Genomic DNA, 111,939 nt, shown 5'->3' with positions numbered 1-111,939 from the left:
GGCAACGTGCCGGAGATATGGATGCTGGGGTCCGGCTCGGAGAGTGCGGCTCTGGCCGGGTCATTGGGACTGCGATACGCCTTCGCTGCCCACCTCAACCCCGATGCTGCGGTCGACGCAGTGCATAAGTACCGCTCCCGGTTCACAGCGGCGAGGGATGGCCACGCACCGTATGTCGTGCTGGCGGTGCCGGTGATCGCAGCCGAAACGGACTCGCGGGCCGAGTGGCTTGCCGGCTCGATCCGGTTGAAGATTCTCAGTCGCCGACTTGGAAAACGAATTCGACTTCCAAGTCCGGTCGATGCCGCAGCCTACCCGTACAGCGACGACGAAAGAGGCCGCCTCGCAGAGCTGACTCCGGGCTACGTAATCGGTGGACCTGAAACGATACGGGAGGGGCTGCAGGCTGTGATCGACAAGACGAACGCCAACGAGCTGATCGTCACGAGCCCGATTTTCGACCACGTCGCGCGGCGCCAGTCTTATCAGATTCTGGCAGGCGTCGGTAGTCGCCTTAGGCTCGAACACTCGAACAGCCAGCAGGCCCGTTCGTCGACAGCAGCTGGGTAGAGGCTCGTACTCGAACTGCCATAAGGCGGATTATATCGGCAATCGTTTTCGGGTGGAGGGGAGCTCAGTAAAGGCATGTAATCAATTGGAGGCCGAGGGCTGGGGCGCCGGTGTTGACCAGGATGCGGCCGGCGACCCCGTGTGGCGGCCGCAATGACCTGATCACATCGTGTGCACCGCTGGGCCGGCTGGCGCTCCACGGTGCGCGTTCAGGACGACTTGTACTGCATGAGGTCGAGGGCGAAGCCGACGTATTGCTCGGCGACATCTTCGGGGCTCAGGGGGCCGTCGGGTCGCCACCAGTTGGGCAGTGCGGTACACATGGTGACGACAGCCCGGGAAGCCTCGTGGGGATGGTGGGTGCGGAACTTCCCCTCTTCGACGGCGGCCTCGACCTCCTCGTCGACCATGCGCTGTTGGTGGGTCCGCATGTTGGCGATCTTGATGCGGTTCTCGGTGTCGAAGCTGCGCATCTCGCTCGCGCCGACGAAGCCGAGCTCGCGACGATGGGTGTGGAACAGGGCGAGGTGCTCGATGAGCAGGCTGAACCGCTCGACGGGATCGCGGCCGTCGCGGCGCGCGGCTTCGGCGCGTTGCAGCAGCTCGGTCATGGTGCGGTCGAGGATCGTGAGCAGCATGTGCTGCTTGCTCGTGTAGTAGTGATAGAGCCCGGAGACCGAGAGGCCGCACCGGGAGGCGATTCCGCGCACGGTCGCGCCGTGGTAGCCGATTTGCAGGATCTCCTCGAGCGCCGCACGAAGCACGGGATCCAAGTCCAGCGGCCCGTAGGTACGCCAGTGCGACGGGCCGTCGCTGTCAGCCGTCGGGCTCGACACGGGCGGTGAACTCGGCGGCGATGAAGCGTACGGAGGTTCCGGTGCTGCAGGGTCCACGACGATGTCGAGGATCTGCGGCACGGTGAGCTGCAGCGCGTCGGCGATCTGGCCGAGGCGCACGACGCTGAGGCCGGTTCGGCCGGTTTCGATCTGGCTGATCGTCGCCGGGCTGACCCCCAGGAGGCGGGCCAGCGCGCGCAGGCTGATGTTCTTTGCGACCCGGGCGGCGCGGACCTGAGCCCCGAGTGTCGCATCCGCCCCGGTTCGCGCCTGCCCATCGTTGGCGGCCACGGCCACCCCCTCTCGCTCGCGTTTAGCTTAACTGAACATATGTGGCTCTGCTGGCAAGTCATCCGGGTATTGACGGGTAGAAGGGTGACCTGCATCATCTGCTAAACGCGGGCCGTGCGAACGCTCGCCCTGGCCGCAAGTGTTCAGTAGCTGTAAGGAGACGACGATGTCTGACGCCCCCGCGATGGGAGAGTTCCTGGGCGCTGACGCCCCGAGCAACTGGGGCAAGTGGGGTCCGGACGACGAGCTGGGCTGCCTCAACTACCTCGACGCCGGGGAGGTGCTGCGTGGTGTGCAGCACATCCGTTCCGGCGAGGTGTTCACGCTGCAGATCCAGATGGGCCGCACCGACGGCCCCGGCGACCCGCTGTGGCCCGGCCGCGAGGGCATCCAGCGGCAGAACGTGATGGACGAGTCGACCTGGGACGGCGAGGGCGCCCCGCAGTTCCCCGGTGGGCTGCACTACGCCGACGACACCGCGCTGATCTTCCTGCAGGGTTCCACGCAGTACGACGCGCTGGGCCACGTCTGGTACGACGGCAAGCTGTGGAACGGCTACGACGCCCGCACCACGGTCGAGGCGATGGACAAGGCCTCGGTGCTGCCGATCGCGGAGAAGGGCGTCGTCGGGCGCGGGGTGCTCATCGACATGGCGCGCCACCGCGGCAAGCAGTGGCTGGACAAGGGTGAGACGTTCGACCACGACGACCTGGAGGCCGCCGCCAAGGCCCAGGGCGTGACCATCGAGCCGCACGACATCCTGCTGATCCGCACCGGCTGGATGAAGTACTGGTACCAGATCGACAGCAAGGAGAGCTTCTACGAGGGCTTCAACGAGCCCGGTCTGACCTACTCCCGCGAGCTCGTCGAGTGGTTCCAGCGGACGGAGATCCCCAACCTGGTCACCGACACGATCGCCAACGAGGTCACCTACGAGCCCGACAGCGGGATCGCGCTGCCGCTGCACTGCGCGCTGATGCGCAACCTGGGCGTCACCCTCACCGAGATCGCCTGGCTCGACGACCTGGCCGACGCGTGCGCCGCCGACGGGCGCTGGAGCTTCCTCTACGCCGCCGCGCCGCTGAAGGTCGTCAAGGGCACCGGCGCCCCGGTGAACCCCATCGCCATCCGCTGAGAGGCACTCCGATGAGCGTGTACGACGACAAGGCGTGGCTGGACCGGTACGCGCCGGGCCAGCCCGCAGAGATCACGGTCGAGTTCGACAACGCCGTCGAGATGTTCCGCGCATCGGTGGCCCGGTCCCCGGAGGCGGACGCCATCCGCTACTTCGACGGCCGGATCACCCTGCGCGAGCTCGACGAGCTGACCGACACCTTCGCCGCCGGGCTGGCCGACGCCGGGTTCGGCGCCGGGGAGCGGGTGGCGATCTACGCCCAGAACGTGCCGCAGTTCGTCATCGCCCAGATCGGGACCTGGAAGGCCGGTGGCATCGCGGTCTCGATCAACCCGATGAACAAGGAGCGTGAGCTCGAACAGCTCCTGACCGACTCCGGCGCGACGGTGCTGGTGTGCCTGGAGAGCCTGTATCGCGACGTCGCCGCCACGGTGGTGCCGAACACCGATGTGCGGACGGTGATCACCACCTCGGAGCTGGAGTACCAGACCCGCAACGACCCGCGGATCTTCGCCGGCGTCGAGCGCATCGCCTGCGCGGGCACCCTCGACATGGCCGAGCTGCTGCAGCGGTTCCGCGGCCAGGCCCCGCCTGCCGTCTCGCTCGGACCCGATGACGTGGCGTTCCTGACCTACACCTCCGGCACCACGGGCCCGCCGAAGGGCGCGATGACCACGCACCGCAACGTGGTGTTCAACGCCCAGACCTACCGGGACTGGATCGGCCTCGGCCCGGACGACGTGATCCTCGGCATCGCCCCGTTGTTCCACATCACCGGGCTGGTCGGCCACATCGCCATCTCGCTGCTGGTCGGGGCCCCCTTGGTGCTGATGTACCGGCTCGACCCGGCGGTGACGATCGAGACCATCCACGCCGAGCAGGCCACCTTCACGGTCGGCTCGATCACCGTGTTCATCGCGCTGATGAACGCGCCGAACGCGGACAAGGACGCCCTCGCGAGCCTGACGAAGATCTACTCCGGCGGCGCCCCGATCCCCCCGAGCACGGTCACGGCGTTCCAGGACACGTTCGGGCACTACATCCACAACATCTACGGGCTGACCGAGACGACCTCGCCCTCGCACGCCGTCCCGCTCGGCGCCGAGGCGCCGGTCGACCCGGCCTCCGGGGCGCTCTCGGTCGGGGTGCCGATCTACAACACCGTGGTCCGCATCGTCGACGACGAGGGCAAAGACCTGCCACCCGGCGAGATCGGCGAACTGGTCACCGCCGGCCCCCAGGTCGTGGCGGGGTACTGGAACAAGCCCGGCGAAACCGCGAAGGCGCTGCCCGACGGGGCGCTGCACACCGGCGACGTCGGCTACATGGACGCCCAGGGCTGGTTCTACATCGTCGACCGCAAGAAGGACCAGATCAACGCGGGCGGCTACAAGGTGTGGCCACGGGAGGTCGAGGACGTGCTCTACGAGCACGACGCGGTGCGCGAGGCCGCTGTGGTCGGGGTGCCGGACGAGTACCGCGGCGAGACCGTCAAGGCCTTCGTGAGCCTGCGCCCGGGTAAGACGGCCACTCCCGAGGAGCTGATCGCGTTCACCAAGGAACGCATGGCCGCCTACAAGTACCCGCGGCAGGTCGAGATCCTCGACGACATCCCCAAGACCGTCACCGGCAAGCTGCTCCGCCGCGAACTGCGCACCCGCGGCTAACTCCACGCGCCGGGCTCGCCCCCGTGGGCCCGGCGCACCGCTCGACACCCATTGCGGCGCCGGCCATCCGGCCGGCGCCGCAGTTTCTCCACGCCTACTCACAGGAGAGAGCGCAATGGCGAATACCGTTCTCATCGCCGGGGCCAGCGGTCTGGTCGGCGCCGCCACCGTCGACAAGTTCCTCGACGACGGCTGGGAGGTCATCGCGGTCTCCCGGCGCAAGCCCGAGGTGTTCAGCGACAAGCCCTTCCAGCACCTCCCGATCAACCTGCAGGACGAGGCCGGCACACAGGCGGCGGTCCAGGGGCTGAGCCGGGTCACGCACGTGGTCTACACCGCGGTCTACGAGAAGCCGGGCCTGATCGCGGGCTGGACCGAGCCGGACCAGATGGACACCAACCTGGCCATGCTGCGCAACCTGATCGAACCGCTGGCCGAGGTCGCGAATCTCAAGCACGTCACGCTGCTGCAGGGAACGAAGGCCTACGGCATCCACCTGCACCCGATGCCCGTGCCGGCCCGCGAGCGCTTCCCACGGGACGACCACGCGAACTTCTACTGGCTGCAGGAGGACTACATCAAGGACAAGTCCGCGGCCAAGGGCTTCGACGTCACGATCTTCCGCCCGCAGCTGATCGTCGGCCCGAGCACCGGCGTGGTGATGAACCTGCCCCCGGTCATCGGCGTCTACGCAGCGATCTGCAAGGAGGAGGGCCGCCCCTTCGGCTTCCCCGGCGGGATCCCCTACGTCTGGGAGGCCGTGGACTGCCGGCTGGTGGCCGGGGCGATCCGCTGGGCCGCCGAGACGCCCGCGGCGGCGGGCCAGCACTTCAACCTCACCAACGGCGAGGTCTTCGCCTGGCGTGACCTGTGGCCGGCGTTCGCCGAGGAGCTCGGCGTCGAGCTCGGCCCGGACAAGCCGGTGTCGCTGGGCGAGTACCTGCCCACCAAGGCCGACGTGTGGGACAAGATCGTCGCCAAGTACGGGCTGCGGCAGAACAGCATCACCGACATCCTCGGCGAGTCGCACCACTACGCCGACTTCTGCATGGCCTACGGCGCCGAGGAGCCCCCGCCTCCGGCCTTCGTCAGCACCGTGAAGATCAAGCAGGCCGGGTTCACCGAGACCTGGGACACCGAGGAATCCTTCCGGCACTGGCTGCGGGTCCTGATCGAGCGCCGCGTCCTCCCGCCGGCGAAGTGAGCCGCACGACGTGAACACCGTCCCGCGCGCGGGCCGTGCCGGAGCCACCGGCTCCGGCACGGCCCCCGCGGCTCCCGACCTGCCCGGACTCGACCTCACCGCCCTCGCGCGCCACCTGCGCCAGCTGCCCGACACCGGCGCACACCCGGCAGGCCCGCTGCGCGCCCGGCTACTCGCCGGCGGGCGCTCGAACCTCACCTACTCCGTCACCGACGACATCCACCGCTGGGTGCTACGCCGCCCCCCGCTTGGGCACGTGCTGGCCACGGCGCACGACATGAGCCGCGAACACCGCGTGCTCACCGCGCTGGCCGACTCGGCGGTCCCGGTGCCGCGCACCGTGACCCGCTGCGACACCTCCGATGTCATCGGGGCGCCCTTCTACCTCATGGAGCACGTCGACGGCATCGTCCACCGCGACGACGACCAGCTCGCCGCATGCTCCCGCGCCACGGCCACGAAGATGGCCGACGCCCTGATCGACGCCCTCGTGGCGCTGCACACTACCGATCCCGCGGCCGTCGGCCTCTCAGACTTCGGACGGCCCGCCGGCTACCTCGACCGTCAGCTGCGCCGCTGGCGAGCCCAGCTCGACGCCTCCTGCTCCCGCGAGATCCCCGGATTCGACCGGCTCGGTGACCGGCTCGTCGCCACCACCCCGCCGCAGGCGCCGGCCGCGATCGTGCACGGCGACTACCGGCTCGACAACGTCATCATCGACGCCCACGGCCCGGCGCGGGTGCGCGCGGTCCTGGACTGGGAGATGGCCACGCTCGGGGATCCCCTCACCGACCTCGCCGCCACCATCATGTTCTGGGACGGGGTCAGCGGTCTGGAGACCGTCATCACCGCCACCCCGGGCGACCATCCTGCGTTTCCGCGCCGCGCCCGACTGCTCGACCGGTACGCGACCGGCACCGGAGCCGACCTCGGCGCGCTGTCCTGGTACCTCGCCTTCGCCCACTACAAGCTCGCGGTGATCTGCGAGGGCATCCATTACCGGCACACCCGCGGCGAGACCGTCGGGGCCGGCTTCGACCGCATCGGCGGCCTGGTGCCGCACGTCGTCGAGCGCGGTCACGCCTGCCTGGAGGATTGATGGACTTCGGCCACGACCCGAAGACCGAGCACCTGCGCGAGCAGCTGCTCGAGTTCATGGACAGCCACGTCTACCCGGCCGAGCCGGTGTTCCACGAACAGACCGCCGGCGCAGAGAACCGATGGGACCGGCCACCGGTGATGGCCGAGCTGACCCGTGAGGCCCGCCGCCGCGGGCTGTGGAACCTGTTCCTGCCCGACCCCCGTTACGGCCCCGGGCTCAGCCACGCCCAGTACGCCCCACTCGCCGAGATCACCGGTCGCAGTCCGCTCATCGCCCCCGAGGCGCTGAACTGCGCCGCTCCCGACACCGGGAACATGGAACTGCTGGCCATCGCCGCCACCGAGCAGCAGCGCCAGGACTGGTTGGAGCCGTTGCTCGACGCCCGGATCCGATCCGCGTTCTGCATGACCGAGCCCGACGTGGCCAGCTCCGACGCCACCAACATCAGCACCCGTATCACCCCCGACGGCGACGGCTTCACCATCACCGGCCGCAAATGGTGGTCCACCGGCGCCCTCGCCCCGCAATGCCGGCTGCTCATCGTCATGGGCGTGACCGACCCCGACGCCCCCGCCCACCGCAGACAGTCCATCGTGCTCGTCCCGCGGGACACCCCCGGAGTCGAGGTGCTCCGCGGCCTGGAGGTCTTCGGCTTCGACGACGGCGCCCACGGCGGCCACGCCGAGATCGTCTTCGACGGCGCCCGGGTCCCCGCGGCCAATCTGCTCGGTGAACGCGGCGGCGGTTTCGCCCTCGCCCAGGCCCGCCTCGGCCCGGGCCGCATCCACCACTGCATGCGCCTGATCGGCATGGCCGAACGAGCCCTGGAACTCATGTGCGACCGCGCCAACCGCCGGGTCGCGTTCGGTAAACCACTCGCCGACCAGGGCATCATCCGACACTGGATCGCCGAATCCCGCGTCCGGATCGAGCAACTGCGGCTGCTCACCCTCAAGGCCGCCTGGATGATGGACACCGCCGGCGCCAAGGCCGCCCGCACCGAGATCAGCGCTATCAAGGTCGCCGCACCCGGCACCGTGCAATGGATCATCGACAAGGCCATCCAGGTGCACGGCGGCGCCGGCGTCAGCCAGGACCTGCCCCTGGCAATGCTGTGGTCGCAGGCCCGCTACCTACGCCTCGCCGACGGACCCGACGAGGTTCATCGCGATGCCCTGGCCCGTCGGGAACTCGCCGCTCGCTGAAGGGAGCATCAGGCCACCTCATCCAGCACCAACCTGGCCGCCCTACTCAGGCCCGCTGCCTTAAGACCTGGTGTCATAACCTGGCGTGTCGGTACGTGATCTGCACGCCTTGATCGTTGATCTTCATTCGGCGTGGCGGTACGCAAGCAGCAGCGGTTGGTCGAGGATCGGCTCCGGGAGCTGATCGAGCCGTTGATCCCGCCCCGTCCTGCGGCCCGGGTGGGCGCCCGCGCATCGACGACCGGGCCGCGCTGGAGGGGATCCTGTTCGTGCTGCACACCGGCTGCCGGTGGCGCGACCTGCCCCCGCAGCTGGGCTGCGGCTCCGGGCACACCGCGTGGCGTCGGCTGCGGGAGTGGGAGGCCGCCGGGGTCTGGGACCGGCTGCACCGGCGGGTGCTCGACGAGCTGTCCGAGGCCGAACTGCTGGACTGGTCACGCGCCCGCATCGACGCGGTGTCGGTGCGGGCGAAGTCGGTGCGGGCGAAAAGGGGGGGCGAGCTGACCGGTCGCAACCCGACCGACCGGGGTAAGGCCAGCAGCATCCACGGACAACACCCCCTCAGTGTCGAGCAGAGGGGGTCAATCCCAATCCGACGCTAGGGGGTCAGTCTGGAGCCGCCGTCGACAGTTGGCGAGAGTCTCGCAGGCCTTCGCTGACCGGCGCATCGCTGCAACCGAGGATCGAACCGCTGCGGGATATTGACCTCACCGACCGCCAAACGGAAGTCTGCTGCGAATCGCCCAGCCTCCCTCACCGAGTACTGCGACCTGGAGTTCCGCAAGCCGCGACTTGATCGGCAAGAGCGGTTCGACAAGGCGCACGATCGCGTCCCGATCCGCTTCCTGGGGGCCGAGAGCGATGCTCACGTGGGCCGAGGCGTCCGCGTACTTCCCACCGTAGGGGGGAATGTCGGGCCACCTCGCCCAGACCGCCTCGAGTAGTCGTTGCACCTGGTCGGGCGGCTCGGGGGCCAGGTAGATCAACCCGGGTCGCGCCCGGCAACGTGCGAAGCGCACGGGAAGCGGCGCGAGACCGTCCACGATCCGGGCGCACGCCTCGATGACCGACGCGTCCAACTCGTCGGCCGGCACGAACGGATACAGCACCGTGAGATGCGCGGGAAGACCCTCGCGCACCGTGTCCGGGTACTGGGCTGCCACCGCCGTCAGCAGCGGATCAGCAGCAGGAACCGGCAGCACCAACGCTGTCTGTCCTGGTTGAGGCACGTGATCTTGATACCAGGGTATGCCCCACGTGCGCGGCCGTGGCGTCGACGCCCAGCGGACGTGGCCGATGAACTCGGGGCCCGTCGGGACCGGCCGTCGGCCTCGGTCAAGCCGGTGACGGGCCGCAGCACGCCGAGCCCCTGGTGGGGACTGCCCCCGGTTCGGTTGACTCCTTGCCTGTGAGGCTGCGGCCTCGCTGGAAGGATCAGCATCGTGCCCAAGCCGTTCCCGGCGGAGTTCCGTCGTGACGTCATCGCCGTGGCTCGCAAGGGCGAGGCGTCGATGGCGCAGATCGCCCGGGACTTCGGGATCTCGGAGTCCTGTCTGCAGCGCTGGCTGAAGATCGCCGACCGCGAGGACGGACTCGCGCCGCCGGCCTCAACCGATCGGGGCGGGGGAAGCAAGGACGAGTCGGCGGAGCTGCGGGAGTTGCGCCGGCGCAACAAGCTGCTGGAGCAGGAGAACGAGATCCTGCGGCGGGCGACGGCCTACTTCGCCCGCGACGTGCTCCCACAATGAGCTACCCGCTGGTCGGTGTACTCGCCGCCGAGAAGATCCCCGTCGCGGTGTCCTGCCGGGTACTGGGCTTCTCGAAACAGGCCTACTACGCCTGGTGCAAGAACCCGGTGAGTCAGCGCGACTGGGACGACGCACACCTGATCAACGCCGCCTACGACATCCACGCCGACGACCCCGCGTTCGGCTACCGGTTCATCGCCGACGAGCTGCGCGAACGCGGCCTGACGGTGGGCGAGAACCGGGTCGCCCGGCTGTGCTCGCAACAGCAGATCTGGTCGGTCTTCGCCACGAAGCCCGGCCTGACCCGCAAGGCCGGCCCGCCGGTGCACGACGACCTGGTCGACCGCCAGTTCACCGCCACCGCGCCCAATGCCCTCTGGCTGACCGACATCACCGAACACCGCACGGCCGAGGGCAAGCTCTACCTCTGCGCGATCAAGGACGTCTACTCCGGGCGGATCGTCGGCTACTCCATCGACTCCCGCATGAAGGCCTCCCTCGCGGTGGCGGCGCTGCGCAACGCCATCATCCGGCGAGACCCGGTCGGCACCGTGGTCCACTCCGACCGCGGCAGTCAGTTCCGCTCGAATGCCTTCGTCCGAACCTTGAACAACAACGGGCTGGTCGGGTCGATGGGCCGGGTCGGCGCCTGCGCCGACAACGCCGCGATGGAGTCCTTCTTCGCTCTCCTGCAGAAAAACGTCCTCGACCGCCAGCGCTGGACCACCCGCGAAGAACTCCGGCTGGCGATCATCACCTGGATCGAGAGGACCTACCACCGCCGCCGCCGGCAACGCCGCCTCGGCCGACTCACACCCGTCGAATACGAGACACTCACCCACGCCGCTACCGCGGCCTGACCGCCGCACCCGACGAGTCAACTGAACTCGGGGCAGTCCCGTCGAGGAGCGTGCGTAACCGCCCGCTACACGGAATGAGAAGACGCCCCACCCGGGCCGACCTGCTGGCCCGGCTCGGACGGATCACAGAAGCCCTCGCCTCCTGCGACGAGGCGATCGCCCTGACCGCCAACCAGACCGAGCGGGCCTTCCTGCAACGCCGCCGTTCCAGCTCAGGCCTGGACCCGCCACACCCCCACGCCGGAGGGAGATCACGCAGGACGGAGGCTGAGCATGTGCCGATGCCACCCTCGGGAGCACGCTCGTGTGCGGGTGAGGCAGTCCGCGCGGTCAGGACCTGGCCCGGCCGGACAGCTCGTCGACGAGCAGCCGCAACGCGGAGTGGTCCAGCGATCCGTGTCCACGCGCACGCAGGGCTCCCATCAGCTGGGCAACGACTACCCCGAGCGGGATGGCGACGCCGGCCTCGCGGGCCGCGGCGGTGACGATGCCGAGGTCCTTGTGGTGCAGGTCGACGCGGAACCCGGGTGTGTAGTCGCCGGCGATCATCCCGGCCGCCTTGCGGTCCAGGATCCGGTTTCCCGCAAGACCACCGGCGAGAACTTTCACCGCGGCCTCCGCATCGACGCCGTGCGCATCGAGGAACACCAACGCCTCGGCGACCAGCTCGATCGTGCCAGCCACGATGAGCTGGTTGGCGGCCTTCACCGTCTGACCGGACCCCGCGGGACCGACGTGCACGACGGTGGTGCCCATGGCCTCGAGGATCGGGCGGGCCGCGTCGACGTCGGCGGCCGCGCCGCCGACCATGATCGACAGGCTGCCCTCGATCGCCCCGGCCTCACCACCGGAGACCGGCGCGTCAACAGCACGGATGCCCTTGTCGGCTGCTGCGGCGGCCATGCGCACCGTGACGTCGGGCCGGATCGTGCTGGCGTCGATCCACAACGCCCCGGACGCGGCGTGCTCGAGCACACCGTCCTCACCGGCCACGACCTGCTCGACGTCCGGCGAGTCGGGCAGCATCGTGACGATGACGTCGGCGTCGTGGACCGCGGCGGCGATCGTCTCCGCGCCGCGTCCGCCCTGCTCGACGAAATTCGCGACCTTGGCGGGGCTTCTGTTGTAGCCGATGACGTCGTAACCGGCCCTGAGCAGGTTGTTCGCCATCGGTCCGCCCATGATGCCGAGACCGAGGACGGCGACGGCCGTGGACGACCTCATGTCTGGGACCGTTGGTCGGGCAGTGGGCGGTAGAGGCGCGGTTCGCGGCTCTCGAGCAACGGGAACAGCCCGTTGACCGCCAGCGTGGTGAAGTGCTCGGAACTGCGATGCGCTTCGAGTCCGGCGTCGTCGCGGTAGCGCTCGTAGAGCAGGAACTCCTGCGGGTCCTCCTCCGAGCGGTGCACGCGGAACGTCAGGCATCCCGGTTCCTGCGCGCTCGCGGCGGTGAGCTCACCGAACAGCGTGACCGCCTCGTCTTCCCGGCCGGGCCGAACGCGATAGGTGACGACGGCGCAGATCACGCCTTGTCCCACGCGACGAGCTGTTGACGCTGCCGCCCGAGCTTCTCGATCTCGACCTCGACGACGTCTCCCTCCTGCAGGTAGGGGAACCGGCCGCCGAGCGCGACACCACCCGGCGTGCCGGTCAGGACGATGTCGCCGGGCTCCAGGATCATGTACTGCGACAGGTCCGAGACGAGCCACGCCGCCTTGAAGATCATGTCCTTGGTGTTGGAGTCCTGGCGGGGTTCCCCGTTGACGAAGGACCGGATGTCGAGCACCTGCGGGTCGATCTCGTCCGCGGGCACGAGCACCGGGCCGACGGGGCAGAACGTCGCGGCTGTCTTGCCCTTGGTCCACTGCCCACCGGACCTGTTGTTCTGCAGGTCGCGTTCCGACACGCCGTTGCTGATCGTATAACCGGCGATGTACTGCTGCGCTTCCTCGGGGGAGTCGACGTACTGCGCGCGGCGGCCAATGACCACCGTGAGCTCGACCTCCCAGTCGGTGTGCGTGCACCCGCGCGGTATCGCGACGTCGTCGTAGGGGCCGACGACGGTGTTGGGGTGCTTGAGGAACACCACCGGGTGTTCCGGGGTGGACAGGCCGCACTCGGCGACGTGTGCGGCGTAGTTCTGCCCGACGCAGATCACGGCGCCGGGCCGCGCGACCGGCGCACCGACGCGCTCGTTCTCCCAACCGCTGATGACCGGGAGCGACCCGTCCGCCAGTGCGGTTCGGGTGCGACCGATCCCGCCGTCGTCGAAGAAGATGCCGTCGATGTCGTTCGTCAGCGAGGACATGTCGTGGACCGTGTCGCCCTGACGGACGACAGGACGCTCATGTCCGCGCGGACCGAGGCGCATGAATTCCATGGTGATCTCTCCGGGTCAGTGGGCAGCGGGGCCGAAGTAGAAGTTCAGCAGCAGGTCGGTGACCTCGACAGGACGTTCGAGGGTGAGCCAGTGCGCGCACCGGGACAGCACCTCGAGGTGCGAGCCCTTGATGCGGTCGGCCAGTGCTCGTGCGACCGGCGGTGGCCCGGTCAGGTCCTCGTCGCCGGTGATCAGCAACGTGGGGCAGTCGATGTGCTCGACCTCGGCGGGCTCGCTCGCCGCCGTGGCTTCGCAAATCTGCGCGTAGCCCTCGGGGTCCTGCCGCATGACCAGTTCCCGGACGAACGCGGCGACCTCCGGCCGGTTGGTCCGGGTGCTGGCCGACGTGGCGACCTCGACGGTCGCGTCGGCGATGGAAACCATGCCCTGCTCACGGGCCGTCGTTGCGCGCTGCCGCAGTCCGGCGCGACCCTGCTCGGACGGGGCACCGAGCGGACCGAGCAGGGCCAAGCTGCGCACCAGGCCCGGATGCCCGACGGCGAGGTGCTGGGCGAGGACCGAGCCGTAGGACCACCCGACGACGTCGACCGGCGCGCCGCCGCCGTGCTGGTCGATCACCGCGACGAGGTCCTCCACCAGCGTCGCGGTACTGATCGTGCCGGTCGTCGCGCTGCGGCCGGATCCGCGGAGGTCGGGCCGGATGACGGTGAAGAATCGGCTCAGGGCGCCCACCTGCGGGCCGAAGATGTTGCCGGTGGCCCCGATGCCGGGGATGAGGAGAAGCCCGGGGCCGGACCCCGTGACCTCGACTGCTACGTCGTGCACTGCCATCGTTCTAGGCGATCCTCTCAGCGGTCTCGACGGTCGCGCCACGATCGGCGGCCGCCGGGTCGAAGTAGCGCAGGTCGCGCTTGTGGATGACGCCGTCCTTGAGCACCATCACGATGTTGTCGCGGTCCTGCAGGATGCGGATGTCGTCGAGCGGGTCGCCGTCGACGAGGAGGACGTCGGCGAGCCAGCCCTCCTTGATCATCCCGAGGTTGTCGATACCCATGCACTCGCCGCCCCACTTGGTGGCCGACATGAGCGTGTAGGTGGGGGAGAAGCCGAGCAGCTCGACGAAGTGTTCGAGGTCGCGGGCGTTGTTGCCGATCGGGTTCCAGGCGAACCCGTAGTCGCCGCCCGGCATGATGCGCAGCCCGCGCTTCTGCAGCTCCGCGTACACGCCGGGGCACGTATCGAGCATCTTCTTGTAGCCGATGACCTCGTTCACCTCGGGGGTCAGGCCCCACGGGCTGCCCTCGTGGACCGAGGCGTAGATCATGCCGATCGCCGGCGCGAGGAAGATCGAGTCCTTCTTCTCCTCCAGCAGATCGAACGTCTCACCTTCGATGTAGTCGCAGTGGTAGATGTTGCGGAACCCGTACTTGAGGGCCAGCTTGACCGAGCTGTCCGACCGGGCATGGGCCGCCATCCACAACCCACGCAGCTGCGCCTCCTGCGCGGCGGCGGCGACCTCCTGCTCGGTGTATGCGGTCTGCTCACCGTTGCCAGGGCGGACGAACCCGTCGCCGGACAGGTTCAGCTTGATCACGTCGACGCCCTCGCGCCAGGCCGTACGGATGATCTTCCGCATTTCCAGCTCGCCGTCGGCGATGAGGGAGAACGTGGTGCGGTCCTGGTGGTAGAGCCGGGCGTCGCCGAGCCCCCCGGTGCAGGTGATCTCCGGCGACGCGGCGCGGATGCGGGGGCCGGGGAACTGGCCGGAGTCGATCGCGTTGCGCACGACCACGTCGGTGCGCATCCGGGCGGAGGCGGCCGAGTACAGCGAGGTGAAGCCGGACATCAGCATCAGCTCGGCGGCCTTGATCGTGTTGAGGACGTTCTCCTCGGGGGGGATGTCGCCCTGCTGCTCGAGCGTGGCCACGTTGCCGTAGCTCAGGTGCGAGTGCGCCTCGACCAGACCGGGCATCAGGAACGCGCCCTTGCCGTCGATCCGCTCGGCGTCGGGGGCCTCGATGGCGCCGACGGTGTGCTCGACCCGGGTGATGAGGTTGTCCTCGACGAGCACCTCGCCCGGCAGCGCCGGGCCGTCGGAGCCGTCGAAGACCTTGACGTTCGTGAACAACAATCGTGCCACGCTGCACTCTCCTTGTTCTGTGGGCTTCCTGACGTGCGCTTACGGTCGTGCTGAGCTACGTGGGCCGCGCTTGGGGGCGACCCCCGAGATCGCTGGTCGAAGATCGGCCGGCACGTCCCACTCGCCGGGATCGCCGGTCGGGGACGCGTCGTAGGCGGCGCATGCCGTCCGCAGGTCGGCGACCTGTTCGGCGGCGAGCCCGGAGAACCGGACGCGCGACTTGCCGATGCCGTCCAGCGCGACGTTGCCCGGCAGGTCGCAGGCGCCCAGGCAGTTCACGTACAGCGCCTTGGTGGGTGCCTCGTCGTCGGCGGCCGGCGCGCGGGTGACAGCGCGGACCGCGTCTCCGAACGACCCGGTGTCGCGGCGATCGCGGGGGCACGTCCTGCAGACCAGAAGCATGCAGCTCCTCCTTGAGCTCCTCCTTGAGCTTCGCTGACGACGACTCCGGCCACGGCCGCACTCGATCGATGGTTCAGAAGGTATGTGGCGGCCGACACGGCGGCAAGCATTTATCGATAATCGATGGTAAGTGATCTTGGGCTACCCTCGAGCCGTGAGCAGTGCAGACGAGACCCCGGGCGTGGGGCGGGAGACGCTCGCCAACCGCATCCGGGACGCCCTCGTCAGGCGCATCACCTCGGGTGCGATCGAGCCGGGCACCCGGCTCGTCGAGACCGCGATCGCCGCCGAATACGGCACCAGCCAGGCCCCGGTGCGGGAGGCGCTGCGCGCGCTCGAGGCCATGCGGATGGTCGAGGTCCGGCCCCGCCGTGGAACCTTCGTTCGCCCCTTCATCCAGCAGACCCTGCGCGAGAGCTACGTAGTGCGCGCAGCTCTCGAGGAGACGGCGACACGCTTGGCGATACTCAGCGGGTCGCTGCCGCTCGATGCGCTACACGCCGACATCGACGCCATGCGCGCCGCCGCGGAGTCCGACGACGCCGACGCCTCCTCGGCGGCGAGTGTCGCCTTCCACCGGCACATCGTGGAGGCGGCGCACAACGGGCTGCTGCTGCACTCGTGGGAAGCGCTCCAGATCGGCATCCGCACGTCGGCGACCATCGTGGCCGCGGATCTCGACCTCGGCGCCATCGCCGACGAGCACCAGGAGCTGCTGGTCGTGCTCGAACGCGGCGATCTCGAGGAAGCGTGCGAACGCGCCCGCGACCATCAGTGGCACTACGCCGACCTCCCGCACGACGCGCGAGGACGGGCGAAGGACTCCCCGTCGGGGCGAGTCGGATGACGATACGAGACCCCTGGTCGACGTCCACGCGCACTTCCTCACCCGCGGGTACGTGGTGGCGGCGACCGCAGCCGGGCACCACAGCCCCGACGGGCCGCCCGCCTGGCCCAGGTGGTCGATCGACGAGAAACTCGACCTCATGGACCGCACGGGCATCGAGGTCGCCATGCTGTCGATCTCCGGTCCCGGCACGTATTTCGGCGACGATGCCGCTGCCCGGGCCCTCGCTCGGCACGTCAACGACGACGCCGCCGCACTCGTCGATCGACATCCGGGACGGGTTCGGTCAGGAGGTGGTCGAGCGGGCCCGCGTGCACCGGCTGCATCCGGGGGCCGCGACCCCGCGCCAGCGGTACGGCCTGGCTCGTTCACTGTCATAATCTAGATTATCGGCATTGAATATCGTTGTTGGTAGAGCGGGGGATCGTGCATCCAATGCGTAAACCGGGCCTGCGTCAAGTGCTCGTGGAGCTGGCAGGCACCTTGGAGAGGGTGAAGCAGCGCGGTCTCGCTCCGGCAGCCGATTCCGGGGCACGCACGGATGAAGGGACGTCATGACCCCGGTTGTGATCATCGGCGGTGGGATCGCCGGGGTGGCAACGGCCCTGGCCCTGCAGAAGGCCGGCCTCGACGCCACCGTCTACGAGGCCCATCCCCACAACAGCCAGGACGGCGGGGCCTTCCTGACGCTGGCCAGCAACGGGATGCGCGCCCTGCAGCAGATCGACGCCGACGCGGTGGTCGCCGAGGCTGGCCCACCCCTGACTACCATGCGCGTCTGCAACGGCGCGGGAACCGAGGTGGCGACCGTCCCGCTCGGGGACCACCAGGATCCCGCCACGCGGTACCGATACCTCACCCGGGCGGGTCTGTGCGCCGCACTGCAACAGGAAGCCCAGCGTCGCGGCATCCCGATCCAGCGGGACAAACGGCTGATCCGCGTGATCCAGCACCGGGGCGGGGTGACGGCGGACTTCCACGACGGCACCCGCGCCGCCGGCGAGATCCTGATCGGCGCCGACGGCCTCAACTCCACTGTCCGGGCTCTGATCGACCCGGCCGCCCCGGCACCGCGCTACGTCGGGCAGCGCGTCTTCTACGGCTACTCACGCAACACGGTCCGCAGCAACCCGGACTGCTTCCAGGTCATCCGCGGCGCCGCCGCCTTCGGCTACATCGTCACCGAGCAGCAGGACACCTGGTGGTTCGCCCGGGTCGTCGACGACGAGCTGCCCCGCCGCGCCCTCACCTCCGGCACCACCACCCGCTGGAAGGCCGAACTGTCCGCCCTGCTGCAGCACGAGGCGACCCCGGCGGCCGGCATCGTCGACGCCGCCCGGCGGGTGCTGGTTACCAATGCCTACGACCTGGCCGACGTGCCCACCTGGCACCGCACCCGGGTGATCGTCATCGGGGATGCCGCGCACGCCGCCTCCCCCGCCACCGGGCAGGGCGCCTCCATGGCCTTGGAGGACGCGGTCGTCCTGGCCAAGGCGCTGCGCGATCGACCGGATCCCGCCGGCGCGTTCGCCACCTATGAGCAGCTCCGCCGCGAACGCGTGCAAGCCAACATCACCGCCAGCGCTCGGATGAGCGCGCCGGACCCGACCAAGGGCAGGACAGCCCCCCGGCCACCTCGATCCCCCGGAATCCCCGATGAAGCCCTGACCGCTCAACTCGACTGGCACGTTCCCCTGGCGCCGCCGTCTCGCACACGTGGCGCCTGACGCCCAGGGTCTGAATCAGGTGAAGGTGAGGCGGTGAGCTGCGAGTTCTCCGTCGGCTGGGCAGATCATGCAAGGAACGAGCTGCGATCACCGCGATCCCGAAGAAGGGTGCTGGCCACCCACCTCGCGGGTTGACATTACGACGCCGACCGGTCCCGCCCAGTCGGACCGCGAGCCTTCCCGCGGCTCGCGCGGGCCTAGCAACCCTGCACGCTCGCCGCGCCCTGGGCCGGCGGCGCGGCGAGCGCCAGTCCTGACCTGCATGGGAGCCACTGTCCACGATGGCTCGATAGGCAGAGCACATCTGAGCACATCTGTGTATAGTTAGACCCCTAGTTCCCCGCCGTCCTCCGGGACTGGCGGGGCTTTTTCGTGGGGGGACACCATCACCGGTCTTCTGCGCGCTGCTGTCGTGATCGACTACCAGAACGTCCACCTGACCGGCCACGAGCTGTTCGAGCCCTACCTCCGTCGGCACGAGACCCTGGTCGACCCGCTGCACTTCTGCAACCAGCTCATCCGGGTCCGCAACGAGCGCCAGAAGCCAGGCATGGCCCACGCCACCCTGTCGCGGGTACGCGTCTACCGCGGCGAGCCGTCGCCCATGCACGACCCGAACGGCCACGCCCGGAACCAGGCGCAGAAGGCCCAGTGGGAGCGCGACCCGCGGGTACGGGTCCAGATGCGCCCGCTCAAGTACGAGTACGAACGCGACGCGACCGGGCGGAAGGCCTCTGGCCCGGACGGCAAGTGGATCGTCAAGGGCTCGCCCCGGGAGAAGGGCGTCGACGTCCTCTGCGCGCTCGCGCTCGTCCGCGAGGCCCGCCAGCACGACATCGATCTGGTGATCCTCGCGTCCCACGACAGCGACCTGGACCCGGCGCTCGACGAGGCCGCCGCGCTCGGTATGGCGAAGGTGGAGACGTTCTGCTGGGTCGACCCCACGCAGCGGCACCGGTCGCGGATGAAGCGGCAGACTCAGCGCTCGCTGTGGTTCACACCCCTCGGGCCGACGGAGTTCGCGGACTGCCGCGACCTCACCGACTACAAGTAACCGGAACGCGCCGGCCCCGGCCACCGGGGAGCGGCGGCGCCGGCGCGTCTGTGAGACGAGCTCGAGTTACAGCAGCAGCTGCGACACCGGGAGCTGCGGAGGCACCGGCAGGTCGGGCATCGGGACCCTCACGGCCAGGACCAGCACGGTCAGCATGCCGAGCAGCACCAGCAGCAGGCTGATGATCCACATCAGCCTGCGGTAAGGCTCACGGTTGTGGGGCAGCAGGACCGGCCCGGCCAGGCAGAGCGCCTGGTAGGCGACCTGCGGCCAGCCGATTCCCGCCATCAGATCGGGGAATGCGATTGCTGGCCCTCGCGGTCGGCATCGGGCTGCAGGTGATGGCCGCTCTGATGGAGGAAGACGTGAGCACGGCGTGCGGGCCGAAGGGCCGCCACGACCCTGACGAGCACGATGCCGATGAGCATGCCTCAGTCTGCTCCGTACCGGTGGTGTTGCGGCCCGGGTCGCGATCGGTCCCCAGCAGGTACCTGAACCGACAGAGAGGGGGAAGAGAGGGACGGAGCAGAAGAACCATTTCTGTCATAAGGATGATTATCGGAAATCGTTTTCAACTGGCGGACGTGTGAGCGCGAGAACTGCCGCTACACAGCTTCCGATGCCGAGGATCGGCTGCGTGCAGGATCAGCTGGCATGAACCTTCTTCAAGAAATCGGCGATCAGTCGGTTCGCCTTGTCGGGCGCCTCCACCGCGGGACAGTGGTTCACGCCTTCGAAGATCTCCAGGGTAGCGTCCGGGAGGCCGTCGCGGAGTCCGTATCCGCAGGGGTCCAGCGGTGAGACGATGTCGTTGTCTCCGTGCAGGATCAGGCAGGGCACGGTGATCTGGGAGATCTTGTCGGTCATGTCGAAGGCGATGAACGACTCGGCGTTGCCGAGCACCGAGTACAGCGGCCACTTCGCGGACTCCATTGCGATCTCCTCGGGAAGGCCGACCGCCTGGTAGAACCCGACCCGTCCGCTTGGGGTGGCGACCGCGGTCTTGATGGCCTCGAGGGTGTTGCCGACGTCGCGGATCTGGCTGCCCGAGACGTACGACCCGACGTAGACGATGCCGGCGACCCGGCCGGGGTGGGCGAAGTAGTACGTCGATGCGGTGTTGCCACCCATGGAGTGCCCGACGAGGACCGTCCGGGTGACGCCCTCCGCGTCGAGCACTGCTTCCAGGTCGCGTGCGTGCCGCTCGACCCCGTACGCGATCTTCGGCAGCGGTTTCTCCGACCGCCCGTTTCCCCGGTTGTCGAAGGCGATGCACTGGTAGCTGTCCGACAGTGCGTCGATCTGCGCCCGCCAGATGTCGGTGATGCCCATGAAGCCGGACGCAAAGACGACCGTGGGCCCGCTGCCGTGGGTCTCGTAATAGATGTCGCAACCATCGTCTGCGGTAACCCAGGGCATGGGCAGGCCCTCCTGATCGAACCGCCGTGGCGGTCTTTCCTAGGGATCATGGCGCGGCCGTCCGAGGCGGGCAATACCCAGCCTGCCCACGCGTCCGGACCGCGGACACCGGGTGGCCCGCCGCCTCGCGCGCTGTCACACTGGGGTCCGTGGACGGTCCCCACGACCTGGGCGGCCGGATGGACTTCGGCGCCGTCCTCGTCGACCCCCGCGAGCCGGTCTTCCGAGCCCGCTGGGAGGCCGCCGCGATGGTGCTGGTCTCCGCGGCGTCGGCGCGGGCCCCGAACTACACGTTGTCCTCTTTCCGGTACGCTGTGGAGCGCATGGACCCGGTGCACTACCTCGGCTCCCCGTACTACGAGCACTGGCTCACCGCCGCGGCGACGACCGCGGTGGAGACGGGGCTGCTCAGCCCCGAGCAGCTGGAGAAGCGGGCGGGTGGCCCCTTCCCGCTCGCCCACCCGCCCCGGGTGCACGGGGTCGAGAACCCGGGGACCGGTGCGGCGCGGTTCACCGCCGGTGACCGCGTCCGGGTCCGGCAGTGGCATCCACTGGGCCACACCCGATGCCCCGGGTACCTGCGCGGGCACGTCGGCACGGTGCTGCGGCGCCACGGCGCGGTGAGCCTGCCCGACGTGGAGGTCCACGCCCCGCGGCGGGTGCGGGAGGGCGTCTACACGGTCCGGTTCGACGCCGGTGAGGTCTGGGGCGACCGGCAGACCGGCGTCCGGCTGAACGCCGACCTCTGGGACAGCTACCTGGAGACGCCGTAGCAACCGGCGACGTACCACGACCACCGGGGGTGCACCCATGACCACCGGCCACCACCACGGCACGCCGCCGGCGCCGGTCGAACGCCGCGCGGCCGCGCTGGAGGAGCTGCTCGCCGAGCAGGGGCTGGTCAGCCCCGAGTACATCGATGCGGTGCAGCAGGCGTACGAGACCCAGCTCGGCCCGATGCACGGCGCCCGCGTGGTCGCGCGGGCCTGGGTGGACCCGGCCTACCGGGAGCGCCTGCTCGCGAACGGCACCCGGGCGGTGCACGAGCTCGGCATCCAGGGGCCGGAGATCGAGCACCTCACCGTCGTGGCGAACGGCCCCGAGGTGCACCACGTCGTCGTGTGCACGCTGTGCTCCTGCTACCCGTGGGCGGTGCTCGGGCTGCCGCCGAACTGGTACAAGGACCCGCCGTACCGCGCCCGCATGGTGCGCGAGCCGCGGACCCTGCTCGCCGAGATGGGCTGTCCGCTCCACGCGTCCGTCGAGATCCAGGTGTGGGACAGCTCCGCCGAGAGCCGGTACCTGGTGCTGCCGGAGCGGCCCCCCGGCACCGAGGGCCTGTCCGAGCCAGAGCTGGCCGCGCTGGTGACCCGGGACTCGATGGTCGGGGTGGCGGTCCTGTGAGGCTCGACCTGGACGGGACGGCGGCCCCGCCGCGCCGCAACGGCGAGCCGGTCTTCGACGCGCCCTGGCAGGGCCGGGTCTTCGGCCTGGCCGCGGGGGTGGTGGAGCGCCGCTTCGACGGCGACTGGGCCCCGTTCCGCCGCTGCCTCGTGGACGCGATCGCCGACCGGCCCGAGCGGGCGTACTGGGACAGCTGGACCGCCGCGCTGGAGGAGCTGGTGGTCGGCGCCGGCCTGCTGGGCCGGGACGCGGTGGCCCGGCGGATCGCGGACTGACCGGCAGCCGATGCGGGTGGTGATCTGCGGCGGCGGCGTGATCGGCGTCTGCACTGCGTACTTCCTGACCCGCGGCGGGGTCGAGGTGACCGTCGTCGAGCAGACCGGCGTCGCCTGCGCGGCGTCCGGCCGCTCGGGGGCGTTCCTCGCCCGGGACTGGAACGCCGGGACCCCGCTGGACGCGCTCACCCGCCGCAGCTTCGAGCTGCACGCCCGGCTCCCGGACGAGGTCGACGCCGACTGGGCGTTCCACGGCGTGACCGCGTACGCAGGCTACGTCCCGGCGGGGCGGGCCGCGCCGGGCCGCGGCCCGATCACCCTGGACTGGCTCAGCGATGCCGTGGTCGTCGCCGGCCGGCTGGGCACGCCCGAGGACACCGCGGTGATCCATCCGGCCCGGTTCACCGAGGCCGTGCTGGGCGCGGCGCGCCGCCGGGGCGCCCAGCTGCGGCACGGCCGGGTCACCGGCGTGGTCCGCGACGGCTCGCGGGCCACCGGTGCCGAGGTCGACGGCGCCCCCGTCCCCGCCGACGCCGTCGTCATCGCGATGGGGCCGTGGACGGCCCGTGCGGCAGCGTGGCTGCCGCTGCCCGGCGTCGTCCCCGACCGAGGCCACAGCCTCGTTTTCGACACCGGCACGGCGGTACCACCGGACGCCCTCTTCCTGGAGTACCAGGAGGAGACCGGCGCCGTGCTGACGCCCGAGGTGTTCCCCCGTGCGGACGGGACGACCTACGTCACCGCGTTCTCCGAGCGGGCCCCGCTGCCGGCCGACCCCGCCGAGGTCACCCCGGACTCGGTGGCGATCAGCCGGCTCGAGGCGCTGTGCGCCCGGCTGTCGCCGGCCTTCGACCGGAACCGCATCCTGGTCCGGCAGGCCTGCCACCGCCCGGTCACCCAGGACGGGCTGCCGCTGATCGGCCGGGTGCCCGGCGTCGACGGTGCCTACGTGGCCACCGGCCACAGCGTCTGGGGCATGCTGGAGGCCCCGGCGACCGGCGAGGCACTGGCCGAGCTCATTGTCGCCGGGCACGCGCGGAGCACCGACCTGACCCCGTTCGACCCCGCCCGCCTCCGGCCCCTGGGCGAGGTGCGGTGAGCCCTGGGGCTGGCGGACGGCGATCCTCCGGCGCGAGCTCACCCCGTGGACGAGCCGCGTGCCCGCGGCGACGGCGGCGGGCGCCGCCACGAGCAGCCAGCCGCGCTGGCCGACCAGGTGCGCGATGACGCAGAGCGCGACGCCGAGGGCGACGAGGCCGGTTCGGTTGGGGACGCGTGCCGTCGGTAGCGCTGGTCGAGGACTTCTACGTCGGCCCGGACGCCGCCGGCGCCGACGCGACCAGCACCGCGTAGGTCGGGGCGCGCACCCCGGAACTGATCGCGAAACTCATTGTTGCGCAGGTCCGTAAGGCCGACCCGACGCAGCTGCTGTCCTTCGACGAGATCGACACGCTTGGGCTGGACGGCGCCCTCCGCCAGAGCTGATCTCGGGGCGTGGCCGGCGGCCGGGGCACTGTCCGCGGCCGTCTGCCTGCTCTGGGTGCCCCGGTGCGCGCGCTGGTGGGCGCATCCGGATAGGCGAGCAGACATGCGGCACGCCTGTTCTCGATTCCGAGCCCGACCCCAGCAGCCAGCAGAAAGTGGGCTGCCGCCTGGCTACCGCCTGGCTACTCTGCCGTGATGACGCAGTTAGCCGCTGGCCAGCCAGTTCATGTTGACCCGTCGAGCGTGTCCACCATCGACCATCTCAGCTTTCTGGTCCGGGTCGTGCTGCCGGGGCAGGCCACGGGCGGCAACTTCGCAGTCGCGGAGGAGCGAGGTCGGCTGGGATGCATGACTCCACGCCACCTGCACACTCGTGAGTCTGAGACGTTCATCGTGGTCGACGGCGCGCTCGAAGGATGGTGCGAGGGCAAGTCACAGATGGTGGAGGCCGGGCAGATCCTCCACTTGCCCGCGAATCGCGAGCACGCCTTCCGCGTGGCCTCCGATCAAGCGCACTTTTACCTCATCATCTCGCCGGCTGGTTTCGAAGAGTTCTATCCCGCGACGGGCACGGTCCTTGACTCATCGGCGTTCGACGGAGAGCTTCCTATGCCGGGACCGGTACCGGACGAGAAGGTGCAGCAGCTGGTGGCTTGGCTCGCGCCGAAGGGCGCGACCGTCACCGGCCCACCGCCGTTCGCTCTCTCCTGAACGCTTCAAGCCAGCAGGCGCGGGGGCCCGGCATGGCCGAGGCCATGGTGGGTCCCGGCACGGAGGTCACCGGGTCCGGCTCCCTGAACACATTCAGTGGCTCGGCAGCCGCTCGGTCGAGCTGGCAGCCAGCGCTGCGGCGACGTGGTCGACTCCGGCTCGCACGGTCTGGCCGTAGGCATCGTCGCCGAGGACGTCCAGCCGTCGCCTCGCCTCGTCCAAGTGCCGCGACGCAGCGGCGAACGAGTCGAGCCGACGGTAGTCGTCGGCGAGGTTGAGGTGCAGCGACGGGTAGAACCCGGCCACGCTCAACGACGCGTGGTGCGCCTTGGCGCGGTCGTCGGTCAACGCGTCGGCCCCGTCCAGTGCACGCACGTCCCAGGTCAGAGCCTCAGCGGCGTCGTCGCACAGGTCAGCCAGGTAATGACCGATCGTGCACCGATGCGGCGGATCTCCGGCACGCCCACCTGTTCCCACAGCAGGACCAGCCGCGCGCGGGCGTGAGCGGCGTCCCCGCCGCGCCCCATCGCCATTGCCTCGACGATCGCCGCCATCACCTGGTCCTGCTCTGGCTCGCTCACTGTCATAAGTTTGATTACCGGCAATCGTTTTCAACTAGGGGATCAGTGGACCCGCCGAGCTGAATCCTTGTAGGGCTACTGGGTTAAGTGCGATGATCAGCCGCATGCCGATCACGAGCCTCAGCGTCCACGTCACCGCGGACCGGCCGACCATCCCCGACTCATCAGCCGCCTACCGAGTCGGCGAACAGATCGCCGGCAAGATGTCCGGCCAGCTGCTCATGGCCACCTGGGGCGACGACGGCCTGCTCCTCGGCTGGCTCATCGGCGCCGACATCGAAGGCGACTATGGCCACCGACTCTCCGCGCTCGAGCACTACGCCTACGCCGCCGTCCACGCGGTCGACGAGGACACCGAGATCCGGACCGAGGAACTGGCCGCGCTGTCGGAGACCGAGCTGGACCGTCGCCGCAGCCTGCCGTCCGGCATCCCCGAGCTCGCGTCGACGAAGGAAGCAGCCGAGATCTGCAAGGTCAGCCAGCAGCGCTGGTCGGAGATGCAGGCCGAGGCGCGCGCCGGCAAGCGGCCGAACTTTCCCGAGCCCGTCGTCCCCGGCTGGTACATCAAGGGCCAGGTCGAGAACTACGCGCAGACGCGCCGCACCGTGGCGGGCAGACCGGCCCGCTCGGAATCCTGACTCCTCTCGCACGCGGAGCCCCCGCCCCAGGGTGCGGGGGCTCTCGCGTGTCCACCGGAAACACACTGCCCGCCCGGTGCGATGCTCCGATCGACGCGCTCCCCTTCCTCGGGACGCGCGCGACGGAGGTTCCAGCGAAGCGCTGGGTCAAGATCAGTCTGGGTGTCGTAGGTGGGCTGCTGGTGATCAGCGCCATCGGCAACGCGATCAGCTCGTCCCCGCCGACGTCGACCGCCGCGGCGGCCGCCACGTCCCCGCCCGCATCGTCGTCCCGTCCACGCACGAGGCCAGCAGCTCGGCGCGCCGCTGGGCCGCCTCGTCCCGCGCAGCCTGGCCGGCGTGGCGGCGGCGCAGCTCCGCGGTGGCGATGAACACCTCGCCGGGCAGAACCCGTGTGGGCCCCATCAGGACGAGCTGGTCGATGAGCAGGCGCAGGGTCTGCCACCCCACCACGCGGACTTCCGACGGCAACGAAGCCCACCCGTAGCGATGAATTTCGGTGATGCCCCCGTCCAGCACCGCCCAGCCGTACACCGTGGACGCATACATGCCGCGGCTGACCAGGGAGGGGACATCCTGCTGCGCCAGCCAGTCACGTACGGCCGCCCGATAGTCAGCGCTGACGCCGAACACCCCGGGGCTCATCCGAGATCGTGTGAAGACCTCTGACCACCTCGCGGCCACTGCGATCACCTCCGGTGTGTGTTGCGGATACGAGCGACGTCCGGGACACAGCGAGCGCCGGGTTCGCAGCCCAGGCCCCAGCCACGGGGAAACCTGTTCGTCGGCGCCAGACCAACGATCGCTCGCCGGGCATGCGGCGTTCTCGGCCCGCCATCCACGCCCCAGCCTTCCTGTCGTCGCGCTGGCCGCCCTCGGCGCCTACGTGCGGGCCGAGACCGCGTGGGAGGACAACGTCGCCACCATGTTGGGGCTGTAGGCGGCTCGGGGAGCTCGAGCCGGTGGCCCAGCTGACCTGCAGAGACGCCAGCGGAGAAAGGCCACCTCGGCAGCCCTCACCAGCCGGACGAGGATGTTGTCCGTGGACGGGTACCTGGAGAGCGGGGCCGGCCGGTGGCATCGGTACCGGGCGCGCAGCGCGGACCCGGCACTTCTCCATCCCCGGCGAGCCCCCCAAGAAGGGCGACCGCCGCGCGCCACATCACGAGGTGCAGGTCCGCGACCAGATAGCCGACGAGCTGCGCAAGCTCCGTCGCTCGACCATGACCGGCCCAGTCGCTCTGAGCCTCCATTCACCACGTCGAGACGCGAACCCCCCAACTTTCCAGGGCCTGAGTAGTCCCCGCGGCGTCGGGGGCACCGCGGGTGATCGCGTCTGCGGTAGGGGCCGCCGGTGGCCTTCCCGGTGCGGTTGGTGGGGCGCTCAGGTCGGGGTGCGAAGGGGCCGGGGTCGGCGGCACCAGTCGCTGCGGCGCCAGCGATCCAGCCACGGGTCGATGGCGATCATCGGGAGGAGGGCTTGCCACATCGCGGTGACGCGGTCCCACAACTCGGCATCGGCGCCGGTGAGATCGCAGATCGTGTGGTGCCCGGCGATCGTGGCGACGATCCACTGGGCCAGCTGGGTGCGCCGGGTGGCGTCGAGGCCGGGGCGCAGCAGCCCGGCCTGCGCGGCGGCGGTGAGTTGGGTGACGATGACCGACTCGGCGTAGCCGTACTGGCGGCCGGCGAGGTTGGCAGTCTGCAGCGAGCGCAGCAGCGGATCGTGCAGCAGCCGGGTGCCGCCGCGCACGATGGGGTCGCCGAGCAGGCGCGCCACGGCCTGGTCGGATTCGACAAGCAGCGTGTCGAGCGGGTCCAGGCCGCGCCCGGTGACCTCGGCGACCCCCGCGATAAAGGTGGCCTTCACCTCCGCGATGACCGCCTCGGCAAGGACGCGTTTGCCGGGAAAGTGGAAATACAGCGCGCCCTTGGTCACCCCGGCGGCGGCGACGATCTCGCTTAGCGACGCGCCGTGGTAGCCGGCGGCGTAGAACTGGTCGGCCGCGGCGATCAGCAGGGCCCGCCGGGTGACGCGCGCGCGGTCGGGCGTCCGCTCGGCCGCCGGAACCCCGGGAGTGGTGTCGTCTCCGCCCGCATCCGCGTCCACCCGCACCCCCGATCCGCCGCCGATCGTCGTGTGCGGACGGTACCGGCGAGACCCCGTCGGCGGCCGGGGAACCCCGGCCTTTCGTACCGTGTCGCGCCCTGTGTCCGGGTGGCCGTTCTTCCATCTTTCGCCGTTCGGACGCAAGCGCGCGGCGGACGCCCGGACATTCGGGCGATCAAGTGTGGCCCACATCTCATACCGTGCGGTATGTTCCGACGACATTCCCGCCCCAGACCCCGGCGGCCACCGATTTGCAGAGACGCCGGCCTGCACCACCACCGCGGCCGGCCCAGGTGGAGGGACTCGCGACATGTGCACCGGCAACGGACGACGACCCGCCACACCGCCCCCGCCACCGTCACCGAAGCCCGGTCAGGGCCGCTGACCCCGCGCCGCGGTCGCATGAGCACCGCGCGCCGCCCCGGCCCCGGCGGCAGGGCGCTCGGGGTCTTGTGCGCCGATCCCAGCAGGTGGCGCCGGAACCCCGGATGCGGGGGCGTCGCCGCCCGGCGCGTGCGGGATGCCGGTGTCGGTTCTACGGCCAGGCCACCGCCCACCTCGTCACCGGCCGAAGCTGAGCCGGCACGTCGACGACGCGCAGGCCACGTTCCCCGTCACCACGTTGCGCGCGGCTGACCCCAGGCGCAGGCCCGCCCGGGGTTCCCCGCCGTTTGCCGTGGTCAGGTTCGCCCGCGCGGGTCCAGCGCCACGCGCAGCGCGTCGGCCAGCGCCCGCACCGCGCGGCGTACCTCGTTCGGCACCCGCCGGCCCGCGTCCAGCTCGATCGCGGTGTTGTGCAGTATGTGCGCGATCTGTCCCGCGGCGGCCCGGTCGGTCACGAGCCCGGGGTGACCGGCGAGCAGCTCGGCGATGGTGTGCAACGCGCGGGCCTCGGTAGCCTCGCGATCCCCCACCGCCGGTTCCGGTCGTAGCGACTGTCGCTGCCCACGGCCAAGGCTCCTCCGACGCGGTGTGGCGTCCGGGGTGCTTCCCCCACCCCGGACGCCGCGACCGGACAGTAGCACAAGACTCGAACATATGTTCTACACCGGCATCGGTGACGCGCCGAGCCTGCCCGGGATGGCACGCAAGGTCGCGGCATTGCGTGCGTCGCTCCACTCGGACTGATCGACCGGTGTCCGACGCCGATTGATGAGGGGTTACTCGCGTCCTGCTGGTCGGCGGGTGGGGGTTCATAGCCGGCGCCGGCGGGGCCGAGTCCGCAGAGGACTCGGAAGGGCCATGCTGCTGCCTCGGCCCCCTGCGCCGGCCCCGTGGTGACGTCAGCTGGGAGCCGTGGCCGAGGACGGGCAGCAGGTGGAGAAGCCGCGGACAGTACGAGAGCGGGTGTTGGCCGCGAAGATGAACCCGGAGCGGTTCGAGTCGATGTTGGCCGCGGGCCGGGTGTGGCTGAACGGGGAACCGGTGACCGACCCGGACACCCCGGCCCCGCCGGGCACGTCGATCGCCTACGGCCCGGCCTGATCACCGCGGCGGGCTGGGGCGACCGGGTCCTCGTGGTCAGACGTGGAGCCACGTGGTGGAGCGCCGCGCGATCTCGTAGATCGCGTCGACCTCGCGGGCGTCGAATCGGCCGGGCAGTGCGCGCAGCCCGCGGAGCAGCGAGGTGGTCGTGACGATGCTGACGTCGCCGGGCCAGTCCCAGACCTGCAGCACTCCGCCGACCACTGCGATCATCGGCCGCACGGTGAGCTGGCGGGCCAGCTCGCGCTCCCCGAGGTAGTGGAGTGCTGCTTGCAGCGCCCGTGTGGCGGATGCGCCCTCGGCCTGCGAGCGGGTGATGTAGTCGGTGCGGCGGCCGTTGACGATGAGTCGATGGCTCTCGACCACGAGCCGGCCGCGGTGGTGATGCTTGGTGTTGATCGTGACGACCCCGGGCGGGCCGACCAGCACGTGGTCGATGTCGGCGCGGCCGTGCCCGATCGGCACCGAGTGCAGCACCCGCCAGCGTGGTCCGCGCCGGCGCAGCCGGTCCAGCCGGGACGGGGTGGCCAGCTCGGCCAGCAGGCCGGCGATGACGTGCTCGCCGTCCGCGCCGATCCGCCAGGACCGGTCCGCCCCGGCCCCTTCGGCGTGCCGGCGGCGGGCGGCCTCGTGGGTGATGCTGATGCCCGGCACGTTCGCCGCGAGATCCCGCCACCCGGGCCCGTCGGCCGCCCGGGTACCCGCCTCCTCCGGGGAAACCATGTGATCAGTGTGGGGCCGGGCACCGACAACAAACCGTCGGGACAGCGTCGGCTGATGGTCGCCTGCGCGGCAGAACCGCAGATCAGAGCCCGCCTCGAGGGGTGGGTTGCGGTCGTGGGTCACGGGGTGCGGAGCGCCGCGGGCAGGGCCCGCGGCGCGCGCCAGACGCCCCCGCGCGGGCGGACCCGGGCCGCGCTGGAGGGCGCTGCGGGTCGCAGCAGTGGCGGCACGGTGCCAGGAGGGTTTCCGCGTCGGCCCAGCTGATGGGTGCGATGTCGTGGAGCTGGAGCCCGGCCCGGTGCGCCCAGTTCTGGCCGGCGGCGAGCCACGGACAGTCCCGGTCGTTGTGGTAGGCGCTGCCGCCCCGGATGCGGTAGCCCTTGGGCCGCACGCCCGGTGGTGGGGCCTTGCACAGGGCGCACTGCCCGGGCAGGAAGTCGTGGACGCACCGCTCGTCGTCGCTCATGGGCTGCTCCGTCTCCACGTCTGTCTGCGTTTGCTGCGTGGGCTGTTGCTCACCAGGGCCGGGTCGGACCGCTACCTGGGCCCCGACCACGCCCCCGATCCGCTGCGCGGCCGTGATCCGCGCGGTGCGGTCGGTCGCGGTCAGGTCGACGTCGCTGGCGACGAGCACGACGAGCAGGCCCCGATCGGTGAGCGCCTGGTGCCGGCCGTGCGGCACGGCCGCCCCCAGGTCGCCGTCGTAGAAGCCTCCGTCCGGCGCGATGATCTCCACCCGGTGGCCAGCGGGGTCGAGCAGCGCGGCCCACCCGTGGAGCACGGGGAGCTCGGCCAGCTGCGCCGTATCGACGCGAGCAGCGCGAAGCCGTGGCTCAGCATGGCCGCCAAGACCACGTCGATCAGCTCGGCGCCGGCGTGAGGGTCGCTGGTGTGGACGGTGATCGAGGCACGCGGATCAGGGTGGCCAGTGCGCCGAGCCCAGGGAGGGCCGCGTCGCGCACCACGCCCGGGGCCGCGGAGATGGTGATCGCCTCGACCGGCGCGGCCGGTCGAGCGGCTCCCCGGCGCTCACCGCAGGACCTCCGCCCGCCGTCGGGTGGGCAGAGCTGTGATCATGCGGCTACCGTGCCACGCCGCCCCGACACTTCAGGGCCGCGCGACGCGGGAACGAGCCGGGCGCCGCTACGCTCACGGTTCAGCGGGACGTCGTGGGCGTGCCGCGAGTCGCGAGGCCGTGTGACCCGGGGGATACCGGGAGCACGGCCTTACGCATGTGCGGGCCCTGCTGGTCGGGTTGCCGGGCGGTATGGACGCGGTCGGGCCGGCCCCACCGCGGTGGGGGCGTGGTGACTCTGCCCGCCCGTCGCGGCTCGTCGGCGATGCCCCGCCTGCCCGCTCCGATACGGGTGAGGTCACCGCTGCGGACCGGGGAGCGCTGCGGCCTGGACGTCGTGACCTCACACCGATCGGGCGAGCGCGGCCCCTCGCCCTGCCCGCGCCCGGCGTGCCGGCGAGTCACGCCCCACCGCAGGTGGTGGGGCCGCCCCGGGCCACTCCCCCGGCCCGGGGCGCTCCCGACCCGCTGCGAGGAGCACGCGATGAGCGCGACCGAGATCCTGACCACCCGCAACGCGAACCTGGCCGACCTGGTCGCGCTGCTGCGCGCCCAGCACGCCGCCAAGCTCGACGTCGTCGCCCCGGCCCGGGACCTCACCGCGGTCGGCGGGGCGCTGCGCGTCGACGGCGCCGGCGAGCCGGTGCTCAGCCCGGACGGGGTCACCCGCGGCCACGCGCTGCTGCGCCCGACCGCGCTGGCCGACACCGGCATCGCCGACAAGCTCGCCATCCCGGTCGCCTACCTGCGGCGGCTGCGCGAGCACAAGATCGACCTCTACGACGCCAACGTGAACGCCTGGCTGCGCGACGAGCCCGGCCGCCGGTTCCTCGTCCGCGGCCTGGCCGACGGCGACGGCGGCGGGGTGATGCGGGCGGCGGGGACCGCACCAGCGGCGGGGTCCTGCACGTGGTCACCAGCGCCGCGCAGACCCTCACCGACGCCGACGCGGCCTACGAGCTCGAGCGCAACGGGCTCAAGGCGATGAGCCTGGCCGCCGCCCACGCCGCGGCCGCCTGACCGGCGCCGGGGCGGTGCCGGGCCCGGCTCCCGGCACCGCCCCTCCCCCGGCCTCGATCTGCTCTCCCGTCCCGAGGAGGACGCCATGACCAGCCCTGTCCGCCAGCACCTGCCAGCGAGCGATACCGCCGCGGTGAACCTCGCCGCGCTGCTCGACCACGACCGGCTCCACCCCACCCCGCTCCCGCTCGACCTGCGCGACCCGGCGGTCCGCGCGATCATCGCGCTGTTCGTGGAGCTCAAGACCAATGAGGACCTCGACGGCGGATGGAACGGCGGGGACACCGTCACCACCGTGGAGCGGTGGTTCTCCCGGCTGGGCATCGACCCGGCCCAGTCCGGCACCGCGTTCGTCCTTGACCTGGTGCGCCGCACCGCCGGCACCGGCCAGCCCAGCAGTACCGCCCAGGACAAGGCCGGGCTCGCCGCGGCCGCGCTCGAGGCCTACCGATCCCGCACGGGCGCCCGCGCCGGGGACTTCGCTGACCCCGAGGTGTTCGCCGAGGTCGCCGGAGATCTGATCGCCGATCTGTTCCACCTCGCCGACCAGGCCGGCCTCGCCCCCGAGGCGCTGATAGACACCGCCCGCAGGCACCACGACTACGAGGTCGACTCCGGCACCGAGGACGAGGCCGGGCAGCAGGCTCCGGCGATCGACGAGGAGATCGACATGGACCGGGTTGCGCAGCTGGTCCGCGCCGCCGGGGTGACGTGCGTGCTCGACACCTCCGGCGGCGGGTGCGCCACCATCTGGGCCGGCCCGACCCGGGAGGAACCCGGCTACGGGACCCGGTCCGCCGCGATCGCCGGACCCGGGATGTTCGGCTGGGGCCAGCGCCCCTCCACCGCCTCCATCAGCGACTTCTACATCGGACCCGACGACAACGGGGAGGCCGACGCGGTCAGCACCCGCCGCGTCGGGGCCCGCACCGAAGCGCAGATCGCCGCGCTGATCATCGCCCAGGCCCGGCGCGAGGATCCCACCCAACCGCTGAGCTGCGACGAGATCGAAGCCCTCGGACTCGACGGGACCGCCCGCCGGGACTGAGACCAGGCCGGGGCCGTGCGACACCGAACACCCCGAGTCCCGCACGGCCCCCGCCGCAGCTGGGACGCGCCGGGTCCCCGGCGAGACAAAGCCGGCGGCTCGCGGGCGCCCGGTGCGGCGGCACTGGAGGACCACCCGCACGGTCAGCACCCCAGGGAGGGGCGAGCGGCGATGAACCCGGCCCTCGGCCCATCCCGGTGAGATCGCGCTGCGGATTGGGCAGGACGGCCGCGGGTTGGCGGCGGCGATCACACGCGGGATGGGCGAGCCGGAACCCCCGCCGTCCCTGCCGGGACCCCTCCCCGCCGCGCTGAGGCCAGGGCCGCGTTCCCCCAGCGCCGAGCACCGGAGGCCCCGATGACCATCGTCGACCAGTCGCCCACCCACGCCCCGATCCCGGCCACAGCGTGCGGCATGTGCGGCGGCGACGGCTGCTACCGGTGCGCCTACGCCGGGCAGCAGCAGCACGGGCGCCGCGCGGGCCGCCCGCAGCTGCGGGTGCTGCGCTACGAACCCGCTACCCGGCCGGCCGACCAGGCGCCCACGCTGGCCGCGCCCCCGCAGTGGTGCCTGATCCCGGTCGACCCGCCGGTGGACCCCACCGCCCGCCAGCGGGCCCACCAGGTGCTGCGGGTCGCGCTCGAGGTCCTCGACCGCCGCCGCCCGATCAGCCAGCTGAGCGGCCACGTCGAGGCGGCGGCGCTGCGCTACCTGCAGGCCACGGGCACCCAACTGGGACCGGCCACCCGCCCGTCGCGGCTGACCTCGCTGCGGGTCTGCCAGCCCCACCGCGACGCCGCCGAGGTCGCCGCGGTCTGCCGGCTGCGTGGGCGGCCCCGCGCGATCGCCGCCCGCTTCGACCTGCTCGGCACCGGCCCGGCCGGATGGCGCTGCACCGTGCTGCGGATCGGCTGAACCCGGGCCACGACCGAAACGCCGGGAACCCCACGGTTCCCGGCGCTTTCCCATGGCCGGCTGCGCCACCACTGGGTGGGAAGGCGCCGCGTTCGGATCCGCCCGGGTCAGGCGCCGAGCCCTGGCCCGCTGCGCGGGATACCGGCGCAGAGCACATAGGTGCGGCTCCCCCGCCGGGCGTTCGCCCAGGTCAGAACCGCATCGACGTCAGCGCCGATAATCTCATGGTCATCCTGAGTGAGCCATTGTGTTGGCTTGCTGCTTGCTTCCCCGCGATTGCCTGTCCAGGTAGGTCTTGGCTATTCTGCGTGTAGCTCGACGTCGCGGACGTGGAGCGAGTCGCGAGGCCGTGTGACCTGGGGCAGACCGGGAGCACGGCCTTACGCACGTCTGGGGCCCTAGCAGCTGACCTCGATGATCTCGACGAACCCGCGCAGAGGCTCGTGGTAGGACGGCTCTCCCTGCCTGTGGGCTCGTACCGAGCCAGCCACGATGTCGGCAACCCAGAACAGGGGGCAGTCCCTGACGTCTACGACGAGCTCTTCAGCAAGCTTGAAGACGCCGCAGTCTTCGACGACGAGGCGCGCGACGTCATCTCCAAGATCGCCGCGAAGTACCGCGATCTGGCTAGCGCTTGAGCCAACGGGCCTCCCCACAAGCGTCACGTGGTCTCGCCGTAGACAGCTCGCCGACGGGGCGGGCCCCGCCCGCTGGACCCAGTCGGTGGAGGGCCGGTGCTGTGCTGCGACGAGTGCAATCGGGGACGTCGCGGGAGCCTCGGCCGGCTCATAGCCGTTCGTCTCGCCGGGTCGCCGATTGCAGTTTTGGTTTCACCTTCTCGGCGCGTCTCCCTCCCTCTTAGGGTTGATCACCGGTATAAAGCCCGTCATCGTTCGCGAGCCCGACATGGTTCGGCTCCACCCAGCACTGGGACCGGCTGGTGCCAACAGTGCTATGAGCAAGGCGCTTTCGTCCTCGCGACCAGCGCGGATGGTGACCGTTGCCTGCTGCACGGTTCCGCTGACGGCGCGGCGAGCAGTTTGCCCGGCGTCAAGACGGACTCGACGTCCAGCACCACCAGACCCTGTTCACCGCCAACGCCGGGATCGCGGGTGACGTGGAGGACGTGCATGCCCTCCACGCCGAACAACTCATCGGTCCGACCACACCACGACGCGCCAGGACCACACGTAGAGGACGCACACGAGACCTTCTCTTGATTCAGTTGCTTGGTTTCGGCGGCGATGTCGAGAACCCGTGACTGGCTCCGTCCCCGCGGTGAACGTGACCAAAATGGGTCGCACCAGCATCGAGGAGAAACACGATGGCCAAGTACTTGCTGCTCAAGCACTACCGCGGCGCCCCGGCTTCGGTCAACGACGTGCCCATGGACCAGTGGACGCCGGAGGAGATCTCGGCGCACGTGCAGTACATGCACGACTTCGCGGCCCAGCTCGAGGGGACCGGCGAGTTCGTCGACGGTCAGGCGCTCGCCCCCGAGGGGACGTTCGTCCGGTACGACGGCGAGGGGCGCCCGCCGGTCACCGACGGCCCATTCGCCGAGACCAAGGACCTCATCGCCGGCTGGATGGTGATCGACGTCGACAGCTACGAGCGCGCCATCGAGCTGGCCGGGGTCCTGTCGGCCGCCCCTGGGGCGGGCGGGAAGCCGATCCACGAGTGGCTCGAGCTGCGCCCGTTCCTGGCCGCGCCGCCCACCATCACGGAGTGAGCTCTCAGGTCAACGAGGTCCTGCTCCGGAGCCTCACGCCGAGCGTGCTCGGGATCCTCGTCCGCCGCGGAGCCGACTTCGCAGCGGCCGAGGACGCCGTGCAGGACGCGCTGGTCGAGGCGGTCCGCGTCTGGCCGGCCGACCCGCCGCGGGACCCGAAGGGCTGGCTGGTCACCGTGGCCTGGCGCCGGTTCCTCGACGCGACCCGGGCGGACGCCGCCCGCCGCCGGCGTGAGGACCGCCTCGACGAGGAGCCGGCGCCCGGGTCCGCGCCCGCGGTGGACGACACGCTCCTGCTCTACTTCCTGTGCGCCCACCCGTCGCTGACGCCGTCGTCCGCGGTCGCGCTCACGCTGCGCGCCGTCGGCGGGCTGACCACCCGCCAGATCGCCCAGGCCTACCTGGTGCCCGAGGCGACCATGGCGCAGCGCATCAGCCGGGCCAAGCGCACCGTGGCCGGTGTGCGGTTGGACCAGCCCGGCGACGTCGCCACCGTGCTGCGCGTCCTCTACCTGGTCTTCAACGAGGGCTACTCCGGCGACGTCGACCTCGCCGCCGAGGCCATCCGGCTCACCCGGCAGCTCGCGGCCGCGATCGACCACCCCGAGGTGGCGGGGCTGCTCGCCCTCATGCTGCTCCACCACGCCCGGCGCGCCACCCGGACCGCGCCCGACGGCAGCCTGGTGCCGCTCGCCGAGCAGGACCACGGCCGATGGGACACCGAGTCGATCGTCGAGGGCGTCGAGATCCTGCAGGCGGCCCTCGCCCGCGACCGGCTGGGCGAGTTCCAGGCCCAGGCCGCCATCGCGGCACTCCACGCTGACGCGCCCACCGCCGAGGAGACTGACTGGGTGCAGATCGTCGAGTGGTACGACGAGCTCGCGCGCCTGACCGACAGCCCGGTCGTCCGGCTCAACCGCGCGGTGGCCGTCGGCGAGGCCCACGGACCGCGCGCCGGGTTGGCGGCGCTCGCGGCGCTGGACGACTCACTGCCCCGCCACGCGGCGGTGGCGGCGTACCTCCACGAGCGCGACGGCGACCTGGCGACGGCGGCACGGCTGTACGCCGAGGCGGCCCAAAAGGCCCCCAACCTCGCCGAGCGCGACCACCTGACGCGCCAGGCCGCCCGGCTCAACGCCCGCCGGTGTCGCTGACGGGGGGCGCGTATTTGGATCCCTACAGGCGCGGGTACGCGGTATTCCCGACTCTTATAGTTAGCCCGGATCTTTCGCCGGGCGACGCTGGCTTGATCGACACCGGTGTTGGCCGGTGTGCTTGGCGCATTCTGCCTGCTGGGTGTGACAGTTTGGCCGAGGTCGCTCGGATGGGCGCCGGGTTCCACGGGTCCGGTGGGGTTCTGGGTTGCTGGGGCGGTGGGACCGGTGCTCAGCCGGGGACGGCGAGCGCGCGGAGCCGGTCGAGGCCCTCGCAGACCAGCCCGGCCCAGGGTGCGTGGCCGGGTAGGTGCAGCACGGTCCGGCGGGCGTGCCGCGCGGTCTGGGCGGGCAGCGAGAACAGCCGCAGCCGGAGCCGTTTCGGTTCCCACCGCCTCGCCGGGTGGGTGGTGTAGGCCAGCATCTGGGCCCAGGCGGTGATCTCACAGGCCAGCGCGACCACGGCGCACCAGATCCGGTTCTGGTCGAGGTCGTGCAGCGGCAGGTTGGTCAGGCCGGTGTCCTTCGCCGCGCGGATGCGGTCCTCGGCGCGGGCGCGGCGGCGGTGGCGCAGCTCGAGGTCGGCGAGCTGTCGGCCGGGTCCGCCCGGGCGGGTGTTGGTGGCGAAGGCGGTGTAGCGCCGCCCGTCCGGGTCGGTGGTCCGCAGCTGCGCGCCCGGGGTGCGGGCGCTCGCGGTGCACGATCACTCGCATCCCTTTGGGCCAGGTGGTCAGGTTCATCAGGCCGGTGGCCTCGATGACTCAGGCCCCGGGGCGGGGTTCACCCTCGGCGTTGTAAGCGGGCTGCCAGTCCGACGCGGGGAGCGCGGCGAGCTCGTCGACGACGGTCTGGGTGAGGCCGAACCCGACCGAATAGGACAGCCGGCGGCGATGAAGCCAGGTCAGGCCTGACTCATGACACCCCCGCGGGAGTCGCGCGTGCCCGAGGCGCTGACCAGCTGGTTTTCGGACCGAGGCGTGGGGATCTGGTCATTAAGAATTGAGTGGCTGGGTAGCCTCGGCCTGGTGAGCTCGCGGTTCGTGCGTCGGGTGCGGACGGCGTCGGGCGCGGTCGCGGTCCAGTTGGTGGTCAAGGACCACGGTGAGGTCGTGGAGATTGAGCACCTCGGCTCCGCTCACACCGACGCCGAGCTCGCGCTGTTGCTCGCAGCGGCGCGTGAACGCCTGCAGCCCGGCCAGCAGTCCCTCGACCTCGGAGAGCTGGCGGCCGAACCCGCGCGGGTCAGCGACACCGCCGACTGGACACGCCCGGAGCCCGACCGCCCGCGGTCTGCAGATCCCGCCGTCTCGACGCCGGCCCCGGGACGGCCGCGGTCCGACCGGGCGGGTGGGCGTGTGGTGGGCACTTCGCGTTGACGTTGTGGAACGTGCTGCTCGACGCCTATGCCCGGCTCGGGTTCGACACCCTCGCCGACGAGGCGTTCCGGGCGATGGTGTGCGCCCGGGTGATCGAGCCGACCTCGAAGGCCGACACCGTTCGGGTGCTGGCCGAGATCGGCGCACCCGCGCCGACGGTGCGCACCCTGTTGCGCGCCCTGGCCCGCTGCGAGCAGCGTGACTACCGCGGGAAGCTGGCGACCGCCTGCCTGGCCCAGGCCACCCGAGGCGGCGCACTGGGACTGATCCTCTACGACGTCACCACGCTGCACTTCGAGGCCGAGAACGAAGACTCCCTGCGCAAGGTCGGGATGAGCAAGGAACGGCGCATCGACCCACAAATCCAGGTCGGGCTGCTGGTCGACCCGTCCGGGTTTCCGTTGGAGGTGCACTGTTTCGAGGGCAACACCGCCGAGACCTCCACCCTGCTCCCCGTCCTCAACGGCTTCCGGGACGCCACCAGGGCGCCGCCCTGGTCGTGGTGGCCGACGCCGGGATGCTGTCGGCGAAGAACGTGAACGCGATCGAGGACGCCGAGTTGTGTTCATCGTGGGCTCGCGGATCAGCAAGGCGCCCTACGACCTGGCCGCGCACTTCGAGCGCCACGGCAACGCCTTCGACGACGGTCGGGTCCTCGAATCGGCTCGGGTCATGGGCACCGGGAAGGCGGCCCGCAGCCGACGGGTCGTCTACCAGTACCGGTTCGCCCGGCACAAACACGACGACCGGGCGATCAACGCCATGGTCGACCGGGCGGAGAAGGTCGCCACCGGCACGAGGCCGTTGAAGAAGGATCGGTTCGTGCGCATCGACGCCGCCGGGAAACAGGTGGACCGGGGGCTGGTCGAACGCGCCCGCCAGCTCGCCGGATTGAAGGGCTACGTCACCACCCTGCCCGTGAAGACGATGGACGGGTCGGCGGTCATCGACGCCTATCACGACCTCTGGCAGGTCGAGGAGTCCTTCCGGATGGCCAAGTCCGACCTGCGGGCGCGGCCGGTCTTCCACCACAAACGGGAGTCGATCGAGGCCCACCTGACCGTCGTGTTCGCCGCCCTCGCGATCTCCCGCCACCTCCAGGACGCCACCGCCACCTCAATCAAGAACATCGTGCGCACCCTGCGGGCGGTCCGCTCCGCCACCATCCGCCTCGACGGCCACGAGATCACCCTCGAACCCGACATCCCTACCTCGGCCCAGGCCATCCTCGAGCGGCTACCGCCAGAAGGTCACTAAACAGCGTCCCGAGTCAGGTAGTTCGTGGGACCCGCCGGCGCCGTCGACGCGGATCAGGACCTTCCGCCCGGCTCGGCGGCCGGGCTTGTGGTCGGGGAGCTGACGCAGCGCGGCCCGGATGACGCGTCGACGGGCACGCGGGGGTGATTGACGCGCAGCAACGGCAGGTCGGCGCGCTGCAGGTCCGCGACGAGCACCGTCGAGTTCGAGCACGGCCTGGAGCCCCGCGGGCCGATCCATGTTGTCGGATCGATGGCCGCGAGTTCGTCGTGGCCCTTTACGGCCACGAGCATCTGATCGCTGGTCGGGTCGTAGGCGACGTTGCCGACCTCCCACCCAGCGCAACGGTGCCGCGGCCCGCTGCGGTGGCGGCGCCGATCACGGTCTCCCGTGGTGCAGGAACATGCCGATCGCTGTACCGGATCCGCCCCGAGCGCCTTGGAAGGTTCCTGGTGAGGAGAAGCTGTGAGCGGACCCCGTTGTGGCGGTACCGACGAGTTGATGAAGGAGATCATCGGCCGGACGTCCGCTTGGCTGGTTTGCGATCGGGGCGGGCACCCCTGGTCACGGCGGGCTCGCCGCGGATCTGACCGCCTCAGCGCTGCTCTACACGACCCCGTTCGCGTTCGCCGCGCCGATCTCCACCACCCAGACGATCACCTCGGCCATCCTCGGGCTGGGCGCCACCAAACGGCCCTCCGCGGTGCGCTGGGGGGCGCCGGCAACATCGTCCTCGCGTGAGTGCTGACCATCCCGATGGCCGCACTGGCCGCCGCCCTCACCTTCTGGATCATCCACCCTCTGGTCACCTGATCGCGACAGGTCCCGGCGGGCCGACGGTCATGGGCCTGCCGCCGGTGGCCGTCATTCGGTCTCGGGGTCGACCTCCTCCTCGGGCCGGCCGAGGGTGACGGTGAGGACACCGTCGAGCCGGGCAAGCTCGGCGACGAGGTGGTCGCAGTCCGCCGGTCCGTAAAGACCGATCCCGACAGACACCGGCCGCGCTCCGCCGGACTCCTCGTCCAGCCGATGATCTCGGGCGGACGGGTGCCCGACCTGAGCTGCGGAGAGCTCCCAGGCCTGCTGGCGGGTGGACAGCTCCGCGACGACCCACCCGCGGGCGGTACATGTGTTGAGGATCTGTCGCAGGATCCCGCGGCCGTCCTCGTAGACGACCTGGATCCGCTGCGACCGAGGCCGGGTCTCGCGGAGGCGGGCCGACAGCGGGGTGAACCCGTAGATGACGACGAAGTAGCCGGCCACCGCAGCGAGGGCCAGCACCGGCAGGCCGGCCCCAGCGGCCATGCCCACCGCGGTGGTCAGCCAGACCGCGGCAGCGGTGGTGAGACCGCGGACCGCGTCACGCCGAACGAAGATCAGGCCTCCACCGATGAAACCGATGCCGGAGACGATCTGCGCCGCGACCCGGGACGGATCGAGGACCACATGATTACCGAGCACATCGGTGAAGCCGTACTTGGACACCAGCATGATCAGCGCCGCGCTGAACCCGATGATGGTGTGGGTTCGCAGGCCGGCGCTCTTCTGCCGTAACTCCCGTTCCAGACCGATCAGTGCGGACAAGACCAGGGCGATCCCGAGCTCGACGATCTGTGACCACCCCTGGCCGATCGGCTCTCCCAACTCAAGCGCCAACGCCCTCCTCCTTCACCTGTTGCTTCACCTGTGGGCCGGACGTACCGACCCGGCCGGGCACGTCCAGGCTCGACTCGCCGTGGCGATCCACCCCGCCAGGCCGGCGAGCCGCCGGGAGCCCAGCGGCTGAGCCGCCGGTCACGCCGGGCTCGACACCGCACGCTCGGATTGGCCGGTAGCCGCCCGGAGAAACCTCGTCGATCACCCCGGTGTTCGTCGCCGACGTCAACACAGCCCGCGCTTACGTCCGACCCCAGAGGCACCTTTGCCCGGTCGGGAGATCAGGTACTCACCCGTTTGCCCGCCGTTGTGCGACGTCGCGGCCCTGGTGAGAGCGATCCTCGCTACCGCCGTGCCCCCGACGTCGGCGTGCGATTGCCACCGGAAGTGCCACCACCCCAGCTGTTCCAGCCCGCTGTTGAGCGCCGGGGAGCACCGGCGGCTTGTCGAGTCCGGATCTTCTACTGACGCCCGGTGTGCAGCCGGCCACTGTGGCGTCGGGGTCCAAGCGGCTGGGCCGCGGCGTGGGTGGTCAGGAGATGCTGGCTTCTCAGGACGCGAGCGGGCTGGGCATCTGGCCGGTGATGAGGTAGATGGTGTGGCGGGCGACGGCGACGGCGTGGTCGGCGTAGCGCTCGTAGTAGCGCGCCAGCAGTGTGGCGTCCACGGCGGCGGCGACGCTGTGGGTCCAGTGGGGCGCCATCAGCACGGTGAACATGTGCTGGTGCAGGGCGTCCATGGCGTCGTCGTCGGTCTCCAGTTCGGCGGCGGCGGCCAGGTCGCGGCTGCGGATGACCTCGCCGGCCTTGCGGGCGAGGGCGACGCCGATCCGGCCCATCTTGGCGAAGTAGGGCGTGATGTCGTCGGGTAGCACCGGCTGTGGGTGTCGGCGGCGGGCGGCTCGGGCGATGTGCAGGGCCAGGTCGCCCATGCGTTCGATGTCGCCGGCGGCGTGGATTGCCGAGACCACGATCCGCAGGTCGGTGGCGACCGGGGCCTGCAGGGCGAGCAGGGCGAAGGCCTGTTCCTCGACGCCGGCCCGGATGTCGTCGATCTTGATGTCGTCGGTGATGGTTTCCTCGGCCAGCCGCAGGTCGCTGTCGAGGAGTGCGCGGGTGGTCTTGTCCAGGGCGGTCGCCGCCTCATCGCACATGTCGGCGAGCGTGCCGAGTTGTACGTGGTAGTGCTCGCGCATACGGCGTAAACGCTCCTCAGCCATAGCTGGCAAAGCTGCGGCAGAACGGCGAATAACCGCACGTCACACGCGGTGTCAAAGTGGTACCGTCAGGGTATGGCGATGAACGTGCGGTTCACCGAGGACGAGACGGAGGCTCTCCGCGCCCAGGCAGAGGCGGAGGACCGGTCGATGCAGGACGTCGCGCGTGCCGCCGTGCGTGAATACGTCGAGCGCCACGCCCACCGCGAGCGGGTGACGGAGGCACTCGCGATCCTCGGCCCGCGCAACAAGGATCTGCTGCGCCGGTTGGGCGAGGCGTGACCGAACACCTCACGCTCGACTCACTGCTGCAGGTCGCTGACGTCGCGACCGACGGCGAGGTCGCCGTGCGCGACTTCGGCCTGCTCGAGTCGGCCGTCGCGCGGCCACGCACCACGGTGTACGGCGCCGACGCGTACCCGACGCTGCCCGAGAAGGCGGCGGCCCTGCTCGAGTCCCTGGTGCGCAATCACGCCCTCGTCGACGGGAACAAGCGCCTCGGCTGGCTGGCCACGGAGGTTTTCTGTTGGCTCAACGGTTGGGCCCTCGTCGCCGACGACGACGCCAAGTTCGATCTTGTGATGGACGTGGCATCGGGGGCGGTGTCCGGGGTGCAGAAGATCGCCGAACGGCTCGAGCCGTGGTTCACACTCGGCCGCTAGCGCGTCGCAGCAGGTCGGCGGGACCGGGCCCAGTAGCAGTTCCAGCGGGCTCGTGCCTGGCAAGCCGATCCCCGTGACCGGTTACGTCATCGGCAAGGCTTCAGATGTGAACAACCTCGAGCATCAGTTCGGTTCGTAGCGCTTCCAGCGCTGCTCACGGCGCTTGTGGCGCTGCGAGGCGGGCAGCCGGCTCATGTCCAGGCGTTTGAGGATCCGCCACACGCCGGACTGGCTGATCGTGATGTCGTGGTAGCGCTGCAGGTACATGGCGATCTTCATCGGGCCGAAGTGGTAGTGCTGCCGCAGGTGGATGATCTTCCCGACGACTTCGGGCTGCGTCGTGGTCGGGCAGTGCATCGGCGCGCTCGAGGGCCATGCGATACGACACCGTCGAGCTGGCTCAGTCATGGACATTGGTGCCGCAGCGGACGGGTGGGGTCCACCAACACGGACACCACCGCGAACGTTAACGGGTTATGCGCCAGCCCGGACTCGCATCGCCGTCAGCGGACCACTCTGCGCACGACCTCTCCGCCGAGCAGCGGCTTGTCGGCCGGGCCCTTCAAGTAGGGGCCGCGATAGATCACCCTGTGCCGCTGTTCGCTCGGGTACCACTGGCGCACCTTGTGCATCCGCACCATCCACCGGTGGTGCCAGTCCCGCCCCCGGCGGCGGCATCACCGGCCGGCCGGGCAACATCGCGCACGTCGACGACCCGGACCTCCGGGGAAACCCCGTGGGCTCGGCCAACACCCGGGCGCTGTGGGCGACGGCGGCTTCGGGCACCTCGGCGATGCGCTGCTCGCACAGCCTCCAAAAGGCATACAGGAACCGCTCGGTGAGCCGGGCGTCGTGATCCTCGATGATCTGCCCGGGGCTGTACCCGCCGACCACCCGATTCTCGTCATAGCCCTCGGCGGCCGACTCCGCCCGGTACGCCGGGCCGCACCGGCCTTTCGGTAGCCACCTGTAAATGAGTCGTTGACCTCTCGATTCGTTTCACCGCAGCCACCCCGCGACCAGAGGTGCATCCTGCGCCTCGACACCCCCGGAAACGGTCCGAGAGGCTGTTTCCTAGGGTCTCGTCGTTCCAGGTGCGGGGAGCACGGTAATAAGGGCATGTGACGCGCAGACCACCCAAGCCAGCGTTGCTGGCAATCCTCGTCCTCGAAGTCATCTCTGCCGCGCTGGCCTGGCGCGATCTCACCCGGCGCTCCGACGATCAGATACGAGGCAAGAAGAACCTCTGGCGGGCGTTCATCACCATCAACCCCGGGAACTCGCTCGTCTACTGGGTCGCCGGCCGCTGCTAACCCATGCCACTCGGTGCCGCGCCGGGCGATCCATCCGCTCCTCGCACAACAATCCCCCGACCACACCGGTCGGGGGCTCGTTGCGTCTGGGACACGCTTGAGGGCGTATCAAGTGACAGCCGATTCCGGCCCGCTGACCTGCGGTCCCACTGGCTGCTCTCACGGCTCCAGCGAGCAGTTTGTACTGCAACGGCACGTCGGCGTGTCGTGAGAGGCTGAGCCCGGAGAAGGCCGGGGCACTGTCCCGGTACCTGCCGCTGACCGCGGTGTGGCTTCGCCATGCTGCGATCACGCCACAGGCCGAAGCCCTTGACTGCACACCCTTGGCCTTGAGGCGAGTGGCTCCGTGACGTCCGGCTACGGAGCCTGCGCGAAAACCCGTTGGCGGACCACGGCGACCACTGCTACTTTTCCGGCGGCCGTGCGAGAAATCGAGGAGGTGGTACCCGTGAACGCAGTATCGACATGGGTGCTCCCCTCCGGGGTCACGGTCGGACGATAGGTCGTCCGGGAGCGCCATTCACGAGCACTCCCGAAAGGCACGACCATGCGATTCGCATCCGAACAGCACCTCGACGACGGCGTCGTCGAACGCGGGTTCACCCTCGGCGAGATCCCCGGCATCCTGTGGACGTCTGGATCCGCCTCCGCACCGGCCCCGCTGATCCTGCTCGGCCACCCCGGCGGACTGCACAAGATGTACCCCCGACTGGTCGCCCGGGCCCGGCACTGCGCGGCGGAGGGCTTCGCCGCGGCCACCATCGAGCTCCCCTGGAGCGGTGACCGGCCCCGTTCCGCCACCGCCGAAGAGGCCCGCGCCGACCTGCGCCGGGCGCTGGAGGCCGGCGAGCCGGTCGACGACGAGATCGTCGACCGGCTCGTCCTCCCGCTGGTCGAAAAGGCGGTCCCGGAATGGCGGGCCGCCCTGGACGCCCTCCTTTCGCTGCCCGAGATCGGCGGCCCGGTCGGGTACGCGGGAGGGGTGATCGCCATCGGCATCCGGCTGGCGGTGGTCGAGCCGCGCATCTCCGCCGCCCTTCTGTTCGCCGGGAGTTTCGTGCCCCACACCCTGTTCGAGGAGGCCCGGCAGGTCACCATCCCGCTGCAGGTCCTGCTGCAGTGGGACGACGAAGGAAACGACCGGCAGATGGCCCTGGACCTGTTCGACGCCCTCGGCGCCAAGGAGAAGACGCTGCACGCCAACATGGGCGGGCACACCGGCGTCCCGCAGTTCGAGGGGGACGACGGGAACCGGTTCTTCGCCCGGCACCTGAAGTGAGGCCGGGCCGTCAGGCCGGCAGAGACGATAGGAGCTGTCGGCCAGGATGCCGCTCATCGAGGGACAGGTCCCGGCCCTCCTCGATGGCGGTGTCATGCGCGAGGGCATTAGACGGGTACGGCGGTAGGCCAGGCTCAGCTAACAAAAGGCGACGGGGATTGAGGCAAGGACAGGTCTCTCCTGTGGCCGACGGTTTTCGCATCGCAGAGGCCTTCGTCGAGGTCACGGTCGACGACCGCACCGAAGCAGGCACGGCCGCCATCCGGGCGCGCCTGGACAACATCCGGACGACAGCCAAGCTCGACGCGGACATCGCCGCCGCCGACGCCAAGCTCGAGCAGGAGAAGTGACTCGCCCTGGGTCTGGTGGAGGTTCCTGACCTTGGAAACGAGGATGGAGCCATGCCGAGACAGCAGGCGCCGGGCAAGCCGACCACGCGCCGGTACTCCGAGGAGGAGAAGGCCGCGGCGGTGCGGATGGTCCGGGCACTGCGCGCGGAGTTGGGTAGCGATCACGGCACCGTGAAGCACGTGGTCGAGCAGCTCGGCTACGGGGTCGAGTCGGTGCGGTTGTGGGTGCGCCGGGCCGACGTCGACGACGGGCCCGAACCCGGTGTGACCATCGACGAGGCCGCTCGGGTCCGCGAGCTCGAGCAGGAGGTCCGCGAGCTGCGCCGGGCGAATGAGATCTTGAAGCGGGCCGCGAGTTCTTCGGGGCGGAGCTCGACCGCCAGCATCGCAGGCTGTGGCGTTCATCGACGCCCACCGCGACGACGTGGTCGAGGAAAGCCGCTCGGGGTCGAGCCCATCTGCCGGGTCCTGCAGGTGGCCCCGAGCAGCTACTACGCCGCCAGGTCCCGCCCGCTCTCGAAGCGGGCCCGCCGCGACGCGGAGCTGATCCCACGGCTGGCCACCTTGTGGGAGAACAACTACCGCGGCTACGGGGCGCGGAAGTTGTGGAAGGCCGCCCACCGGGCCGGCCTGGAGGTGGGGCGTGACCAGGTCGCCCGCCTCATGCGCACGGCCGGGATCGAGGGCGTCCGGCGGACCAAGGAGGTGCGCACCACCCGGCCCGATCCCGTCGCGATCTGGCACACGGACCTGGTGGAGCGCCACTTCCAGGCCGAGGCGCCGAACCAGCTGTGGGGCACCGACCTGGAGCGCCACGAGGCGCTGTTGAACCGAGTGGAGGTGGGCCGGGCGCCCAGGTCGCGACCCGCGCGCGGCGCCGACGGCGGGTCGCGACCGTTCACCAGCCCACCCAGTGGGTCCACGGCTTCGCCATGCTCACCCAGGATCGGCGCGCCCAGTGGGAGCGCGACTGGCTCCAGGAGGTGGCCGGATCCCGCGGCGACGCTGACGCGGACCTCCCCGCCGCGGCATAGCACGGCCATGATGACGAGGGCCCGGCCAGCGGTCGGGCCCTCGCCGTGTTCGGGGCCCGGCCCCTCCACTCGGCGTCTGCTGGCCCCGCTGGATAGATCGCGTGAGTTCTTGCCACAAGGCAGGTCCCGGCGGCCACACGGCCGGTTCGTGCCGATGGGGCTCGCTCAGCGGCCTGCACCGGGGTCGGCGTCGCCTTCGGCGGTCGTGGTCGCGGCTTGCCCATCGAGGTAGTCCGCGAGGGCCTGGCGATGAGCGGCCAGGAACGCCGCGACGTCGGCCAGCAGGTGTGCGGGCAGGGCGCCGGCGCGCTCGGCGGTGGCGCCGATGACCGGGTCGAAGATCCCGGCGGACAGCGCCTCGGCCGCCGGTGTCATCCGCACCACGGTGCGCCTGCGGTGGTGGGGGTCGGGCTCACGCCGGACGTAGCCGGCGGCCTCCAGGCGGTCCAGCACGGTGCTCGTGGCGCCCGTGGACATGCCCAGCGCCGCCGCCAGCGCGGTCGGAGACGTGGCGCCAGCCTGTCCGATGAGGTCCAGTGCCCGCAGATCAGTGCGGTTGACCCCGAAGCGGGCAGCGGCGTACTGGTCGAGCCGGTCCTGAACGGTCGACAGCGCGCGCAGTTCGGAGATCACCCGCTGCACGGGATTCACGTGCTCACCGGCGGGCGGGGTTGACACGGAGGGCTGCACACCACCACCCTACTCGCACATCGAGTTCCTCGAAAATGGAGCTAAGCCTCGTGTCCGAGCAGCGCACCGAGCCCGCCTCCCTCGACGCTGCACCGGCGGCGAGCGCCGCGGCCCGGCCGCCGGTGCCGCCGGGTACGCAACCAGTGACCCGGATGCGGCGGTGGGGCGGGGCCGCCGGCATCGCCGGCCCGATCCTGCTCGTCATCTACTTCGCCACGCCCGCGCTGGTCGGCTGGCCCTACGCCGGCGCCACCCCGGACCACCTGATCGCCTTCGCCACCGGCCACGCGCTGCTGTTCTACGCCGGCGGTTGGCTGCAGGTCACCGGCGCCCTGCTCAGCGTCCTGTTCTTCCTGGTTCTCCTGCAACTGTCCGGCGCCCGGGACCGGCTGGCCGGCGCGGCCACCCTCACCGGCGCCGCGCTGCTGCTCGCCGTGGTGACCATCGAGGCCGCGCTGCTGGAGGCGGTGCCGATGGCGGCCGCCGCCGGCGACCGGGCCACCGTCGCGACCACCTTCGCGCTGTCCAACGGCGTGTTCGCCCGCATCTTCCCGCTGGCCCCGGCCCCGCTGCTGTTCGCCGGTATCGGGATGGCCCTGCGCGGCGCGGCCGTGTTGCGCCCGGTGTTCAGCCGCAGCGCGCTGATCGTCGCCGGGCTGTTCGTCCTCGCCGGCGTCACCGCCGTCTTCGGCACCCCCGGCCTGATCTTCGCCATCGCGATGTCGGTGGTCGAGGCGATCTGGATCGCCATCGCCGCGATCGCGTTGGTCCGCTCCAGTTCCGCCCGCACTGGGGCCCCGCCCTCGGCGTGAAGCCGACGGTCACTGGCGGACGGCTGCTGGCACGATCGGGCAGTGCACGCCTCCGGCGCCTCAGGTAGATGCTCGGTATCGGCGATTTCGCCGGTGATATCGCCGGGCGGTCACAAGGTCTTGGTGATCTTCGACAGTCCCCGCGGGATGTCGGGGTTCTCGCCGCGCGTGATAGCCAGGTGGAGCGCGAGCTGCTGCAGCGGGAGGATCTCGAGCAGCGGGGATACCGCTTCGTCGATCCCGGCGGGCAGCTGCAGGCCGGCGCTGGAGGCGGCGATCGCCTGGGCGCCGCCGATGGTGAGGACGTGGGCGCCGACGGCGTGCAGGCGCTGCAGTACCTCACCCATGCTCTGGCCCCCGACGCCGTCCGGGGCGACGGCCAGGACGGGGACCTGGGACGTGACCATGGCCAGTGGGCCGTGCAGCAGATCGGCGCCGGAGAAGGCCTGCGCGCTGAGGTAACAGGTCTCCATCAGCTTCAACGCGCCTTCGCGGGCTGTCGGATAGGCGTAGCCGCGGCCGGTGACCACGAGCCGGGAGGCGAACTGGTAGCGCGCCGCGAGCGCCCGGACGTCCTCGGACCGGGCGACCAGCGCGTCGCCGGCGGCCGGCAGCGCGCCCAGGGCGGAGCCGTCGCCGTCGCGGAGCAGGTCCACCAGCAGGTACAGCGCGAGCAGCTGCGCGGTGTAGGACTTCGTCGCAGCCACGGCTCGCTCTTCACCGGCGAGGACGTCGATGTGCAGCTCGGCGGCCTGAGCGAGCGGGGATGCCGGCGCATTGGTGACCGACAGCGTGATCGCTCCGTGGCGGCGGCCGGTCTGCACCATCTCGATCAGGTCGGGGGACTGGCCCGACTGGCTGACCGCAATCAGCAGCGTGTCCCGCAGATCCGGGGTCGAGCCGTAGGCGGTCACGGTGGACGGCGAGGCGAGCCCCACCGGCATGCCGTGGATGACCTCGAAGAGGTACTTGGCGTACAGGGCGGCGTGATCGGACGTGCCACGGGCCGCGAGCAGGACGAAGCGTGGCTGCTTCCGCTTCAGGGCCGCCACGACGGGCGCGAGGCGGCCGAGGGAGGCGACCGATCGGCGCCACACCTCCGGCTGCTCGGCGATCTCGGTCGCCATTGCCCGGCCGGCGGTCACCGGTTCCTGCAGAACGGATCCTTGCGTCACTGCGGACCTCCATCACGCCGTCCCCCCGGCATGTCCCGGGACGGCTCTTGACAGTTCACCGACACGCCAGCTAGACCTTACGAAAGTTTCCGAAGGAAGGCTACCGAGCATGGTGGGCACTTCGCGCAGGCAACTCCTGAGGGCCGGCGGCCTTGCCGCATTGGCGTTCGGGACCATGCCTCTGCTTCAGGCATGCGGTGGGGGCGGTGCCCGGTCGGTCCCGGCCGCGGGCCCACCGTTGACGCCGCCGAGGACCGGTGGCGGCGACCTGGCAATGCGGATCTGGGGCGCCTACCCGGATTTCGTGACGTCCGAGGTGGCGGCTTTCCGGAAGACCTACGGCGACCGGGTGGACCTGGGCGTGATCGCCGGCGACTACCCGTCGCTGATGACCAATCTGCTGCGCCAGGGCACGCATCTGGACATGGTCTACAGCCTGTGGCACATGCCGCAGGCCTACGCCGAGGCGAACTGGATCCGCGACTTCGAACGGTTCTGGGCCAAGGACGCCGCCGAGAAGGAGATGCTGCCGGCCGTCCGCGACGCCCTGACCGTCAACGGCAAGCTGGTCGGGCTGCCGTACTTCGCCTTCGTCAACGGTGCGCTGTTCGCCAACACCGACGTGCTGCGCAAGGCGGGTCTCGAGGGGCAGTACCCGAAGACCTACGACGAGCTCTACGCCCAGGTGCGGCTGATCAAGCGCCGGGGTGCGAGCGACACGCCGTACCTGCCGTCGTTCTGGTCCGCGCCCTGGTTCGGTATCCCGTTCGGATTCATCCAGGAGGCGCTGAACAGGAACATTCCGCTGTTCGGCCGGGGCGGTCAGCCCCTCTTCGACGAACGGTCCGAGGTCGTCGACATGCTCGGCCAGTGGCGCAGCCTGTACAGCGAAGGGCTGGTGCCCTCGGGTGTGCTGACCTTCCAGGAGTCGGACTGGACGGAGGCGTTCGCGAAGGGAGGCATCGCGTACTCGCCCCAGCTGCAGTACGACATCAAGACCTTCGCCGATCCGCAGTCCTCACAGGTCGTCGGCAAGATCGTCCCCGTGCCGCAGCAGGGTCAGAAGTGGGGGATGCTGCACATCGGCGCGTATCTGGTGGGCAACTACGGTCAGGACGACGCGACGCTGGCCAAGGACTATCTCCTCGCCCAGCACTTCGGCTACCGCGACCAGCGCACCGGCCAGTTCGACGTGCCGAACGCGTGGGCGGGCAACTTCTACCTGACGCAGGGCTACGCCGCGGTGAACAACAGCCCAGCGCTGGCCGAGTCGGTGGCGAAGTGGCTGCCCGATCCGGAGACGAACTGGCCGGTCCTGAAGGACTACCTGACCGATCCGCAGGCCGCGACCGAACTGTTCCACACGACGTGGGGCTCGGTGTGGATGACGTACGCGTCCCGGGAGTTGCCGAAGGCGGTCAACGGGGACGAGAGCCCGGCGGCGGTCGTGAAGAACCTGCGGAAGAAAGCCGAGAGCCTGATCGATGAGTACGGCAGTTAAGCCCCCGCCGCCGGCGCCGACGGACACCGTCGCGCGTTCCGCCGGCCGGCCGAGGATCCCGTTCAGCTCGCGGATCGGTCCGACCCGATTCGGTCTGCTGCTCGTCGCGCCGGTGGCGGCCCTGCTCGTGGCCATCGTGATCTACCCGGTGGCGTACTCGCTGTACCTCGGCCTGTCGCACACGAACCCCTTCACCGGGGTGCGACGCTTCGCCGGCCTCGACAACTTCCAGCAGGTGCTCACCGACCCGGACTTCTGGCACTCCGCGTGGCTGACCGTCTACTACGTGGTGTGCGTGACGGTGTTGGCCTCCGCCGTGGCGCTGGGCATGGCGCTGTTGCTGCGGGAGAGGTTCGTCGGGCGTCCGGTCCTGATGGCGGTGATCGTGCTGCCGTGGTCGCTGTCGACCTACGCGGCCGCTGTCGTCTGGCGGTACGTGTACAGCCCGCAGTACGGCCTGCTCGCCGCGATCGCACAGCATCTGGGCTTCCAACCGGTCGACCTGCTCGCGAAGCACTCGGTGATCCCGGCGCTGGCGCTGGTGCACGCCTGGCAGTTCGCCCCGCTGGGGACCTACTTCCTGCTGGCGAGCCTGCAGGTCATCCCCGACGACCTCTACAAGCTCGGGAAGGTCGACGGCATGGGCATCGTGCGGAGGTTCCGCACGATCACGATGCCCTACATCCGGCTCCCGTTCGCCATCTATGTCGTGCTCGTCGGTGGCCAGGCGGCGATGGCGTTCGACCTGATCTACTTCCTGACGTCCGGGGGGCCGGGTGGCGCGTCCCAGACGCTGACCTACGACATCTACCAGGAGACGTTCCAGGACCTGAGCTTCGGCCCGGGCGCCGCGATGTCCTGGATCCTGCTGATCGTGGTCACGGCCTTGACCGCCGGCTACTACGTCGCGGCGATGAAACCCAAGTCGGCTCGCGGTAAGGCGGCACAGGCATGAGCGTGCGGCGGAAGGTTCTCATCCACATCCTCGCGTTGATCGCGTTGGTCTGGACGGTGGTGCCCATCGTCTGGATCGTGCTGATCTCACTGATGTACCACCACGAGTTCGCCTCGGCGCAGATCCACCTGTTCCCGCACCAGCCGACGCCGGCCAACTACATCCGGCTGCTCGGCGGCGACGCGCCGGACTGGAACGGCGCCCCCCAGGGCCCGAACGCGTACGGCTCACTCATCCGCCAGGGCCTGCTCAACAGCGCCGAGGTCGCCGTCTGGGTGACCGTGCTGAGCATGATCGTCGCGGTGCCCGCCGCCTACGCGCTGTCCCGCGTCCAGATGCGGTTCCGCCAGGCCGGGTTGCTCACGATCGTGGCCACCCGGTCCATCCCACCGGTCGCGACCACGATCCCGTTCTTCGCGCTCTACCAGAGCCTCGGGCTGTCGGGCACGAAGACCGGCCTGGTCATCGCCCACATGACGATCACCGTTCCGCTGCTGGTGTGGATCGGTACCAGCTTCTTCGGCGGCCTGCCGCCGGGCCTGGAGCGGATGGCCCGCGTGGACGGCTGCTCACGGTGGCGGGCGTTCGCGCGGGTGGTCGTGCCGGCGTCCCGGCATTCCATGACGGCGATGGCGGTGATCGCGTTCATCACCTCCTGGGACGAGTTCACGTTCGCTCTGATCTTCAACACCGGCACGCCCGCGCAGACCTTCCCGCCCGCGCTGTCGAGCATGTTCTTCCAGGTCTCGGTCCCGACCGACGTCGCGAGCGCGACCGTGTTGGGCCTGATCCCGCCGCTGCTCGTGGCGGGCATCTTCCAGCGCTACATCCGCAAGGTGAATCTTGTCGGCCTCTGAGGGACGGACAGCTTCCATGCACTCTGAAGTTCTGCAGGTCGGCATCTCGGTCGATTCGGTGACCAAGCGCTACGGCAAGGCCACGCGCGCAGCCCTCGACGGCGTCGACCTCGAGATCCGTCCCGGCGAGCTGCTGGCGGTCCTCGGCCCGTCCGGCGGTGGCAAGACCACGCTGCTCAACGTGCTGGCCGGACTGGAGCCGGTGAACTCCGGGCGGCTGCGGTTCGGCGACGAGGACGTCACCGACATCCCCGCCGAGCGGCGCAACGTGGCGGTGGTCTTCCAGTCCTCGATGCTCTACCCCCACCTGACGCTGCGGCAGAGCATCGCGTTCGCGCTGAAGATGCAGAAGCTGCCGGCGGAGGAGATCCGACAGCGTATCGACGAGGTCGCCGGCTGGCTGCGCATCGATCACCTGCTCGACCGCAAGCCGCACGAGGTCTCCGGCGGTGAGCGGCAGCGGTCCGCGGTGGCCAAGGCGCTGGTGTCCCATCCCGCCCTGCTCCTCATGGACGAGCCGTTCTCGGCTGTCGACGCCCAGCTGCGGCGGCAGATGCGCACCGAGCTCGCCAAGCTGCACCGGCAGTTCGGCACCACCACGGTGTTCATCACCCATGACCAGGAAGAGGCGATGAGCATCGCCGATCGCGTGGCGGTGATGCGTGACGGCAAGCTCGTGCAAGTGGCCGACCCGCTGACCCTGTACCGGCAGCCGGCCTCGGCGTGGCTCGCCGACTTCGTCAGCGTGCAGCCGTTCAACCTCATCCCGATCGAGCACCAGGACGGCGCCACGCTCTCCGCGTTGGGCGGGAGCCTCGTGCTGACACCTCCCGGTGGCCCACTGCCGCAGCGGTTCGACCTCGGGGTCCGTCCCGAGCACCTGCGCGTCACCCGCAGCGAGTCCTCGACCTCCCGGATCCTCACCCGCGAGATCATCGGTGGTCAGGTGAAGTACACGATCCACACCGACCGGGACGACGAACTGGTCGCGGTGCGCAGCGACGACGAGGTGCTCGACCTCGACACGCCCGTCGACCTGGCTGTCGAGTGGGCGCACGCGCTGGCGTTCGATCCCGACAGCGGTGATCGTCTCGACGTCCGATTCAACGAAGTGGTGGCCAGTGTTTCTTGAGCTTCTCCGGCGGCGCAATCCCGCCCTGCTGACCGCGGCGGCCGATCTCGCGCTGCAGCGGCGGATCCCGCCGAACACCTTCGTGCTCGACCGCGACGCGATCGCGGCCAACGCCGCCGCCATCCGGGCCGAGGCCGAGGCCGTAGGACTGCGGTTGTACTTCATGACCAAGCAGATCGGCCGGAACCCGCTGATCACCGAGGTGCTGGTCGGCGCGGGCGGCGGCGAGACCGTCGCGGTGGACATCGCCGACGCCAACGCGCTACTGGCCCACGGCTTCCGGCTGGGCCACATCGGGAACCTGGTGCAGGTGCCGACGATCGACATCCCGCGGATCGTGGCCGGCCAGCCCGAGGTCATCTCGGTCTTCAGCGCGGCCAAGGCGCGGCAGATCGCGGCCGAGGCACATCGCCAGGGCCGCACGCAGGACCTGCTGATCCGGGTCGCCGATCCGGCCGAGGACACCTACCTGCCCGGCATGGACGGTGGCGTACTGATCGACGACCTGCGCTCGACGGCGCAGGAGATCGCGGCACTGCGGGGTGTACGGGTGGTGGGCGTGACGACCTTCCCGGCGCTGGCCTACTCCGAGGCGGCGAAGCCCGTCCCCACCGGGAACTTCACGACGCTGCTGCGTGCCCGTGACATCCTCGCCGGGATGGGCCTCGAGATAGGCCAGGTGAACGCCCCCGGCAACACCTCGGTCTACACCTTGCGCACGCAGGCCGAGCTCGGCGCCACCCACGTCGAGCCGGGTCACGGGTTCCTCGGCACCACGCCGTTCCACCTCGTGCAGGACCTGCCGGAGATCCCGGCCGCCTGCTACGTCACCGAGGTGGCCCACCACGTCGGCGATCGCGCCTACGTCTACGGCGGCGGCTTCTTCGTCGACGACCCGGTGTGGCTGGACCCGGGCTTCCGCCGGACCGTCATGGTGGGCGAGAGCCTGGAGGAGATCCACGAGCACCGCGAGGAGTTCCACGGCGCCGGGTCCGGTGCCACCGGTGGGTTCGGGGGCATCGACTACTACGGCTACATCAGCGGTACGCCGCAGACTGCGCCCGTCGGCTCGACGGTCGTGATGGGTTTCCGCATCCAGTCCTTCGTCACCCGAGCGAACATCGCCGTCGTCAGCACGGCAGGGGAACGGCCCGAGTTGCACGGTGTGTTCGACCAGGCCGGGAACCGGCTGCTCCCCTATGTCTGACGTCCGCACGGCCGACCGCGGTTACATCCGCGAGGTCAACCTGCGCGCGGTCGTGGAGACCCTGCGCCGGCTCGGCGCCATGACCCGGGCCGGCATCGCGCGCGAGACGGGCCTGAGCGGCCCGACGGTCTCGGCGGTGGTGACGACGCTGACCGAGGCCGGTGTGGTCACCCCGGTCGGCGAGGGACCGGCGACCGGCGGCCGACGGGGCGACCTGTACGAACTGAACGCCGGATCCCGCACGGTGCTGGCGGTGGACCTGAGCGGTGAGCCCGCCCGGCACGCCCTCGTCGATCTGAACGGCGGCATCGTCGCCGGTTCGCTCCACGCGGTCCCCGCGACGGCGCTGCGCAGTCCGGCGACCTTCGTCCGCTGGCTCGCGAAGCAGGCGAGCCGCCTGGAGCACGTGATCGGCATCGGACTCGCGGTCCCCGGCGTCACCGACCCGTTGACCGGCACCATCGAGTGGGCGCCGAGCCTTGGTTGGCGTGACGTCCGGCTGCTCGACGAGGTCCGGGCCACGGTGCCGACCGAGGTGGTGGTCGTCGACAACGACCTCAACCTCGCCGCGCTCGGCGAGCACGCCTTCGGTGAGCACGACTCGTCCGACCTGGTCATGTTCGGGGTCCGCGGCGGTCTGGGTGCGGGTCTGATCCTGGGTGGCGCGCTGCACCGCGGCGTGCACTTCGCGGCCGGCGAGATCGGCTACCTGCCCGCGCCGTCCGGCGTGCGCGGATCACGTGACTTCGGCCCCCTGGAAACGACGTTGTTCGACCACATGCGCGCAATCGGGGAGGGCGCCGCGGCCGACCTGGCGTCGGCCGCGGAGATGGCCGGGATCGCGGAGATCCTGACGTCCGCGTGCCTGGCCGTGGCGGCGGTGCTCGATGTGGGCGTCATCGTCCTCGGCGAGGAGATCCTGCGCTACGGCCGACGGCTCGACGAGGAGCTCACCGGCCGGCTCGCCGATGTGCTGCCGCACCCGCCGACCGTCATCCCGTCGCGGCTGGGCGCGGACGCCACGCTGCGCGGTGCCGCGGCCGCGGTCCACCAACAGGTCAACACCGACGTGCGGCGACTACTCATATGATCTTCGTGGGAATCGACGCCGGCGGCACGCACGCCCGCTGCGCGGCGATCAGCTCGACCGGCGCCCTCGTCGGCCGCGTGGGCGGCCCGGGGGCCAACGTCCACCGGCACGGCCTGCAGGCCAGCGGCCGCTCGCTCGTGGGACTGGTCCGCGCGGCGCTCGGCGACGCGCCGCCCGCAGGGCCGGTGTACGCCGCGGTCTGCGCGGCCGGTTTGGACACCGTCGAGGTCGAGGCCGCGCTCGCGGACGGGCTGCGCGAGGCGGCGCCCGACATCGACTGGTCGTTGGCCAACGACGCGATGGGGGCATGGAAGGGCGCGTTCGGTGCCGGCTCGTCCGGGGTGGTCGCGATCTCCGGCACCGGCTCCGTGGCCTTCGCCCGCAACGGTGTCCGGGAGGCCCGGGCCGGCGGATGGGGAGCGCTGCTCGGTGACGAGGGCAGTGGCTACGCCATTGGGCGGAGTGCCCTGATCGCGGTACTGCGCCAGCACGACCACCTCGGGCCACCCACCTCGTTGTGCGGCCCGGTGCTGCGGCAACTCGGGCTCACCGAACCGCGGTCGATCATCGACCACATGCACTTCCGCATGCAGCCCTCCGACGTCGCGGCGCTCGCCCCGGTGGTGCTCGAACACGCGAGCACCGGCGATCAGGAAGCCGGGCGGATCGTCGATGCGGCCGCGGCCGCGCTGGTGGGATTCGCCCGGGCCGCCGCGACGGCAGTGCGGGGCGAGGGCGATCCACCGACGCCGTTCGCCCTGGTGGGCGGGGTCTCGGGGGATGCCCACTTCCGCGCCCGCGTCCGGTTGCGGAGCACCGGTCCGGCACTGTGCCTGTCCTGGCAGGAGGCGCAGGCCTCACCGATCGTCGGGTCGGTCCGGCTGGCGATGGAGGCCGCCGCCACCGCGTGCCCCGGCCTGATCGGCAACATCGAGCTCACCCCACATCTGACGGCAGCTATCGAGGCGGCAGCGTGAACCTGGACTTGTTGATCCGTGATGGGCTGGTCGTGGACGGGACCGGTACTCCGGCGTTCGTCGCGGACGTCGGCGTTCTGGGACGCGACATCGTCTACGTCGGCACCCTCCCCGACGGCGTGCAGGCCGAACGGGTGATCGATGCCCGCGGGAAGGTGGTCAGCCCGGGCTTCGTCGACATCCACAGCCACTCCGACTTCGTGCTGGCCGACCCGCGGCACGAGGACATCCTGAGCTGCTTCCTGCGTCAGGGCATCACGACGCTGGTCACCGGCAACTGCGGTTTCGCCCCGGCGCCGGCGGTCCCGGCCTTCGATCCGGAGATGCGCGGCTACACCTCGTTTCTCCGCTCGCGTGGTTCGCGCAGCAGCTGGCCGACGATGGCGGACTATCTCGACACCCTCGACGACGCCGGGGTCGCGCTCAACGTGGTGCCGCTGGCCGCCCACGGCGCACTGCGGATCGCCACGATGGGATTCGCCAAGCGGGAACCGGATGCCGCCGAGCTGCGGCAGATGACCGCGCTGCTCGAGGAATCCCTCGCCGCCGGCGCCTTCGGGATGTCGGCCGGCCTGGCGTACGCACCGGGCATGTACGCCGACACTGCCGAGGTGACACACCTCGCCACCCTCGTCGGCCGCGCCGACAGGCTGTTCACCTGTCACAGCCGGGGACTGTCGGAGACCCTCGTCGACGCCGTCTCCGAGGTCGTCGAGATCGCCGCGCACGCCGAGGTACGGGCCCAGTTCTCGCACCTGTGCGCGCTGGGGGAGTCGAACTGGCCGCGGATCGGCCGGGCGATCGACACCCTGGAGGTGGCACGCAGGCGGGGGATCGACGTCGCAACCGACTGCCAGGCCTACATCGCCGGGAACACCACGCTGGCCGCGTTGCTGCCGCCGTGGGCCGTCGAGGGCGGGATGGACGACGTGGCCGCGCGGCTCGACGACCCGCGGACCCGCAAGGAGATCCGGCGCAGCATCGAGGACGAGCGGCCCCGGTGGCCCACCCCGTCCGGCGGCTGGACCGACAACATGATCGCTTCGCTCGGGTACGACAACATCTGGTTGCTGACCGTCGGGTCCCCGCAGTACCGCGAGCACGAGGGCGCGTCGCTCGCCCAGCTCGCGGAGCGCACCGGCCGCGACCCGTTCGACGCCACCATGGATCTGCTCGTCGCCGACCGCGGCGAGACGATGATGCTCGTGGTCGGCTCGGCCGGCAGCATGCGGTCCGACGCGCCGTTGCGGGAGGTCCTCGGCCTGCCCTACACCGCGCTGGAGACCGACGCCATCGTCACCGGTGAAGGCACCCCCAACCGCGGAGCCTTCGGTGCCTACCCCCGGATGCTCGGCCATTTCGTGCGATCCGAGGGCCTGCTGTCCCTCGAACAGGCGATCCACCAGATGACGGGGCTCGCCGCTGGACGGGTCGGCTTGTCGACGATCGGCCGGATCCGGCCGGGATGCGCGGCCGACCTGGTGATCTTCGATCTCGACGAGATCGGCGACACGACGACATACTCCGACACCACGTCGTCACCGACCGGGATCGAGCACGTGCTCGTCAATGGCACCGTGATCGTCGACGGGGGCGCCTACCGTCCCACCCGCGCGGGTCGCGTGTACCGCCGCAGCTGACCGGCCGCGCGCGTGAGCCCGGCCCCGACGACCGGGCCCCCGATCCTCACCGAGGCGCAGCCTCCGGGGTGGTCCTCGGCCAGCGCCCGCTCCGTTACTCGGTACTCGTCCGGTCCGACTCTCTCGATGTCGCCTGCCGCAATCATCATCTCGATCAGCTCACCGACCGTCATCCCCAGACAACAGTGCTGCATCCTCGATCGAAACCGGCTCCCGGTCGTCGCCGTCCTCGTACCACGCAATCTCATCCGTTCGCGACCATTCCCCAATACTGCCGTTTGTGACTCGTTACTGCCTTCTCCTCATCCCGGCGCGGCGGATTGCCCCGGTCGACACGACGTTAGGGGGTTCGTCTTCGGGTCAAATCCGGGATCACCCTGAAAAGCACCAGAAGAAGACCCTGATCCGGGTGCGGCGCACCACGCCTTCGACGCGCCAGGGATGTCGGGACTTGTTCGGGCGACGCGACTGCCCTGACAGGTCCGTGCACGGTTCTGGCTTTATACCCACCAACTCATCTTGCTGCCACACTCACCACAGGCTGAGTACGGCAGATGAGGGTGATGACGTCGGGCCGACTCGCGTGGATCCTTCTGTGCCTCGGGGAATCGAGGACAAATCGGCGCCCCTACGCGACGGCGACCTCGATGAACGCGATCGAGTTGCCCTCGGGGTCAGTCACGACGGCCTTGCGGCCGGCATCTCCCACCGTCTCGATGCCGCCGCTACTGATGCCTCGCGCTTCCAGGTCGATCACCGCCTCAGCGAGATCCGACACCGAGATGGTGACCAGTCCGGTCCCAGCGCGCGCCTCATCTTCGATGACGTACAACCAGCCGGCGTCCGCAACTCGCCACATGACCTCGCGGTCGGTCACGATCACGTCTGCCTCCCGGTCGAACACCCGGCCGTACCACTCAACGGCGCCGGGGAAGTCCGCGACCGCAAGCCCAGCGAACAGCAGTTCCATCGCCACGCCCGCACCCTGTCACAGACAGAGGCGACAGACGATCTTGGCCGGCCGACCGGAGGGCGAGCCGACTGAGCCGGCCCGATCTGTCACCCTCATTGGCCGTACTCACCACAGGCTGCCCGGACCCGGGCGGCTCGAACCTGCCGCTCGGGTCGACGACCCTCGACCCCAACCGCCTCCCGCCCGGCTTCCGGTTCCCACCAATCCCCCCAGCGCGCCACGGCCTCTGCGCCCTTGCCCAGCTGGGCAAGCCCTACGTGTGGGGGCGAAGGGCCCGAACGCGTTCGACTGCTCCGGGCTGATGCAGGCGGTCTGGGCCGCCGCCGGTGGACATCCCCGCCGGCACCACCGGCGAGGTCCATGACGGCGCCCCGTCGCCGGCCTTGCGCAGGTCGCCCCCGGCAATCGTTCACCGGCGGTATCGCGCCAGGACCCGCGCCCGCAGCTCGTTGGTGCTGAGGTCACCGGTTGCGACAGATGCGGCCAGCCGCAGGTCCTCGGGCTCGGCTCCAGACCCTGCCCATGCTCGGCACGTGGAGGAATTCGAGCTGGAAGTTTGTCCGGGTCACGGAGGACGGCCGCTCGAGGCGCATCTGTTGACAAACGAAACGTAGCGTCTTGTGTCGTTGCCTGGGTATCGCCCGCAGCGGCGTGGCGGACACCGAATTGAGGCACGTTCTGTGACCGCCTGGGCCCTATCGACGGCAGCCCAATACTGACCAGCGCGCGGCAAGGTGGTTTCCAGTTGCGACCACCACTGGGAACCACCCCGATGCTAGGGGGTCAGTCTGGAGCCGCCGTCGACAGCAGGTGTGAAATGCGGCGGGTTCTACCAGCGCAGCGGCGTGCAGGAGGATCTCCCAAGGGCGAAGCGCGGGCAGCGAGCTGCGCGGCGACCTCGCCGGTGGTCAGCCCGCGGGCGGTCAGCGACAACACGATCTGGTCGATCCCGTCGAGGCGGCGCTGCCGCTTGCGCACGATCACGGGTTCGAAACTGCCGTCCCGATCCCGCGGCACGTCGATCTCGACCGGGCCGACCTCGGTCAGCACCGTCTTGCTGCGGGCGCCGTTGCGGGAGTTCCCGCGATCCCGGCCGGCCGGGTCGTGCCTGTCAGAGCCCAGGTGCTCGGTGATCTCGGCCTGCAAGGCGGTCTGCAGCACCGTCTCGGTCAACCCGGTCAACAGTCCGCCCGGACCAACCAGCTCCACGCCTTCGGCGCGGGCCTCTTCTACGAGTTCCTGGGCGAGCTGCTGCTGATCTCCTCGAGCCGGCACGGACTCGATCATCTCGGTCACTACGGGGCCTTTCCGCCGAGAGCGCTCGGCGTGTCAGGACCAGTTACACCCAAGATCGGACAGTCCCGACGACAGCCCTGAACGGACCCCAACTGTGGTCAAAACACGCCGTGTCGAGCTGGCCGGATGTGAATGTCGGGGGCCGGAAATCAGCCGCGCTGAGCGTGGCGAAGTTGTGGAGGGTCGTGCCGCGCCTGTGAGCGGGCCGAGGTGACCCTGGGTGACGTCTGGCGCCTAGCCTTCACCCTGTGGGACTCACTCGGCCTACGGCTTCGATGGCAGGAGAGGCCGGGGGTGAGCAATGAGCCAGACGAGAGCCCAGACGGCGACGACGAAGTTCAGGTAGCCGATGGCGAAGATCACGACGAGGAATGGACTCGGGCTGCTCAGCTGAGCGACAGCGCCGGCGTGCCCGCCGTGCATGACGCTGAGCAGCACGGAGTGGCCGTAGAACAGCACCTGCGCGGCCAGGTAGGTCAGCAGCAGGGCATAGCCATAGGGCCGGCTCCGGACATAGCTGCGGTAGCCGGCGAGGAACCAGACAAATGTCAGCGCCAGCAGCGCCAGCCCCGGCCACGACGGCGCCCCCGGGTAGTACTGATGCAGGTAGTAGGGAATCTGCGCCGCGTAGTTGACCAGCACGGCCACCACAAGCGCCGCGAGCACGATCGGTCGACGGCGACCCGCCCCTGCGCCGTAGGAACCGGCTGCCACGCGGCCCGGCGAGTCCACGCCCGGGACGGTCCGCCTCCGCCCGATCCCCATGCCGCCACCACCTGCTCTCCGTCGCCTCTGGCACCACGCCGCTTCGGATGCCTACGATCACGCCGACCTGGGGGCGCGGCATCAGGGATGCCACCCATTCCCGCCCGAACTTGGCGTGGGCCGCCACTTCCAGGCACTGCTCCGGGAAACAGACGAGCGCTCATCCCGTAGTCGCCCGCCATGCGGGCGACCGCCGATGGGTCAGTCGTGCCGGCCGCCTTCGTAGGCGGAGAGGTCTTCGTCCTGCCCGACGAGCCGGAACACCTGTCCCCCGGGCGCCTGGAAGTACAGGTGAGGATCGGGCACGTTCAGCACTCGGACGCCGGAGGCGATGATTCTGCGTTTGGTGTTCTCGACGTCGTCGGCCTTGAGCTCGAGGAACATCGCCTTGAGGAAGTCGTCCTCGGCGAGGGCGTCCTCCGCGGCGTAGGAGACTCCTTGGTCGACCGTCGCCCCGTCACCGCGGGTGTAGAGCAGGGCGAGGTAGAAGTCGCTGCCCAGCCGGATGTCGTCTTTGTCGTCCAGTTCTCGGGTGAGTTGGCCACCGAGCACGTCGAGGTAGAACGTGCGGACCTTCTCGCGCTCGATTCTGTTCACGCGCAGGGCGGCGTGGTTGCCGATACTCACTGCGGCCATGGCTGTCTCCCTTATGTCGGTGGGGCGCCGGCGGACTCGCCGTCCGGCAGGTGGTGGCTGGCGGGGTGACTGCCGTCAGTGAGAACTGCTGGCACGCCGAGCCTCGTCTGCGGCGCTGCCGCGGGGGTTGCCGACGCCGGTCTCGACGTACTGGCGCAGGCTGGGCAGGAAGTGGTCCCAGCCTCGCCGGCAGGTGTTGAAGCAGTCGAGCTGGGGGGTCAGGCCGTGGTGGCGGAAGAACAGGTCGCAGCCGCCGTCCGCGGTCCGGCCGAGATCGAAGGTGACCGTGGTCCCGGCCCACTCCGGCAGGAAGGGGCAGTCGAGGACGTCCCAGACGACGACCGTGGCGCGCGGGGCCGTGTGCACCCGGATCACCAGGGATCCCTCCGGCGCGCCCATGTCGAAGCGCAGTTCGCCGCCTTCGGTGCCGTCTCCGGACACAGGAGTCCACCAGGCAGCGAGGCCGGCGGTGGTGGTCAGCGCGCCGAAGATGGTCTCGGGGGTGCCATCGATGATCAGCGTCGCGGTGTAGTCATCGCTGCGCGGCAGGGTGGTGGTCATCGCTCGGCTCCACGTTGCGTCTCGACGGTCGGCTGGTCGGAGTCAGAAAGGAACGCCGGCAGGCGGTCCGTGAGGTAGATTCGCCAGCCGCCGGTCATCAGCCCGCGGGCGGCCTGGTGCGCCGGGTCGTCGGGGCGGAAGCCGCGGTGCTGCAGGAACAGCCGGGTGCCGCGGCCCTCGGGTCGCAGGGTCCAGGTGACGGTGGAGTCGAGGTCGCCTGCGTACTCCCCGCCGTCGGTCCAGCTGTAGGAGAGCAGTTCGTGCTCGCGCAGCTCGAGCACCTGGCAGGCGATGGTGTCGCTGAACCGCACAACGGGGTTGGCCTTGCGGTGGAACGTGAAGCGGTGACCGACGACGGGAGCGAAGTCGTTGGGCATGAACCAGGCGGCGAGCTTGACCGGGTCGACCAGGGCCTGCCAGACCGTGCGGGGTGGATGCGGCAGGAACTGGTCGACGACGATCACGCCATCAGCGGCGTCGCTGTGGTCGCACTGCCTGGTCACTTCGCCTCCGGGTTGAGATCTACGGATGAGCTCGCTGGCCGGCCGGCGGCCTCGTCCAGGTAGCCGGCGAGATCGGACAGGGCAGAACGCCAGAACCGCTCGTACGGGGTCAGCCAGTCGCGCAGCTCCGCGAGCGGCTGCGCCGAGACGGCATACAGCCGCTGGCGGCCGGCGCGGGTCTCGGTGACCAACCCGGCGTCCCGCAGGACCTTCAGATGCTCGCTGACGCTCGGCCGGGACATCTCGAAGCGGGCGGCGATCCGACTCACCGGCTGAGGACCGGCCAAGAGCAGGTCGAGCACGTCGCGACGGGTCGGATTCGCCAGCGCCGCGAAGACGCCGTCGGCGGTGGACGACCTCGGCTGCCGTGGCACGAGCGACACGATAGGTAGGAATTTTCCTACGTGTCAACCCGTCACCCATTCCCCGGGAGCCTCGACCAAGCGGCGCGGACGACCGGGACAGCACTTGCATCCATCCGTTCTTGACCGCAGCTCGCCGGCTACCTAGATTACCTAGGTATGGGAATGGGACAGGTGAAGGGCAGCCTCGATCTGCTGCTGCTCGCGGTGCTGCGACAGGGGCCGTTGCACGGCTACGCGGTCATCACTGGGCTGCGGCAGCGCAGCGCAGGCTCCTTCGATCTTCCGGAGGGCACGGTGTACCCGGCGTTGCACAAGCTGGAGCGCGAGGGGCTGGTGTCCAGCAGTTGGGATGCCGCGAGCGGTCGCCGGCGGCGGATCTACGCGCTGACGCCCCGAGGTGCCCAGGCGTTGGGCGAGCAGCAGGCGCAATGGCAGACGTTCGTCCGCGGCGTGAACGCGGTGCTGGCGGTGCCGGCGTGAGCGCGAACGAAACGGAGACGACCGGGGAGCCCATCGATGACTACCTCGACGCCCTGCTGCTGCGGTTGCACCTGCCGCCGCGGGAGACGCGTCGACTGCTGACCGAGACCGAGGCACACCTGCGGGAGACCGCCGCCGGTCTGCAAGCCCACGGGATGGAGTCCCGGGCCGCGGAACGGGAGGCGGTGCGCCGCTTCGGCTCGGCTCGCGAGATCGCGTCCGCCGCAGGCGCCGCGCGCCGACCGACCCTGCCGACGCTGCTCGCACAGGCCGTCTGGGCCTGCTTGGCGCTGGCCGGGGCCGGCCTGCTCGCCGTGGGCCTCAGCGGCGCCCTGGCGGCGCTGCTCAACGCGGTCGCCGGCCCAGGGTTCGTGGGTGCCCTGCCGCGGAGCTATCCGGCGGCCACCTGCCACTACTACCTCGCCGTCCATCCCGGCAGCGGCAGTTGCGCACAGGCGGCGATGTGGGAGACCAGCCAGGACGCCGTCTCCCTCCGCGCCCTTGCTGGTGTGCTGGGGCTGCTGCTGCTGGCGGCCGCCTGGCTGTGGCGCCGGGCCCTGTCCGGCGACCCCGCGCTGGCGGCCCTGCGCGACGGCACGGTGGGTGCTATCGCCGGGCTGGTCTTCACCGCGGCTGCGGCTTTCCTGATCGGCACCTGCGTCGACCTGGCCGTGCAGCACGGCAGCGGCGGAGTGGGCTACTACCTCACCGGCGCGATCGTGGCCATCCCGGCCGCGCTGCTCGCCGGCATCTGGTCCTACCGACGGCTGCGACTGCTGCGGCCCTGGCGGCTGGTCCACGCCACCGCATGACGCGGGCCGCGCCAGGCGACCCCGGACGCCAGCGCTCAATCTGTCGGGAGCGAAGCCGGATCGGCCGTCGTCGAACTGCTCGACAGGCGGTGCGCGACGACGCACTGCTGGAGCCCGCTGGCCTGCTCGAGCCGCGTGAGCGCCGGCGCCAATGTGCGGGCAACCAGCGAGTTCGGCGCCGCTCTGGTGCACCGTGCCCGGCGGTCCACCCGGCTTGACGTGCTCGGCGTGGGCGTCAGCTTTGAGCGCGGCGCTGTTGCGACCGCTGCGGGCACCAAGTGCGCAGCCGGCCCCGAGGCCGAGCAGCATGGCCAACGCGGCGAGGGTGAAGACGGCAGAGCCAGCGCCCTGCCAGCCGACCGGCAAGACCGGGCTGGGTGCAACGGAGAACTGGTTGGCCGCAGTGGCGCCCAGGATCGCGTTCCACGCCCCCTGCCAGCGAACGCGCGCTGGCGAACGGCGACGGCACGAGGCCCCGCCCGGGGCATGCCCAGGCGGGGCTCCGCTGTCTCCGCGCCCCGCGACGGCGGGGAGGCGGATCGAGCGGTTCGTGAGTGGCGCCGTCGAAACGGCGCCACTCCGGTCACACAGATCATCGGCGGTCGTCGTCAGCGTCGATGTCGCGCTGCTCCCTGTCCGGCAGGTCGTCGAGACCGACCGCCGCAGGACAGCTCAGCTCCAGCCGTTGTTGGCGGCGCTCTGCCAGGTGTGCCACAGCGCGTTGTCGGTTCCGCGCACGAAGACCTCGAGCCGGCCGTCCGCGTTGCGCGACGCGACCGGTCCGCCCGTGAACCGGCCCCCGAGGGACGCCCAGCCGCTCCAGCCGCCGTTGGGCGCGGTCTGCCAGATGTGCCACAGCCCGTTGTCGGCTCCCCGGACGAACACCTCCATGCGCCCGTCGGCGTTGTTCGGCACCGCCGGCATGTCGATGATCCCACCGAGGGAGGCCCAGCCGCTCCAGCCGTTGCCCGGTGCGGTCTGCCAGATGTGCCACAGCGCGTTGTCGGTTCCGCGCACGAAGACCTCGAGCCGCCCGTCGGCGTTGCCGCCCACCACTGGCGTCCCGATGATCCGGCCGCCGAGGGAGGCCCAGCCGCTCCAGCCGCTGTTGGGTGCGGTCTGCCAGATGTGCCACAGCGCGCCGTCGGTGCCCCGGACGAACACCTCCAACCTGCCGTCACGGTTCCGACGCGTCGTCACCGGGGTCGTCAGCCGGCCGCCGAGGGAGGCCCAGCCGCTCCAGCCGTTGTTGGGTGCGGTCTGCCAGATGTGCCAGAGCGCGCCGTCGGCGCCCTGGGCGAACACCTCGAGCCGTCCGTCGGCGTTGGAGCTGGCGAGGGGGTTGACGATCCAGCCGCCGAGCGAGGCCCAGCCGCTCCAGCCGCCGTTGGGTGCGGTCTGCCAGATGTGCCACAGCGCGCCGTCGGTGCCGCGGGCGAACACCTCGAGCCGTCCGTCGGCGTTGCGTCCCACGCTCGGCGCCCCCTGGATGACCCCGCCGAGCGAGTGCCAGCCGCTCCAGCCGTTGTTGGGTGCGGTCTGCCAGATGTGCCAGAGCGCGCCGTCGGTGCCGCGGGCGAACACCTCGAGCCGTCCGTCCGCGTTCGACGCGGTGACGGGGTCGAGGATGATTCCGGACAGCGATGCCCAGCGGAACCGGGTCCCATAGACGGAGCGGATGCCGGCGATGTCGTCGTCGGTCAGTTCACGCCGCGGCCCGCCGTAGAAGGCGTACATCACCGATGAGGTCACCGACGAATGAGCGAGCCCCAGCCCATGGCCGAACTCGTGCAGCGCGACGGTCGGCAGGTCGGTGCCGGTGGGCGGGAGGTTCACCGACCACGTCTCGGCCTCGTCGAAGTGGCAGTCGCCGGCGATGTCCCCGCCGTTGGGCGGCGGGTAGAAGCAGTGCGCCAGCACCCCGCCGGCCCCGTCGAAGGCGTTGGCGGCCCCGTCGCCGTGGTCGCCGCTGAAGAAGCCGATGCGCATGTCGCCGCCGGACGGGTTCTCGGTGAAGTTCAGCGGGGTGACGGCGGCCCAGCGGTCGAGCGCGCCGCGGACGGCGCCGCGGACATCGGCCGCCGACAGGTCGGGAGTCGTGTTCGTGTGGGAGTAGGTGACATTCAGGCTGTTCCAGCGGTTGCCCTGCGCGGTGAACTCGGCCGGGCCGTCGGCGGTCACGATGTCCGGGAACCCGCAGCGCGGGCGCTTCATCAGCCCCACGGTGGCGTCGTCGACCTCGCCGGTCACGGCCAGTCCGTTCGCCTTCTGGAACAGGCTCACCGCCGTCTTGAGCTGCTCGTCGTACACCCGCGGGTCGGCCAGCTCGAACGCCATCGCCGGACGCCACTGCGGATAGCGGCGGGCCAGGCTCTGGTTGGGGAAGTAACCGAATCGGCGGAGGTACTCGTAGATCTGCTCGACCTGGTCTCCTTCGTCGCCCAACGCTGCGGCCTTCTGCGGCGCGACGTGCCGCGGCTCCGGAGCCATCATGGCGGCCGAGTCCGCGCGATCAAATTCGTCACTCATCGCTCTTCTTTCCTCTCGTGTGGAATTGTGGCTGATATCAGTGGGACGCTGGGAGTTGTCTCGCCGGGTCGCACTGCGGCCGGATGCCCGGTGGAAGCAGGAATTGCCGGGCCGATGGCTGATCATTTATCCGGTGATGAGCGGCCCGACTGCGGGAAGCACGTCTTGTGTCAGGCGGGTCGATAGGTGAAGCCGGGAGATCGTGCGTCCCATGCTCGGGTGTCGGTTCCGGCAGCCAGATCGTGGACGACGGCACGATCGTCCACCTGGCAGGGCGCGGCGGGGGAACTCGGGCAGAGAACGCCGGCGAGCGCCTGCAAGGTCAACTCCCTCGTCTCGGCCGCGGCGATGCGGATCTCGGTCTCCCAGGTGCCGTCCCCGATTCGGACGGTCCCGCGCGAGACGGAGGCTCGGCCGGGCGCGGGGGCCGTCGGCTCGACCGGCGTGCCATCCGTCGGTCGTGCGACCACGTAGATGTAGGTCTCGGGTGCCTGAGCCCGGCGGCCCGTCAGCGTGCCCCGCACCCGCAGCAGGCGCTCGCCGGCCACGCTCGGGGAGGTCGACACCGCGGTGATCGCGATCGTCGTTCCCGACCCGCTCCCAGGCGCCGCCGGGCCGGGGCCGCGGCCCATGGTCAGCGCCGGGACGAGCACGATGATCGCGACGATTCCCACGACGAGCGATAAGAGCGATCGCGGTGACAAGGGCAGGCGGGCTGCAGCCGATTCCGACTGCGGCTGCTGCTTCTCGTCGGACGCCATCGGGTCCTCCACTCCGTTCCCGCTCCATCATCACCGGCGCCGAGTCCGCGTTGCATGCGAACTGCTCCGGCGCGCATTCCGGGTCGCTTCTCGTGCCATGCCCTCGCCCCGTCCTCGCCGTGTTCGGGACCGGTCCGCCGTCGGGCTGATGCCCCACTACACAGAGGAGGGACGGCGCCGCACGGTGATACATCTTCTTCTTCCGCCGCCGGTTCTATGGGTGCCGATGAGCTCAGTGACGAGAGGCCGGCGAGCCAGTTCTGCCACTCTGCGTTCTCGCGGCCCAGAGGGTCTGAACAGGGCAAACCCCGACTGGGCGGAGGTCCGCCGGCTGCGGCGGGCGGACTGTCGATCTCGGAGATCGCGCGGGTGCCGGGGGTCTCGCGGAACACGGTGAAGCGGGCGGTGGCCAGCGACGGCCGCCGCGGCATCGGCGGGGCCGGTGGGTTGGCAGACGTTGCACCGTGCTGCGGATCGGCTGAACCCGGGCCACGACCGAAACGCCGGGAACCCCACGGTTCCCGGCGCTTTCCCATGGTCAGCTGCTCCACCGCTGGATGGGGAGGCGCCGCGTTCGGATCCGCCCGGGTCAGGCGCCGAGCCCTGGCCCGCTGCGCGGGATACAGGTGCAGAGAACATGGGTGCGGCTCCCCCGCCGGGCGTTCGCCCAGGTCAGAACCGCATCGACGTCAGCGCCGATGATCTCGTGGTCATCCTGAGTGAGCCATTGTGTTGGCTTGCTGCTTGCTTCCGCGCGATTGCCTGTCCAGGTAGGTCTTGGCTATTCTGCGTGTAGCTCGACGTTGTGGACGTGGAGCGAGTCGCGAGGCCGTGTGACCTGGGGCAGACCGGGAGCACGGCCTTACGCGTGTCTGGGGCCCAGCAGTTGACCTCGGTGATCTCGACGAACCCGCTCAGAGCCTAGGAGCAAGGTGGTGTTCTGCGGTGACATTAGGGCAGCAATGTTCTTGTCGACAGCGCTCGCTATTTCCCCGTCGTCATATGTAGCCGGCCTCGACTTTGTGTTAATTCAACCTCTGCTCTGTTTGGCGTCCGGTGGGCGTCGGCGAGAGCTGTCTGCGGAAAGCAGGCAGTACCGAATCTCCATGTAGTCTCACAAGCGTCCGCTGATCTCGCTCGCGGCTTTGCTGACAAGCTCGCCCCAGTGCGGTACCTGCCGGCGCTGGAAGCGGGAGTCGGGCATCGAGATGCAGATGCCGGCGACCGGCACGCCCGTCCGGTCGAGGACCGCCGCGCCGACCGCTGCTACTTGGGGTCGGAACTGGCGAAGGTTGAGGGCGTACCCACGCTTGCGTATCCGGCGCAGCTCCGCCCGCAGCTCGGCGGGATCGCCGATGGTGGTGGGTGAGTAGGTCTCCAAGCCGTCGGCGATGAGCGCCTCGACCCGGTTCTCCGGGGAGTGCGCTAGGACTGACAGCCCGGTCGAGGTGGCGTGCATCGGCGTGCGGGTGCCGAGCTCGTTGAATGTGCGGACCGCCTGGGTGGAGTCCATCCGCTCGACGAGGACCATCCATCGCAGCCCCTCCGGCACGGCCAGATGGATCGTCTCGTTCGTCTCATCGCGTAGTGCCTGCATGGGGCCTAGGGCCGCCTCGCGCAGGTTGATCTCGGGGATGTTGTTGCGAGCCAGCTGCCGTGCCGCTGGCCCCAGTGCCCAACGTGTGAACTCGCCCTCGACCGGCTCGATCCAGCCCATCTCGGCGAGCGTTGTGAGACTGCGCTGGACGGTGCTTTTGGGCAGCTCCAGCAGACGAGCCAGCTCGGCGACCCCCACTGGCTGATGTGCCGCGACGGATTCGAGCACGCGCAGGCTGCGTACCACGCTCTGCATCGTCATCGACGAAGTATCCCAGGCTGCTCGCCTTTGGAGCATTGACAGCTCGTAACGGGGCAGCGCACAGTGATCCGTGCCATCACACAGCACAGCTTGTGCCGTATCGTGGCATAGCGAAAGGTGATCCGATGACCCGACCGGCACCGGCGCCGGTACACCCGGACGAACCATTCCCCTCATCTCCACCGCCCACGGCCACCTCCGCGCTGGCTGTCCAGATCGCAGCGCTGCGATACGACGCGATCGGTGAGGACGCCCGCACGGTCGCCGCCCAATGCGTACTCGACGGAATCGGCGTCGCAATCGCCGCCACGGCCGAACCGGCGGTGCGGATCCTGCGTAAGACGGTTCTGTCCGAGGTCGCGGACGGTCCTGCCACCCTGCTCGGCACCGATCTGCGCACCACGACACGGGACGCCGCGCTCGTGAACGGCACAGCGACGCACGCCCTGGACTACGACGATGTCTCCGGACCGATGAGCGGGCACCCCACCGTGCCGGTCCTGCCGGCCGTCCTCGCGCTCGGCGAGGAACTCGCCACCGATGGGAAGGCTCTCGTCACCGCGATGGTCGCGGGCATCGAGTGCGAGGTGAGGGTCGGCGCAGCCTTGGGCAATGCTCACTACCTGCGGGGATTCCACACCACCGCAACCGCCGGCACGCTTGGCGCCGCGGCGGCCGCGGCGAACATGCTCGGACTCTCAGCCGAACAGACCTGCACCGCACTGGGCATCGCGGCCACGCAGGCAGCGGGGCTCAAGTCGATGTTCGGCACGATGTGCAAGCCGCTGCACGCGGGCAAAGCGGCTGCGTCCGGGATCCTCGCGGCAAAGCTCGCGGCAGCGGGGTTCACCGCCGCCGAGGACGCTATCGCCGGTGAGCGAGGTTTGCTCGCGACGCAGTCCGACGGCGCCGACCTCGACGCGCTCACTGTTCCGTTCGGCCGTCCGTGGCACGTCGCGGACGTGCTGTTCAAGTTCCACGCGGCCTGCTATCTCACTCACGCGAGCATCGAGGCGGCCCTCGCGCTGCGCGCCCAGGGCCTGGAGCCTGCCGAGATCGAGTCCGTGGAGGTGCTCGTCACGCCGGCTCACCTGGGGGTCTGTGCGATTCCCTCGCCGCGGACCGGCCTCGAAGGCAAGTTCAGCCTGCGGTTCGCCACCGCGCTGGCGCTCGCCACCGGGCGGGCCGACGAATCACGTTTCACCGACGCGTCCGTGGCGGATCCCGCTCTCGTCGCGCTCCGCGACCGTGTCCGAGTTGTCACCGTCGACGACGTGGGGCGCTATTCCGGGCAGGTCACCGTGCGCAGCCGTGACGGCCGCACCTGGCAGGCCCGCGACGATGTCGGCTCGCCGCGATGGACGCGCTCGCCGGCCGAACAGCTGCACGCCCTGGAGGCCAAGTTCGACGCCCTCGTCACCCCGATGCTGGGAGAAGCACGGACCGCGCAGCTGCTCGCCGTCCTCGGGGATCTGGACTCGCTCAGCTCGGTGGCCGAGCTGACCGCGCTCACCGCTCCGGCGCCGAGGAGTCACCCATGACCACACATGCCCCCGGCGAGGCACCGGGCAGGACAGCGGAGCCGATCCGCACCTGGCGCAAGGGGCACTATTTCGAGGACTTCGCCGTCGGCCAGGTTTACGTCCACCACTGGGGTCGGACAATCCTCGAGTCCGACAACAGCACCTTCTCCTCGCTGACGCTGAGCTATCACCCGGCCTACTTCAATCGCGTCTACGCCCGCGAGCTCGGCCATGACGGTCTGGTCGTGAACCCAATGCTGGTCTTCTTGATCACCTTTGGGATGAGCGTCGAGGATCTCAGCGAGAGTGGCGGCGCCTTCCTCGGTGTCGACGACCTCGTTCACCACCGTGCTGTCGCCGTCGGCGAGACCCTCACGGCCTGCAGCACGGTCGTCGACGTGCGCGACTCGGCCAGCAGACCGCACCAGGGCATCGTCTCGTGGCAGACCGAGGGCCGCGCCGACGACGACTCGCTCGTCATCTCATTCCGCAGGACCAATCTGATCGGTAGGCACAGCGCGCTGGAGGCATCGTGACGACTCAGGCCATCGCAGACGTCGACAGGGCCGTGGGCGCAGCCCCGTACCTCAACCCGGACCGGAAGGAGTTCCAGGCCCTCGCTCGGGAGTTCACGATGCGTGAGGTGCTTCCCGTCGCGAACGAGCTCGACCCGGACGGCACAGAGATCCCCATGGCGCTTCGCGACGCGATGGCGGAGCTGGGCTTCTTCGGCATCCTGATCCCCGAGTCCTACGGCGGTCTTGGCCTTGGCGTGTTCGAATACTGCCTCGCCGCTGAGGAGCTGGCCCGCGGCTGGATGAGCGTCGCCAGCATCATGGCGCGTGGCAACAAGATCATGGCTGGTTGGGATGAGCAGCGCCGGAAACGGATGCTGCCGGAGGTCGCTGCTGGCCGGTACCTGGGATCGATGGCGCTCTCCGAGCCCGAAGCCGGCTCGGATGTCGCGAACCTGTCCTGTCGCGCCCGCCGCGACGGCGACGGCTGGGTCGTCAACGGGCAGAAGATGTGGTGCACCTTCGCCGACGGCGCCGACTACATCCTGTTGTTCGCCCGCACCGACGAGCAGGTCGACCCGGCGCGCCGACACCGCGGCGTGAGCGCATTCATGATCGACAAACAACGCGGGAGCCTCCCTGCAGGGGTGAGCGGCACCCCGGTCCGCAAGATCGGTTACCGCGGCTGGAAGACCTGGGAACTCTCCTTCGACGACTTCCGGTTGCCCGCCGACGCCCTCGTCGGAGAGGAAGGCCGTGGGTTCTACCTGGCGATGGAGAACCTCGAGATCGCGCGCCTGCACACTGCGGCACGGGCGATCGGGCTCGCGCGGGGCGCGTTGGAGGACTCGATCGCCTACGCCGCACAGCGCGCCCAGTTCGGTCGCCCCATCGGGGAGTTCCAGGCGATCCGCTTCAAGATCGCCTGGATGGCGAGTCAGATCGAGGCGGCCCGCTGCCTGATGTACGAGGTCTGCACCCGGTTCGACGCCGGGGAGAAGTGCGGCACCGAGGCCTCGATGGCCAAGCTGGTCGCCAGCGAGATGGCGGAGAAGGTGACCAGCGAGGGCCTGCAGATTCACGGTGGCGCCGGGTACACCACCGACTTCGCCGTCGAGCGGTACTGGCGCGACGCCAGACTCACGAAGATCTTCGAGGGGACTTCGGAGATCCAGATGCGGATCATCTCCGATGCGCTGATGGGGCGGCCATGACGCCTCGGATCTCCACGCTCGTCGGCTCCGACAACTACTTCGAACACTTCGCCGTGGGTGACCGGTTCCGACACGCACGCGGCAAGACCGTCACCGAGATGGACGGGGTGCTGATCACGAACCTCGTCATGAACACCGCGCAGGGGCACTTCAACGAGCACGTGATGGCCGACCGCGAATTCGGCCGCCGGATCGTGTTTGGCGGGGTGACGGCGTCGATCGTCATCGGACTCGCGTCGCAGGACACCGCCGAGAACGCGCTGGCCGAACTCGGTATGACCGGGGTGCGGTTTCGCAGCCCGGTATTCCATGGCGACACCCTCTATGCATCCACCGAGGTCGTCGCCACCGGGAACGCAGATCGACCGGACGCGGGTGTGGTGACTTTCGATCACATAGGACATAACCAGCACGGCGAGGTGGTGTTCACCGGGCAACGCCGGGTGCTGCTCAAGCGGGCCTCGCATTGGGCGGAGCGGTGAACGTGGCGGCCGGCGCCCCACTGCAGGGTCTGCGGGTGCTCGACCTGACCCGAGCCCTCGCCGGGCCCTTCGTCACCATGCTGCTCGCCGACCTCGGAGCCGACGTGATCAAGGTCGAGCCCCCCGAGGGCGACATCACCCGCCCGCAGGGTCCATTTCACCCGGCCGACGAGCTGCGCGCCTACGGCGGCTACTTCGCTAGCGTCAACCGCAACAAGCGCGGCATCGTCCTCGACTTGTCGACGGTCCGGGGCCGGACCGTGCTCCGCGACCTCGCCCGCGACAGTGACGTGCTCGTCGAAAACTTCCGTGCCGGCGTGATGGAGCGGCTCGGATTGGGGTTCGAGTCGCTGCTCGCCGACAACCCGCGGCTCGTCTACGCCGCCGTCCGTGGATTCGGCGACCCGCGAACCGGCGTCAGCCCCTACGCCGGACGGCCCGCCTACGACGTTGTGGCCCAGGCAATGGGCGGCATCATGGCGATCACCGGGCAACCCGACGGCCCACCGACCAAGGTCGGCCCGGGCGTGGGGGACATCCTGCCCGCGACGCTGACCGCGGTGGGCATTCTCGCGGCGCTGCGCCAGGTAGAGGCCACCGGCGCTGGCGAGTTCGTCGACGTCGCCATGTACGACGCCGTGCTCTCACTGTGCGAGCGGATCGTCTATCAGCACTCCTACCTTGGAGTGTCACCCGGACGCGAGGGCAACGCCCACCCCCTGCTGTGCCCGTTCGGCCTCTACCGCGCCGCAGACGGCTGGATCGCCATTGCCGCCCCCGGGGACCGGCACTGGCAGCTGCTCTGCAAAGCCATCGACCGTCCCGACCTCGTCGAAGACCCCCGGTTCCGTACGAACCGGGACCGGGTGGCGCACCGCGAGCTGGTACGCGAGGTCGTCGAGGAATGGACCGCCGGCCGGAGCGTGACCGCGATCGAGGCGGTGCTTGCCGCCACCGTCCCGATGGCGCCGGTGAACTCCGTCGAGCGCATCTTCGCCGACCCCCACGTACGCGCCCGCAGCATGCTGGTCGAACTCGAGCAACCGGGGGTCCCGACACCACTGGCCGTCGCCGGGCAGCCAATCAAGTTCGCTTCCGGCAGCGGTGTCCCCATGCACCGGGCCCCTCTGCTCGGGGAGCACACCGACGCCGTGCTCGACGAGCTCGGCTACCCCAGTGATCACGTCGCCGGGCTGCGCCGCGACCGCGTCGTCGCTTGAGCACGATCAGAACCATCCACCGGACTGCCCTCACCAACCCGGTGCACGTCGTGCACCCGATGCAGATGGAGGAGCGCCGTGCGCCTGCGCCGTAGTGAACTGTCCACCCCCGGTAGCAGCGAGAAGATGCTAGCCAAGGCCGCCGCGAGCGATGCGGACCTGGTGTTCTGCGACCTGGAGGACTCGGTCGCCCCGTCGGAGAAGGTCGCTGCCCGCACCAAGGTCGTGCACGCCCTGACCACGCTGGACTGGAAGCCGGCCACGCGTGCCGTGCGCATCAACAGCCTCGAAACCGCCTGGTCGCACCGCGACGTCATCGAGCTCGTGGAGGGCGCCCGGGAGGCACTCGATCTGATCATCGTGCCCAAGGTGCTCGCCGGTCGCGACGTGTGGTGGGTCGACCGGCTGCTCACCCAGCTCGAGGAGTCCCTGGGGATGACCAAGCGGATCGGCATCGAGGTGCTGATCGAGGAGGTTGAGGCGCTGATCAACGTCGAGGAGATCGCGACCGCCAGCCCACGGCTGGAGGCTCTCATCTTCGGCCCCGGGGACTACTCGGCGTCGCAGGGCGTGCGTGCCGATGCCATCGGCGGCGCCGGCGGTTACCCGGGCGACATCTGGCACTACGCACGTAACAAGATCGTCGTGGCCGCTCGCGCGGCGCGCATCGACGCCGTCGACGGTCCGTTCGCGGGCTTCGGTGACCCTGACGGCTATCGCCGCCAGTGTGAGTTGTCGGGCTCGCTCGGGTTCGTCGGCAAGTGGGCCATCCACCCGTCGCAGATCGCGCTTGCAAACGAGGCCTACTCGCCGACGCCCGAGCAGGTCGAGCGTGCCCGACGTCTGGAGAAGGCCTACGCCGAGGCCGAGAACCGAGGCCTCGGTGCTGTCGCGGTGGACGGCGACATGATCGACGTCGCCTCCATCCGCATCCTGCGCAACACCCTCGCGAAGGCCGACCTGATCGGCATGTAGCCGGCGCAACGGAGCGCCGTGAGGAGAACAGACCATGACGGAACCCGCAGGACCCCCCACGCTGAGAGCATTCGCAGCCTCGGCACGACTCGACCGAATCCCGGTGGCGACCCGCTCCCACAGAGTGTGGGTGGCTCTACTGTGCGCGGTGTTCCTATTCGAGCTGGCCGACCTCAACACATTCGCCTATGTCGCGCCGGCGCTGAAGCAACACTGGGGTGCCTCGGTCGGCAGCATCGGCACCGTCACCGCGGCGGCCTTCCTTGGGATGTTCGTAGGAGCACTGATCGGCGGCAGGCTGGCCGACGTACTCGGGCGCAAGTGGGCGCTCACCGGCTCCGCGATCTGCTACTCGTTGTTCTCACTGCTCAGCGCGCTCTCCCCGAACATGGCGACGCTCGGTGTGCTGCGGGTGCTGACCGGCGTCGGCCTGGAAGCCATGACCGTCGTCGGACTGATCTACGTCGCAGAAATGTTCCCCGCACGGATGCGCGGGCGATACCAGGCCCTGATTCTGGGTGTCGGACTCATCGGCATCCCGATGATGTCCTGGTTCGCCAGATTCGTCGTGCCCACGGGTGCCGACGGATGGCGCTGGGTGTTCGTGCTCGGCGCCGTCGGCATCCTCGCCGCCGCAGCCATGATCCGATTGCTCCCCGAATCGGCCCGTTGGCTCGACGCCCATGGCCACAGCGAGTCGGCCGCCGCGCTCGTGGCATCGCTCGAGGCCGAGGCGCGTGAGCTCACGGGCGAAGAGCTACCTCCCGTGGGCGACCCGCCGGTGGCGGAGAATCCCGGCCGACTCCGCGAGTTGATCAGGGGGCGCTATCGCTCCCGCACCCTCCTGCTGTCGCTGGCCTGGATCTTCGGCATCCTCGGTTTCTACGGCTTCAACGCATGGGTGCCCACGCTGCTCGTCGAGAAGGGCTACGACATGGTCGCAAGCCTCACCTACACCGCGATCCTGTCCATCGGTGCGGTGCCCGGCGCTCTTCTCGCCTGGCCGCTGATCGACCGCTGGGAGCGTAAGCACACGCTGCTCGGCATCGAACTCGTCGTCGTCTGCCTGGTGCTCGTCTACGGCTTCGTGGCCAGCGTGCCGGTCATCCTCATCGCGGGCTTCTGCATCACGCTGCTGCTGCAGATGCAGACCGCCTTCCTCTACACCTACACCCCCGAGGTGTTCCCGACCCGCCTTCGCGGAGTAGGCACAGGCTTCACCAACGGTCTTGGCCGGCTCGCAGGAGCCGGCGGCGGGGTACTGGTCGCGGCGATCTTCCAAGCGTGGGGATACGTCTCCGTCTTCGTCTACGTGGCCGCGTGCATGGGGCTCGTCGGACTGCTAATAGCAGTGTTCGGGGTCCGTACCACCGGCCGCTCGCTGGAGACCATCACCCGCACCGATGACGGGCATGCCTCGCCTGTGGACAGCGTGCTGTAGGAGAGCTGACTGATCGCTGACGACTCACGGCAGCATCGATCACCACGCGGCATAACCGTACTGAGCTTCCCCCGTAGCCCGGACTATCGGGCGCGCACGCTCAATGTGGCCGTGTGCAGGGCGGAGATCAGTTAGGTGCGGCGCCTCCCCGAGTCAGGCGTTGGCCTGACGCTGCCCGACGATGAGCAGGCCCCGGACCTGAGAGACCTGGGGTGCAGAGCGTGTGAGGCAAGACGCCGGCGGCTCCACGTCAGGTCGGCTTCAACGGTTTGCTGATAGAAGTGCGGTGCTCGCGGGGGCGGCACGTCCGCCGGGGGATGCCTGGCGCTGCCGGGCGGCAAGCCTCGACGTCGGATGGAGCAGCCGGGTGCGGCGGGCCAGGGCGCGGCGCTCCAGAGTCGGTCGGACAGCTCGTAGCGGGCCACTCGCTACTCTGCACGCCGCTCCCGCCCGGCCAGCCGGACCGCGGAGGTGGCGGCGGCGACGTGCTGGTTGCGGCGCATGCTGCGGATCCGCTCCGCGGCGGCGCGTTCATGGTCGCCTTCTTTGTCGAGAGCACGTCCAGCCAGGCCGGGTCGCGCAAGTTCTGCCAGCTGTTAAAACCATTGCACGGCAAAGTTTGCAGGGCCTCTAAAGCCGCTGGACTGGTCCGGGGCTACGCGAGTCTGTTGGCCCTCCAGCACAAGGACCGGCACTTCGCAAGGATGAAGGAGCCGCCACAACGTCGCAGTGATCGTCGCGGACTGCAACGTCCGGTGGCATCGGTATCTCCGCCGAGTCGGTGGAGTAGAGCAGCACTCTCGGGAGCCTGCCGCCGGGCGCCGCGTACGAGCTCACTGCCGGACGCGGCTGTGTGCGGCCCCGTCGGTCGCGGCAGCACCCTCGGGGCTCGCGGCGTCGGGACAAGTCGCCGGCGGACGTCGCGCCGTCCTCCACAACGGGGGCAGCCGCCAGGTCCCGAGGTAGACCAGCACAGCGACGAGCGCTGCGACGACCATGCTGATGTCGCCCCAGGCAGGGAAGGCCTCAGCGAACGGACCGACGTAGATGCTCGAGTCCCAGAACGGCACCGACGCGAGCACACCGACAGCCCAGGCGACCGCCCCCCACTCGAGGCGGCGGGTGGTGTCGTAGAGCTCGGGGATACGGCTGCGATCAGACCGTCCGCCTCGGAAGAAGTCCACGAGCAGTACCGCGGCGAAGGGGGCGATGAAGTAGGAGGTGAGGTTGAGGAAGATCGAGAATTTGTCCTCGACACCCGCCTCCCCCCACAGGCAGACCGCGAAGGACAGCATCGACATCAGGATCACGCCCTGCGTCCGACTGACTGGGATGCGCAGAGTCTGGATCGAGATCGCGCCGCCGTAGATGTTGAGAAAGTTCTGGGCGAGGACCGAGAGAGTCACCGCGATCAGTGCGGGAACGGCGAACGGCCCGGTGAGCTCGCGCAGTGCCTCGATCGCGTCCGCCCCGCCCACTCCGTTGCCGACCAGTACACCGAGCGTGCCGAGCCAGAAGAGCGTGACGAAGTTGCCGATGCCGGTGAACCAGGCGGTGCCGCGGGCCGAGGCGGGCGAGTCGGGCAGGTAGCGGGAGTAGTCCGAGGCGAAGGGCGCCCAGGCAACGAGGAAGGCGAGGAAGAAGCCTGCGAACGTGATCCAGCCGCCGGTCCCCGTGGCCTTGACGGCCACGGCGTGACCCTCTGCGATCGATCCCCTGGCCACCGCGACGACGGTGATCATCACGAAGAGGACCGCCAGCACGATCGAGAGCAGGCGCTGAAAGTAGTGGATCATGTTGTAGCCGTAGACCGAGATGACCATGACGATCGCCGTCAGGCCCAGTGCGCCGCTCCAGAAGGGCGCGCCGGTCAGCGCGCTGAAGGCCTTGCCCCCCAGGATCGCCGTGACGGCGGACCAGCCGACCCCGGCAAAAACGTTGATGTACGCCACCGGGAGCACGTTCCCGAGGAAGCCCAGCGGTCCTCGTGCCTGGATCTGCTGAGGCACGCCGAGCCGCACCCCCATCCGGGACATGACGGCCATGAGGACCGACCCCAGGAGGGTGCCGACCGCGATCGCGGCGATCGCGGGCCCGAGGCTCAGTCCGTAGGCGGAAGCACTAAAACCCAGCAGCACAATCGGGAAGTTCAGCCCGGCGGCGAACCAGACGAAGAACTGCGACCGGGGCTTGCCGTGCCGCTCGCCGTCCGGGATGTGGTCGACCCCGAAGGGCTCGACCGTGGTCAATGATGTCCCGTACCTGACCGCATCAGCTCCTGCGGAAGGTGCGGTCGTGCGCCCGTCGACGGGCCGGTGATCTTCGGACACGAAGTCCTCCAGGTGCGGATGGAAGGGCCGGCGGCAGTGCTCGGCCTGGCCGGGCCACCCCGGACGCTCGGTCCGGTAGATGTCCCGCGCCCGGGGCGTGCCAGCGTTAGTCGCCGGCCTCGTCGGGTTCGAGATGGTGCTCGCCCCGGGCCGTGACGGACACGTGCGTCATCGACGAGTCCGCCGCAGCGAGATGGCGATGCCGGCGCCCCCCGGGCACCACAACGACGTCGCCCGGTCGCATGGCGAGGACGCCGTGGTCGTCCTCGAGCGCTCCCCCGCCGTCGACGACGACGAGTGTCTGGTCGGAGTCGTGGATGTGCCACACGGTGCTGGCGCCAGCGTCGAAACGCGTTGCGAGCACCGTCAAACCACCGTCGGTGGCTGCCTCTGCCACCGTTCGGGAGCGCACGCCACCCCTGAACATCGGCAGCCGGCTGCAGTCGACCTCGGCGGGGTCGTCGATCCCCGGGAACCGCAGCCGGATCCCGGCGGGGCCTGCCTCGCGGCGGTCGGACATCTGAACTCCTCGGCGTCGAGGGATCGGGGGAAGTGGACCACGAGGGTCGCGCTGCGACGGAGAACGCCGCGTGGCACGAGACTGTTGCATGCATGAAGTGTCGGGTCAACCCGGCAGGATGCCAATGGCCTCCCGGGCTCCGAAAGCGCCATTACCTGGGTCCTCGGGCAAATGAGCCGCTGAGCTTGCGCTTCTGGTCTGGGCGCGGGACGCCCTGCGTTGACCGCCCTCGTGGCGACATGTACCTTCCTTGCATGCAAGAAGGCACTACGGATCGTCGTGGATCCAAGGGCGGAGCCCAGGCTCGTGTCCTCGATGGTCTGCGCAAGGCGATCGTCGACGGCGTCCACCCGCCCGGGCGGCCGCTGTCCGAGGTCGCACTCGCCACGGAGTATGAGGTGAGCCGGACCCCCGTCCGTGAGGCGCTCAAGCAGCTGCAGATCGAGGGGCTGATCGAGGTCCGCCCCCGGGTCGGCACATTCGTCCGAGCACCGAGCCGCCGCGAGGTCATCGAGCTGTTCGAGCTGAAGGAGATGTTCGAAGGCATGGCAGCGCGGCTGTTGGCCGCTCGCGGTCCAGTGCCTGTGCTCGACCAGCTCGAGGACAACATCGAGCGCTCAAGCCACGCCGTTGCGCGCGGCGCTGCAGACGACTACGCCCTGTTGGTTCACGAGTTCCACGAGCTGCTCGTGACTGGTGCCGACAACACCCAGCTCGTCACGCATTACCGCACGCTGATGAACCAGCTCGCCTACCACCGGCTGGTGTCCGCAGCGCTATCCCGGCCGGGCCGGCTCGGAGCCTCGCTCTCCGAGCATCGGCATGTGTTGGAACTGATCCGAGAGAAGGACGGCTTCGGAGCGGAGTTCGCGATGCGCGACCACGTCCGCTCCAGCGAGCGAGCCACCATGTCCGCCGACGACCCCCTCACCGGTGGCCGGCCCCTCCGAAAGGAGATGTAGAGATGCGCTTTTCGATCTTCCACAACGTCGGTGCCCCCGGGCGGCTGCACGAGGTCGCCTCCGTACTCGACGAGATACGGGAGGTCGCCACCTTCGCCGACGACGCCGGCTACCACTCGATCTGGTACACCGAGCACCACTTCGGCCACGAGGGCTACGAGCTGGTCCCGAACCCGGTGCTGATGGGCAGCGACACCGCCGCGCGCACCTCACGGATCCGGATCGGCCAGGCCGCGAACATCGTGACCTTCTGGAACCCGATGCGGCTGGCAGAAGACATCGCGATGCTCGACCAGCTCTCCGGTGGTCGAGTCGAGGTGGGCGTCGGCCGCGGGCTCTACGGACGCGAGGCGATGAACCTCAACCCGGTCGCAAACCCGAAGGACCAGGAGCAGAACCGGGCGCTGTTCGAGGAGACCGTCGAGATCCTCCGCAAGGCCTGGAGCGGGGAGTTCTTCTCCCACGATGGTCGTTTCTACCAGTACCCCGCTCCCGGGATCGCCTGGAACCACCCGCAGTCGCCATCCACCCCTGAGTTCACCAGGCCCGACGGCACGATCGGCAAACTGCAGGTCGTCCCGCAGTCATTCCAGCGACCGCACCCGCCGCTGTCGCAGGTCATCGACACCGCGCGGTCGATCCAGGGCGCGGCACGGTCCGGAATGAAGGGCATCTTCTGGATGCCGCCGATCTCCGAGCTCAAGAGCCGATTCGCCCTCTACCGCGACACCCTGTCCGAGGCGACCGGCGTCGACCAGCCGCTGGGCCAGGGTCTCTCGCTGGTCCGCGACGTGTACGTGGCGGACACGATGGAGCAGGCCCGCGCCGATTTCGAGGAGGCGCTGCTGACCTCCTACAAGTGGATCTGCCACTGGCGCGGCCTGGGCAACCTGCGCGAAGCGGGCGAGGAACTGGCCGAGGGACAGCAGCTCGACTACGACTTCCTCGCCGAGCGCAACCTGCTCGTCGGCACCCCGGACTACGTCGCGGAGAAGGTCCACGAGCTGCGCGAGAAGCTCAACCTGCAGGACCTGATGCTCTGGACCACCCACCCAGGGCTCGAGCACCGCAAGTCGATGCGTAGCTTCGAGCTGTTCGCCGAGAAGGTCATGCCCCAATTCACCGGCGAGTCGGCGTGACCGGCGCGATCCGGCGAATCGTCACCGTCGTCGAGGAGATCGTCACCGAGCTCGGCGAACCCGTACGCACCCCGGTGCGCCGGGCGGCCGCGGTGGCGGTGGTCGCGAACCCCTGGGCCGGTCTCGGAGTCCAGGACGACCTCTCCGCCGAAGTGGCCGCGCTCGCCCCGCGAGTCGCGCACGCGCTGTCTGACCGGCTGATCAACGCACTCGGCGGTGTCGGCCGGATCGAGGCCTTCGGCAAGGCCGCGATCGTCGGCCTCGACGGCGAGATCGAGCACGCCGGCGCGTTCATTCACACCCCGTACTTCGGCGACGTACTGCGCCGCCGCACCCTCGGTGAGTCGATCATCGTCTTCTGCGACCAGCGTGCCGGGGCCGGGACCACGCTGAGCGTCCCGTTGTGGCACAAGGAGCACGCCGCGACGCGCTCGCACTACCAGACCGTGCCCGTGCGGGTGCCCGACGCACCCAGCCCCGGCGAGATCGTCGTGATCGCGGCCGCCTCCGACGGGCCCCGCCCCAACGCCCGCATCGGTGACCGCCGCACCGACGCCGCCCTGACCGAGGAGATCCTCGCCCGTCCGGAACTGGAGTCCGTCTCGTGACCATCACGATCCGCAGCATCACCACGATCCTCGACGAGGTCCTCACCGAGGGCGGCCGGCCCGTCGAGCCGACCGCCCGCACCGCGATCGTGCTGGCCGTTCTCCAGAACCCATGGGCAGGGCAGGGGTTCGTGGAGGACCTCGGTCCGCTGATCGACGAGGTGGCGCCGCAGCTGGGCAAGCTGCTCAGCGACCGCGTCGTCGATGCCCTGGGCGCATCGGTCGAGGCCTTCGGCAAGGCCGCGATCGTCGGCCTCGACGGCGAGATCGAGCACGGCTCCGGTCTGATCCACACCCTGAAGTTCGGCAACCACTTCCGCGACGCCGCGAACGCGACCACACTGCTCCCGGCCGTGGAGAAGCGGGCCGCGGCCGGCGCCACGTTCGACATCCCGCTCAAACACGTCACCGACGCCACGATCCGGTCGCACCACCAGACCGTCGAGGCCCGGCTGGCCGACGCCCCGCGCGCCGACGAGATCATCGTTGGGCTCGCCGCCGCTGCCCAGGGCCGTCCGCAGGCCCGTCTCGCCCCGCTGGCCAGCGAGCGATGAGCGCCCCGGCGGACGTGGTCCTGCTGCACGGTGTGGGCCTGGACCACACAATGTGGGAGCGCCTCGCGCCGGGGCTCGCAGCGCGACACCATGTGCTCACGCCGGACCTGCGCGGCCACGGCACCGCTCCGGACGCGGCACCGGGGCTGACCCTGAGCGACCTCGCCACGGACATCGCGCGGCTCATGAGGGGGCTCGACGGCCCAGCACACCTCGTCGGCTTCTCACTCGGTGCGCTGGTCGCCACCGAGGTCGCCTTGGACAACCCGGAGCTCGTTGCGTCGCTGACGCTGGTCAGCGGGGTAGCGAATCGTTCCGCCGCCGAGCGCGATGCCGTCGCGGGTCGGCTCCGGGCGTCCCGCACAGACCTCGACGCCACCTTCCTTGCCGCCGTCGATCGATGGTTCTCGCCCACGTGGAAGGCCGCCGAGCCCGCGTTGGCCGAACGCGTCCTGGCTACGCTGCGGGCCAATCGACCCGAGTCCTACCTCGCCTGCTACTCGGTCTTCGCCGATGCCGACGCGCAGCTCTGGCCTCGGCTGCGCGAGCTGACGATGCCCGTCCTCGCGATCACCGGCGCCGAGGACACAGGCTCGACACCTGCGATGTCCACCGCGGTGGCGGCGCAGGTGCCGGACGGTCGCTGGGCGGTCGTCCGGGGGGCCCGGCACCTGCTTCCCCTCGAGCGGCCCGACGCGGTCCTCGACGCGGTCGTCTCGCAGATCGACGGCCGCACCTCCACACATCCCCCAGGAGCGCTGCTGCCATGAGCACTGCCGTCTCGGCCGCCGCCACAGACACCGCGGCCGGCCCCCTCCGCCGGCACGACCACTACATCGGCGGCGAGCACGTCCCGCCCGCCGACGGGCAGTACCTGCCAAGCGTCAACCCGACGACCGGTAAGGCCTGGTACGAGACCGCCCGCGGCACCGCCGCCGACGTCGATCGGGCCGTCACCGCGGCCACGCGTGCATTCACCGACCCGTCCTGGCGACGGGTCTCCCAGACCCGTCGCGGCGCCCTGCTGCGCCGGGTCGGCGAGCTGATCGGTGAAAACGCCGAGGAGCTCGCCCACACCGAAAGCACCGACAACGGCAAGCTCCTGCGCGAGATGCGAGCCCAGCTCGCCGCTCTGCCCGAGTACTTCCACTATTACGGCGGGCTCGCCGACAAGATCCACGGCGAGACCATCCCGGCCAACAGCGTCGAGATCCTCAACTACACGCTCCGCGAGCCGGTCGGCGTCGTCGGCGCGATCACCCCGTGGAACTCTCCGCTGCTGCTCACCACCGCGAAGCTCGCCCCCGCGCTGGCCTGCGGGAACACGATGGTCATCAAGCCGTCGGAGTACACGAGCGCCTCCATGCTCGCCCTCGCGCCGCTGTTCGAGGAAGCAGGCTTCCCACCGGGCGTGGTCAACGTCGTGACCGGGTACGGGCCCGAGGCCGGCGCCCCGCTTGTCGACGACCCAAGGGTGGAGAAGCTGTCATTCACCGGCAGCACCGCCACCGGCTCGTGGATCTCCGAGCGCGCCGGCCGCCGGCTCGTCCGCGCCGGCCTCGAGCTGGGCGGCAAGTCCCCACAGATCATCTTCGCCGACGCGGACGTGGAGAGTGCCGCCAACGGCGTTATCGCCGGGATCTTCGCCGCGGCCGGGCAGACCTGCATCGCCGGCAGCCGAGTCCTGGCCCACCGCTCCATCTACGACGAGCTCGTCGCCCGCGTCGTCGAGCGCGCCGGCACGATCCGCATCGGCGACCCGCTCGACCCGGCCACCGAGCTCGGCCCCCTGGCAACGCCCGCCCAGCTGGCCAAGGTCGAGGAGTATGTCGCCGCCGGCCGCGCCGAGGGCGGCACCGTCGCCTACGGCGGCGGGCGCCCGGACACCGGCCTCGGCGGCTTCTTCCACCAGCCAACGGTCTTCACCGAGCTGGGCAACGACACTCGGGTGTGTCGCGAGGAGATCTTCGGCCCAGTCGTCGCGGTCATCTCCTTCGACGACGACGCCGAGGCCATCCGGATCGCCAACAACACGAGCTACGGCCTCGCCGCCGGCATCTGGACGAAGGATCTCTCCCGGGCACATCGCACCGCTGCCGCACTCGACGCCGGGACGGTGTGGGTGAACATGTACCGCGCGATGTCGCCGATGTCGCCGCGGTCGGGCTTCAAGACCTCCGGCCTGGGCGTCGAGCACGGCACCGAGGTCGTCCACGAGTACACCCGCCTCAAGAGCGTCTGGGTCAACACCAGTGACGAGCCCGCCGGTGACCCATTCGTCATGCGCTCCTGAGTGCACCCTCCCAACGGACTTCCGCAGGAGCTGTGATGACCCATCTGGATCCCGCCGTCGACCCCGCTGCGCTGCGCACCGCCTTCGGTTGCTACCCCAGCGGTGTCACCGCGGTGTGTGCCCTGCACGACGGCGCACCCGTGGGGATCGCGGCCAGTTCGTTCACCTCCATCTCGCTCGACCCAGCCCTAGCTGGGCTCTGTGTCCAGCTCTCTTCGGCGACCTGGCCGGTGCTTGCCGACCGCCCCCGCCTGGGGCTGTCGGTCCTGGGCGCGGGCCAGGGCCTGGCCTGTCGCAGGCTCGCCTCGAAAACCGGGACAGGTTCGCGGGGGTCGAGTGGGAGGCGACCGCGGAGGGCGCCGTACTGCTGCACGGCGCGAGCGCCTGGCTAGACTGCGCGATCCACGAGGTTGTGCGGGCCGGCGACCACGACCTCGTCCTACTTCGGGTGCACGCCCACCGCACGCACCCAGGAACCGCCCCGCTCGTGTTCCACGCCAGCACGTTCCATGGGCTCGCCGGTCTGAACAGGGCGTCGTGAGCGCAGCACTCGGTGCGGGTACACCCCGAGTGCTGCTGGGCGACGGCCTCGGCGCCGTCTTGTGTCCGTGTGTCGGCTCGACAAGCCGCTGGCCAGTGCGGCCACCCCGTGCGGCCGAGGGCCATCGCGAGTGACCGGACGTCACAGGTGCTTCACCCGTGATGAACCGAGGTGCGGTGCACGGATGTGCATGCTCTGACCTGCAACGAACACCTGGTCCACGTGGATGTTGGCGATCTCGTCATCGGCGACGGTGAGCGGGTCGCGGTCGACGATGATGAGGTCAGCGAGCTTGCCCGTCTCCAGCGAGCCGCGGGACGCCTGCTCGCCGAGAGCCGTGGCGCCGCCCAGGGTGTGCATGCGTAAGGCATCGAGGATGTCGATCTTCTCGGTGGCCGCGATGGGGTGGCCGTGGAAGGAGCGCCGGGTCACGCAACAGGCGACGCTGAAGAACGGCCGCGTCTGCTGCTGCTCGGAGCCGACCCAGACGTCCGAGCTGCCCGAGATCGGCCATCCGTCGTCGAGGAGACGCCGGAAGGGGAACTGGCGATCCCGGGCGTACTCCCCGACGTAGGCAGGCAGGAACTCGGCGAAGTTCTGGATGAAGACCGGTTGAGGTACTGGGACGATTCCCGCCCTACGCCAGGCGTCGGTCAGCTCGCTGTAGTCGGGGACGAAATTGCCGGCGTGCTCGACCCTGGGCGGCAGGGCGCCGTCTGGGCGAGGACCGGCGGCGGCGATCGCTGCACACACCTCGAGCTGGGCGCGGTCGCCATTGGCGTGCACGGCCAGCTGAAGCCCTGCCGCCCAAACACGCCGCACCGCAGCGGTCACTTCGGCGCCGGTCACCGCCATATCGCCGCAACCGTGGCCGTGGGAGGCATAGGGGCGGGTCAGCGCGGCGTTGGCGGCGGAGTAGCCGCCATCGGCGAAGATCTTCACACCGTGGATCCGGAATCGGTCGGGCTGTGACCGAAGCGCAGACCACGCGCGATGATCGCAGGCCTCATCGAGCGAGACCGTGCCCGGTACCCACAGGTAGACGTGCATACGGGTACCGATGCGCCCGGCCGACACCGCCGCATCCATCATCCGCAGCCCGTCGGTGGACTCGGAGATCTCCCCGAGGGTGGTCACGCCGTGGCGGGTGAACAGCTGCGTGATGCCGGTCTCCAGCGCCTCACGGGACTCCTGCTCGGAGAGCACCGGAAGCGGCAGCAGCTTGTCCATCTCCGTGACCACACCGATTGCCACGCCGGTCGCGTCCCGTTGCACCGTCGGCTTGCCGGTGATGCTGTAGGACACCGCCTCGTAGTGGTCATCGATCCCGGCCAGCTCGAGCGCCTTGGAGTTGAGCACCGTCAGATGCCCACCCGCACGCACGGCGATCGCCACGTCCCGACTGACCGAGTCCAACTCAGCGCGGGTGGGAAAGCGCTGATCGGTGAGCTTCTGGTCGAAGAACAGGTTCGCCTGGGCGACGAGCCATCCGTCGCGGGCGGCGGGAAGGTTGTCCCGCAGGGTGTCGAGAACATCTGCGACACTGGCACAGCCGGGCGCGCGGGCGTCGACCATCCAGTAGCTGGCCTTGGCCGCGACCTCAGCGTGGGCGTGCGGATCCACGAACCCAGGTAGGACCGTGCGGTCCCCCGCGTCGAGGACTTCGGTGCCCCGGCCTATGTACTCGATGGCCCGCTCCCGCGGCACCACGGCGGCGATGCAGCCACCGTCGATCACCACCGCAACCGGCCCGTCGGTCGCGGCGGGAGCCATCGTCAGCGCCCGCCCGGCCAGCAGTACGGTCTCCGCGGACCGCGGCCCTTCGGCCCCGGTCGTCACCGCTGCCATGTCAGGCTCCGGGTCGTGTTGAGGATCTGTACTCCGGCGCCCGCGAAGGTCTCCAGGTCGGCGACGGCGGCCTGAGCTTCCGGGCTCGAGAGCGCACGCTCGGCGTCGCTGGCGGAGGGGTATGTCATCCGGGCGACGAGGTAGGGAGCGTCCGCCTCGTCCGAGGAGACCTTGCCCCAGGTGAACTCCTGCACCGAAGGCATGGCCTTGACGAGCGGGACGTGCACGTGGACGTAGTGGTCGTCGAAGGCGGCGGTGTCCGCTGGCCAGCTGTAGAGAACGAGAACGTCATACATTGCTGCTCCGCTCAGGCTGCGGGTGCCGGCGCGAGCCGGCGCCGGTGGTAGACGACGGGGGTGTTCTCGGGTTCGTGCTGGATCGCCGTGATCTCGCCGAGGACGATGGTGTGATCACCGCCGGATACCAACTCGGCGACGACGCAGTCGAAGACGGCGGTGGCGCCGGCGAGCTGGGGCTGGCCCGACATCCCGGCATGCCACGCCGCGTCGATGAACTTGTCTGCGCCCTTTCCCGCGAAGCGCATCACGTGCTCCTGCTGGCCGTCAGCGGCGATGTGCACCAGGAAGTGCCTGCCCCGGGCGAGCGCGGCGAGAGTGTCCGATCGCTGGTCAAGGCAGACCAACAGCATCGCCGGACTCAGCGACACCGAGGCCACGGCCGAGACCGTGGCGCCTCTTGGCGAACCGCCGGCCGCGGTGGTCGTGACAATCGAGACCCCGGCCGGAAGGTCGGCCATGGCGGCGCGGAAGAGCGCCATGTCGAGGTCACTCATCGCTTCTCCTCGCGGCGGGCGTAGCCGCCCACGCCCATCGGGCGCAGGACAAACCGGGCGCCCAGCCAGTAGACGGCGCCGGCCACGACGATCGAGGGCAGCGAGGCGGTGAGGTACTGGAACGGCGCCCGCGACTGGTACGTCACCGGGTCGAGGAGAAACAGGTAGGTGGCGATACCGACGACAAAGGCGAGGATGCCGACGGGATTGACCCCGCCCCAGAAGCGGTAGACGCCCGAGCGGGTGCGGTCGTAGAGACCGGGCACGTCGAGCCGTTGGCGGCGGAGCACGAAGTAGTCGACGATCTGGATGCCGCAGATCGGCCCGAAGCACACCCCGAGGAACGACAGGAACGTGCTGAAGTGGCTGAACACGAGGTTTGGGAAGAAGCCGACCAACACGAACGCCGGCAGCGTCGCCACCAGGATGGTGGTCTGCCAAGACGAGCGGTTCAACCTGCCCGGTACCTGCCGCAACGCGATCGCTGAGGCGTAGACCCCGACCATGACCGTGCCCAGGTCAGCGATCACGATGAACAGCAACAGCAGGACGCCGATGACCGGGCCGCCGACGTTGACCAGGAACTGGGTGGGGTCACCACCGGAGTCCGGGATGACCAGGCCGGCGTAGAAACCGGCGAGTGAGCCGATCCCCACGCCAAGGCCGAGACCGACAACCACCGCCCACAGGGAAATGCGTGCCGATGGGGCGTTGCGCACGATCCCGCCGGTATAGGCCCACCAGGACAGGTTGGCTGCGATGAGTGTCTCCAGCCCGCTGGCCCAGTTCGTGTTTGCCTGCTCGGCAGGGGCAACGGCAGGGGCGTGCAGAAGGGCCTGCAGCCCGAGGCGGTGCAGCAGTAGCGCCATCACGATGGCGCCGAAGACCAGGGTGAGGATGGCGATGGGCGGGCCGAGATCACGGAGCTTGTGCGGTCCGGGCCGTAGTACGGCGAGTACGATGACGATGCCCGCGACGCCAGCCACCCCGGTCACCCATCCCGGTGCGCCGACACCCAGCCCGCGCAGGATCGAAGTGGTCGCGCGGCCGAGGAAGATGAACAGGATCAGGTTCCAGCCAAGGGTCGAGGCGTAGATCGCCACGACCGGGAGCAGCGAGCCGTTGACCCCGAACTGTGGCCGGGACGACACCGCGGAGTCGATGCCGTACTTCCCGCAGACGGGCAGCAGGGCCAGGACGATGAACAGCATCCCGATCAGCGATCCGGCGATGATCGCTAGGGTGCCGGGCACGGCGGTGAGGAAGTTGGAGACGAATCCGCCGATGATGAAGCACCAGGTGGCGACGGCGGTAGCGATCGAGGTGCTGAAGACGGTGACGGGGCCCCAGCGGCGTTCGGAGCGTAACTGCGGCCAGCCATTTTCCACCGCGAGTTCGTTTCCCACGCCGCCCCCGTGGTGCACCGGTGCGGCGGGCCGCGAGACGGCACTCACAACCAACTCCCGGCGATGATGAGGACGGTGGGGACGACGACGGTGGCGAACACCAGCAGCAGGTATTCCAGCCTGGTCAGCGGCTCGCCTTGAGCCGCCGGGTCGGCGAGTGCCGCGCACCGGCGCCCCAGCTCGTCGGTCGGTTCGAGGGCTTCGGAAGGCGTCGGCGAGAGGGGCGCGTCCAACCCCGCCTCAGTCACCGGAGCCTCTCCGCGGCTGCCGGGTCGACGACCGGGATGACCTCATGCCCGATGAGTTCCAGGGACTTCTTGATGTTCTCGTGCCCGACGCCGTCGATGCGGAGCAGCACTTCGTTCAGCCCCATCTCCTCAAGCTGCTTGATGCGGGCGACGAAGTCATCGGGATCGCCGATCATGACCGACGGGCTCCACTCGCAGAGCCAGTCGAGATCGTCGCGGTGCTCGACCAGGGCCTTGATCTCTTCGAGGTAGGTGTAGCCGGGTTGGTCGGCCAGCCGGATGTAGAGCTGGAGGATGAACTCGAAGTAGCCGAGCGCGATGTCGCGAGCCACTCGGCGGGCTTCCCCACGGTTCTCTGCGCAGTAGGCGGTCGCGACGTAGAGGCCGCGGTAGTCGTTGGGCGCGGCCGGACCGGAGTGGTCGGTGCTGTCGAAGGCTGTCCGGTAGGCCTCCAGGCACTGTTGCAGGTAGCCGAATCCGAAGTAGTTGTCGAAGCTGATGACGCCGATGCCGCGCTGCCCGGCGTTGACGTGGGACTGCTCGCTGGAGGCCGCCACGGAGATCGGCGGGTGCGGCTTGGTGACCGGGCGGGGGACGAGTTCGCGGCGCGGAATCTTCCACACCGGACCGTCATGCTCGAGGTAATCGTCGGTGAATGCTTTGACGAGGACGTCCATCGAGTCCTCCCACTGCGCCCGTGTCTCCTTCGGGTCGACACCGAAGGCTTCCATTGTATGGACGTTGTTGGACCGGGCGGTGCAGATCTCCGCGCGCCCATTCGAGACGATGTCGAGCGTGGCGAGCCGCTCAGCGATGAGAATGGGATGGTTCCAGGCCAAGAGAACCGACGCCATCGTGCGGAACTTGATGTTCTCGGTTCTCGCGGCGATGGCGGAATACAGCACCTCGGGCGCCGAGACCGAGAACGACGGCGGGCTGAAGTGCTGCTCGGAGGTTCCCCACGTCGAAAAACCGAGCTTGTCGGCGAGGACCACCTCGTCGATCAGCTGGTGGTATCGCGTGGCGACGTCCGTTCCGCTGAGGTCGCCCTCCTGAAGCAATCCGACACGCATTGTGCGACTCCTTCGAGATGTGCTGGTGTCGTTCCAGCTCGAGCCGGTTCGGGTCCGGCGATTCCTGATAGCTGAGTCCGATACGTTGTGCTGGTGCCCCGCAGTGCCCCGCCGACGCGTAGCCAGGCCGAGTCAGCTACCCCTGCCGATGGCACCGACTCGGCATCCGGCGGCGCACGGGTTCTCCGCGCGGATCTGGCGGCGCCGAACCTGAGCGAGCCGGAGATGTGGCTGGTCACCCTGTTGCAGGCCGATGGGCGCATCTCCTACGCCGACATCGCCCGGCGCACCGGTATGACCGAGAAGACCGCGCGCCGCAAGGTCAGCATGCTGCTCGACGAGAACTTCATCCAGGTCACGGCCGTGACGGACCCAGCGCTGCTGGGCTATGCAGCCATGGGCCTTGCCTGCATCACCGTCGACGGGGCGGTCAACACCAGCGAGCTGGCCGACTCCCTGAGCGCGATCTCCCAGGTCGACTACGTCACCTGCACCACCGGCCGGTTCGCGCTGCAGGCCGAGCTCATGTGCGCGGATCCCGGCGAACTGCAGCGTGTCGTCGATGAGCGGATCCGCGTGCTTCCCGGTGTCGCCCAGGTCGAGGTGCTGGCTTATCTGCGCCTGCACTACCAGCAGGCTCGCTTCGAAGGCGTGCTTCCCGGCCACGGCGCCGACCCGGAGGGCGTTCGGCCACGCGCCCTCGACGAGATCGACCGGCGCATCGTGTCCCTGCTGGCTGTGGATGGCCGCGCGCCCTTCAGCGAGCTGGCCACCGCACTCGGCGTGTCGGAGACGATGGTGCGCCAGCGTTACCAGCGGCTGGTGGCGTCGGGCGCGGTGAAAGTCATGGGCATCGCGAACCCACTGCGGCTGGGCTTCCGCTCGACAGGCTGGATCGTGGTGAAGGCCACCGCGAATGCCCGCTCGGCCGACATCGCGGAGGCCCTGACACGCCTGTCCGCGGTGACCTACGTCGCGATCACCGCCGGCCGGTACGACGTGCTGGCCGAGGTTGTCTGCGTGCACCACGAGGACCTCCTTTCACTGGTCGACGAGCATGTGCGGGCTGTGGCCGGTGTGGCCTCCATCGAGCTGTGGCTTTACCTGGACCTGCGGTACAAGCCGCTGCAACCGCATGCCGTGCAGAGCGGCTGAGCGAGTGACATCCCGACGGGTCGCGGTGCGCAGGTACTTGTCGAGCCCCTCGGGGCCGCGGTTTGGTCCGAGCCCGGAATTGGTCACCCCGCCCGTGGAGCTGCGGTACTGACGTCGCCACAGGTGTTGCCCCGGACGGTGCCGGCCGCGCGCTCTGCCCAGACGGTGTGCGCCTCGGCCAGGTCCTTCGTCCGGACGCGGACGGTCAGGCCGTGGTTGCTGCGATTCGCCCGGGTGACGACCTCGTCGACGAAATCGCGGGTCTGAACGACCACGACCGACCCGAAGATCTCCTCGGCGGCAACGGGGTCGTCGTCGCGCACCCCGAGCGCCCCGGTGAACGCCTTACCACCAGCCGACACTGAACACCTTCCCAAATCCACGCTGATTCGAGCCATGATAACCATAAGTCGCTCAAAGAAGGGTGGTCAAGACCAGAAAGCGCTCAACCTGTCGGGAGCGAAGCCGGATCGGCCGTCGTCGAACTGCTCGACGGGCGGTGCGCGACGACGCACTGCTGGAGCCCGCTGGCCTGCTCGAGCCGCGTGAGCGCCCGCGCCAATGTGCGGACAACCAGCGAGTTCGGCGCCGCTCTGGTGCACCGTGCCCGGCGGTCCACCCGGCTTGACGTGCTCGGCGTGGGCGTCAGCCTTGAGCGCGGCGCTGTTGCGACCGCTGCGGTCCACCGCGCCGGCGCCGACATTGCCGCTACCGAAGCTGCAGTCGTGGCCGAGGCGGGTGAGGCGCACGGCGTGCTCCTAGCGAGAGCGGCCAACTCTGCGGCAGTTGGTAGCCGGGTATCCAAGGCTCCGGCGGGCAGGAGCGACGTGAGTGGTGCTCTGCACGCGCCCGCTTGCGGACCTTCCCCCATCACTGTCACGAGCGTAGTGTTTTGGGCTACGGAGGTGACAGTGATGGGCGTCCATGTTGCGGCGCGGGTTCCACCGGCCTTGCTCAGCGGGGGTCGCGTGCTGCGCCCGGTCGACGCCCGGGACGTCTACAGCAATCCCCGCGCCGAGTTCGCGCGGCTCGAGCGGCGGGGGGCCTTGCACCGGCTCGCCCCGGGGCTGTTCGCGGCCGTCCCGGACGACGCGGTGGGCGGCGACTGGTTGCCGCCGCTGGAGGCCGCCGCCCTCGCGATCGCCGCCACCGGCGGACACACCGGGGAGACGGCGTTGATGGGGATCAGCGCCGCGCGCGTGCATGCGGCGATCCCGCGGGCCCTGGGCGTCGCCGTGGTGGCCGTCGAGCGCCATCGTCGCACCCTGCAGCTGACCGACCGCAACGCCGAGGTGCTGTTCGTGCGCCGCGACGTGGCCCGGCTCGACGTGCAGCGGTATCAGACCGAGCTGGGCCAGGGCTGGGTGACCACGGTCGAGCAGACCCTGCTCGATCTGATCGCCCGGCCCGATCTCGGCGGCGCCCCGGATGCGGCGCGCGAGGCGATCGCGGCGCTGCTCCCGCGGGCGGATACCGGGCTGCTGCTCGAGCTGGCCGCGGCGCAGCGCCGCCGCGGCGCCGTCGAGCAGGCCCTCGCCCACCACGGGACGGTCTAGCGTGCTCGCGCCTGCCGAGCTGCGGGCGGTGGCCGCGCGCTTCGGGGTCGATCAGGCGCAGGTCCGCCGGGATCACCTGATCGCACCTGCTCGCGGCCATCAGCGCCGTGGCCGGCGACTCGGTGATCTTCTTCGGGGGGACCGCGCTGGCGCGCAGCCTCGTGCCGGACGGGCGGCTGTCCGAGGACGTGGACCTGCTCGCAGTCGGCCCGCGGGGACAGCTGGCCGAGCAGCTGGTCACCCGGATTCCGCGAGCGCTGCGCCGGGAGTACCCCGACCTGGCCTGGACCCCGGCGCTGACCGAGGTCCGCGACACCGCCCCCGCGGTCCTGCGCTCACCGGACGGCCTGGCCGTCCGGGTCCAGCTGCTCACCGCCGTGGGGTACCCGCAGTGACCCACGCAGCGGGTCGATCTCGTGCAGCGCTACTCCGACGCGCCGGCGGCCGCGCTGAGGGTGCCGACCGCGGCCGGGTTCGTCGCCGCCAAGACCGCGGCCTGGCACGACCGGGCCGCGGCCCGCGACCTGTGGGATCTGTGGGCGCTGGCCGTGCGCGGGCACCTGACCGCGCAGGCCGCCGACCTGTACGCCCGGGTCGGGCCGACCAACCGCAGGCCCGACCCTGCGGCGTTCAGCCCGGCCCCGACCGAGGAGCGGTGGCAGCGTGACCTCGGCGGGCAGGTGCGGTTGACCGTGACCGTGACCGCGGCCGAAGCCCTGGCCGTGGTCCGGGACGGCTGGGCCCGGCTGGTCGGACCAGCCTGACCGCCCGACTCGACGCGGAGCTCGGGTGCGGGTCCGGGGTCACCTGCTGGCGGCGGCTGCGCCAGTGGCAGCGCGCCGGGTGTGGCAGGAGCTGCACCGGGTCGTGCTCGACCGGCTCGCCCACCGGGATCTGCTGGACTGGTCCCGCGCCGCGGTCGACAGCGTGAGCGTGCGCGCCAAGCGCCGCGGCAAGTACCACGTGCTGTGCGACCGCAACAGGCTGCCGCTGCACGCCCTGGTCACCGGCGCGAGCACCCACGACAGCGGCATGCTGGCGCCGCTGCTGAACACCAACCCCGGCGTGCACGGCCTGGCCCTGGGCCTCGAGCGCCCCCTTCGCGGCCACTGCGCCTTCCCTGTCACCCGCTCACCCCGGCCGCCGAGAGATAGGCCCTGCGCCCGTCCCCGCGGCGCCTTCGGGCTCATGGAGGCCCGGCTACTTCTCTCCGACAGCGCTGAGGGCGGCCAGGCCGGTGGTGGCCGCGTGCTCGAGGTGCTCGACGCATAGCCGTGAGGCGAGCTCGGCGTCCCGGGCCGTGATCGCGTCGACGAGGGCGCGCATCTCTACGGCCATCTGGGCCGCGCGACCAGGCTGGGACATCGAGGTGGCCCGCAGCAGCCGCACGCGGGCCTGGACCCCGGCGAGGATCTGCTCGATGGTCGGGCTGGCCGCGCCGGCGAGAAGCTCGGCGTAGAAGAGATCCTTGGCCCGTAGGAGGCGGTGCATACCTGCACCCTCGGCCACGTACTGCTCGAGGGTGGTGACAGTGGCACGGAGGCGATCGTGGTGTGCCGCGCTCGCCCGCTCGACGAACCGTCGCACAGTCAGCGCCTCGAGCGAGGCTCGCACGGCGTAGAGATCCCGAGCCTCGTCGGCCGACGGCTTGTACACCATCGCGCCCTTCTGCGGCACGGTAACGACGAGCCCCTCGGCGGTCAGCTCGCGCAACGCTTCACGGATGGTCGCGCGGGAGACACCAATCTGCTCGATCAGCTCGCGCTCGACCAACCGCTGCCCGGGCTGCAGCTCGAACTCGAGGATCGCGGTGCGCAGCCCGTCGATCACCTGCTCGCGCAGCGGCGCGGCGATCCGGCCGACCCGGATCCCGCGAAAGGCGCCCGTCTCCTCACCTGCTGTCACCAGCGGCACAGTAGTCGGGTCCGGCCCACGGGCGGGCCGCCGCGGCGCGTCCACACCCGTCGCGGCCGCCGGGGCCCGGGAGCCGGCGCGGAGTCCCCGGCGACCGGGCGGTGATGGGCCCGGTCCAGACGCACGATCTCGGCCAGCACATGCGCATCTCCCGGGTCGGACTTCGCCCCCGAGGTGGAGTGCCGCTCCCGGTAGCGGGCCACCGACATCGGGTTGATCGCGAACACCTGATAGCCGGCCGCGACCAGCGCGGCGACCCACGGGCCGCGGTCGGTCTCGATGCCGACCACCACCGCCCCGGCCGCGAGCATCCCGGACTCGGCGTCGACATCGGCGTCGTCGAGGTGCTCGGCGACCATCTCGTGCAGCCGGGTCATCCCGACCATGCCCTCGGGCAACCGGGCCCGACCCAGAGGCTTCCCGGCGTCATCGACGAGTTCCACGTCGTGGTGGTCCTCGGCCCAGTCATCACCCACGAACACCGTCATCCGCGGCCTCCCACGCAATCTGCCAGCAACAACGGCAGCGTGGAGGAGACCACCGCGCTCTAATGGTCAAGTGCTCACCCACCTACGCGGGGCGCAGTCGGGGGCACGTCATCCCATCAGCGGTCCCGGCCACCTCACGACCAGCGGGCGCACGGTCTGACCCTAGAGCTCACAGGCTCTGAGGATGGGAGTGCTGACCCGCCGGCCGCTACCGGAGCCGAGCCTGGCACAACCAAGCCCGACAGGACCCATTAGAGGTACTGCCCGGTCTCGCCGCCGGCCGGCGAGCTGCTCACGATCCTGGTGCGGATGTCGCGGAGAACGAGCCGGCGCGATGACCATCGGCATGTCAACGGTGCGCCAGTCTGAACCCCTCTGCGACGGGTCGATGGCGCGACGGGCGCAACGGGACGGACGCGGACCGCGTCGGTCATTCATCTTCGCCGGACGCGGAGGCCCGACATCCCACCGTCGACGGCCAGGTCGGTGCCGCGGCGATCATGGCCAGCGGCACCGGCTGGTGGCTCTGCTCGACGGCCAGGTCCGTCTGGTAGCCGACCATGCTGAGCCACTGCACGTGCACGGGGTCGAGGGTCACGGCGGGCGACGCTACCGGTCCACTGCACCGGGCCGGCCCCGATTAATCTTCCTGCCCGTGATGATCGCTGCGGACGCTCCCAACGCGGCGGACTGGATGTCGGCGTACGGCCAGGTCTTCGGCGCGGTAGGGACGGTCGCCGCGCTTGGTGTTGCTGTCTAGGTAGATCAAGGAGACGTAGATGCCTTTGTCGACGTTCTTGGCAGTGCCCGCAACGGTCGGTGGCGTGGCCGTTGCCGGCGCGGTGTTCGCGCTGATGCAGCACCGCTACGGCATCGGCAGGGCAACGCTGGCAGGCGTGGTGGCGGGCGCGCTGTTCGCGCTCGGGTGGTGCCTCACGTCGTGGATTGCGTTGGCGGGCCTGATCGTCGGCATCGTGGTGTACGCGGTGGCGCGGCTCCGGATCAACAGTGGCCGGGCGTTCCTCGCCGGCGCCTGCTCGTATGCCGTGTTCACCACCGGAGCCGGCGCGATGCTCTACGCCGCCATGGAGTCTATGGGGTGACGGCGCAGCGGAAGCCGAGGTTGCCGGTGGAGCTGTCCGCGGTGTTGCGCGTGCGGGCGGCAACCCGGCACCGGTTGCAGTAGGACTCATGGCACAGGTACGAACCACCGCGCATCGCGCGCGCGTCGTCGCCGTCGGACCACCGTGCACGGGCTCGCCGCCGGAACGCCGGCAGGCGTCTCGCTGGCGGCCAGCGCCCAGATCCTGGTCACGGTGTTCCTGACGCTGTGCTTCCCGTCGCTCATCGCGCACGGCGCCACCGGGATCTTCGTGTTCTTCGGCGTGTTCGGCCTCGCCGCCACAGTGTTCGTCGGGCGACTGCTGCCGGAGACCAGCGGCCAGAGCCTCGAATCCCTTCATCTGTCCGAGCCTGGAGGAACGCGATGATCGTCGGACCACGGAGACGTGCGTTGTGGCTGGGCCTCGCGGTCGCCGTCGGCGTCCTCGCCAGCTGCCTGACCGTGCTGACGGTCGGTTCCGCGTCTGCTGGGTCCGCACCGCAAGGGCCCTGGGACATCAACGCCGCCGCGGGCACCCGTGGGTGTCGGCCGACAGCACGGTGCGGGCGCTCTACGCCTCCTACGACGGACCGGTCCCGGCGCGATCCCGTTCGCCACGCGGTGATGCTGGCCAACAACGGGCAGGACAGGTTCGCCATCCGCTGGGGCAACTCCCGGTCGGGCGGCCTGACCACCACTTATTCCGGGCCGGAACCCGCCAATCAACGGTGGTGGTTACTCACCGATGCATCAGGAGGGTGGCATCGTGCTCGGCACCGTTGGGGACAACAGCAACAAGGGCGTCGGCAAGTTCTTCGAGGGCGTCATGACCTCGGGAGTGCCGGCCAGCGCGGCCGATAACGCCGTGCAAGCCAACATCGTCGCCGGCCACTACAGCGGCAACTGAAGTCCAATCAGGAGGATTGTTACTGATGCGGGAAGACCGCACTTCGCGGCCAGAGTTCTCACGTCGTCGACTGTTCGGCATGTCGGCGATGGCCGGTCTGGTCGCGGCGGGGATCGGGAGCTTGGCGGCATGTGACCCGTCCACGCTCACGGCACAGACGAACAACGGCACCCAGTCGCCGACCGGTCGGCGAGTGTCCGCGCCGAGTCCGAACGGGGTACTGGGGGCGAACTTCAACGGCGACCCGAACATCATGACAGGTTCCGAACTGCGGAACATCACCGCGACCTGGGTGCGCGGGTTCTTCGCGATGCCGGACGCGGACAAGGGCAACGCGGCGGACCAGCCCGCGATCAAGGCGCTGATCACCTACGCGGGCCAGGGCTACGGCACCGTGCTGTCGCTGAAGTTCCCGTACAACAAGCAGGCCATCCCCACCCCGGGCTCCCCGGCGATGGCGGCCGCGCAGCGGCAACTGGACGCGGTGCTGCCGGTCGCCATGAACAAGGTCGACATCCTGGCGATCGGCAACGAGCCGTTCATCGAATGCCAGCAATCCGAGCGCAACAGCCCGCAGCTCAACGCCTTCTACGAGGCCATGGCGCAGCGCGCGATCGACTACCGGACCCAGAAGTTCGGCTCCGGCAGCAAGACCCAGCTCTTCATGGGAGCGCTCAACCACCTGGATCTGCCGCAGTGGAAGACCGCGGCCACGGATCGGTGGATGCAGTACGTGCACGACACGCAGGCGATCGCGGGGACGGACATCCATCCGCACCTGCCGGACCCGGGTGCGGGTCACTTCTACCTCGACTACATCCTGCCGAAGCTGCGGCCGGACCAGAAGTTCCTGGCCACCGAATTCTCCCTGGTCCTCTTTTACCAGAGCCACCTGGCCGATCCGATTTCGGCCGACTTCGCCACCAAGTACCACGTGCCGAAGAAGACGCGGGTGTGGCAGGTGATCAAGGACGCACTCGGGAATCCGTTCCCGGAACAGAAGTGGACCGATTTCCTCGCCATGAGCCCGTGGTTCGCGGACAACAAGAACTTCATGACCGACCAGGTGGGTGCCTTCCGCGCCACCGGGAAACTCGCCGTGGCCACGTACGGCATCGGTCAGGACAGCGCGATGTCCTCGGACAAGTTCGACGCCAAGTCGACGCCGTGGGTGCTGAACAGCATGTTCTGCCAGCACACCGTCCAACCGGCCGGCAATGGCCTGCCCGGCCAGAACACCGTGTGGACGAACGAGTTCCGCGCTCTGCAACACGGCTGACCGGGGGTAACGCAATGCAACCATCATCGACGTTCACCCGGCGGCAGGTTCTGGCCACCGCCGCCGGGCTCGGCGCCGCGGCCTTTCTCAGTGGCTGTGGCGTGACCGCGAGGCCGGCGACCTCGTCGGAGACTCTTCAGATCGACTTCGGCAAGACCGCGTTCTTCCCGCTGCTGAAGTCGAAGATCGGCGTGGGACGAGCCCTCAACTCCACCCAGATCCTGGACAGCCTGCAATACCTGGACCAGATCCGGCCCGCGGTCTACGACGCTGAGCTTCGTTTTCCGGACATGACCTACCCCTCGTTGACGCCGTACCCGTTTACGCGGGCCGCGAACGGCTCGGTCACGGTGTCACCGACGCCGAACACCTTCCTCACCACCTTCTTCGGCGGGCTGCAACGGCGCGGTATGGAGATCATGGTCCAGTTGGAAGGCGCACCGTACCAGTTCTTCCCGCCGGCGATCTCACCGCAGCGGCCGCACCTGTTCCCGATGCCGGACAACGTGTCCGGCGCCGGGAACGTCATCGGTGAGTGGGCCAAGATTTACCGCGATTATCCGATCAGCTGGTGCATGTGGAACGAGCCGACGCACAACCTCACCGGGTCGGCCAATCCCAAGTCAATCAAACAGCTCCTCGAGATTTACGACGCCTACACGGGTGCGATCGAGCCGCAGGGTTTGTTCGGGATGGCCAGCTTCATCTCGACCAGCGAGAAGACGAGCTCGGAACTGGGCGGCAAGACCTACTTCCAGGCGGCCCTCGACGAGTTGCGCACACAGCTGAAGGCCAAGCCCGGCCTGCCGTTCGACTACCTCACCTTGAACAGTTACGGCGAGGACCTCGGCAAACTCTGGGATGGCGCGCGCAACGGGCTGAGCACCGACTTCAACACGGTGCCGCTCGTCCAGGCGCAGTCCGGGGTGTTCCTGCCTGGCACGTGGGAGAAAAGCGGTGGGACCACGCTGGAAGCGGCCAAGTCGATGACATCGCTGCAACTGGCGCTGCAAACCCCCGACCTGCAGACCTTCACCTTCAGCGGCTGGCTCCCCCACCTGATCGACTACTCGGGCAGCACCGCGCTCCAGTTGCCGTTGTTCAACGCGCTGAAGCTCTACGCACAGATGCCGGACCGCCGGTCGCCGGTGCGGGGCTCGCTGCCGACCGGCATCGGTGCGATGGCCTCCGGCGATCAGTACCGCAGCACGGTCATGGTGTGGAACGAAACCACTCAGCCGTACAGCATCGACCTGCAACTGTCCGATCTCGCCACCGGCCAGAACGGCACGAAGGTCGCCGTGTACCACATCGACAGTCAGCACGGCAGCCCGAAGGAGCACAACGGCAACGACTTCACCCCCACCGAGGTCGTCCCGCTCGGCGGGAAGACGAAGACGCTGACCAAGAGCGTGACGGTCGCCGGACCCGGCATCGTTTATGTGGAGGTCGGCACCGCGTCGGACCCGGACCTGGATCGCGGCGGTCTGTCCGCCACGCTGGTCCGCAAGCACACCTACGCCGACCGGATCGCGGGTGCGAACGGCACGACCTCGGTGCGCGGCAACGCCTACGGTTCCTATGACGCTGTACGCGCCATCGCCTACGTTGGTGTCCAAGGGAACGCGGGCACCGGACTCGTCGGCGCGGAGTACCGCGACCTGCCGGACACCCTGCCGACCGCGATCTGGACCGACCAGTTGGCTCGGCAGGCATCGCCGGAGGCGTTGTTCGGCATCCGGGTCGACTACATGGCCGGGAACGGTGCGACGAAGAGCGTGCTGTGGCACGGCGACATCTTTACCGACAACCGCACCACTCCGCTGCCCTGGGGACGCGGCGGCCCGACCGCGGACGTCCTGGTCCAGGCCCCCGAACTGAATGCGCGAGCCGGTCAAGGAAAGCTCGCTCTCCCGCTGGCGAACCACGCGCCGTCGGGCTGGGCGGCCGCCGGTCGGCAGGCGATCATCTCGTTCTGGCTGGACTCCACCGGCCCAGGCTCGCAGGCAAAGTTTCTGCTCGGCTGATTTCCCGTTTCACCCAGGAACGGAATTGTTGATGGAACTGAAGAAAGGCCGAGGTAACCGTGCGGAACACTCCTCATCTCCTGGTCGGCGCGCTCGCCGTGGTGGCGGCGACGCTGAGCCTGTCCGCTTGTGGACCCGACGCGTCGGGTCCACCCAAGCCCGCTCCCAGCGGCTCGGGCAGCGCGTCGGCGAGTGCCCCAGCGAACGAGACAGGCGGGGCGAACGGTGGTAAAGCGGGCAAGGCCAGCACCAAAGGCCTCGACCCGTGCAAGGCGTTGAGTGGCAACCTGGACCAGTTCAAGCTGGACTCGCCGATTCCCACGATTCCGAACACCGGTGAGCGCGGATGCAACTTCATGTTCCAGGGTGCCGCCGGTTCCGCGGTGACCATCAATTACTGGGACACCAAGGCATGGAAAGACATCATCGTCGGCGGCAGCAGCGCCCAGACGACCAGTGTCACCGTTGACGGCCACCCGGCCAAGGAAACCCGATCCACCGGCCCGGGCCTGTGCGACGTGATCGTGCCCATCGGACGGCACTCCACGGCCGAAGCCGAGGCGCGTGGGCACGGACCAACGTCCAACGACCCCGTGTGCCAGTGGGCCGAGGACGCGGCCAAAGAAATGGCCACCAAACTGCCCAAATAGGACCGACCAGGCGGTCTGGATGGCCGTGGCGGCCCGCGGCGGCGCCGACCAGGTGGAGGGGGTGATCTTCCACACTGACCGCGGGTCGACCTGCACCGCGGAACGGTTCACCGCCCTGTGTCGGCGGGTGGGGATCCGCCAGTCCATGGGCCGGGTCGGGTCGTGTTTCGACAACGCCGCGGCCGAGGCGTTCTTCTCCAGCCTGGAGTGGGAAGTGCTGTCCCGCAACGACTTCTTCGTCGGCGGCGGCGTGACCCACCGGCTGCCCCGGCGGGTCGGGCTGCGCCGCGCCACCGAACTGCTGATCCTCGGCGAGCGGTTCACCGGGGCCCAGGCGCTGGAATGGGACCTGGCCAACGCCGCCCCCGCCGCCGCCGATCTCGACGACGCCGCCGGCGCGCTCGCCGCCCGGCTCGCCGCCAAGGCTCCGCTGTCGCTGGCCCGGATGAAAACCACCCTCAACCGCGCCGACGGCCTGGACGAGGCGCTGCGCACCGAGGCCGCCGACCTGCTCGCACTCATGACCACACAGGACTGGGCCGAGGGCGTGGCCGCCTTCGCCGAGCGCCGTGCTCCCGTCTCCGGTGGGAAGTGAGGACGACGATGCCGCCCCGCACCGTCCACATCGCCCGGCCCGCCACCACCACCCCGGCCGCCAGCTCCGACGTCGTGCAGACCCCGGCCCGCGCCGCGCCCTCGCGCTCCGCGCTGGACCGGTTGCTCGATCCGCGGTCGATCGCCGTGATCGGCGCCTCCACCGACCCCGGCAAGCGCGGCTACCAGGCCATTCGGGCGCTGCAGGATTCCGGCTACCGCAACCCGGTGTACGCGGTGAACCCACGCGGCGGGACCATCCTCGGCCTGCGGGTGCTGACCGGGATCGGCGAGCTGCCCGCAGGCGTGGACGTGGCGCTGATCGCCCTGCCCGGCCGTGCGGTCCCGGCCGCGCTGCGCGAGCTCGCCGCCGTAGGCGTGGCCGGGGCGGTGGTGCTGGCCAACGGCTTCCGCGAGGCCGGCCCCGAGGGCACCAGGCTGCAGGCCGAGCTGACCGCCGCGATCACCGAGACCGGGATCCGGGTCATCGGCCCGAACACCTCCGGGATGCTCAACGCCGCGAGCGGCGCGAACCTCGTCGGCGTCCCCGACGTCCCGGCCGGCCCGATCAGCGCCATCACCCAGAGCGGGAACATGCTGATCTCGCTGCTGGCCGACAATCGGGCCCTGCGCGGACCCGGCTTCCACACCTACATCGGGCTGGGCAACCAGGCCGATGTCCGCTACGACGAGTGCATCACCCACCTCGCAGGCCTACCGGGCACCGGCGCCATCGCGCTGCACTGCGAGGGCCTGCAGGACGGGCGCGCGTTCCTCGCCGCCGCCGCCGAAGCCACCCGACACCGCCCCGTGGTGCTGCTGCGCGGCGGGCGCTCCGAAGCCGGGCAACGGACCGCGCTGTCACACACCGGCTCGATCGCCGGCTCCGACGCGGTCGCCACCGCGGTGCTCACCCAGGCCGGCGTCGAGCTGGTCACCCGCTCCGACGAGCTCGCCCTGCTCGCCGGGGTGCTGGCCACCACCGCCCCGATCCCCGCGGGCCGCGGCGTGGCCGTGCTCTCCGACGGCGGCGGGCACGCCACCCTGGCCGCCGACGCCCTCAGCGCCGCCGGTGTCGAGCTCGCCACCCTCAGCGCAGCGACCCGATCGAACCTGCGCGCGCTGCTCGGCCCACCCGCCGCCATCGACAACCCGGTCGACGTCGCCGGCGCCACCGACACCGACCCCACGGTCTTCGCCACCGCCGTCGAGCTGCTCATGACCGACCCGGCCGTCGGGCTCGTGCTGCTGGTCGGCATCTACGGCGGCTACCACCTGCGCTTCGACACCCAGCTGCGCGACGCCGAGGACGCCACCGCCCACCGACTGCTCGCCCTGACACGCCAGCACGCAATCCCGCTGCTCGTCCAGAGCTGCTACGCCGTCGACCAGCCGACCAACCACCAGATCCTGCGCCACGGCGGCGTGCAGGTGCTCTCCTCGATCGACCACGCCGTCCGCGCGGTTGCCGCGCTGCACCACCGCGGGACCTGGCTCGCCACCGCCGACCAGCGCTCCACGCTTCGACCGCCGGCACCGCCCACCGGCGCCGGGACCGGGCACCGCGGCGGGCTCCTCGACGAACCCACCGCCCGCCGGCTCGTCGAGGCCGCCGGGCTGCACACCGGGCCATGGACGCTGGCCGCCACCCTCGACGAGGCCGCCGCGGCCGTCGCGGACTACGGGCGGGCGTGCGCGCTGAAGGTCGTCTCCCCGCAGGTGGTGCACAAGTCCGACGTCGGCGGCGTGCAACTGCACGTCACCCCCGACACCGTCGCAGCAGCATGGACCGCGATCGCCGACTGTGTCACCGACAACGTCGCGGATGCGCAGATCACCGGCGTCGTCGTCGCCCCGATGGCCCGCCCCGGCGTCGAACTGCTCGTCGGCGCCACAGTGGACCCGATCTTCGGGCCCGTCGTCGCCTTCGGCAGCGGCGGAGTCATGGTCGAGGCGCTGCGCGACGTCGCGTTCCGCGCCGCGCCGTTCACCCACCTCGAAGCGCTGGAGATGATCGAGGAGACCATCGCCGCCCGGATGTTCGACGGCTACCGCCACCTGCCCCGCGTCGACCGCGACACCCTCGCCGCCTTCCTCGTCCGCGTCGGCCACCTCGCCGCCCACACCCCCGGGCTCGCCGAACTCGACCTCAACCCCGTGATCGCCGACGACACCGGCGTGCTGCCCGTCGATGTCCGCATCGTCCTCACCGACCACAGCGGACCGAGCACCAACCAACCCCCGCACAGCGACCGATGACCACGAAGCCGCAGCGATGAAGCCCGCACCGGCTCCCGGCCAGCCGGCCCCGAGCCCGCGGCCGCAAGACCGGCAAGCCTCGTGATCGACGTCGCGAGCACGCGGGCGTCCCACGGCGGCCGACGGTCCCGGCGCCACGATGGTGCGAGTTCGGCAGTTGGGCCCATTCGTCTCGGCGCGTCGCCACCGCTGTAACAGTTATTGATGCCAAGATCCTCGGCCATGGAGCCACGACGGGCCCGACGGGCGCACAAGGGTGCCGGGCGTCCGTCGAAGGGCGCACGGGAACTGTTCGCCACGCGTATGCCCGCCGACGAAGCGGACCGCTTCCGCGAACTGGCCGACACCCTCGGGGTCTCCTACAGCGACCTGCTCCTCGAGCTTCAGCGGATCGGCATGGCCCACCGCGACGAGCTGCCGTTCACCGTGCAGGAGGAACTCGACCAGACCGCCTGACCAGCCACCACTCACAGCCAACTTCACATGGGTTGAGTGCAGTCGGCCCCAAAAAGTTAGGGCCCGTCCCTCCGGCAAGAGGAACGGGCCCACGTAACGGGGTCCGCGGAGTAGCCAGCTCCGGCACCCAGCCCCTCCCCGAAGGGAGGCGCACACGCATGCCTGCGCGCTTCGATAATAGCGCGCGCCCTGACAAGTCCACGCCTGCGCAGCCCGGTGCGTCGTCACGCATCCAGCTGGGCGCATCCGTTCTCCCCGCGTGCGGGCTGGCTCCCCTGCCGCTGGTGCGGCCCACCATGGCCGTCGGCGGTCTCGTCGCCCTGCGCGTCGTGGCGAGCCCACGGATCCATCTCGGCTGCGGGCGATGGTCAGGGACCGCGCTCAACGCCCACCGGTGTCCGATCGGCCGCGGCCTGTGCCGCGTCGAGGTCGGCGGGGTGGCCGCCCCGCGCGAGCTCGGTAGCCCGGCGGGCGCGTGGACGTGGGTGCGCGCGCAGACCGCGTGGCCCCGGGTCCGGGCGCGATTGCCAGGGGGCCGGCGTGCCGGCCGGTGCAGCGACAGCGCGCGCCGCGCCTGGGATGTTGCGGCGACCCTGGCGCGGCGCGCGGTCCGGGCGAGGCAGACCCGGCGGCCCGCGCGCGAGCGGGCCGACGTCAGTGGGCGGAGCCGCGGCGCAAGCCCTTTCGTCGGCCGAGTTGCAGTGGCGGGCCTGGCCGCTAGGGCGTTGCTGGGCCCGCCGATGGCCGTGCGGCACAACGCGAGCCGCCACGCGGCAGCGGGCCGGCCTCCCGTCCGGGCCCGGCGCGCGCCTGCGCGGCTGGGCGGGGGCGCCGTCGACGCACGACCCGAGATCCGCGGGCTCCGACACCGCCAGCCGGAATCGGATTCAACTTCCTCGGCGCGTCCCGCGCCGCCGCGGGGTGATCACCGGTATAACTCCTGCCCATGGAGAGCCTTCCGCAGCGGCGTAAGCCCGGTCGCAAGTCGAAGGGCGCCCGCGTCCAGGTGCCGGTCCGCATGCCCGCGGAGTTTCATGCCGAGGTGGAGCGGATCTCCAAGCGTGACGGGATCCCGATCACCGACGTGGTCACCCGGATGATCGCCGAATGCCTCGGGCGCCCGGCCCCGGACTACTGCCAGCCCAAGACCCCCAGCAAGCAGGAGGAACTGCCGCTGACCAAGGCCTCGTAAACAAAGAACGAGGCGGCCCTCTGCCAAAGGGCCGCCTCGTCTAGTCGTCACGTCGACTCGGGCGGCCACCCGATCGACGCAGTAACCCGGCAACCGCCGGGGCGATCCCCTCCCAGAAGGGGCCGTTTCGCGTGCCCACGATAACCCCTGGGCCGGGTCGGGTGCCATCCCGACACGGCCCGACCCTGCTCGAATCCGCTCTCGGCTGGTGCGCCGAGTGCTACCGCGACGGCGCGTTCGTGCTCGCCACCACACCCGACGGCCGGGAGTGCCTGTTCCACGGCGCCCAGAGCAGCGGCGCCGTCAGCCCCGACTCGTTCGGGGTGAACCCACCCCCTGCACTGCGCCGGGCGGCGCAGCGGCGCCCGCGGACCCCGCGTGGCCGGGCAGCACGAGTCGAGCCGCCCACACGGCCGCCGGGCCACCCAACCGGGCGGCCGCTGCCCCGCGCCGTCCGCCGTGACCTCACCCGGTCCGCCGCCCGCGCGCTGGCCTACGGCCGCCGGCGGGCCTGCGCCCGCGTCGACGCCGGCCGGTGGGCCCCGCACCCCGGCTGGCGGCACTTCATCGAGACCGGCTGGCGCGTCATGGCCGACCAGGCCGAGGCCTGGCGCCGGGTCGTGCAGCTCGTCGACGCCGAGGACTGGCGTACCGACAAGCGCCGCAGCTGGCTGCAGATCCTGCGCCGGCTGGTCAACTCGATGGACTGGACCACCGGTCTGGTCACCGGGGTCACCGCGCAGCGGCTCGGCGCCGCCGGCGACCGTGCCACCCGCACCGTCTCCCGGGTGCTGGCGTGGGCCCGCGACGCCGGGCTGGTCGTGGTCGTCGAGTGCGGCGCGTCCGCGGCGTTCCTCGGTTCCCGCACCAACCGCACCCCCACCTACGCCCTGGTCACCGACACCCCCCTACCCACGCAGGCCCTCCCGGAACCCGAGGTCATCCTGCCTGTGGAGCAAAGTGGCGACCTCCCCCAATCTTGCGTGAGTACTAAGCCCTTGCAGGGCGGCCGACGGCCACCCTCGGCAAGTCAATGTGTCGTTGACTGGCCGGTCTTCCAGGTCCCCGACTCCCCCCCTGAACGGACCAGCGCCGCACTGTGCCTGTTCAACCGAATGGGCCTAGACCGCCGGGGGGTATCCGGGGTGCCGCTGTGGCGTGCCCGGGCCCTGCTGCGGCCGTGGTGGGAGGCCGGCGCCTGCGTGGCCGGGATCCTCTACGCCCTGGACCACCACCCCGACCGGCCCGACCAGCACCGCGGCGACGCCCTGCGCGGCGCCACCGACCCGCTCCGCGTGCTCGGCTACCGCCTCAAACCGTGGCGAGGCCGCCTGCACGAGCTACCGCCCGGCGTCGTCGGCATCCGTGGTGACCACCTCAGGCTCAAGGCCGAAGCGATCGCCCGCCGCGCCGCGCGGCGCTCGGCAGCTGAGCCCCAGCCGCGAAGCGCCTCGACCCTGCCGGAGCCGGGCAGTGGCCGCGAGACCGCCCGCAAGCTCTGGGAGGAGGCGCGCCGCTCGGCCGTCGCTGCGCGCTCTGGCCCCCGCCCGTCGGGGCAGCCCGTCACCGACGACCAGGCCTGCCGCATCTCTGCGGCCACCTCGTCGGCGGAGATCTACCAGCGGGCCCTCGACGCCGCCCGCACCGAGGGGCGCGTCGCCCGGCCCCGCCGCGCCCGCAGGAAGAACCGCTGGTGAGCAGCGAACCGGCCAGCGTCGAGCGGGTCCTTGCATCCGCTGGGCCGGCCGGGAGGGACGTGAGCCCTCGGCGGCGAGCAGGATCCGGATGCGGTAGTTGGTCTGACACCGGGTTTCGTCATTGCAGGGCGCGTAGCGTCGCCACGGCCTCCGCGATGCAGGTCACGAAACCGGGCGGCTCTGCGCCGAGACCCAGCGCGAACGCGACATGCAAGACCGTCACCGCGCTGTGGCCGGCAAGGCTAGCGGCGGGCTCAGTCACGCCGCGCCTGCGGAGCGCTGGAGAAGGCCCCGGCGGGTTCGCGGATGCACGCGGTGGCCGGGGGCGGTCTCCCCCTCCCGCGACACCGCCGCCGCCATCGGCAACTACCTGGGCCTGCCGACGGTGGCGGTCGCGCCGCAGGACACCGAGACCCACTCGGCCGGATTGGACGCGTCTTCGGCATGCACGACACCGGATCAAGCGCCCGCACCCAGGAGTTGCGCGGCCGAACGCCGGCCGCGCAGGGCCGGCCGCGGTGGCCGGCCCTGCGCGTATCGAGGTTCGTGCCGAGCTGATCAGAATTGTCGTTCAGCTACTGGTCGGGACATAGCCGTGGCAGTAGCTCGAGCTGCCGTCGAAGATCCAGATGTCGTCGCCGGTCTTCGGGCCGACGACGCCGTCCTGCGCCAACCCGTAGCCGGCTTGGAACTTCTTCACCCACTCCCGGGTCTGCGGTCCGAACTCACCATCCTGGGACAGCACCGTCCGACCCGCCCACTGGTTGATCGCGGCTTGTACGCACCAGACACCGTGATGGTTGGGAGAGCCCTCGCTGATCGGGGCCACCCCCGGTGCGGCGAACGCCTGGCTTGCCAGGCCCACCGCCGACAGCGCGACGACCGCGGTCAGCGTACCGACGCGCGCGATCACCTTCTTACCGATCATCATTCCCCTCCGGGTCGGTTGAGGTCGTGGACGGATGACGTGCAGGCCGCCACGATTTGGGCCGCCGTGCGGTGCACGGCCCCGTGCTGCCCTGCCGGTACGACGCCGGCCTGCCCGCCGCGGCGAACCCGGCCGCCCGGCGGGCAATCCGATCGTGCGGGGCCGGATGCGGGCGGCGACAGACCCGTCGGACAGGTCGGATCAGCGTGGGACGTCCCACGCCATGACCTGCAGGGACGCCCGCCGGGCTGACGCATCGCCGGGACGGCGGGACCGATCGGCCACGCCATGGTGATCGGTGTCATCGTTGATCGAGTAGGTTCGCGGCAGCGGAGACCGGGAATCGGCGGAGTCGGACTGGCTGGTGAGCTCACATGGCTCAGTGGAAGGCACTGCCTGAGGGCCTCAAGCCACAGGTGCGGGAGCTGACCATCCGACTACGGCAACTGAAGGACCAGGTCGGGATCGGCACCGCGGCGCTCGCGCGGAAAACCGCGTACAGCAGGTCGTCGTGGGAGCGATACCTCCATGCCAGGACAGTGCCCCCGTGGCCGGCCGTCGAGGCGCTGGGCCGGCTGGCCGGGGCCGACTTAACGCGGCTGCAGGTGGTGTGGGAGCTGGCCGAACGCGCCCACGCACCCACCGGGCCGCGGGCCCCCGGCCCCGAGACCCCGGTCGATGCGGTCACCGCGGCGGAGCCGATCAACGCGTCGGCGCGGTCGCAGCGGCGCGGCATCGTCTGGGTGGCCGCGAGCGTTGCGGTGCTGGCCGCCCTCGGCGCAACGGTATGGCTGGTCAGCGCCGGGCAGCCGCGGTCCTCGGCCAGGGCCCCGGTGCAGCCAGCGGGCTATGCCTGCGACTTCAGCACCCGCGACGGCCGGCTGTATGCGGGGCACAGCAGCACCGCCGACCGCCTGGCCGTGCTCAATTCCGCAGGCGAGGACGTGGTCGAGGTGCAGTGCCTGCTCGCCCACCACGGCTTCGATCCCGGGCGGATCGACGGCCTGTTCGGGGAGCACACCGAGCAGGCCGTGATGGCGCTGCAGCGCGCGGGCGGCGCCGTGGTCGATGGCAAGGTCGGGCCCCACACCTGGGCCCTGCTGCGCACATGACCGGCCGGTGGCGGCCGCTGCCCGCCGCGCTGGACCCCGACGTCGCCTATCTGGTGGGCCTGCTGCGGGAGTTGAAGGATCGTTCCGGCCTGAGCCTGGCCGCGTTGGCGGCCCAGACCCCGTACAGCAAATCGTCCTGGGAGCGCTACCTCAACGGGGCGACGCTGCCGCCCCGGCATGCGGTCGAGGCGCTCGGACGCCTGGCCGGAGAGCCGGCCGACCGGCTGCTGGCGCTGTGGGAGCAGGCCGAGACCCGGTGGAGCGGGCGCGCTGCAACAGCGCAGCCATCCACCGTCCAGCCCCCCGCCGCCGAACC

General features: G+C 70.2%; 113 protein-coding genes and 11 pseudogenes (1 of these 124 only partly in view). 75 read left to right on the top strand and 49 right to left on the bottom strand.

Annotated features, from left to right (window positions below):
* Positions 1-570: the 3' portion of an LLM class flavin-dependent oxidoreductase gene (locus tag HF526_RS04615; protein ID WP_338051287.1), read on the top strand. The gene continues 510 nt to the left of window position 1, outside the view; the window shows 570 of its 1,080 coding nt (coding positions 511-1,080); its start codon lies beyond the left edge, outside the window; it ends in the stop codon at positions 568-570.
* 209 nt (positions 571-779) lie between these two features.
* On the opposite strand, the gene HF526_RS36770 is transcribed toward HF526_RS04615, so the two are convergent.
* Positions 780-1,697 carry a TetR-type transcription factor C-terminal domain-containing protein gene (locus HF526_RS36770; RefSeq protein WP_169379981.1) on the bottom strand — a complete coding sequence of 306 codons (918 nt, stop codon included), beginning with the start codon at positions 1,695-1,697 and terminating at the stop codon, positions 780-782.
* Positions 1,698-1,863: 166 nt separating this feature from the next.
* Here HF526_RS36770 and HF526_RS04605 point away from each other — a divergent pair, with 166 nt between their 5' ends.
* The 6 genes and pseudogenes from HF526_RS04605 to HF526_RS04580 all read left to right on the top strand — a co-directional run.
* Positions 1,864-2,832 carry a cyclase family protein gene (locus HF526_RS04605; protein ID WP_169379980.1) on the top strand — a complete coding sequence of 323 codons (969 nt, stop codon included), beginning with the start codon at positions 1,864-1,866 and terminating at the stop codon, positions 2,830-2,832.
* Between the two features lie 11 nt (positions 2,833-2,843).
* The gene (locus tag HF526_RS04600; protein WP_169379979.1) at positions 2,844-4,499 is read left to right on the top strand and encodes a class I adenylate-forming enzyme family protein; all 1,656 of its coding nucleotides are present in this window, start codon (positions 2,844-2,846) and stop codon (positions 4,497-4,499) included.
* A 115-nt stretch (positions 4,500-4,614) separates the two neighbouring features.
* Positions 4,615-5,703 (top strand): SDR family oxidoreductase, encoded by a 1,089-nt coding sequence (locus HF526_RS04595; protein ID WP_169379978.1) that lies wholly within the window; start codon positions 4,615-4,617, stop codon positions 5,701-5,703.
* A gap of 79 nt (positions 5,704-5,782) precedes the next feature.
* Positions 5,783-6,802, top strand: coding sequence for a phosphotransferase family protein (locus HF526_RS04590; protein ID WP_211176777.1), 1,020 nt, complete (start codon positions 5,783-5,785; stop codon positions 6,800-6,802).
* Entirely contained in the window at positions 6,802-8,010 is a 1,209-nt protein-coding gene (locus tag HF526_RS04585; RefSeq protein ID WP_169379976.1) for an acyl-CoA dehydrogenase family protein, read from the top strand. The genes HF526_RS04590 and HF526_RS04585 overlap by 1 nt, the downstream gene beginning before the upstream one ends.
* A gap of 132 nt (positions 8,011-8,142) precedes the next feature.
* Positions 8,143-8,552, top strand: a pseudogene (locus HF526_RS04580) (transposase); the annotation flags it as partial.
* A 165-nt stretch (positions 8,553-8,717) separates the two neighbouring features.
* Here HF526_RS04580 and HF526_RS04575 read toward each other — a convergent pair.
* The gene (locus HF526_RS04575; protein WP_338051295.1) at positions 8,718-9,212 is read right to left on the bottom strand and encodes a 2'-5' RNA ligase family protein; all 495 of its coding nucleotides are present in this window, start codon (positions 9,210-9,212) and stop codon (positions 8,718-8,720) included.
* A gap of 240 nt (positions 9,213-9,452) precedes the next feature.
* Between HF526_RS04575 and HF526_RS04570 the strand changes: the two genes are divergently transcribed.
* A protein-coding gene (locus tag HF526_RS04570) for an IS3 family transposase (RefSeq protein ID WP_169379973.1) occupies positions 9,453-10,618 on the top strand; the annotation gives its coding sequence in 2 pieces (ribosomal slippage) (positions 9,453-9,747 and positions 9,747-10,618; 1,167 coding nt in all).
* Positions 10,619-10,948: 330 nt separating this feature from the next.
* On the opposite strand, the gene HF526_RS04565 is transcribed toward HF526_RS04570, so the two are convergent.
* Genes HF526_RS04565 through HF526_RS04540 form a run of 6 tightly spaced genes read right to left on the bottom strand, consistent with a single transcriptional unit; the run spans position 10,949 to position 15,501 of the window.
* Complete coding sequence (locus HF526_RS04565; RefSeq protein ID WP_169379972.1) at positions 10,949-11,842, bottom strand: 2-hydroxy-3-oxopropionate reductase; 894 nt, start codon at positions 11,840-11,842, stop codon at positions 10,949-10,951.
* On the bottom strand, positions 11,839-12,144 hold the full coding sequence (locus HF526_RS04560) for an antibiotic biosynthesis monooxygenase (RefSeq protein ID WP_169379971.1): 306 nt from the start codon (positions 12,142-12,144) through the stop codon (positions 11,839-11,841). The genes HF526_RS04565 and HF526_RS04560 overlap by 4 nt, the downstream gene beginning before the upstream one ends.
* On the bottom strand, positions 12,141-12,998 hold the full coding sequence (locus HF526_RS04555; protein WP_169379970.1) for a fumarylacetoacetate hydrolase family protein: 858 nt from the start codon (positions 12,996-12,998) through the stop codon (positions 12,141-12,143). Before HF526_RS04555 ends, HF526_RS04560 begins: the two co-directional genes overlap by 4 nt.
* Before the next feature lie 15 nt (positions 12,999-13,013).
* Positions 13,014-13,790, bottom strand: a complete 777-nt coding sequence (locus HF526_RS04550; RefSeq protein ID WP_169379969.1) for an alpha/beta fold hydrolase — start codon at positions 13,788-13,790, stop codon at positions 13,014-13,016.
* Between the two features lie 4 nt (positions 13,791-13,794).
* Positions 13,795-15,099, bottom strand: coding sequence for an amidohydrolase family protein (locus HF526_RS04545; RefSeq protein ID WP_169379968.1), 1,305 nt, complete (start codon positions 15,097-15,099; stop codon positions 13,795-13,797).
* A 39-nt stretch (positions 15,100-15,138) separates the two neighbouring features.
* Positions 15,139-15,501, bottom strand: coding sequence for a DUF1636 family protein (locus HF526_RS04540; protein WP_169379967.1), 363 nt, complete (start codon positions 15,499-15,501; stop codon positions 15,139-15,141).
* Between the two features lie 154 nt (positions 15,502-15,655).
* On the opposite strand from HF526_RS04540, the gene HF526_RS04535 reads away from it, so the two are divergent.
* From HF526_RS04535 to HF526_RS04525, 3 genes are all read left to right on the top strand, one after another.
* The gene (locus tag HF526_RS04535; RefSeq protein ID WP_169379966.1) at positions 15,656-16,348 is read left to right on the top strand and encodes a GntR family transcriptional regulator; all 693 of its coding nucleotides are present in this window, start codon (positions 15,656-15,658) and stop codon (positions 16,346-16,348) included.
* 554 nt (positions 16,349-16,902) lie between these two features.
* Positions 16,903-18,075, top strand: a complete 1,173-nt coding sequence (locus HF526_RS04530) for an FAD-dependent oxidoreductase (RefSeq protein WP_169379965.1) — start codon at positions 16,903-16,905, stop codon at positions 18,073-18,075.
* A gap of 412 nt (positions 18,076-18,487) precedes the next feature.
* Positions 18,488-19,129, top strand: a complete 642-nt coding sequence (locus HF526_RS04525) for a PIN domain-containing protein (RefSeq protein WP_169379964.1) — start codon at positions 18,488-18,490, stop codon at positions 19,127-19,129.
* Between the two features lie 66 nt (positions 19,130-19,195).
* On the opposite strand, the gene HF526_RS04520 is transcribed toward HF526_RS04525, so the two are convergent.
* The 3 genes from HF526_RS04520 to HF526_RS04510 form a co-directional block, all read right to left on the bottom strand.
* On the bottom strand, positions 19,196-19,417 hold the full coding sequence (locus HF526_RS04520) for a hypothetical protein (RefSeq protein ID WP_169379963.1): 222 nt from the start codon (positions 19,415-19,417) through the stop codon (positions 19,196-19,198).
* Complete coding sequence (locus tag HF526_RS04515) at positions 19,417-19,557, bottom strand: hypothetical protein (RefSeq protein ID WP_169379882.1); 141 nt, start codon at positions 19,555-19,557, stop codon at positions 19,417-19,419. The genes HF526_RS04520 and HF526_RS04515 overlap by 1 nt, the downstream gene beginning before the upstream one ends.
* Positions 19,558-19,774: 217 nt before the next feature.
* The gene (locus tag HF526_RS04510) at positions 19,775-20,548 is read right to left on the bottom strand and encodes an alpha/beta fold hydrolase (RefSeq protein ID WP_169379962.1); all 774 of its coding nucleotides are present in this window, start codon (positions 20,546-20,548) and stop codon (positions 19,775-19,777) included.
* Between the two features lie 149 nt (positions 20,549-20,697).
* Here HF526_RS04510 and nthB point away from each other — a divergent pair, with 149 nt between their 5' ends.
* The 5 genes from nthB to HF526_RS04485 all read left to right on the top strand — a co-directional run bounded on the left by nthB (position 20,698) and on the right by HF526_RS04485 (position 24,423).
* Complete coding sequence (gene nthB, locus HF526_RS04505) at positions 20,698-21,321, top strand: nitrile hydratase subunit beta (protein WP_169379961.1); 624 nt, start codon at positions 20,698-20,700, stop codon at positions 21,319-21,321.
* 37 nt (positions 21,322-21,358) lie between these two features.
* The gene (nthA, locus tag HF526_RS04500; RefSeq protein ID WP_169379960.1) at positions 21,359-21,952 is read left to right on the top strand and encodes a nitrile hydratase subunit alpha; all 594 of its coding nucleotides are present in this window, start codon (positions 21,359-21,361) and stop codon (positions 21,950-21,952) included.
* Positions 21,949-22,227, top strand: a complete 279-nt coding sequence (locus tag HF526_RS04495; RefSeq protein WP_211176770.1) for an SH3-like domain-containing protein — start codon at positions 21,949-21,951, stop codon at positions 22,225-22,227. The genes nthA and HF526_RS04495 overlap by 4 nt, the downstream gene beginning before the upstream one ends.
* A gap of 10 nt (positions 22,228-22,237) precedes the next feature.
* Complete coding sequence (locus HF526_RS04490) at positions 22,238-23,326, top strand: NAD(P)/FAD-dependent oxidoreductase (protein WP_169379959.1); 1,089 nt, start codon at positions 22,238-22,240, stop codon at positions 23,324-23,326.
* 581 nt (positions 23,327-23,907) lie between these two features.
* Positions 23,908-24,423 carry a cupin domain-containing protein gene (locus HF526_RS04485; RefSeq protein WP_169379958.1) on the top strand — a complete coding sequence of 172 codons (516 nt, stop codon included), beginning with the start codon at positions 23,908-23,910 and terminating at the stop codon, positions 24,421-24,423.
* A 93-nt stretch (positions 24,424-24,516) separates the two neighbouring features.
* On the opposite strand, the gene HF526_RS35100 is transcribed toward HF526_RS04485, so the two are convergent.
* Together HF526_RS35100 and HF526_RS35095 are read right to left on the bottom strand one after the other, a co-directional pair.
* Positions 24,517-24,798 carry a hypothetical protein gene (locus HF526_RS35100; RefSeq protein WP_239028277.1) on the bottom strand — a complete coding sequence of 94 codons (282 nt, stop codon included), beginning with the start codon at positions 24,796-24,798 and terminating at the stop codon, positions 24,517-24,519.
* Between the two features lie 8 nt (positions 24,799-24,806).
* Positions 24,807-25,004, bottom strand: a complete 198-nt coding sequence (locus tag HF526_RS35095; protein WP_239028276.1) for a hypothetical protein — start codon at positions 25,002-25,004, stop codon at positions 24,807-24,809.
* Positions 25,005-25,108: 104 nt separating this feature from the next.
* On the opposite strand from HF526_RS35095, the gene HF526_RS04475 reads away from it, so the two are divergent.
* Positions 25,109-25,642 carry a hypothetical protein gene (locus HF526_RS04475; protein WP_169379957.1) on the top strand — a complete coding sequence of 178 codons (534 nt, stop codon included), beginning with the start codon at positions 25,109-25,111 and terminating at the stop codon, positions 25,640-25,642.
* 207 nt (positions 25,643-25,849) lie between these two features.
* Here HF526_RS04475 and HF526_RS04470 read toward each other — a convergent pair whose 3' ends face one another.
* From HF526_RS04470 to HF526_RS04460, 3 genes are all read right to left on the bottom strand, one after another.
* The gene (locus HF526_RS04470; RefSeq protein ID WP_211176769.1) at positions 25,850-26,275 is read right to left on the bottom strand and encodes a hypothetical protein; all 426 of its coding nucleotides are present in this window, start codon (positions 26,273-26,275) and stop codon (positions 25,850-25,852) included.
* Between the two features lie 751 nt (positions 26,276-27,026).
* Complete coding sequence (locus tag HF526_RS04465) at positions 27,027-27,758, bottom strand: TetR family transcriptional regulator (RefSeq protein WP_169379955.1); 732 nt, start codon at positions 27,756-27,758, stop codon at positions 27,027-27,029.
* 674 nt (positions 27,759-28,432) lie between these two features.
* On the bottom strand, positions 28,433-28,666 hold the full coding sequence (locus HF526_RS04460) for a hypothetical protein (protein ID WP_169379954.1): 234 nt from the start codon (positions 28,664-28,666) through the stop codon (positions 28,433-28,435).
* Positions 28,667-29,048: 382 nt separating this feature from the next.
* Between HF526_RS04460 and HF526_RS04455 the strand changes: the two genes are divergently transcribed.
* Positions 29,049-29,237: a hypothetical protein gene (locus HF526_RS04455; protein WP_169379953.1), complete on the top strand. Its 189-nt coding sequence runs from the start codon at positions 29,049-29,051 to the stop codon at positions 29,235-29,237.
* A 36-nt stretch (positions 29,238-29,273) separates the two neighbouring features.
* On the opposite strand, the gene HF526_RS04450 is transcribed toward HF526_RS04455, so the two are convergent.
* Positions 29,274-29,960, bottom strand: a complete 687-nt coding sequence (locus HF526_RS04450; RefSeq protein WP_169379952.1) for a nuclease-related domain-containing protein — start codon at positions 29,958-29,960, stop codon at positions 29,274-29,276.
* A gap of 439 nt (positions 29,961-30,399) precedes the next feature.
* Here HF526_RS04450 and HF526_RS04445 point away from each other — a divergent pair, with 439 nt between their 5' ends.
* The 4 genes from HF526_RS04445 to HF526_RS04430 all read left to right on the top strand — a co-directional run bounded on the left by HF526_RS04445 (position 30,400) and on the right by HF526_RS04430 (position 34,018).
* Entirely contained in the window at positions 30,400-30,840 is a 441-nt protein-coding gene (locus HF526_RS04445) for a hypothetical protein (RefSeq protein WP_169379951.1), read from the top strand.
* 679 nt (positions 30,841-31,519) lie between these two features.
* Positions 31,520-32,023 carry a hypothetical protein gene (locus HF526_RS04440; RefSeq protein WP_169379950.1) on the top strand — a complete coding sequence of 168 codons (504 nt, stop codon included), beginning with the start codon at positions 31,520-31,522 and terminating at the stop codon, positions 32,021-32,023.
* Between the two features lie 117 nt (positions 32,024-32,140).
* Positions 32,141-33,103: a hypothetical protein gene (locus HF526_RS04435; protein WP_169379949.1), complete on the top strand. Its 963-nt coding sequence runs from the start codon at positions 32,141-32,143 to the stop codon at positions 33,101-33,103.
* A 357-nt stretch (positions 33,104-33,460) separates the two neighbouring features.
* Positions 33,461-34,018 carry an Rv3235 family protein gene (locus HF526_RS04430; RefSeq protein WP_169379948.1) on the top strand — a complete coding sequence of 186 codons (558 nt, stop codon included), beginning with the start codon at positions 33,461-33,463 and terminating at the stop codon, positions 34,016-34,018.
* A gap of 398 nt (positions 34,019-34,416) precedes the next feature.
* On the opposite strand, the gene HF526_RS04425 is transcribed toward HF526_RS04430, so the two are convergent.
* Entirely contained in the window at positions 34,417-34,683 is a 267-nt protein-coding gene (locus tag HF526_RS04425) for a hypothetical protein (RefSeq protein ID WP_169379947.1), read from the bottom strand.
* Between the two features lie 659 nt (positions 34,684-35,342).
* Between HF526_RS04425 and HF526_RS04420 the strand changes: the two genes are divergently transcribed.
* Together HF526_RS04420 and HF526_RS04415 are read left to right on the top strand one after the other, a co-directional pair.
* Positions 35,343-35,750, top strand: a complete 408-nt coding sequence (locus HF526_RS04420; protein WP_169379946.1) for a YciI family protein — start codon at positions 35,343-35,345, stop codon at positions 35,748-35,750.
* The gene (locus HF526_RS04415; protein WP_169379945.1) at positions 35,747-36,904 is read left to right on the top strand and encodes a DUF6596 domain-containing protein; all 1,158 of its coding nucleotides are present in this window, start codon (positions 35,747-35,749) and stop codon (positions 36,902-36,904) included. Before HF526_RS04420 ends, HF526_RS04415 begins: the two co-directional genes overlap by 4 nt.
* A 232-nt stretch (positions 36,905-37,136) precedes the next feature.
* Here the strand turns inward: HF526_RS04415 and HF526_RS35090 are convergent.
* Positions 37,137-37,809, bottom strand: a pseudogene (locus HF526_RS35090) (transposase); the annotation flags it as partial.
* 120 nt (positions 37,810-37,929) lie between these two features.
* Here HF526_RS35090 and HF526_RS37280 point away from each other — a divergent pair.
* Positions 37,930-39,537 (top strand): annotated as a pseudogene (locus tag HF526_RS37280) (IS1634 family transposase).
* Positions 39,538-40,081: 544 nt separating this feature from the next.
* Entirely contained in the window at positions 40,082-40,285 is a 204-nt protein-coding gene (locus HF526_RS04400; RefSeq protein ID WP_338051294.1) for an inorganic phosphate transporter, read from the top strand.
* A gap of 116 nt (positions 40,286-40,401) precedes the next feature.
* Here HF526_RS04400 and HF526_RS04395 read toward each other — a convergent pair whose 3' ends face one another.
* Positions 40,402-41,193: an MgtC/SapB family protein gene (locus HF526_RS04395; protein ID WP_169379944.1), complete on the bottom strand. Its 792-nt coding sequence runs from the start codon at positions 41,191-41,193 to the stop codon at positions 40,402-40,404.
* A 550-nt stretch (positions 41,194-41,743) separates the two neighbouring features.
* The gene (phoU, locus tag HF526_RS04390; RefSeq protein ID WP_169379943.1) at positions 41,744-42,388 is read right to left on the bottom strand and encodes a phosphate signaling complex protein PhoU; all 645 of its coding nucleotides are present in this window, start codon (positions 42,386-42,388) and stop codon (positions 41,744-41,746) included.
* Positions 42,389-42,484: 96 nt separating this feature from the next.
* Here phoU and HF526_RS04385 point away from each other — a divergent pair, with 96 nt between their 5' ends.
* Positions 42,485-42,691, top strand: coding sequence for a ribbon-helix-helix protein, CopG family (locus HF526_RS04385; protein ID WP_211176765.1), 207 nt, complete (start codon positions 42,485-42,487; stop codon positions 42,689-42,691).
* Positions 42,688-43,071 carry a type II toxin-antitoxin system death-on-curing family toxin gene (locus HF526_RS04380; RefSeq protein WP_169379942.1) on the top strand — a complete coding sequence of 128 codons (384 nt, stop codon included), beginning with the start codon at positions 42,688-42,690 and terminating at the stop codon, positions 43,069-43,071. Before HF526_RS04385 ends, HF526_RS04380 begins: the two co-directional genes overlap by 4 nt.
* 123 nt (positions 43,072-43,194) lie before the next feature.
* Here HF526_RS04380 and HF526_RS37275 read toward each other — a convergent pair whose 3' ends face one another.
* A complete protein-coding gene (locus HF526_RS37275) occupies positions 43,195-43,428 on the bottom strand; it encodes a winged helix-turn-helix domain-containing protein (RefSeq protein WP_211176764.1) in 234 nt (77 codons plus the stop codon).
* Positions 43,429-44,219: 791 nt separating this feature from the next.
* Here HF526_RS37275 and HF526_RS04370 point away from each other — a divergent pair.
* From HF526_RS04370 to HF526_RS04355, 4 genes and pseudogenes are all read left to right on the top strand, one after another.
* Positions 44,220-44,384, top strand: a complete 165-nt coding sequence (locus HF526_RS04370; protein ID WP_169379941.1) for a hypothetical protein — start codon at positions 44,220-44,222, stop codon at positions 44,382-44,384.
* A 547-nt stretch (positions 44,385-44,931) separates the two neighbouring features.
* Entirely contained in the window at positions 44,932-45,663 is a 732-nt protein-coding gene (locus tag HF526_RS04365; protein ID WP_169379940.1) for an alpha/beta hydrolase family protein, read from the top strand.
* A gap of 182 nt (positions 45,664-45,845) precedes the next feature.
* Positions 45,846-46,013, top strand: a complete 168-nt coding sequence (locus HF526_RS04360) for a hypothetical protein (protein WP_169379939.1) — start codon at positions 45,846-45,848, stop codon at positions 46,011-46,013.
* Between the two features lie 51 nt (positions 46,014-46,064).
* A pseudogene (locus tag HF526_RS04355) lies at positions 46,065-46,820 on the top strand (IS3 family transposase); the annotation flags it as partial.
* Positions 46,821-47,212: 392 nt separating this feature from the next.
* On the opposite strand, the gene HF526_RS04350 reads toward HF526_RS04355, so the two are convergent.
* Positions 47,213-47,737 carry a MarR family transcriptional regulator gene (locus HF526_RS04350; RefSeq protein WP_169379938.1) on the bottom strand — a complete coding sequence of 175 codons (525 nt, stop codon included), beginning with the start codon at positions 47,735-47,737 and terminating at the stop codon, positions 47,213-47,215.
* A 50-nt stretch (positions 47,738-47,787) separates the two neighbouring features.
* Here HF526_RS04350 and HF526_RS04345 point away from each other — a divergent pair, with 50 nt between their 5' ends.
* Positions 47,788-48,549: a hypothetical protein gene (locus HF526_RS04345; RefSeq protein WP_169379937.1), complete on the top strand. Its 762-nt coding sequence runs from the start codon at positions 47,788-47,790 to the stop codon at positions 48,547-48,549.
* Positions 48,550-48,659: 110 nt separating this feature from the next.
* Here the strand turns inward: HF526_RS04345 and HF526_RS04340 are convergent, their stop codons facing one another.
* Entirely contained in the window at positions 48,660-49,676 is a 1,017-nt protein-coding gene (locus HF526_RS04340) for an SIS domain-containing protein (protein WP_169380024.1), read from the bottom strand.
* A gap of 352 nt (positions 49,677-50,028) precedes the next feature.
* Here HF526_RS04340 and HF526_RS04335 point away from each other — a divergent pair, with 352 nt between their 5' ends.
* From HF526_RS04335 to HF526_RS04300, 8 genes are read left to right on the top strand one after another with little or no spacing between them, the layout of a single operon-like run.
* Positions 50,029-51,225, top strand: coding sequence for an extracellular solute-binding protein (locus tag HF526_RS04335; RefSeq protein ID WP_169379936.1), 1,197 nt, complete (start codon positions 50,029-50,031; stop codon positions 51,223-51,225).
* Positions 51,209-52,180 (top strand): carbohydrate ABC transporter permease, encoded by a 972-nt coding sequence (locus HF526_RS04330; RefSeq protein WP_169379935.1) that lies wholly within the window; start codon positions 51,209-51,211, stop codon positions 52,178-52,180. Before HF526_RS04335 ends, HF526_RS04330 begins: the two co-directional genes overlap by 17 nt.
* Complete coding sequence (locus tag HF526_RS04325) at positions 52,177-53,037, top strand: carbohydrate ABC transporter permease (RefSeq protein WP_169379934.1); 861 nt, start codon at positions 52,177-52,179, stop codon at positions 53,035-53,037. The genes HF526_RS04330 and HF526_RS04325 overlap by 4 nt, the downstream gene beginning before the upstream one ends.
* Before the next feature lie 16 nt (positions 53,038-53,053).
* Positions 53,054-54,169: an ABC transporter ATP-binding protein gene (locus tag HF526_RS04320; protein ID WP_169379933.1), complete on the top strand. Its 1,116-nt coding sequence runs from the start codon at positions 53,054-53,056 to the stop codon at positions 54,167-54,169.
* Positions 54,159-55,376, top strand: coding sequence for an alanine racemase (locus HF526_RS04315; RefSeq protein WP_169379932.1), 1,218 nt, complete (start codon positions 54,159-54,161; stop codon positions 55,374-55,376). Before HF526_RS04320 ends, HF526_RS04315 begins: the two co-directional genes overlap by 11 nt.
* Positions 55,369-56,466, top strand: coding sequence for an ROK family transcriptional regulator (locus HF526_RS04310; RefSeq protein WP_169379931.1), 1,098 nt, complete (start codon positions 55,369-55,371; stop codon positions 56,464-56,466). The genes HF526_RS04315 and HF526_RS04310 overlap by 8 nt, the downstream gene beginning before the upstream one ends.
* Positions 56,467-56,471: 5 nt before the next feature.
* Complete coding sequence (locus HF526_RS04305) at positions 56,472-57,443, top strand: BadF/BadG/BcrA/BcrD ATPase family protein (protein ID WP_169379930.1); 972 nt, start codon at positions 56,472-56,474, stop codon at positions 57,441-57,443.
* The gene (locus HF526_RS04300; protein WP_169379929.1) at positions 57,440-59,083 is read left to right on the top strand and encodes an amidohydrolase family protein; all 1,644 of its coding nucleotides are present in this window, start codon (positions 57,440-57,442) and stop codon (positions 59,081-59,083) included. Before HF526_RS04305 ends, HF526_RS04300 begins: the two co-directional genes overlap by 4 nt.
* A 628-nt stretch (positions 59,084-59,711) precedes the next feature.
* Here the strand turns inward: HF526_RS04300 and HF526_RS04295 are convergent.
* The 7 genes and pseudogenes from HF526_RS04295 to HF526_RS04265 form a co-directional block, all read right to left on the bottom strand.
* Entirely contained in the window at positions 59,712-60,053 is a 342-nt protein-coding gene (locus HF526_RS04295) for a VOC family protein (protein WP_338051293.1), read from the bottom strand.
* Between the two features lie 882 nt (positions 60,054-60,935).
* Positions 60,936-61,343: pseudogene (locus tag HF526_RS04290) on the bottom strand (transposase); the annotation flags it as partial.
* Between the two features lie 273 nt (positions 61,344-61,616).
* Positions 61,617-62,084: a hypothetical protein gene (locus HF526_RS04285; RefSeq protein ID WP_169379927.1), complete on the bottom strand. Its 468-nt coding sequence runs from the start codon at positions 62,082-62,084 to the stop codon at positions 61,617-61,619.
* Between the two features lie 234 nt (positions 62,085-62,318).
* Positions 62,319-62,753 carry a VOC family protein gene (locus tag HF526_RS04280; protein ID WP_169379926.1) on the bottom strand — a complete coding sequence of 145 codons (435 nt, stop codon included), beginning with the start codon at positions 62,751-62,753 and terminating at the stop codon, positions 62,319-62,321.
* Between the two features lie 75 nt (positions 62,754-62,828).
* Complete coding sequence (locus tag HF526_RS04275; RefSeq protein ID WP_169379925.1) at positions 62,829-63,314, bottom strand: SRPBCC family protein; 486 nt, start codon at positions 63,312-63,314, stop codon at positions 62,829-62,831.
* Positions 63,311-63,817 (bottom strand): SRPBCC domain-containing protein, encoded by a 507-nt coding sequence (locus tag HF526_RS04270; RefSeq protein ID WP_169379924.1) that lies wholly within the window; start codon positions 63,815-63,817, stop codon positions 63,311-63,313. Before HF526_RS04270 ends, HF526_RS04275 begins: the two co-directional genes overlap by 4 nt.
* Positions 63,814-64,191 carry a metalloregulator ArsR/SmtB family transcription factor gene (locus HF526_RS04265; RefSeq protein ID WP_169379923.1) on the bottom strand — a complete coding sequence of 126 codons (378 nt, stop codon included), beginning with the start codon at positions 64,189-64,191 and terminating at the stop codon, positions 63,814-63,816. Before HF526_RS04265 ends, HF526_RS04270 begins: the two co-directional genes overlap by 4 nt.
* Before the next feature lie 147 nt (positions 64,192-64,338).
* Between HF526_RS04265 and HF526_RS04260 the strand changes: the two genes are divergently transcribed.
* Together HF526_RS04260 and HF526_RS04255 are read left to right on the top strand one after the other, a co-directional pair.
* Positions 64,339-64,662, top strand: a complete 324-nt coding sequence (locus HF526_RS04260; protein ID WP_169379922.1) for a PadR family transcriptional regulator — start codon at positions 64,339-64,341, stop codon at positions 64,660-64,662.
* Positions 64,659-65,474 carry an HAAS signaling domain-containing protein gene (locus tag HF526_RS04255; RefSeq protein ID WP_169379921.1) on the top strand — a complete coding sequence of 272 codons (816 nt, stop codon included), beginning with the start codon at positions 64,659-64,661 and terminating at the stop codon, positions 65,472-65,474. Before HF526_RS04260 ends, HF526_RS04255 begins: the two co-directional genes overlap by 4 nt.
* 672 nt (positions 65,475-66,146) lie before the next feature.
* Here HF526_RS04255 and HF526_RS04250 read toward each other — a convergent pair.
* From HF526_RS04250 to HF526_RS04240, 3 genes are all read right to left on the bottom strand, one after another.
* Entirely contained in the window at positions 66,147-68,003 is a 1,857-nt protein-coding gene (locus HF526_RS04250; protein WP_169379920.1) for a DUF8189 domain-containing protein, read from the bottom strand.
* Between the two features lie 170 nt (positions 68,004-68,173).
* Positions 68,174-68,764 (bottom strand): hypothetical protein, encoded by a 591-nt coding sequence (locus HF526_RS04245; protein ID WP_169379919.1) that lies wholly within the window; start codon positions 68,762-68,764, stop codon positions 68,174-68,176.
* 1,114 nt (positions 68,765-69,878) lie between these two features.
* The gene (locus HF526_RS04240; protein ID WP_211176763.1) at positions 69,879-70,622 is read right to left on the bottom strand and encodes an IclR family transcriptional regulator; all 744 of its coding nucleotides are present in this window, start codon (positions 70,620-70,622) and stop codon (positions 69,879-69,881) included.
* Here HF526_RS04240 and HF526_RS04235 point away from each other — a divergent pair.
* The 7 genes from HF526_RS04235 (at position 70,568) to HF526_RS04205 (ending at position 77,992) form a co-directional block, all read left to right on the top strand.
* The gene (locus tag HF526_RS04235; RefSeq protein WP_169379918.1) at positions 70,568-72,163 is read left to right on the top strand and encodes an MmgE/PrpD family protein; all 1,596 of its coding nucleotides are present in this window, start codon (positions 70,568-70,570) and stop codon (positions 72,161-72,163) included. The two genes, HF526_RS04240 and HF526_RS04235, sit on opposite strands and share 55 nt — an antisense overlap.
* Positions 72,160-72,681, top strand: a complete 522-nt coding sequence (locus tag HF526_RS04230; RefSeq protein ID WP_169379917.1) for a MaoC family dehydratase — start codon at positions 72,160-72,162, stop codon at positions 72,679-72,681. Before HF526_RS04235 ends, HF526_RS04230 begins: the two co-directional genes overlap by 4 nt.
* The gene (locus HF526_RS04225; protein WP_338051286.1) at positions 72,678-73,874 is read left to right on the top strand and encodes an acyl-CoA dehydrogenase family protein; all 1,197 of its coding nucleotides are present in this window, start codon (positions 72,678-72,680) and stop codon (positions 73,872-73,874) included. Before HF526_RS04230 ends, HF526_RS04225 begins: the two co-directional genes overlap by 4 nt.
* On the top strand, positions 73,871-74,356 hold the full coding sequence (locus HF526_RS04220; protein WP_169379916.1) for a MaoC family dehydratase: 486 nt from the start codon (positions 73,871-73,873) through the stop codon (positions 74,354-74,356). Before HF526_RS04225 ends, HF526_RS04220 begins: the two co-directional genes overlap by 4 nt.
* The gene (locus tag HF526_RS04215) at positions 74,353-75,576 is read left to right on the top strand and encodes a CoA transferase (protein ID WP_169379915.1); all 1,224 of its coding nucleotides are present in this window, start codon (positions 74,353-74,355) and stop codon (positions 75,574-75,576) included. The genes HF526_RS04220 and HF526_RS04215 overlap by 4 nt, the downstream gene beginning before the upstream one ends.
* Positions 75,577-75,654: 78 nt before the next feature.
* Positions 75,655-76,551: an aldolase/citrate lyase family protein gene (locus tag HF526_RS04210; protein ID WP_169379914.1), complete on the top strand. Its 897-nt coding sequence runs from the start codon at positions 75,655-75,657 to the stop codon at positions 76,549-76,551.
* Positions 76,552-76,699: 148 nt separating this feature from the next.
* Positions 76,700-77,992, top strand: a complete 1,293-nt coding sequence (locus HF526_RS04205; protein ID WP_211176759.1) for an MFS transporter — start codon at positions 76,700-76,702, stop codon at positions 77,990-77,992.
* An 833-nt stretch (positions 77,993-78,825) separates the two neighbouring features.
* Here the strand turns inward: HF526_RS04205 and HF526_RS04200 are convergent.
* Both HF526_RS04200 and HF526_RS04195 read right to left on the bottom strand, forming a co-directional pair.
* The gene (locus HF526_RS04200) at positions 78,826-80,241 is read right to left on the bottom strand and encodes a purine-cytosine permease family protein (protein ID WP_239028272.1); all 1,416 of its coding nucleotides are present in this window, start codon (positions 80,239-80,241) and stop codon (positions 78,826-78,828) included.
* Positions 80,242-80,428: 187 nt separating this feature from the next.
* A complete protein-coding gene (locus HF526_RS04195) occupies positions 80,429-80,842 on the bottom strand; it encodes a cupin domain-containing protein (RefSeq protein ID WP_169379911.1) in 414 nt (137 codons plus the stop codon).
* A 239-nt stretch (positions 80,843-81,081) separates the two neighbouring features.
* Here HF526_RS04195 and HF526_RS04190 point away from each other — a divergent pair, with 239 nt between their 5' ends.
* The 7 genes and pseudogenes from HF526_RS04190 to HF526_RS04160 all read left to right on the top strand — a co-directional run bounded on the left by HF526_RS04190 (position 81,082) and on the right by HF526_RS04160 (position 86,939).
* Complete coding sequence (locus HF526_RS04190) at positions 81,082-81,804, top strand: GntR family transcriptional regulator (protein ID WP_338051285.1); 723 nt, start codon at positions 81,082-81,084, stop codon at positions 81,802-81,804.
* Between the two features lie 2 nt (positions 81,805-81,806).
* Positions 81,807-82,943: an LLM class flavin-dependent oxidoreductase gene (locus HF526_RS04185; RefSeq protein WP_169379910.1), complete on the top strand. Its 1,137-nt coding sequence runs from the start codon at positions 81,807-81,809 to the stop codon at positions 82,941-82,943.
* The gene (locus HF526_RS04180) at positions 82,940-83,551 is read left to right on the top strand and encodes an amino acid synthesis family protein (protein WP_169379909.1); all 612 of its coding nucleotides are present in this window, start codon (positions 82,940-82,942) and stop codon (positions 83,549-83,551) included. Before HF526_RS04185 ends, HF526_RS04180 begins: the two co-directional genes overlap by 4 nt.
* Positions 83,548-84,105, top strand: coding sequence for an amino acid synthesis family protein (locus tag HF526_RS04175; protein ID WP_338051284.1), 558 nt, complete (start codon positions 83,548-83,550; stop codon positions 84,103-84,105). Before HF526_RS04180 ends, HF526_RS04175 begins: the two co-directional genes overlap by 4 nt.
* Positions 84,102-84,875 carry an alpha/beta fold hydrolase gene (locus HF526_RS04170; RefSeq protein WP_169379908.1) on the top strand — a complete coding sequence of 258 codons (774 nt, stop codon included), beginning with the start codon at positions 84,102-84,104 and terminating at the stop codon, positions 84,873-84,875. Before HF526_RS04175 ends, HF526_RS04170 begins: the two co-directional genes overlap by 4 nt.
* Positions 84,872-86,398, top strand: coding sequence for an aldehyde dehydrogenase (locus HF526_RS04165; RefSeq protein WP_169379907.1), 1,527 nt, complete (start codon positions 84,872-84,874; stop codon positions 86,396-86,398). Before HF526_RS04170 ends, HF526_RS04165 begins: the two co-directional genes overlap by 4 nt.
* A 35-nt stretch (positions 86,399-86,433) precedes the next feature.
* Positions 86,434-86,939, top strand: a pseudogene (locus HF526_RS04160) (flavin reductase family protein).
* A 141-nt stretch (positions 86,940-87,080) separates the two neighbouring features.
* Here the strand turns inward: HF526_RS04160 and HF526_RS04155 are convergent.
* From HF526_RS04155 to HF526_RS04130, 6 genes are read right to left on the bottom strand one after another with little or no spacing between them, the layout of a single operon-like run.
* Entirely contained in the window at positions 87,081-88,787 is a 1,707-nt protein-coding gene (locus tag HF526_RS04155; protein WP_169379906.1) for an amidohydrolase, read from the bottom strand.
* Positions 88,775-89,083 carry an EthD family reductase gene (locus tag HF526_RS04150; RefSeq protein ID WP_169379905.1) on the bottom strand — a complete coding sequence of 103 codons (309 nt, stop codon included), beginning with the start codon at positions 89,081-89,083 and terminating at the stop codon, positions 88,775-88,777. The genes HF526_RS04155 and HF526_RS04150 overlap by 13 nt, the downstream gene beginning before the upstream one ends.
* An 11-nt stretch (positions 89,084-89,094) precedes the next feature.
* On the bottom strand, positions 89,095-89,580 hold the full coding sequence (locus HF526_RS04145; RefSeq protein WP_169379904.1) for a flavin reductase family protein: 486 nt from the start codon (positions 89,578-89,580) through the stop codon (positions 89,095-89,097).
* Entirely contained in the window at positions 89,577-91,034 is a 1,458-nt protein-coding gene (locus HF526_RS04140) for a cytosine permease (RefSeq protein ID WP_169379903.1), read from the bottom strand. The genes HF526_RS04145 and HF526_RS04140 overlap by 4 nt, the downstream gene beginning before the upstream one ends.
* On the bottom strand, positions 91,031-91,234 hold the full coding sequence (locus HF526_RS04135) for a hypothetical protein (protein ID WP_169379902.1): 204 nt from the start codon (positions 91,232-91,234) through the stop codon (positions 91,031-91,033). The genes HF526_RS04140 and HF526_RS04135 overlap by 4 nt, the downstream gene beginning before the upstream one ends.
* Positions 91,231-92,307, bottom strand: coding sequence for an LLM class flavin-dependent oxidoreductase (locus HF526_RS04130; protein ID WP_169379901.1), 1,077 nt, complete (start codon positions 92,305-92,307; stop codon positions 91,231-91,233). Before HF526_RS04130 ends, HF526_RS04135 begins: the two co-directional genes overlap by 4 nt.
* A 93-nt stretch (positions 92,308-92,400) precedes the next feature.
* Between HF526_RS04130 and HF526_RS04125 the strand changes: the two genes are divergently transcribed.
* Positions 92,401-93,462, top strand: a complete 1,062-nt coding sequence (locus tag HF526_RS04125; protein ID WP_211176758.1) for an Lrp/AsnC family transcriptional regulator — start codon at positions 92,401-92,403, stop codon at positions 93,460-93,462.
* A gap of 83 nt (positions 93,463-93,545) precedes the next feature.
* Here HF526_RS04125 and HF526_RS04120 read toward each other — a convergent pair whose 3' ends face one another.
* Together HF526_RS04120 and HF526_RS04115 are read right to left on the bottom strand one after the other, a co-directional pair.
* The gene (locus tag HF526_RS04120; RefSeq protein ID WP_169379900.1) at positions 93,546-93,824 is read right to left on the bottom strand and encodes an aldehyde dehydrogenase family protein; all 279 of its coding nucleotides are present in this window, start codon (positions 93,822-93,824) and stop codon (positions 93,546-93,548) included.
* A gap of 66 nt (positions 93,825-93,890) precedes the next feature.
* On the bottom strand, positions 93,891-94,211 hold the full coding sequence (locus tag HF526_RS04115; protein WP_169379899.1) for a hypothetical protein: 321 nt from the start codon (positions 94,209-94,211) through the stop codon (positions 93,891-93,893).
* A 165-nt stretch (positions 94,212-94,376) separates the two neighbouring features.
* On the opposite strand from HF526_RS04115, the gene HF526_RS04110 reads away from it, so the two are divergent.
* The 3 genes and pseudogenes from HF526_RS04110 to HF526_RS04095 all read left to right on the top strand — a co-directional run.
* Positions 94,377-95,018: a type IV toxin-antitoxin system AbiEi family antitoxin domain-containing protein gene (locus HF526_RS04110; RefSeq protein ID WP_169379898.1), complete on the top strand. Its 642-nt coding sequence runs from the start codon at positions 94,377-94,379 to the stop codon at positions 95,016-95,018.
* A gap of 107 nt (positions 95,019-95,125) precedes the next feature.
* A pseudogene (locus HF526_RS35080) lies at positions 95,126-95,782 on the top strand (nucleotidyl transferase AbiEii/AbiGii toxin family protein).
* Positions 95,722-96,251 (top strand): annotated as a pseudogene (locus HF526_RS04095) (IS5/IS1182 family transposase); the annotation flags it as partial. The pseudogenes HF526_RS35080 and HF526_RS04095, both read left to right, overlap by 61 nt.
* Here HF526_RS04095 and HF526_RS04090 read toward each other — a convergent pair.
* From HF526_RS04090 to HF526_RS04080, 3 genes and pseudogenes are all read right to left on the bottom strand, one after another.
* Positions 96,219-96,923, bottom strand: a complete 705-nt coding sequence (locus HF526_RS04090) for a GntR family transcriptional regulator (protein WP_338051282.1) — start codon at positions 96,921-96,923, stop codon at positions 96,219-96,221. The pseudogene HF526_RS04095 and the gene HF526_RS04090 overlap by 33 nt on opposite strands.
* 44 nt (positions 96,924-96,967) lie before the next feature.
* Positions 96,968-97,420, bottom strand: a pseudogene (locus HF526_RS04085) (IS110 family transposase); the annotation flags it as partial.
* Between the two features lie 430 nt (positions 97,421-97,850).
* Complete coding sequence (locus HF526_RS04080; protein WP_169379896.1) at positions 97,851-98,018, bottom strand: hypothetical protein; 168 nt, start codon at positions 98,016-98,018, stop codon at positions 97,851-97,853.
* Positions 98,019-98,199: 181 nt separating this feature from the next.
* On the opposite strand from HF526_RS04080, the gene HF526_RS04075 reads away from it, so the two are divergent.
* Positions 98,200-98,523 carry a hypothetical protein gene (locus tag HF526_RS04075; RefSeq protein ID WP_169379895.1) on the top strand — a complete coding sequence of 108 codons (324 nt, stop codon included), beginning with the start codon at positions 98,200-98,202 and terminating at the stop codon, positions 98,521-98,523.
* Here HF526_RS04075 and HF526_RS04070 read toward each other — a convergent pair.
* Positions 98,513-98,653: pseudogene (locus HF526_RS04070) on the bottom strand (SUMF1/EgtB/PvdO family nonheme iron enzyme); the annotation flags it as partial. The gene HF526_RS04075 and the pseudogene HF526_RS04070 overlap by 11 nt on opposite strands.
* A 14-nt stretch (positions 98,654-98,667) precedes the next feature.
* Between HF526_RS04070 and HF526_RS04065 the strand changes: the two are divergent.
* From HF526_RS04065 to HF526_RS04020, 11 genes and pseudogenes are all read left to right on the top strand, one after another.
* A complete protein-coding gene (locus HF526_RS04065) occupies positions 98,668-98,910 on the top strand; it encodes an MFS transporter (protein ID WP_169379894.1) in 243 nt (80 codons plus the stop codon).
* Between the two features lie 312 nt (positions 98,911-99,222).
* On the top strand, positions 99,223-99,429 hold the full coding sequence (locus HF526_RS35075) for an arabinofuranosidase catalytic domain-containing protein (RefSeq protein WP_420821585.1): 207 nt from the start codon (positions 99,223-99,225) through the stop codon (positions 99,427-99,429).
* A gap of 193 nt (positions 99,430-99,622) precedes the next feature.
* Positions 99,623-100,708 (top strand): hypothetical protein, encoded by a 1,086-nt coding sequence (locus HF526_RS04055; RefSeq protein ID WP_211176756.1) that lies wholly within the window; start codon positions 99,623-99,625, stop codon positions 100,706-100,708.
* Complete coding sequence (locus HF526_RS04050; RefSeq protein ID WP_211176755.1) at positions 100,672-102,735, top strand: hypothetical protein; 2,064 nt, start codon at positions 100,672-100,674, stop codon at positions 102,733-102,735. Before HF526_RS04055 ends, HF526_RS04050 begins: the two co-directional genes overlap by 37 nt.
* Before the next feature lie 59 nt (positions 102,736-102,794).
* Complete coding sequence (locus tag HF526_RS04045; protein ID WP_169379892.1) at positions 102,795-103,385, top strand: DUF3558 family protein; 591 nt, start codon at positions 102,795-102,797, stop codon at positions 103,383-103,385.
* Positions 103,386-103,395: 10 nt separating this feature from the next.
* Positions 103,396-103,605, top strand: a pseudogene (locus HF526_RS35070) (DDE-type integrase/transposase/recombinase); the annotation flags it as partial.
* Positions 103,600-103,980, top strand: a complete 381-nt coding sequence (locus tag HF526_RS04040) for an enoyl-CoA hydratase/isomerase family protein (protein WP_338051291.1) — start codon at positions 103,600-103,602, stop codon at positions 103,978-103,980. The pseudogene HF526_RS35070 and the gene HF526_RS04040, both read left to right, overlap by 6 nt.
* Before the next feature lie 8 nt (positions 103,981-103,988).
* Positions 103,989-106,238, top strand: coding sequence for an acetate--CoA ligase family protein (locus tag HF526_RS36135; protein ID WP_169379890.1), 2,250 nt, complete (start codon positions 103,989-103,991; stop codon positions 106,236-106,238).
* Positions 106,239-106,541: 303 nt separating this feature from the next.
* The gene (locus tag HF526_RS04030) at positions 106,542-106,694 is read left to right on the top strand and encodes a hypothetical protein (protein ID WP_169379889.1); all 153 of its coding nucleotides are present in this window, start codon (positions 106,542-106,544) and stop codon (positions 106,692-106,694) included.
* Between the two features lie 946 nt (positions 106,695-107,640).
* Positions 107,641-107,886, top strand: coding sequence for a hypothetical protein (locus HF526_RS04025; protein WP_169379888.1), 246 nt, complete (start codon positions 107,641-107,643; stop codon positions 107,884-107,886).
* A 161-nt stretch (positions 107,887-108,047) separates the two neighbouring features.
* Positions 108,048-109,583 (top strand): hypothetical protein, encoded by a 1,536-nt coding sequence (locus tag HF526_RS04020; protein ID WP_169379887.1) that lies wholly within the window; start codon positions 108,048-108,050, stop codon positions 109,581-109,583.
* 571 nt (positions 109,584-110,154) lie between these two features.
* On the opposite strand, the gene HF526_RS04015 is transcribed toward HF526_RS04020, so the two are convergent.
* Positions 110,155-110,511 carry a peptidoglycan-binding domain-containing protein gene (locus tag HF526_RS04015; RefSeq protein ID WP_169379886.1) on the bottom strand — a complete coding sequence of 119 codons (357 nt, stop codon included), beginning with the start codon at positions 110,509-110,511 and terminating at the stop codon, positions 110,155-110,157.
* A 374-nt stretch (positions 110,512-110,885) separates the two neighbouring features.
* Between HF526_RS04015 and HF526_RS04010 the strand changes: the two genes are divergently transcribed.
* Both HF526_RS04010 and HF526_RS04005 read left to right on the top strand, forming a co-directional pair.
* Positions 110,886-111,623: a peptidoglycan-binding protein gene (locus tag HF526_RS04010; RefSeq protein ID WP_169379885.1), complete on the top strand. Its 738-nt coding sequence runs from the start codon at positions 110,886-110,888 to the stop codon at positions 111,621-111,623.
* On the top strand, positions 111,620-111,939 hold a 320-nt coding region (locus HF526_RS04005), incomplete at its 3' end, for a helix-turn-helix domain-containing protein (RefSeq protein WP_169379884.1). The genes HF526_RS04010 and HF526_RS04005, both read left to right, overlap by 4 nt.

Source organism: Pseudonocardia acidicola, from assembly GCF_012911935.1.
Classification (GTDB): domain Bacteria; phylum Actinomycetota; class Actinomycetes; order Mycobacteriales; family Pseudonocardiaceae; genus Pseudonocardia; species Pseudonocardia acidicola.
Note: the sequence above shows the minus strand (reverse complement) of the source record. Positions and strands in the feature narration are given on the sequence as shown.

What these genes read in the sequence shown, in the direction of transcription:
- HF526_RS04605 (WP_169379980.1), top strand. Translation starts at nt 1,864, where the DNA reads ATGTCTGACGCCCCCGCGATGGGAGAGTTCCTGGGCGCTGACGCCCCG.
- HF526_RS04600 (WP_169379979.1), top strand. Translation starts at nt 2,844, where the DNA reads ATGAGCGTGTACGACGACAAGGCGTGGCTGGACCGGTACGCGCCGGGC.
- HF526_RS04595 (WP_169379978.1), top strand. Translation starts at nt 4,615, where the DNA reads ATGGCGAATACCGTTCTCATCGCCGGGGCCAGCGGTCTGGTCGGCGCC.
- HF526_RS04585 (WP_169379976.1), top strand. Translation starts at nt 6,802, where the DNA reads ATGGACTTCGGCCACGACCCGAAGACCGAGCACCTGCGCGAGCAGCTG.
- HF526_RS04565 (WP_169379972.1), bottom strand. Translation starts at nt 11,842, where the DNA reads ATGAGGTCGTCCACGGCCGTCGCCGTCCTCGGTCTCGGCATCATGGGC.
- HF526_RS04555 (WP_169379970.1), bottom strand. Translation starts at nt 12,998, where the DNA reads ATGGAATTCATGCGCCTCGGTCCGCGCGGACATGAGCGTCCTGTCGTC.
- HF526_RS04550 (WP_169379969.1), bottom strand. Translation starts at nt 13,790, where the DNA reads ATGGCAGTGCACGACGTAGCAGTCGAGGTCACGGGGTCCGGCCCCGGG.
- HF526_RS04540 (WP_169379967.1), bottom strand. Translation starts at nt 15,501, where the DNA reads ATGCTTCTGGTCTGCAGGACGTGCCCCCGCGATCGCCGCGACACCGGG.
- HF526_RS04530 (WP_169379965.1), top strand. Translation starts at nt 16,903, where the DNA reads ATGACCCCGGTTGTGATCATCGGCGGTGGGATCGCCGGGGTGGCAACG.
- HF526_RS04520 (WP_169379963.1), bottom strand. Translation starts at nt 19,417, where the DNA reads ATGGCGGGAATCGGCTGGCCGCAGGTCGCCTACCAGGCGCTCTGCCTG.
- HF526_RS04515 (WP_169379882.1), bottom strand. Translation starts at nt 19,557, where the DNA reads ATGCTCATCGGCATCGTGCTCGTCAGGGTCGTGGCGGCCCTTCGGCCC.
- HF526_RS04510 (WP_169379962.1), bottom strand. Translation starts at nt 20,548, where the DNA reads ATGCCCTGGGTTACCGCAGACGATGGTTGCGACATCTATTACGAGACC.
- nthA (WP_169379960.1), top strand. Translation starts at nt 21,359, where the DNA reads ATGACCACCGGCCACCACCACGGCACGCCGCCGGCGCCGGTCGAACGC.
- HF526_RS04490 (WP_169379959.1), top strand. Translation starts at nt 22,238, where the DNA reads ATGCGGGTGGTGATCTGCGGCGGCGGCGTGATCGGCGTCTGCACTGCG.
- HF526_RS04485 (WP_169379958.1), top strand. Translation starts at nt 23,908, where the DNA reads ATGACGCAGTTAGCCGCTGGCCAGCCAGTTCATGTTGACCCGTCGAGC.
- HF526_RS04475 (WP_169379957.1), top strand. Translation starts at nt 25,109, where the DNA reads ATGCCGATCACGAGCCTCAGCGTCCACGTCACCGCGGACCGGCCGACC.
- HF526_RS04450 (WP_169379952.1), bottom strand. Translation starts at nt 29,960, where the DNA reads ATGGTTTCCCCGGAGGAGGCGGGTACCCGGGCGGCCGACGGGCCCGGG.
- HF526_RS04440 (WP_169379950.1), top strand. Translation starts at nt 31,520, where the DNA reads ATGAGCGCGACCGAGATCCTGACCACCCGCAACGCGAACCTGGCCGAC.
- HF526_RS04435 (WP_169379949.1), top strand. Translation starts at nt 32,141, where the DNA reads ATGACCAGCCCTGTCCGCCAGCACCTGCCAGCGAGCGATACCGCCGCG.
- HF526_RS04430 (WP_169379948.1), top strand. Translation starts at nt 33,461, where the DNA reads ATGACCATCGTCGACCAGTCGCCCACCCACGCCCCGATCCCGGCCACA.
- HF526_RS04420 (WP_169379946.1), top strand. Translation starts at nt 35,343, where the DNA reads ATGGCCAAGTACTTGCTGCTCAAGCACTACCGCGGCGCCCCGGCTTCG.
- phoU (WP_169379943.1), bottom strand. Translation starts at nt 42,388, where the DNA reads ATGCGCGAGCACTACCACGTACAACTCGGCACGCTCGCCGACATGTGC.
- HF526_RS04385 (WP_211176765.1), top strand. Translation starts at nt 42,485, where the DNA reads ATGGCGATGAACGTGCGGTTCACCGAGGACGAGACGGAGGCTCTCCGC.
- HF526_RS37275 (WP_211176764.1), bottom strand. Translation starts at nt 43,428, where the DNA reads ATGCACTGCCCGACCACGACGCAGCCCGAAGTCGTCGGGAAGATCATC.
- HF526_RS04365 (WP_169379940.1), top strand. Translation starts at nt 44,932, where the DNA reads ATGCGATTCGCATCCGAACAGCACCTCGACGACGGCGTCGTCGAACGC.
- HF526_RS04340 (WP_169380024.1), bottom strand. Translation starts at nt 49,676, where the DNA reads ATGGCGACCGAGATCGCCGAGCAGCCGGAGGTGTGGCGCCGATCGGTC.
- HF526_RS04330 (WP_169379935.1), top strand. Translation starts at nt 51,209, where the DNA reads ATGAGTACGGCAGTTAAGCCCCCGCCGCCGGCGCCGACGGACACCGTC.
- HF526_RS04325 (WP_169379934.1), top strand. Translation starts at nt 52,177, where the DNA reads ATGAGCGTGCGGCGGAAGGTTCTCATCCACATCCTCGCGTTGATCGCG.
- HF526_RS04320 (WP_169379933.1), top strand. Translation starts at nt 53,054, where the DNA reads ATGCACTCTGAAGTTCTGCAGGTCGGCATCTCGGTCGATTCGGTGACC.
- HF526_RS04310 (WP_169379931.1), top strand. Translation starts at nt 55,369, where the DNA reads ATGTCTGACGTCCGCACGGCCGACCGCGGTTACATCCGCGAGGTCAAC.
- HF526_RS04295 (WP_338051293.1), bottom strand. Translation starts at nt 60,053, where the DNA reads ATGGAACTGCTGTTCGCTGGGCTTGCGGTCGCGGACTTCCCCGGCGCC.
- HF526_RS04280 (WP_169379926.1), bottom strand. Translation starts at nt 62,753, where the DNA reads ATGGCCGCAGTGAGTATCGGCAACCACGCCGCCCTGCGCGTGAACAGA.
- HF526_RS04275 (WP_169379925.1), bottom strand. Translation starts at nt 63,314, where the DNA reads ATGACCACCACCCTGCCGCGCAGCGATGACTACACCGCGACGCTGATC.
- HF526_RS04260 (WP_169379922.1), top strand. Translation starts at nt 64,339, where the DNA reads ATGGGAATGGGACAGGTGAAGGGCAGCCTCGATCTGCTGCTGCTCGCG.
- HF526_RS04250 (WP_169379920.1), bottom strand. Translation starts at nt 68,003, where the DNA reads ATGAGTGACGAATTTGATCGCGCGGACTCGGCCGCCATGATGGCTCCG.
- HF526_RS04245 (WP_169379919.1), bottom strand. Translation starts at nt 68,764, where the DNA reads ATGGCGTCCGACGAGAAGCAGCAGCCGCAGTCGGAATCGGCTGCAGCC.
- HF526_RS04240 (WP_211176763.1), bottom strand. Translation starts at nt 70,622, where the DNA reads ATGACGATGCAGAGCGTGGTACGCAGCCTGCGCGTGCTCGAATCCGTC.
- HF526_RS04230 (WP_169379917.1), top strand. Translation starts at nt 72,160, where the DNA reads ATGACCACACATGCCCCCGGCGAGGCACCGGGCAGGACAGCGGAGCCG.
- HF526_RS04220 (WP_169379916.1), top strand. Translation starts at nt 73,871, where the DNA reads ATGACGCCTCGGATCTCCACGCTCGTCGGCTCCGACAACTACTTCGAA.
- HF526_RS04195 (WP_169379911.1), bottom strand. Translation starts at nt 80,842, where the DNA reads ATGTCCGACCGCCGCGAGGCAGGCCCCGCCGGGATCCGGCTGCGGTTC.
- HF526_RS04190 (WP_338051285.1), top strand. Translation starts at nt 81,082, where the DNA reads ATGTACCTTCCTTGCATGCAAGAAGGCACTACGGATCGTCGTGGATCC.
- HF526_RS04185 (WP_169379910.1), top strand. Translation starts at nt 81,807, where the DNA reads ATGCGCTTTTCGATCTTCCACAACGTCGGTGCCCCCGGGCGGCTGCAC.
- HF526_RS04170 (WP_169379908.1), top strand. Translation starts at nt 84,102, where the DNA reads ATGAGCGCCCCGGCGGACGTGGTCCTGCTGCACGGTGTGGGCCTGGAC.
- HF526_RS04165 (WP_169379907.1), top strand. Translation starts at nt 84,872, where the DNA reads ATGAGCACTGCCGTCTCGGCCGCCGCCACAGACACCGCGGCCGGCCCC.
- HF526_RS04155 (WP_169379906.1), bottom strand. Translation starts at nt 88,787, where the DNA reads ATGGCAGCGGTGACGACCGGGGCCGAAGGGCCGCGGTCCGCGGAGACC.
- HF526_RS04150 (WP_169379905.1), bottom strand. Translation starts at nt 89,083, where the DNA reads ATGTATGACGTTCTCGTTCTCTACAGCTGGCCAGCGGACACCGCCGCC.
- HF526_RS04145 (WP_169379904.1), bottom strand. Translation starts at nt 89,580, where the DNA reads ATGAGTGACCTCGACATGGCGCTCTTCCGCGCCGCCATGGCCGACCTT.
- HF526_RS04130 (WP_169379901.1), bottom strand. Translation starts at nt 92,307, where the DNA reads ATGCGTGTCGGATTGCTTCAGGAGGGCGACCTCAGCGGAACGGACGTC.
- HF526_RS04110 (WP_169379898.1), top strand. Translation starts at nt 94,377, where the DNA reads ATGGGCGTCCATGTTGCGGCGCGGGTTCCACCGGCCTTGCTCAGCGGG.
- HF526_RS04075 (WP_169379895.1), top strand. Translation starts at nt 98,200, where the DNA reads ATGCCTTTGTCGACGTTCTTGGCAGTGCCCGCAACGGTCGGTGGCGTG.
- HF526_RS36135 (WP_169379890.1), top strand. Translation starts at nt 103,989, where the DNA reads ATGCCGCCCCGCACCGTCCACATCGCCCGGCCCGCCACCACCACCCCG.
- HF526_RS04030 (WP_169379889.1), top strand. Translation starts at nt 106,542, where the DNA reads ATGCCCGCCGACGAAGCGGACCGCTTCCGCGAACTGGCCGACACCCTC.
- HF526_RS04025 (WP_169379888.1), top strand. Translation starts at nt 107,641, where the DNA reads ATGGAGAGCCTTCCGCAGCGGCGTAAGCCCGGTCGCAAGTCGAAGGGC.
- HF526_RS04015 (WP_169379886.1), bottom strand. Translation starts at nt 110,511, where the DNA reads ATGATCGGTAAGAAGGTGATCGCGCGCGTCGGTACGCTGACCGCGGTC.
- HF526_RS04010 (WP_169379885.1), top strand. Translation starts at nt 110,886, where the DNA reads ATGGCTCAGTGGAAGGCACTGCCTGAGGGCCTCAAGCCACAGGTGCGG.